At 37.8% G+C, this 115,343-nt stretch carries 105 protein-coding genes (2 of these 105 running past the window's edge); 63 read left to right on the plus strand and 42 right to left on the minus strand.

Annotated elements, in window-relative coordinates; all coding sequences use genetic code 11:
• The 6 genes from BUB91_RS01565 to BUB91_RS01590 form a co-directional block, all read left to right on the plus strand.
• Nucleotides 1–1,095: the 3' portion of a M23 family metallopeptidase gene (locus tag BUB91_RS01565; protein WP_073096121.1), read on the plus strand. It extends 147 nt beyond the left edge of the window; the window shows 1,095 of its 1,242 coding nt (coding positions 148–1,242); its start codon lies off the left edge, out of view; it ends in the stop codon at nucleotides 1,093–1,095.
• Nucleotide 1,096: 1 nt separating this feature from the next.
• Nucleotides 1,097–2,740, plus strand: coding sequence for a glucose-6-phosphate isomerase (gene pgi, locus BUB91_RS01570; RefSeq protein ID WP_073096122.1), 1,644 nt, complete (start codon nucleotides 1,097–1,099; stop codon nucleotides 2,738–2,740).
• 168 nt (nucleotides 2,741–2,908) lie between these two features.
• Complete coding sequence (locus tag BUB91_RS01575) at nucleotides 2,909–5,491, plus strand: TonB-dependent receptor (RefSeq protein WP_073096123.1); 2,583 nt, start codon at nucleotides 2,909–2,911, stop codon at nucleotides 5,489–5,491.
• Between the two features lie 11 nt (nucleotides 5,492–5,502).
• Nucleotides 5,503–7,194 (plus strand): hypothetical protein, encoded by a 1,692-nt coding sequence (locus tag BUB91_RS01580; RefSeq protein WP_073096125.1) that lies wholly within the window; start codon nucleotides 5,503–5,505, stop codon nucleotides 7,192–7,194.
• Between the two features lie 100 nt (nucleotides 7,195–7,294).
• Entirely contained in the window at nucleotides 7,295–8,944 is a 1,650-nt protein-coding gene (locus tag BUB91_RS01585) for an Ig-like domain-containing protein (RefSeq protein ID WP_073096127.1), read from the plus strand.
• A 122-nt stretch (nucleotides 8,945–9,066) separates the two neighbouring features.
• Nucleotides 9,067–9,507, plus strand: a complete 441-nt coding sequence (locus BUB91_RS01590; protein ID WP_073096129.1) for a hypothetical protein — start codon at nucleotides 9,067–9,069, stop codon at nucleotides 9,505–9,507.
• A gap of 126 nt (nucleotides 9,508–9,633) precedes the next feature.
• Here the strand turns inward: BUB91_RS01590 and BUB91_RS01595 are convergent, their stop codons facing one another.
• Nucleotides 9,634–10,926: an aminopeptidase P family protein gene (locus BUB91_RS01595; RefSeq protein ID WP_073096132.1), complete on the minus strand. Its 1,293-nt coding sequence runs from the start codon at nucleotides 10,924–10,926 to the stop codon at nucleotides 9,634–9,636.
• A 238-nt stretch (nucleotides 10,927–11,164) separates the two neighbouring features.
• Between BUB91_RS01595 and BUB91_RS21195 the strand changes: the two genes are divergently transcribed.
• The 8 genes from BUB91_RS21195 to BUB91_RS01630 all read left to right on the plus strand — a co-directional run bounded on the left by BUB91_RS21195 (nucleotide 11,165) and on the right by BUB91_RS01630 (nucleotide 19,072).
• Complete coding sequence (locus tag BUB91_RS21195; protein WP_254796099.1) at nucleotides 11,165–11,296, plus strand: DUF559 domain-containing protein; 132 nt, start codon at nucleotides 11,165–11,167, stop codon at nucleotides 11,294–11,296.
• Nucleotides 11,277–11,441, plus strand: a complete 165-nt coding sequence (locus tag BUB91_RS21200; RefSeq protein WP_254796100.1) for a DUF559 domain-containing protein — start codon at nucleotides 11,277–11,279, stop codon at nucleotides 11,439–11,441. The genes BUB91_RS21195 and BUB91_RS21200 overlap by 20 nt, the downstream gene beginning before the upstream one ends.
• Nucleotides 11,442–11,589: 148 nt before the next feature.
• On the plus strand, nucleotides 11,590–14,505 hold the full coding sequence (locus BUB91_RS01605; RefSeq protein WP_073096134.1) for a glycosyl hydrolase: 2,916 nt from the start codon (nucleotides 11,590–11,592) through the stop codon (nucleotides 14,503–14,505).
• A 9-nt stretch (nucleotides 14,506–14,514) separates the two neighbouring features.
• Entirely contained in the window at nucleotides 14,515–14,904 is a 390-nt protein-coding gene (locus BUB91_RS01610; protein WP_073096136.1) for a DUF2721 domain-containing protein, read from the plus strand.
• A gap of 261 nt (nucleotides 14,905–15,165) precedes the next feature.
• Nucleotides 15,166–15,822 (plus strand): succinate dehydrogenase cytochrome b subunit, encoded by a 657-nt coding sequence (locus BUB91_RS01615; protein WP_073096138.1) that lies wholly within the window; start codon nucleotides 15,166–15,168, stop codon nucleotides 15,820–15,822.
• A 3-nt stretch (nucleotides 15,823–15,825) separates the two neighbouring features.
• On the plus strand, nucleotides 15,826–17,829 hold the full coding sequence (locus tag BUB91_RS01620; protein ID WP_073096140.1) for a fumarate reductase/succinate dehydrogenase flavoprotein subunit: 2,004 nt from the start codon (nucleotides 15,826–15,828) through the stop codon (nucleotides 17,827–17,829).
• A gap of 37 nt (nucleotides 17,830–17,866) precedes the next feature.
• Entirely contained in the window at nucleotides 17,867–18,241 is a 375-nt protein-coding gene (locus BUB91_RS01625; protein WP_073096142.1) for a four helix bundle protein, read from the plus strand.
• A gap of 84 nt (nucleotides 18,242–18,325) precedes the next feature.
• The gene (locus BUB91_RS01630) at nucleotides 18,326–19,072 is read left to right on the plus strand and encodes a succinate dehydrogenase/fumarate reductase iron-sulfur subunit (protein WP_073096144.1); all 747 of its coding nucleotides are present in this window, start codon (nucleotides 18,326–18,328) and stop codon (nucleotides 19,070–19,072) included.
• A gap of 204 nt (nucleotides 19,073–19,276) precedes the next feature.
• Here the strand turns inward: BUB91_RS01630 and radA are convergent, their stop codons facing one another.
• The 5 genes from radA to panC all read right to left on the minus strand — a co-directional run bounded on the left by radA (nucleotide 19,277) and on the right by panC (nucleotide 24,051).
• Entirely contained in the window at nucleotides 19,277–20,638 is a 1,362-nt protein-coding gene (gene radA, locus BUB91_RS01635) for a DNA repair protein RadA (protein ID WP_073096146.1), read from the minus strand.
• On the minus strand, nucleotides 20,638–21,774 hold the full coding sequence (locus BUB91_RS01640) for an alpha/beta hydrolase (RefSeq protein ID WP_073096148.1): 1,137 nt from the start codon (nucleotides 21,772–21,774) through the stop codon (nucleotides 20,638–20,640). The genes radA and BUB91_RS01640 overlap by 1 nt, the downstream gene beginning before the upstream one ends.
• Nucleotides 21,775–21,862: 88 nt before the next feature.
• On the minus strand, nucleotides 21,863–22,831 hold the full coding sequence (locus tag BUB91_RS01645) for a lysylphosphatidylglycerol synthase transmembrane domain-containing protein (protein WP_073096150.1): 969 nt from the start codon (nucleotides 22,829–22,831) through the stop codon (nucleotides 21,863–21,865).
• Between the two features lie 2 nt (nucleotides 22,832–22,833).
• The gene (gene panD, locus BUB91_RS01650) at nucleotides 22,834–23,184 is read right to left on the minus strand and encodes an aspartate 1-decarboxylase (RefSeq protein WP_073096152.1); all 351 of its coding nucleotides are present in this window, start codon (nucleotides 23,182–23,184) and stop codon (nucleotides 22,834–22,836) included.
• A gap of 18 nt (nucleotides 23,185–23,202) precedes the next feature.
• Entirely contained in the window at nucleotides 23,203–24,051 is an 849-nt protein-coding gene (gene panC, locus BUB91_RS01655; RefSeq protein ID WP_073096154.1) for a pantoate--beta-alanine ligase, read from the minus strand.
• 107 nt (nucleotides 24,052–24,158) lie between these two features.
• Here panC and BUB91_RS01660 point away from each other — a divergent pair, with 107 nt between their 5' ends.
• The 5 genes from BUB91_RS01660 (at nucleotide 24,159) to BUB91_RS01680 (ending at nucleotide 30,562) form a co-directional block, all read left to right on the plus strand.
• Nucleotides 24,159–24,968 (plus strand): glycogen/starch synthase, encoded by an 810-nt coding sequence (locus BUB91_RS01660; protein WP_073096156.1) that lies wholly within the window; start codon nucleotides 24,159–24,161, stop codon nucleotides 24,966–24,968.
• 16 nt (nucleotides 24,969–24,984) lie between these two features.
• The gene (locus BUB91_RS01665; protein ID WP_073096158.1) at nucleotides 24,985–26,586 is read left to right on the plus strand and encodes a BamH family beta-barrel-assembly machinery protein; all 1,602 of its coding nucleotides are present in this window, start codon (nucleotides 24,985–24,987) and stop codon (nucleotides 26,584–26,586) included.
• Between the two features lie 5 nt (nucleotides 26,587–26,591).
• Nucleotides 26,592–28,442, plus strand: coding sequence for a glutamine--fructose-6-phosphate transaminase (isomerizing) (gene glmS / locus BUB91_RS01670; protein WP_073096160.1), 1,851 nt, complete (start codon nucleotides 26,592–26,594; stop codon nucleotides 28,440–28,442).
• Nucleotides 28,443–28,681: 239 nt separating this feature from the next.
• Nucleotides 28,682–30,190, plus strand: coding sequence for a F0F1 ATP synthase subunit beta (atpD, locus tag BUB91_RS01675; protein ID WP_073096162.1), 1,509 nt, complete (start codon nucleotides 28,682–28,684; stop codon nucleotides 30,188–30,190).
• 93 nt (nucleotides 30,191–30,283) lie between these two features.
• On the plus strand, nucleotides 30,284–30,562 hold the full coding sequence (locus BUB91_RS01680; protein ID WP_073096164.1) for a F0F1 ATP synthase subunit delta/epsilon: 279 nt from the start codon (nucleotides 30,284–30,286) through the stop codon (nucleotides 30,560–30,562).
• A gap of 66 nt (nucleotides 30,563–30,628) precedes the next feature.
• Here BUB91_RS01680 and nhaA read toward each other — a convergent pair whose 3' ends face one another.
• The 6 genes from nhaA to BUB91_RS01710 all read right to left on the minus strand — a co-directional run bounded on the left by nhaA (nucleotide 30,629) and on the right by BUB91_RS01710 (nucleotide 35,903).
• Complete coding sequence (gene nhaA / locus BUB91_RS01685; protein ID WP_206635258.1) at nucleotides 30,629–31,951, minus strand: Na+/H+ antiporter NhaA; 1,323 nt, start codon at nucleotides 31,949–31,951, stop codon at nucleotides 30,629–30,631.
• 164 nt (nucleotides 31,952–32,115) lie between these two features.
• Nucleotides 32,116–32,817, minus strand: a complete 702-nt coding sequence (locus tag BUB91_RS01690; RefSeq protein WP_073096168.1) for a cyclase family protein — start codon at nucleotides 32,815–32,817, stop codon at nucleotides 32,116–32,118.
• Nucleotides 32,799–34,571, minus strand: coding sequence for a M61 family metallopeptidase (locus BUB91_RS01695; protein WP_073096170.1), 1,773 nt, complete (start codon nucleotides 34,569–34,571; stop codon nucleotides 32,799–32,801). Before BUB91_RS01695 ends, BUB91_RS01690 begins: the two co-directional genes overlap by 19 nt.
• A gap of 55 nt (nucleotides 34,572–34,626) precedes the next feature.
• A complete protein-coding gene (locus BUB91_RS01700; protein ID WP_073096172.1) occupies nucleotides 34,627–34,860 on the minus strand; it encodes a helix-turn-helix domain-containing protein in 234 nt (77 codons plus the stop codon).
• Nucleotides 34,861–34,862: 2 nt separating this feature from the next.
• Nucleotides 34,863–35,354: a DUF2975 domain-containing protein gene (locus BUB91_RS01705; RefSeq protein WP_073096174.1), complete on the minus strand. Its 492-nt coding sequence runs from the start codon at nucleotides 35,352–35,354 to the stop codon at nucleotides 34,863–34,865.
• Between the two features lie 33 nt (nucleotides 35,355–35,387).
• On the minus strand, nucleotides 35,388–35,903 hold the full coding sequence (locus BUB91_RS01710) for a DUF2975 domain-containing protein (RefSeq protein WP_073096176.1): 516 nt from the start codon (nucleotides 35,901–35,903) through the stop codon (nucleotides 35,388–35,390).
• Nucleotides 35,904–36,119: 216 nt separating this feature from the next.
• On the opposite strand from BUB91_RS01710, the gene BUB91_RS01715 reads away from it, so the two are divergent.
• The 4 genes from BUB91_RS01715 (at nucleotide 36,120) to bioA (ending at nucleotide 39,686) form a co-directional block, all read left to right on the plus strand.
• Nucleotides 36,120–37,298 carry an aminotransferase class I/II-fold pyridoxal phosphate-dependent enzyme gene (locus BUB91_RS01715; protein ID WP_073096178.1) on the plus strand — a complete coding sequence of 393 codons (1,179 nt, stop codon included), beginning with the start codon at nucleotides 36,120–36,122 and terminating at the stop codon, nucleotides 37,296–37,298.
• 27 nt (nucleotides 37,299–37,325) lie between these two features.
• Nucleotides 37,326–37,946, plus strand: coding sequence for a dethiobiotin synthase (bioD, locus tag BUB91_RS01720; RefSeq protein ID WP_073096180.1), 621 nt, complete (start codon nucleotides 37,326–37,328; stop codon nucleotides 37,944–37,946).
• 98 nt (nucleotides 37,947–38,044) lie between these two features.
• Nucleotides 38,045–38,329: a GIY-YIG nuclease family protein gene (locus BUB91_RS01725; protein WP_073096182.1), complete on the plus strand. Its 285-nt coding sequence runs from the start codon at nucleotides 38,045–38,047 to the stop codon at nucleotides 38,327–38,329.
• A 91-nt stretch (nucleotides 38,330–38,420) separates the two neighbouring features.
• A complete protein-coding gene (bioA, locus tag BUB91_RS01730) occupies nucleotides 38,421–39,686 on the plus strand; it encodes an adenosylmethionine--8-amino-7-oxononanoate transaminase (protein WP_073096184.1) in 1,266 nt (421 codons plus the stop codon).
• On the opposite strand, the gene BUB91_RS01735 is transcribed toward bioA, so the two are convergent.
• Entirely contained in the window at nucleotides 39,683–40,129 is a 447-nt protein-coding gene (locus tag BUB91_RS01735; protein WP_073096186.1) for a cytochrome c oxidase assembly factor Coa1 family protein, read from the minus strand. The two genes, bioA and BUB91_RS01735, sit on opposite strands and share 4 nt — an antisense overlap.
• 192 nt (nucleotides 40,130–40,321) lie before the next feature.
• Here BUB91_RS01735 and BUB91_RS01740 point away from each other — a divergent pair, with 192 nt between their 5' ends.
• The 3 genes from BUB91_RS01740 to BUB91_RS01750 all read left to right on the plus strand — a co-directional run bounded on the left by BUB91_RS01740 (nucleotide 40,322) and on the right by BUB91_RS01750 (nucleotide 43,619).
• Nucleotides 40,322–41,539, plus strand: a complete 1,218-nt coding sequence (locus BUB91_RS01740; RefSeq protein WP_073096188.1) for a beta-ketoacyl synthase N-terminal-like domain-containing protein — start codon at nucleotides 40,322–40,324, stop codon at nucleotides 41,537–41,539.
• A gap of 116 nt (nucleotides 41,540–41,655) precedes the next feature.
• Complete coding sequence (gene bioB / locus BUB91_RS01745) at nucleotides 41,656–42,735, plus strand: biotin synthase BioB (protein ID WP_073096190.1); 1,080 nt, start codon at nucleotides 41,656–41,658, stop codon at nucleotides 42,733–42,735.
• A gap of 17 nt (nucleotides 42,736–42,752) precedes the next feature.
• Nucleotides 42,753–43,619: a cupin-like domain-containing protein gene (locus BUB91_RS01750; protein WP_073096192.1), complete on the plus strand. Its 867-nt coding sequence runs from the start codon at nucleotides 42,753–42,755 to the stop codon at nucleotides 43,617–43,619.
• Here the strand turns inward: BUB91_RS01750 and BUB91_RS01755 are convergent.
• The 6 genes from BUB91_RS01755 to BUB91_RS01780 form a co-directional block, all read right to left on the minus strand.
• Nucleotides 43,616–46,234 (minus strand): peptidase associated/transthyretin-like domain-containing protein, encoded by a 2,619-nt coding sequence (locus tag BUB91_RS01755; RefSeq protein ID WP_128759275.1) that lies wholly within the window; start codon nucleotides 46,232–46,234, stop codon nucleotides 43,616–43,618. The genes BUB91_RS01750 and BUB91_RS01755 overlap by 4 nt on opposite strands.
• The gene (locus tag BUB91_RS01760; protein WP_073096196.1) at nucleotides 46,227–47,006 is read right to left on the minus strand and encodes a GLPGLI family protein; all 780 of its coding nucleotides are present in this window, start codon (nucleotides 47,004–47,006) and stop codon (nucleotides 46,227–46,229) included. Before BUB91_RS01760 ends, BUB91_RS01755 begins: the two co-directional genes overlap by 8 nt.
• A 62-nt stretch (nucleotides 47,007–47,068) precedes the next feature.
• Nucleotides 47,069–47,275 (minus strand): hypothetical protein, encoded by a 207-nt coding sequence (locus BUB91_RS01765; protein WP_128759276.1) that lies wholly within the window; start codon nucleotides 47,273–47,275, stop codon nucleotides 47,069–47,071.
• A 130-nt stretch (nucleotides 47,276–47,405) separates the two neighbouring features.
• A complete protein-coding gene (locus BUB91_RS01770) occupies nucleotides 47,406–47,885 on the minus strand; it encodes a regulatory protein RecX (RefSeq protein WP_073096200.1) in 480 nt (159 codons plus the stop codon).
• 470 nt (nucleotides 47,886–48,355) lie between these two features.
• Nucleotides 48,356–49,894: an Rne/Rng family ribonuclease gene (locus tag BUB91_RS01775; protein ID WP_073096202.1), complete on the minus strand. Its 1,539-nt coding sequence runs from the start codon at nucleotides 49,892–49,894 to the stop codon at nucleotides 48,356–48,358.
• Nucleotides 49,895–50,189: 295 nt separating this feature from the next.
• Nucleotides 50,190–50,486 (minus strand): HU family DNA-binding protein, encoded by a 297-nt coding sequence (locus BUB91_RS01780; protein WP_028376886.1) that lies wholly within the window; start codon nucleotides 50,484–50,486, stop codon nucleotides 50,190–50,192.
• 128 nt (nucleotides 50,487–50,614) lie between these two features.
• On the opposite strand from BUB91_RS01780, the gene mutY reads away from it, so the two are divergent.
• The 5 genes from mutY (at nucleotide 50,615) to BUB91_RS01805 (ending at nucleotide 55,210) form a co-directional block, all read left to right on the plus strand.
• Nucleotides 50,615–51,706, plus strand: coding sequence for an A/G-specific adenine glycosylase (gene mutY / locus BUB91_RS01785; RefSeq protein ID WP_073096204.1), 1,092 nt, complete (start codon nucleotides 50,615–50,617; stop codon nucleotides 51,704–51,706).
• A gap of 145 nt (nucleotides 51,707–51,851) precedes the next feature.
• Nucleotides 51,852–52,319, plus strand: coding sequence for a single-stranded DNA-binding protein (locus BUB91_RS01790; RefSeq protein ID WP_073096206.1), 468 nt, complete (start codon nucleotides 51,852–51,854; stop codon nucleotides 52,317–52,319).
• Nucleotides 52,320–52,343: 24 nt separating this feature from the next.
• Nucleotides 52,344–53,672 (plus strand): gliding motility-associated protein GldE, encoded by a 1,329-nt coding sequence (locus BUB91_RS01795; protein WP_073096208.1) that lies wholly within the window; start codon nucleotides 52,344–52,346, stop codon nucleotides 53,670–53,672.
• A 24-nt stretch (nucleotides 53,673–53,696) separates the two neighbouring features.
• Nucleotides 53,697–54,257 (plus strand): gliding motility lipoprotein GldD, encoded by a 561-nt coding sequence (gene gldD / locus BUB91_RS01800; protein ID WP_128759285.1) that lies wholly within the window; start codon nucleotides 53,697–53,699, stop codon nucleotides 54,255–54,257.
• A 59-nt stretch (nucleotides 54,258–54,316) separates the two neighbouring features.
• Entirely contained in the window at nucleotides 54,317–55,210 is an 894-nt protein-coding gene (locus BUB91_RS01805) for a DMT family transporter (protein ID WP_073096212.1), read from the plus strand.
• Nucleotides 55,211–55,242: 32 nt separating this feature from the next.
• Here BUB91_RS01805 and BUB91_RS01810 read toward each other — a convergent pair whose 3' ends face one another.
• A complete protein-coding gene (locus BUB91_RS01810) occupies nucleotides 55,243–57,312 on the minus strand; it encodes a M16 family metallopeptidase (RefSeq protein ID WP_073096214.1) in 2,070 nt (689 codons plus the stop codon).
• A 54-nt stretch (nucleotides 57,313–57,366) separates the two neighbouring features.
• Nucleotides 57,367–58,686, minus strand: a complete 1,320-nt coding sequence (locus BUB91_RS01815; protein ID WP_073096216.1) for a M16 family metallopeptidase — start codon at nucleotides 58,684–58,686, stop codon at nucleotides 57,367–57,369.
• 208 nt (nucleotides 58,687–58,894) lie between these two features.
• Between BUB91_RS01815 and BUB91_RS01820 the strand changes: the two genes are divergently transcribed.
• The 6 genes from BUB91_RS01820 (at nucleotide 58,895) to BUB91_RS01845 (ending at nucleotide 66,142) form a co-directional block, all read left to right on the plus strand.
• The gene (locus BUB91_RS01820) at nucleotides 58,895–59,362 is read left to right on the plus strand and encodes a DUF4199 domain-containing protein (protein WP_073096218.1); all 468 of its coding nucleotides are present in this window, start codon (nucleotides 58,895–58,897) and stop codon (nucleotides 59,360–59,362) included.
• Nucleotides 59,363–59,463: 101 nt separating this feature from the next.
• Nucleotides 59,464–60,108: a 50S ribosomal protein L21 gene (rplU, locus tag BUB91_RS01825; protein WP_073096220.1), complete on the plus strand. Its 645-nt coding sequence runs from the start codon at nucleotides 59,464–59,466 to the stop codon at nucleotides 60,106–60,108.
• A 49-nt stretch (nucleotides 60,109–60,157) separates the two neighbouring features.
• Nucleotides 60,158–60,421 (plus strand): 50S ribosomal protein L27, encoded by a 264-nt coding sequence (gene rpmA / locus BUB91_RS01830; protein WP_073096222.1) that lies wholly within the window; start codon nucleotides 60,158–60,160, stop codon nucleotides 60,419–60,421.
• Nucleotides 60,422–60,545: 124 nt separating this feature from the next.
• The gene (locus BUB91_RS01835; protein ID WP_073096224.1) at nucleotides 60,546–62,126 is read left to right on the plus strand and encodes a tetratricopeptide repeat protein; all 1,581 of its coding nucleotides are present in this window, start codon (nucleotides 60,546–60,548) and stop codon (nucleotides 62,124–62,126) included.
• Between the two features lie 163 nt (nucleotides 62,127–62,289).
• On the plus strand, nucleotides 62,290–65,118 hold the full coding sequence (locus BUB91_RS01840) for a TonB-dependent receptor (RefSeq protein ID WP_073096226.1): 2,829 nt from the start codon (nucleotides 62,290–62,292) through the stop codon (nucleotides 65,116–65,118).
• 1 nt (nucleotide 65,119) lies between these two features.
• Entirely contained in the window at nucleotides 65,120–66,142 is a 1,023-nt protein-coding gene (locus BUB91_RS01845; protein WP_128759277.1) for a phytase, read from the plus strand.
• Between the two features lie 71 nt (nucleotides 66,143–66,213).
• Here BUB91_RS01845 and BUB91_RS01850 read toward each other — a convergent pair whose 3' ends face one another.
• Nucleotides 66,214–66,552: a TM2 domain-containing protein gene (locus tag BUB91_RS01850; RefSeq protein WP_073096228.1), complete on the minus strand. Its 339-nt coding sequence runs from the start codon at nucleotides 66,550–66,552 to the stop codon at nucleotides 66,214–66,216.
• Nucleotides 66,553–66,593: 41 nt separating this feature from the next.
• Between BUB91_RS01850 and BUB91_RS01855 the strand changes: the two genes are divergently transcribed.
• Nucleotides 66,594–67,475 (plus strand): hypothetical protein, encoded by an 882-nt coding sequence (locus tag BUB91_RS01855; protein WP_241652549.1) that lies wholly within the window; start codon nucleotides 66,594–66,596, stop codon nucleotides 67,473–67,475.
• Between the two features lie 59 nt (nucleotides 67,476–67,534).
• Here the strand turns inward: BUB91_RS01855 and ahcY are convergent, their stop codons facing one another.
• A complete protein-coding gene (ahcY, locus tag BUB91_RS01860; protein ID WP_073096230.1) occupies nucleotides 67,535–68,851 on the minus strand; it encodes an adenosylhomocysteinase in 1,317 nt (438 codons plus the stop codon).
• Nucleotides 68,852–68,908: 57 nt separating this feature from the next.
• Here ahcY and BUB91_RS01865 point away from each other — a divergent pair, with 57 nt between their 5' ends.
• The 9 genes from BUB91_RS01865 to BUB91_RS01905 all read left to right on the plus strand — a co-directional run bounded on the left by BUB91_RS01865 (nucleotide 68,909) and on the right by BUB91_RS01905 (nucleotide 76,082).
• On the plus strand, nucleotides 68,909–69,541 hold the full coding sequence (locus BUB91_RS01865) for a 4'-phosphopantetheinyl transferase family protein (RefSeq protein WP_073096232.1): 633 nt from the start codon (nucleotides 68,909–68,911) through the stop codon (nucleotides 69,539–69,541).
• Nucleotide 69,542: 1 nt separating this feature from the next.
• Nucleotides 69,543–70,361, plus strand: coding sequence for a phosphoglycerol geranylgeranyltransferase (locus BUB91_RS01870; protein ID WP_073096234.1), 819 nt, complete (start codon nucleotides 69,543–69,545; stop codon nucleotides 70,359–70,361).
• Between the two features lie 3 nt (nucleotides 70,362–70,364).
• Nucleotides 70,365–70,997, plus strand: coding sequence for a nicotinamide riboside transporter PnuC (pnuC, locus tag BUB91_RS01875; RefSeq protein ID WP_073096236.1), 633 nt, complete (start codon nucleotides 70,365–70,367; stop codon nucleotides 70,995–70,997).
• The gene (locus tag BUB91_RS01880) at nucleotides 70,958–71,518 is read left to right on the plus strand and encodes an AAA family ATPase (protein WP_073096238.1); all 561 of its coding nucleotides are present in this window, start codon (nucleotides 70,958–70,960) and stop codon (nucleotides 71,516–71,518) included. Before pnuC ends, BUB91_RS01880 begins: the two co-directional genes overlap by 40 nt.
• A complete protein-coding gene (locus tag BUB91_RS01885) occupies nucleotides 71,515–73,059 on the plus strand; it encodes a DUF4301 family protein (protein WP_073096240.1) in 1,545 nt (514 codons plus the stop codon). Before BUB91_RS01880 ends, BUB91_RS01885 begins: the two co-directional genes overlap by 4 nt.
• On the plus strand, nucleotides 73,059–73,460 hold the full coding sequence (gene arfB / locus BUB91_RS01890) for an alternative ribosome rescue aminoacyl-tRNA hydrolase ArfB (RefSeq protein ID WP_073096242.1): 402 nt from the start codon (nucleotides 73,059–73,061) through the stop codon (nucleotides 73,458–73,460). Before BUB91_RS01885 ends, arfB begins: the two co-directional genes overlap by 1 nt.
• 242 nt (nucleotides 73,461–73,702) lie before the next feature.
• Nucleotides 73,703–74,032: a hypothetical protein gene (locus tag BUB91_RS01895; RefSeq protein WP_073096244.1), complete on the plus strand. Its 330-nt coding sequence runs from the start codon at nucleotides 73,703–73,705 to the stop codon at nucleotides 74,030–74,032.
• A gap of 63 nt (nucleotides 74,033–74,095) precedes the next feature.
• Nucleotides 74,096–74,422, plus strand: coding sequence for a hypothetical protein (locus tag BUB91_RS01900; protein ID WP_073096246.1), 327 nt, complete (start codon nucleotides 74,096–74,098; stop codon nucleotides 74,420–74,422).
• Nucleotides 74,423–74,717: 295 nt separating this feature from the next.
• Complete coding sequence (locus BUB91_RS01905) at nucleotides 74,718–76,082, plus strand: sigma-54-dependent transcriptional regulator (protein WP_241652550.1); 1,365 nt, start codon at nucleotides 74,718–74,720, stop codon at nucleotides 76,080–76,082.
• On the opposite strand, the gene BUB91_RS01910 is transcribed toward BUB91_RS01905, so the two are convergent.
• The gene (locus BUB91_RS01910; protein WP_073096250.1) at nucleotides 76,072–78,477 is read right to left on the minus strand and encodes a hybrid sensor histidine kinase/response regulator; all 2,406 of its coding nucleotides are present in this window, start codon (nucleotides 78,475–78,477) and stop codon (nucleotides 76,072–76,074) included. The genes BUB91_RS01905 and BUB91_RS01910 overlap by 11 nt on opposite strands.
• Nucleotides 78,478–78,756: 279 nt before the next feature.
• Here BUB91_RS01910 and BUB91_RS01915 point away from each other — a divergent pair, with 279 nt between their 5' ends.
• On the plus strand, nucleotides 78,757–80,967 hold the full coding sequence (locus tag BUB91_RS01915) for a TonB-dependent receptor (RefSeq protein ID WP_073096252.1): 2,211 nt from the start codon (nucleotides 78,757–78,759) through the stop codon (nucleotides 80,965–80,967).
• A gap of 44 nt (nucleotides 80,968–81,011) precedes the next feature.
• Here the strand turns inward: BUB91_RS01915 and BUB91_RS01920 are convergent, their stop codons facing one another.
• Nucleotides 81,012–81,458: a Rieske (2Fe-2S) protein gene (locus tag BUB91_RS01920; protein ID WP_128759278.1), complete on the minus strand. Its 447-nt coding sequence runs from the start codon at nucleotides 81,456–81,458 to the stop codon at nucleotides 81,012–81,014.
• 172 nt (nucleotides 81,459–81,630) lie between these two features.
• Between BUB91_RS01920 and greA the strand changes: the two genes are divergently transcribed.
• Entirely contained in the window at nucleotides 81,631–82,107 is a 477-nt protein-coding gene (gene greA, locus BUB91_RS01925; RefSeq protein WP_073096254.1) for a transcription elongation factor GreA, read from the plus strand.
• Between the two features lie 80 nt (nucleotides 82,108–82,187).
• Here greA and BUB91_RS01930 read toward each other — a convergent pair whose 3' ends face one another.
• The 3 genes from BUB91_RS01930 to BUB91_RS01940 all read right to left on the minus strand — a co-directional run bounded on the left by BUB91_RS01930 (nucleotide 82,188) and on the right by BUB91_RS01940 (nucleotide 90,123).
• Nucleotides 82,188–84,767, minus strand: coding sequence for a carboxylesterase family protein (locus BUB91_RS01930; protein WP_073096256.1), 2,580 nt, complete (start codon nucleotides 84,765–84,767; stop codon nucleotides 82,188–82,190).
• 66 nt (nucleotides 84,768–84,833) lie between these two features.
• Nucleotides 84,834–86,693, minus strand: coding sequence for a SusD/RagB family nutrient-binding outer membrane lipoprotein (locus tag BUB91_RS01935; protein WP_073096258.1), 1,860 nt, complete (start codon nucleotides 86,691–86,693; stop codon nucleotides 84,834–84,836).
• Between the two features lie 16 nt (nucleotides 86,694–86,709).
• Nucleotides 86,710–90,123, minus strand: a complete 3,414-nt coding sequence (locus tag BUB91_RS01940; RefSeq protein WP_073096260.1) for a SusC/RagA family TonB-linked outer membrane protein — start codon at nucleotides 90,121–90,123, stop codon at nucleotides 86,710–86,712.
• A gap of 356 nt (nucleotides 90,124–90,479) precedes the next feature.
• Between BUB91_RS01940 and BUB91_RS01945 the strand changes: the two genes are divergently transcribed.
• Nucleotides 90,480–90,869: an HIT family protein gene (locus BUB91_RS01945; protein ID WP_073096262.1), complete on the plus strand. Its 390-nt coding sequence runs from the start codon at nucleotides 90,480–90,482 to the stop codon at nucleotides 90,867–90,869.
• Here BUB91_RS01945 and BUB91_RS01950 read toward each other — a convergent pair.
• Genes BUB91_RS01950 through BUB91_RS01960 form a run of 3 tightly spaced genes read right to left on the minus strand, consistent with a single transcriptional unit; the run spans nucleotide 90,866 to nucleotide 92,993 of the window.
• A complete protein-coding gene (locus BUB91_RS01950) occupies nucleotides 90,866–91,219 on the minus strand; it encodes a hypothetical protein (RefSeq protein ID WP_073096264.1) in 354 nt (117 codons plus the stop codon). The genes BUB91_RS01945 and BUB91_RS01950 overlap by 4 nt on opposite strands.
• A 32-nt stretch (nucleotides 91,220–91,251) precedes the next feature.
• Nucleotides 91,252–91,839, minus strand: coding sequence for a GDP-mannose pyrophosphatase NudK (gene nudK / locus BUB91_RS01955; RefSeq protein ID WP_073096266.1), 588 nt, complete (start codon nucleotides 91,837–91,839; stop codon nucleotides 91,252–91,254).
• Nucleotides 91,836–92,993 carry a sensor histidine kinase gene (locus tag BUB91_RS01960; RefSeq protein ID WP_073096268.1) on the minus strand — a complete coding sequence of 386 codons (1,158 nt, stop codon included), beginning with the start codon at nucleotides 92,991–92,993 and terminating at the stop codon, nucleotides 91,836–91,838. Before BUB91_RS01960 ends, nudK begins: the two co-directional genes overlap by 4 nt.
• Nucleotides 92,994–93,186: 193 nt before the next feature.
• Here BUB91_RS01960 and BUB91_RS01965 point away from each other — a divergent pair, with 193 nt between their 5' ends.
• The 3 genes from BUB91_RS01965 to aat all read left to right on the plus strand — a co-directional run bounded on the left by BUB91_RS01965 (nucleotide 93,187) and on the right by aat (nucleotide 95,382).
• Nucleotides 93,187–94,068, plus strand: coding sequence for a flavin reductase family protein (locus BUB91_RS01965; RefSeq protein WP_073096401.1), 882 nt, complete (start codon nucleotides 93,187–93,189; stop codon nucleotides 94,066–94,068).
• 35 nt (nucleotides 94,069–94,103) lie between these two features.
• A complete protein-coding gene (locus BUB91_RS01970) occupies nucleotides 94,104–94,481 on the plus strand; it encodes a DUF3127 domain-containing protein (RefSeq protein WP_073096269.1) in 378 nt (125 codons plus the stop codon).
• Nucleotides 94,482–94,743: 262 nt separating this feature from the next.
• Nucleotides 94,744–95,382 (plus strand): leucyl/phenylalanyl-tRNA--protein transferase, encoded by a 639-nt coding sequence (aat, locus tag BUB91_RS01975; protein ID WP_073096271.1) that lies wholly within the window; start codon nucleotides 94,744–94,746, stop codon nucleotides 95,380–95,382.
• On the opposite strand, the gene BUB91_RS01980 is transcribed toward aat, so the two are convergent.
• Nucleotides 95,374–95,949 carry a DNA-3-methyladenine glycosylase I gene (locus tag BUB91_RS01980; protein ID WP_073096273.1) on the minus strand — a complete coding sequence of 192 codons (576 nt, stop codon included), beginning with the start codon at nucleotides 95,947–95,949 and terminating at the stop codon, nucleotides 95,374–95,376. The genes aat and BUB91_RS01980 overlap by 9 nt on opposite strands.
• Before the next feature lie 93 nt (nucleotides 95,950–96,042).
• Between BUB91_RS01980 and BUB91_RS01985 the strand changes: the two genes are divergently transcribed.
• Nucleotides 96,043–96,681 (plus strand): thioredoxin family protein, encoded by a 639-nt coding sequence (locus tag BUB91_RS01985; RefSeq protein ID WP_073096275.1) that lies wholly within the window; start codon nucleotides 96,043–96,045, stop codon nucleotides 96,679–96,681.
• Here BUB91_RS01985 and BUB91_RS01990 read toward each other — a convergent pair.
• The 5 genes from BUB91_RS01990 to BUB91_RS02010 all read right to left on the minus strand — a co-directional run bounded on the left by BUB91_RS01990 (nucleotide 96,659) and on the right by BUB91_RS02010 (nucleotide 100,239).
• A complete protein-coding gene (locus tag BUB91_RS01990) occupies nucleotides 96,659–97,393 on the minus strand; it encodes a hypothetical protein (RefSeq protein ID WP_073096277.1) in 735 nt (244 codons plus the stop codon). The genes BUB91_RS01985 and BUB91_RS01990 overlap by 23 nt on opposite strands.
• Nucleotides 97,394–97,463: 70 nt before the next feature.
• Nucleotides 97,464–98,168, minus strand: coding sequence for a tRNA pseudouridine(55) synthase TruB (truB, locus tag BUB91_RS01995; protein ID WP_073096279.1), 705 nt, complete (start codon nucleotides 98,166–98,168; stop codon nucleotides 97,464–97,466).
• Nucleotides 98,169–98,207: 39 nt separating this feature from the next.
• Entirely contained in the window at nucleotides 98,208–99,005 is a 798-nt protein-coding gene (locus tag BUB91_RS02000) for an undecaprenyl-diphosphate phosphatase (RefSeq protein WP_073096281.1), read from the minus strand.
• A gap of 20 nt (nucleotides 99,006–99,025) precedes the next feature.
• Nucleotides 99,026–99,301 (minus strand): DUF3098 domain-containing protein, encoded by a 276-nt coding sequence (locus tag BUB91_RS02005; protein ID WP_073096283.1) that lies wholly within the window; start codon nucleotides 99,299–99,301, stop codon nucleotides 99,026–99,028.
• Between the two features lie 59 nt (nucleotides 99,302–99,360).
• Nucleotides 99,361–100,239, minus strand: coding sequence for a cell division protein FtsX (locus tag BUB91_RS02010; RefSeq protein WP_073096284.1), 879 nt, complete (start codon nucleotides 100,237–100,239; stop codon nucleotides 99,361–99,363).
• Nucleotides 100,240–100,412: 173 nt separating this feature from the next.
• Between BUB91_RS02010 and BUB91_RS02015 the strand changes: the two genes are divergently transcribed.
• The 6 genes from BUB91_RS02015 (at nucleotide 100,413) to BUB91_RS02040 (ending at nucleotide 107,858) form a co-directional block, all read left to right on the plus strand.
• Nucleotides 100,413–101,339: a ketopantoate reductase family protein gene (locus BUB91_RS02015; RefSeq protein ID WP_073096286.1), complete on the plus strand. Its 927-nt coding sequence runs from the start codon at nucleotides 100,413–100,415 to the stop codon at nucleotides 101,337–101,339.
• Nucleotides 101,340–101,368: 29 nt separating this feature from the next.
• Entirely contained in the window at nucleotides 101,369–101,965 is a 597-nt protein-coding gene (locus BUB91_RS02020; protein WP_128759279.1) for a hypothetical protein, read from the plus strand.
• Between the two features lie 68 nt (nucleotides 101,966–102,033).
• On the plus strand, nucleotides 102,034–105,417 hold the full coding sequence (locus BUB91_RS02025; RefSeq protein WP_073096290.1) for a leucine--tRNA ligase: 3,384 nt from the start codon (nucleotides 102,034–102,036) through the stop codon (nucleotides 105,415–105,417).
• A 196-nt stretch (nucleotides 105,418–105,613) separates the two neighbouring features.
• Nucleotides 105,614–106,024 carry a hypothetical protein gene (locus BUB91_RS02030; RefSeq protein ID WP_128759280.1) on the plus strand — a complete coding sequence of 137 codons (411 nt, stop codon included), beginning with the start codon at nucleotides 105,614–105,616 and terminating at the stop codon, nucleotides 106,022–106,024.
• Nucleotides 106,025–106,282: 258 nt separating this feature from the next.
• The gene (locus tag BUB91_RS02035) at nucleotides 106,283–106,990 is read left to right on the plus strand and encodes a zinc metallopeptidase (protein WP_073096294.1); all 708 of its coding nucleotides are present in this window, start codon (nucleotides 106,283–106,285) and stop codon (nucleotides 106,988–106,990) included.
• A 112-nt stretch (nucleotides 106,991–107,102) separates the two neighbouring features.
• A complete protein-coding gene (locus tag BUB91_RS02040) occupies nucleotides 107,103–107,858 on the plus strand; it encodes a hypothetical protein (protein ID WP_128759281.1) in 756 nt (251 codons plus the stop codon).
• Nucleotides 107,859–107,996: 138 nt separating this feature from the next.
• Here the strand turns inward: BUB91_RS02040 and tyrS are convergent, their stop codons facing one another.
• Nucleotides 107,997–109,295, minus strand: a complete 1,299-nt coding sequence (tyrS, locus tag BUB91_RS02045; RefSeq protein WP_073096299.1) for a tyrosine--tRNA ligase — start codon at nucleotides 109,293–109,295, stop codon at nucleotides 107,997–107,999.
• Between the two features lie 226 nt (nucleotides 109,296–109,521).
• Here tyrS and BUB91_RS02050 point away from each other — a divergent pair, with 226 nt between their 5' ends.
• The gene (locus BUB91_RS02050) at nucleotides 109,522–110,529 is read left to right on the plus strand and encodes an NAD-dependent epimerase/dehydratase family protein (protein WP_073096403.1); all 1,008 of its coding nucleotides are present in this window, start codon (nucleotides 109,522–109,524) and stop codon (nucleotides 110,527–110,529) included.
• Here BUB91_RS02050 and BUB91_RS02055 read toward each other — a convergent pair.
• The 3 genes from BUB91_RS02055 to BUB91_RS02065 are packed head-to-tail and all read right to left on the minus strand — an operon-like array spanning nucleotide 110,515 to nucleotide 113,064.
• Nucleotides 110,515–110,994, minus strand: coding sequence for a DUF4296 domain-containing protein (locus BUB91_RS02055; protein WP_073096301.1), 480 nt, complete (start codon nucleotides 110,992–110,994; stop codon nucleotides 110,515–110,517). The two genes, BUB91_RS02050 and BUB91_RS02055, sit on opposite strands and share 15 nt — an antisense overlap.
• Nucleotides 110,991–112,331 (minus strand): dihydroorotase, encoded by a 1,341-nt coding sequence (locus tag BUB91_RS02060; RefSeq protein ID WP_073096303.1) that lies wholly within the window; start codon nucleotides 112,329–112,331, stop codon nucleotides 110,991–110,993. The genes BUB91_RS02055 and BUB91_RS02060 overlap by 4 nt, the downstream gene beginning before the upstream one ends.
• 1 nt (nucleotide 112,332) lies before the next feature.
• Nucleotides 112,333–113,064, minus strand: a complete 732-nt coding sequence (locus BUB91_RS02065; protein WP_073096305.1) for a polyprenol monophosphomannose synthase — start codon at nucleotides 113,062–113,064, stop codon at nucleotides 112,333–112,335.
• Nucleotides 113,065–113,172: 108 nt separating this feature from the next.
• Between BUB91_RS02065 and BUB91_RS02070 the strand changes: the two genes are divergently transcribed.
• Nucleotides 113,173–113,832 (plus strand): DUF4271 domain-containing protein, encoded by a 660-nt coding sequence (locus BUB91_RS02070; protein ID WP_073096307.1) that lies wholly within the window; start codon nucleotides 113,173–113,175, stop codon nucleotides 113,830–113,832.
• A gap of 42 nt (nucleotides 113,833–113,874) precedes the next feature.
• Nucleotides 113,875–114,621: a uroporphyrinogen-III synthase gene (locus BUB91_RS02075; protein ID WP_073096405.1), complete on the plus strand. Its 747-nt coding sequence runs from the start codon at nucleotides 113,875–113,877 to the stop codon at nucleotides 114,619–114,621.
• Nucleotides 114,622–114,951: 330 nt separating this feature from the next.
• Here BUB91_RS02075 and pckA read toward each other — a convergent pair whose 3' ends face one another.
• A protein-coding gene (gene pckA, locus BUB91_RS02080) for a phosphoenolpyruvate carboxykinase (ATP) (protein ID WP_073096309.1) crosses the window boundary here: on the minus strand, nucleotides 114,952–115,343 show its 3' portion. 1,219 nt of this gene lie beyond the right edge of the window; only the last 392 of its 1,611 coding nucleotides appear in the window; its start codon lies off the right edge, out of view — the gene reads right to left on this strand; its stop codon occupies nucleotides 114,952–114,954.

The following is a 115,343-nucleotide window of genomic DNA, read 5'->3' on the forward strand; positions in this document are numbered from 1 at the left end:
ATTTCAGATACTGTGCAGTCTGGTGATAGTTTTGGTCAGATTTTATTTGAAAACGGTATTGATTATGGGACTATTCAACAGATTACAGATACAGTACAAGCTACTTTTGATACGCGTAAAATCGTTGTGGGTAAACCCTATACCTTACTTAAAAGCAAAGACTCAGCAAATCAAGCAAGGGTGTTTATTTATGAGCAAAATAAGATAGACTATGTAGTTCTTGATTTTGCTGATGAGGTTGTGAAGGCTGCCGCTAAAAAAAGACCGGTTACAGTTAAAGAACGTGTGGTAAGTGGGGTGATTAATAGTAACCTATCTTCTACTTTTGATGATATTGGTGTGAATATTTTGGTGGCCTACAAAATGGCAGATATTTATGCTTGGACTATTGACTTCTTTCGTTTACAGCAAGGTGATAAATTTAAAGTGGTTTACACTGAAAAGTTTATCAATGACACCATTCCTGCAGGATTTGGAGAAATAAAAGCGAGTTGGTTTGAGCATAAAGGTAAACCTGTTTATGCTTTTGCATACCAGAATGATTCGGTTAATGATGGTATTCGAGATTTTTATGATCAGCATGCAGATAACTTAAGAAGAGCCTTCTTAAAAAGTCCGCTTAAATTTGGACGAATATCTTCTCGCTATAACTTAAAGCGTAGAATTGCATATTATGGTAACCGCATTCGCCCACATAAAGGAACTGATTTTGCCGCTCCTGTAGGAACGCCAATTATGGCGACTTCAGATGGTACGGTAATCGCTTCAGAATACAGAGGGGGTAATGGTAATTATGTAAAAGTAAGACATAATAAAACCTATGACACCCAGTATTTACATATGAGTAAACGAGCGGTAAGCAGAGGTGATTATGTGCGTCAGGGAGAAGTAATAGGCTATATAGGAATGACCGGTAATACCAGTGGACCTCATGTTTGCTATCGTTTTTGGAAAAACGGCAAGCAAGTTAATCCATTTGCCATAGATTTACCTACCTCAGAGCCTTTAGCAGAAGAACTACAACCTCAATATTTTGAATTTATAGCTCCTTTGAGAGCACAATTAGATGCAATAACCTTCCAAAAATCAACATAAAATGCAAAAAGTAAATCCTACTCAGACAAAAGCCTGGAAAGCGCTTCAAGCCCATTTTGAAGACATTAAAGATGTCGAAATGAAAAACCTCTTTGAAGATCAATCGAGGGCAGTAGCCTTTACATTGAAGTGGGAAGATTTTTATGTGGATTATAGTAAAAACAGAATCACTCAAGAGACAAAGTCCTTGTTGCTCGATTTAGCTAAAGAAATGAATCTTGAGGAAGCTAAGGCAGCTTATTTTGGCGGAGCCGAAATAAATGAGACTGAAGGCCGTGCGGTAATGCATACAGCGCTTCGTCAGCCCAGTACAGCTAGTGTGAAGATTGACGGTGAAGATGTTATCCCTGAAGTAAACGAGGTAAAAGAAAAAATCAAAAGCTTTTGTGACACAGTTATTAGCGGTGCGCACAAAGGGTATACCGGTAAGGCAATTACCGATGTGGTCAATATAGGTATTGGAGGTTCAGATCTTGGGCCTGTTATGGTTGCTGAAGCTTTAGCATATTACCACAATCATTTAAAGGTTCATTTTATTTCTAATGTAGATGGAGATCACGTTCACGAATCTTTAAAATCCTTAGATCCGGAAACAACGTTGTTTGTGATTGTATCTAAGACTTTTACGACTCAAGAAACCCTTTCTAATGCGAATACTGCGCGTAAGTGGTTTTTAGGTAAAGTCGCAGGTACCGTATCAGATGGCGAGGCTGTTGCAAAACACTTTGTTGCTGTTTCTACAAATGAGACTGCGGTTAAAGATTTTGGTATAGATCCCAATAATGTCTTTACGATGTGGGACTGGGTTGGTGGTCGTTTCTCATTATGGAGTTCGGTTGGACTTTCTATCGCTTTAGCTGTAGGCTATAACAATTTTGATAGTATGCTTGCCGGAGCCCATAAAGCTGATGAACATTTCAAAAAGACACCGCTTGACGAGAATATTTCTGTAATAATGGCGCTTGTAACTTTGTGGTATAACAACTTCTTTGGTGCAGAAAGTGAAGCGATTATTCCGTATACACAATACTTACACCGTTTCCCTGCTTATCTACAACAAGCAATTATGGAGAGTAATGGTAAAAGTGTAGACCGTAACGGGAAGCACGTAGATTATCAAACCGGACAAATTGTTTGGGGGGAACCGGGTACCAATTCGCAGCATGCGTTTTTTCAGTTGATTCATCAAGGGACTAAAATTATTCCTACTCATTTTATCGGTTATAAACATTCATTACACGGTGATGTAGATCATCACAACAAGTTGATGGCGAACTTCTTTGCGCAGACTGAAGCTTTAATGAATGGTAAAACGGAAGCAGAAGCCAAAGCAGAATTAGAAGCTTCTGGTATGGATGCAGATGCAATTCAGAAGCTGGTTCCGTTCAAGGTTTTTGATGGAAATAAGCCTACTACAACCATTCTTATTGATAAGCTAACACCAGAAAGTCTGGGTACGTTGATCGCGTTATATGAGCATAAGATCTTTACTGAAGGTATTTTATGGAACATATTTAGCTACGACCAGTGGGGTGTTGAGCTCGGGAAGCAGTTGGCTAAAAATGTTTTAACTGATTTAAATTCAGAGGCTATAACGGCACATGATTCTTCAACAACAGCTTTGATAAAAGCATTTAAAGGATAAAACATAAGCTTGTTTAAATTTAGCGTTTTAACTGTTAAATATTAATATACGATATTTAGGGGTTAAAATAGCACATACACTGTTGGGATGTTATTCTTAACATTGCGTTAATATTTAATTAGGTCTTTATTGAGACTTTTGCGCAAAATCTAAATTTAAACAAGCACAATGAAAAAAATTACAAGTTCAATTACACTTGTGTTTCTTCTGTTTACAGCCTTTATGCAAGCACAAGGAACTATTCGTGGTACTGTAGTAGACGGTGAAAATGGTACGCCGCTACCTGGAGTAAACGTAGTTGTTGAAGGAACAACTAACGGAGTTTCAACTGATTTTGATGGAGTTTTTGAGATTGATGTTAATCAATCAACAGGTAAACTTCGTGTCTCATACGTAGGATTTTCACCTAAAGTAGTTGAATTTTCAGTATCAAATGGACAAGAGATAGACTTAGGTACAATAGGTCTAGAGTTAGATGCCGGATCTTTAGATGAAGTTTTGGTTACAGCTTATTCATTAGCAATTGATCGTAAAACGCCGGTTGCAGTTTCTACAATTAAATCTGAAGAGATAACTCTTAAATTAGGAACTCAAGAATTTCCTGAAATTCTGAAAAGTACACCTGGTATTTATGCTACAAGACAAGGTGGTGGTTACGGTGATGGTCGTGTTAATATACGTGGTTTTAGCTCAGAGAACGTAGCGGTAATGATTAATGGGGTTCCTGTTAATGATATGGAAAACGGAGCTGTTTACTGGAGTAACTGGGCTGGTTTAGGTGATGTAACTTCAACAATGCAGGTACAAAGAGGTCTTGGTGCTTCTAAGGTTGCAGTGCCTTCGATTGGTGGTACAATTAACATTGTTACTAAATCAATTGATGCTACAGAAGGCGGAACTATTCAAACATCTTTAGGTAACAATGGTTATTTAAAATATGGAATGACGTATTCTACTGGTCTTTCAGATAAAGGTTTTGCAGCTACTGTTTCTGCTTCTAGAATACAAGGGGATGGTTATGTAGATGGTACTGAGTTTGAGGGTTATAATTACTTCATAAACCTATCTCAACAAATAAATGACAAGCATTTACTTTCATTTAATGCTTTTGGTGCTCAGCAACAACATGGTCAGCATTTTAGTCGTGCTACTGTCCAAGAATATAAGAACTCAGAATCTGGACCAAGAAGATTTAATCCTGATTGGGGTTACAAAAATGGTCAATTGGCCTACTCTTCGTTTAATTATTATCACAAGCCTCAAATATCTTTAAATCATTATTGGACAATTAATGATGCTACAAGTCTTACAACAGCTCTTTACGCATCTTTTGGATCAGGTGGAGGTCGTAGAACAGAAGGTGATAAAATAGGTACTACAGCTTATCGTTTAGGAGGGTTTGATCAGCCTATAGATTTTGATAAAATAGTTGATGAAAATATTCAGTTGGGAAATCAAGGTGCATCTGCTTCTGATTTTCTTTATAACTCTGTGAATAGCCACCAATGGTACGGGATTTTATCTACATTTAAAAACTACACTACAGATAAGCTTACTTTATCAGGTGGTATTGATGGAAGATATTATATAGGTTCTCACTATTATCAGATAGATGATTTATTAGGAGGAACTTATTGGTTAAACGATAATTCTTCAGATCTTAACTTTAATCAAGCACTGAGGGTTGGGGATATTTTCGGTAAGAACTATGATGGAACTGTGTTAAGAGGTGGTCTCTTTGCTCAGGCTGAATATGAAGTTAATGATAAGTTTAATTTATTTGCCGCAGCAGATATTTCTAATACAACATATAGCGTAGAGAACTTCTTAAAAGATCTTGATCAGAAAAAATCAGATAAGGTAGATTTCTTGGGTTATGGTATTAAAGGTGGAGCTAACTATAAGTTTGATGCTAGTAATAATGTGTTTGCTAATATTGGTTATTTCGAAAGAGCTCCTTTTTTAACTAATGTTTTTACAAATGCAACTGGTTCTACTTTAGCTAACACTGCAGCTGTAAATGAAAAAGTGTTTAGTGCTGAGTTAGGATATGGATATAGAAGTCAGAATTTAAGAGGAAATTTAAACGTATACCGTACAGAGTGGATTGATAAATCTACAAACGGATCGTATACTTCTCCAAACGATCAAACAATTATACTTTTTTATAACTTGCAGGGAGTGAATGCCGTGCATCAAGGTGTTGAGCTTGATTTTACATATGATATATTTGACAATCTTAGTTTTAGCGGTATGGTCTCTTTAGGTGATTGGAATTGGACAAGTAGTCCAACTGCAACTTTAAGAGATGAAGATGGTGCTATAATATTTGATGAGGTTGAAGGTGAGCAAGTTCCTAGAACAGTAACTGTTTATTCAGATGGTTTAAAAGTAGGAGATGCAGCGCAGACTACATTTGCTGCAGGATTAAGTTATGATTTTGCTCCAACTTCTAGTTTTTACCTTGACTATAATTATGCAGGTGATATGTATGCTTCTTTTGCACCTGATGGTACAGAGGAAGGACAAGGTAATACGTGGAAAACACCAGCTTATGGACTATTTGATATCGGTGTAAAACATGGGTTCAACATAGGATCATTTGATGCGTCAATTGTGGGTAGAATCAACAATGCCCTTAATACAGAGTATATATCAGATGCTAATGATCAAGGTAATGGTGCTCAGAATGCCTTAGTGTATTTTGGTGCAGGTAGAACCTATAGTGTCGCTTTTAGACTTAACTTTTAAAATAAAATAAAATGAAAAAGTTTTTATTAATATTAGTAGGGCTAATAAGTGTCCTTTCTGTAGGTTGTGATCCTATGGATGAAATTTATGATGACATTGATACATCTTTGAAAGTTGAAGGGGCGGTAGATCTTACTTTGACAGAAGATGATTATGCTTCTCTAGAACTTGAAGAAAATAGCTTTAATACTCTTGATGATGCCAAGGCCTTAATACCAAGCCTTCTAGAGTCTAAATATCCTGCATTTACTGAGAGGTCTTTAGCTAATGTTTACTTCAACCTATTTGATCCTACTGTAGTAGAAGAATATACTGTATTGGAGTCAGAATATACAACAGAAGAAAAGTATTTTACATCAAGTGCTGGGGTGAAATCTTTTTTAAGCTCTAAATACGATACAGCAGCAGAAGGTAAAGTAGTCGAAGTTACTTATAAAACTATTGCGGCAGGAGAGGATTATATATTGACTGATGAAAACTATGATGATATTGCTTCAGCTTTAATATCAACTTATCCTGGTCCAGCAGGTAACCTTGGAGATTACGGTAATTTTGGTAGGTATGAAGGGAGTAATAGTTATTGGAGCTATGAAATGATTATCGAAGGGTTTAATGAAGTTTTAATTGATGAATTAAGCCCCAATGAAGGTCAGCTATATAATGTGACTTTTGATACGTATGGTCCTAATGCTGCTGAGACTATAATCATTCGTTATGATGGAAACTTATTTGTAGAGTTTGGAGAAGCTCCTCAGGGAGAAGCTTATACTCTTGTTAATCCTGATGATTATGTGTTTATAGGCGATGAATTATTAGAGGTTTATCCTGGGCCTGCTGATAACATTGCTGAATATAAAAATTTTGATAGAAGAGCAGATAATAGTGATTATTGGAGTACTTCAATGATTGAAGAGGCTTTAGATATTTTATTACAAGAAAAAAATGCTTCAGCTTCTGAGGGTGACGTATTTAATGTCACATATAGAATTTATGATGGTAGTGGAGGAACTGAAGATATGACAATGATTAAAGAGGGAGGTTCATTTGTTATGTATAGCTCTATATCTATAACAGATGAAACTACTTTATATTCTTATGTTAATGGTGATTGGGAAGAGCCTATAATGTTAGAAACTGCAGATTATACTGCAATGGGTCAAAGCTTTCCTAACTTTGACGATGAAGATGATGTTGCTTATAAGATAGGGATTTATTTAGATGATATGTTCCCTTATGCTGAAGAGGGTGATTATAAAACTGTTGGTTATGCTTTTTATAATGGTAGTACATCTACTAAATATTCAAACTTTGTTTTTGAAAATGGTGGATTCACTTTAATTCGTGATACAATTGAAACTTCTTTTCAATTTGGAATTACTGATGGGGTTTGGCAACCAGATAATACTATTCAATATACTTTTACTTCTGCAGATTATGCTTTGGTAGCGAGTGAATTGGCAGTTGCGTATCCTTCTCAAGCTGGTAACCTGGAAAACTACGGGAACTTTAATCGTGGAGGTGGTTCTACAAGTTGGGATGATGCTATGATGCTAGATGCGTTTAGAGTTGTATTGAATAATATAGATCCTAGCGCTGAGGAAGCTCAGAAGTACCAAATGATTTATACTATTTATGCCGGAGGTTATACTACACAAATTAGTAGTGTAATTAAAGTAGAAGGAGTTTGGGAATATCAAAACTAAAGTTTATAAATTCTAGTATATATAATTAACCTCCTACATATACATTTATGTATATGTAGGAGGTTTTTTCTTAGTAAAAGAAATTAATTGAATTATTAAAATGAAAAATTTTACACTTAGGTCAAAACGATTTTTAAATATTGCTTTTGCAATTTTATTATGGAGTTGTAGTGGCGATGACACAACCGTTACTCCTGATACAGAACCAGAAGTTGATAAGCCAGTTGCGAAAGATGATTCGTATACAGTGACAGAAAATGAAGAGCTTATATTGATTGATTTGCTTGATAATGATACTATTTTTGACTTTGGTAGAGTTGCAAGTATTGATACAGAGACTTCAAAAGGGGGTGTTGTTGTAGATAACAGAGACGGTACGTTTACCTATACACCTCCTAGTAATTTTACAGGTGAAGACACTTTTAGCTATAGACTATGTGACTCCTCATTACCGGCAAATTGTTCAACAGCTACCGTGACAATTACAGTAAATGCGTTAGCAGTATTGGTGCAAGATGATGCTTATGAGGTTGTTGAGCATAATAGTCTTAAAATAACTAGTTATTTAGATAATGATCAGTTGCCGTTAAATTATACAGTTACAGAGCTTGGATTAGAGAATTCAAAAGGAACAGCAGTTTTAAACGAAGACGGTTCTATTACCTATACGGCTCCTAATGGTTTTGATGGTGAGGATTCGTTTACGTATACAATTTGCGATAATGAAGAAACTCCGGTTTGTTCTACTGCAACAATAACAATGACTGTTATCGATGAAGGTACTCCTGTTGCTAGGAATGTTGATTATGTTTATGAGCAAAATAATGAAGTTATCATAATAGATAGTTTTACTGATAACGATGATCTGATTGATGATGCAATAGTTACTGAAATAAGTTATTCAGGTTCAGGTAGTGCAGTTTTAAATGAAGACGGTACGATTACCTATTCATCTGCAAATAATTTCTTTGGAGAAGAAACGATTACCTATTCGCTATGTGATGATGATGAGATTCCTTCTTGTGTTTCAGCTGTCATCACAATTACATGGATAGAAGAGGCAACTGTAGAAATTCCTACTTCTTTAAAGTACTATTATGGAGAAATTGCTTTTTCAACAGATAAAGATGCTAATTATACTATAATTAGTACCATCACTGAAGGTAAGCATACTACTTATTTAGATTACGGTCAACGACATGATTACCTTTATGATGTAGATCAGGATTTATCAAATTCAGACAATGTTATTTTATTATATAGCGGTGAAAGTCGTGATAGTAGAGAATATCAGTCTGGAAATAATACACATTCACCACAGACGTTTAATACGGAGCATGTTTACCCGCAATCTTTATTTGATAGGGAGCCGGTTAAAAGAGGTGATTTACACCATTTACGTGTAGCTGATATAGAGATTAATTCTTTGCGCTCTAATTATCCATTTGCAGACGGTAGTGGTGAATACGAACTTATAAGTGGCAATTCTTTTTATCCAGGTGATGAATGGAAAGGTGATGTGGCACGTATGATTTTATATCTTAATGTTCGCTATGAGTTGAGTGTTGATTTGGTAGGAAACCTAGACTTATTCTTAAAGTGGAATCGTGAAGATCCGGTTTCTGATTTTGAGAGACAACGAAACGAAGCAATCGAGGATGCGCAAGGTAACCGTAATCCGTTTATTGATAATCCGTATTTAGCAACATTAATTTGGGGAGGAACTCCGGCTGAGAATACCTGGGAATAGTTGCCTTTTAGTTTAAAATTTATAAAACCCTTTCAGTTTTGAAAGGGTTTTTGCTTTTATGAGATGTAGATTTCAGTGCTTTTAACAGCAAAAACCTATCTTTGACTTTCAAAATTCAGACTATGTATAATACCATTCAATTTGTACACTCTTATTGGGCTTATTTAGTGCTCATTGTACTTACGATAACTACCATTAACTCGTTGGTTTCTTACTTCGGGAATAAAGAGTTTACTGCTCGTGATTTTAGATTGGCTTTGTTTACGTTAATTGTAACGCACATTCAATTGCTCATAGGTATTGTGCTATACTTTGTTTCTCCGTTAGGCGCAAAAGCGATTGCTTCCCAAGGTATGAGTGCTGCGATGAGCGACCCTAATTTACGCTTGTATGTGGTAGAGCATCCGTTGGCGATGATCATTACAATTGTGTTTATTACAGTTGGCTATAGCAAGCACAAAAAGAAATTGACTTCTAAGCCTAAATTTAAACTTTTGGCTATTTTTTATACGTTGGGGCTTTTAGTGATGCTAACTCGTATTCCGTGGTCTAATTGGTTTTAATAATAGACTTGAGATTTTAGACATAAGTATTTAGATAAAAAAACCCTTCAATTAGCTTGTTACTTGAAGGGTTTTTAATTTTGTCTAACGTCTAACGTCTAACGTCTAACGTCTAACGTCTAACGTCTAACGATTCATCCAGTCTTCAATCTCTTCAACTTCTAACGGGATGTTGCGCATCAAGTTAAAAGGTTCGCCGTTTTCCTGTATTACGACATCGTCTTCCAATCGAATCCCAAAACCTTCTTTTGGAATATAAATCCCCGGTTCTACCGTAAATACATTGCTCGCTTTCATAGGCTCGTGGAGCAATCCGTAATCGTGGGTGTCTAAACCTATGTGGTGTGAAGTTCCGTGCATAAAGTATTTCTTGTAAGCCGGCCAGTCTTTGTTTTCATTTTGAACATCAGCTTTGTCTAGTAGACCAAGACCTAACAATTCTGAAGTCATCAGTTTGCCAACTTCCTCGTGATAAGGTCCCCATAAATTTCCGGGAGTAAGCATTTTTGTAGCTTCTTTCTTAACGCGTAAAACGGCATTGTAAACCTCTTTTTGACGATCAGTAAACCTTCTGGAAACCGGAATGGTTCGGGTCATATCGCTGCTGTAATTTGCATATTCAGCACCTATATCGAGTAGGATTAGATCTCCAGCTTTACATTCAGAATTATTCACTACATAATGCAACACATTGGCATTATTACCTGAAGCTACAATAGGGGTATACGCAAAACCTTTAGAACGGTTACGCAAGAACTCATGCATAAATTCCGCTTCTATCTCATATTCCATTACACCCGGTTTCGTAAACTGTAAAACACGTTTAAAGCCTTTTTCGGTAATGTTGCAGGCTTGCTGCATAATATCAAGCTCAATAGGATCTTTTACTGAGCGTAAACGCTGTAAAATAGGATTGCTCTTGGCTACGCTATGCGCAGGATATTGTTCTTTAATCGCTTTGTTGAAACGAGCCTCTCGGGTTTCGGTCTCTACATTAGCGCGGTAATGCTCGTTGGTGTTGATGTAGATAGTTTCAGCCTGAGTCATTAATTCGTAAAAAACTTTGTCCCATTCTTGAAGCCAATACACCGTTTCTACTCCGCTTACTTCTAGCGCTTTTTCTTTAGTCAATTTTTCACCTTCCCAAACAGCGATATGCTCGTTAGTTTCTTTTAAAAATAAAATTTCACGATGCTTAGCTTTAGGACAATCCGGAAAAAGTACTAAGATGCTTTCTTCCTGATCTACACCACTCAAGTAAAACAAATCACGATTTTGTTGAAAAGGCATCGTGCTGTCTGCGCCTATGGGATAAATATCGTTACTGTTAAAAACGGCAAGACTGTTTGGTTTCATTGCAGCCCTAAAATCTTTGCGGTTTTTGATAAATAAGTTGCGATCTATAAGGTCGTATTTCATATCTCAAATTGAATTTTTTCAAAGGTAAAGGAATTATGTAACATCCCCTCCAAACCTCCCCTTCAAAGGGGAGGTTGTGTTTCAGGTTCCCTCCCTTAGAAGGGAGGGCTGGGGGTGGGATGTTTTTTAAACTTTTATCTAATTTTAATTATGCCAAACAAAGTAAATTCCATATCGTAAAGATTTAAAGCCCTTAGCACGTGAGTTACATAAGAATCAAACTGAATCTGAAAGAATAGTGTGGAATTTCATCAGGAGGAAATCTCTTGGAGTTGAATTTCATAGGCAAGTTCCAATGCTCGACTATATAGTAGATTTTTATTGTCATGAAATAGGACTGGCCATTGAGATTGGACGGACCCATTCATAAAACGCAATTTCTCGAAGATTCTAAACGATCAGCAAGAATTGAATCTTATGGGGTAAAAATTTTAAGATTTACAAATGAAGAAGTATTTAATACTATCAACGAGGTTTTAGAAAGTATAAGTTCTGAAATTAAAGCCCGAAGTTAACATCCGTCCAAACCTCCCTTTCAAATGGGAGACTATTTTCCTTCCTTTGAAGGGAGGTCTCGGGATGGATGTTGTTCTATTTAAAAAGGTGTTATGATTAGGTCTTTATTTTGCAAATCCCTATTTTTAAAAGCATAAACTTCTCTCTATGCTGTCAAGATTTCTACTATTCATTTTACTTATTGGTTTTTTATTAACTGTTCAAGCGCAACAACCCGCTACTTCGGTAAATGCTTTGCAAGAGGCGCTGAATTCAAAAGAGCATATGCTCGAAAATTCTTTAGTAAAGAACGTTCCGTTTAAAAATGTGGGGCCTACCCTAATGAGTGGTCGCGTTGTTGATATAGAAGTAAATCCTGAAAATAGCACGGAGTTTTATGTGGCTTATGCTACAGGTGGTGTTTGGTATACAGTAAATAATGGAAACACTTTTGAATCTGTTTTTGATAGCGCACCTACTCAAAATGTAGGTGATATTGCGGTAAACTGGAAAGAAAACATAATCTGGGCAGGAACAGGGGAGACGATTTCTTCTCGTTCTTCTTATGCAGGAATCGGTATCTTAAAAAGTACAGATGGCGGTAAGACTTGGGAGCAAAAAGGGCTTTTAGATGCGCATCACATTAGCGATATAGTTCTTGATGCAACGAATCCTGATGTTGCAGTTGTGGGAGCTTTAGGGCATTTGTATTCACCTAACGAGCAACGCGGTATTTTTAAAACTACAGACGGAGGTGATACTTGGGATAAGAAATTATATATAGGTGATGAAACAGGGATTATATGCCTTGCTGAAGCTCCAGGTAATCCAAATGTAATGTATGCTACAGCCTGGGAACGCGAGCGCATGGCTTGGGATTTTAGAGGAGCTGGCGAAAATTCTGGAATCTACAAATCTACAGACGCTGGAGATAGTTGGGAGCTGGTAACTACGGGTAACGGGTTTCCACAGGGAGAAGGTGTTGGTCGTATTGGTGTAGCAGTTGTTGATGAGAATACCATTTATGCAATTCACGACAGTCAGTTTATAAGAGAGGAATCCAAAGAAAAAGATTACGAGAAGGGAGATAAGTCTTTAAAACCTGAAACTTTTAAGACGATTACTAAAGCTGCTTTTTTAGCTTTAGATGAAGAATCGTTGAGTGATTATTTAAGGGATAACCGCTTTCCGAGGCAATATGATGTTTCAAAAGTAAAAGCAATGATCAAAAGTGATGAGCTGAAACCTACTGATTTATTCTTATATACTTATGATAAAAATGCTACCGATTCAGAAGGAGAAGTGATAGGTGCGGAAATTTATCTTTCTGAAGATGGTGGTGCCACCTGGAACAAAACCCACGAAGGTTATATTGATGATTTTTTCTATTCTTATGGATATGTTTTTGCAGAGATGGATGTAAACCCTCAGGATAAAGATGAAATTTATCTGGTTGGTGTCCCGCTTATAAAATCTACGGATGGGGGAAAAACATTTACCTATATCAGTGAGCCTAATGTACACGTTGATCATCACGTGATTTGGGTTGATCCTAAAATGCCTAACCATTTAATTAATGGTAATGATGGCGGACTCAACATGTCATACGATGGTGGTGAAAGTTGGTCCAAATTAAATTCGATGCCACTAGCACAATTCTATGCGATAAGTGTTGATTATGAGAAGCCGTATAATGTGTATGGCGGTTTGCAGGATAATGGTACTTGGAAAGGGCCAAGTACTTATGAGTATTCAAAATCTTGGGAGGCTGATGGTAACTATCCATATGAGAATTTAGGAGGTGGTGACGGTATGCAGGTGCAGGTAGATCGTCGTAACAGTAACATAGTTTATGGAGGTTCGCAATTTGGGTATTACAATAGAATGAATCTGGAAACAGGTGAGCGTCAGTATATAAAACCCAGTCATGATGTAGGTGAGACACCCTATCGATTCAACTGGGAAACTCCTATTTTACTATCTCCTCACAATCAAGATATCCTGTATTTAGGTGGCAACAAATTGATGCGTTCTATGAATCAGGGAGATGACTGGACGGCAATTTCTCCCGACTTAACAGCCGGAGGTAAAAAAGGAAATGTGCCTTATGGAACCTTGACAACAATCAGTGAGTCTCCGTTTCAATTCGGTTTGATTTATACCGGTAGTGATGATGGTGTGATTCAAGTGACACAAGATGCCGGTGGAAGTTGGAGCGTTATTTCAGAAACACTTCCTCAGGATTTGTGGGTGAGTAAGCTTACGGCTTCGGCGCATAAAAAATCTAGAATTTATGCTACGCTAAATGGCTATCGCTACGATGACTTTACGCCTTATGCTTATGTGAGCGAAGATTATGGTAAAACCTGGGAAGATATCAGCAGTAACTTACCCTTGTCGCCTATTAATGTACTTATTGAAGACCCGGTAAAAGAAGCTATTTTGTATTTAGGTACAGACGATGCAAGTTATGTGAGTTTAGATAAAGGAAGCACTTGGCAATTGCTAGACGGAAGCATGCCTAATGTGGCGGTTCATGATCTGGTTGTTCAAACCGAAGCAAACGATTTGGTTGTAGGTACGCACGGAAGGTCAATTTACATTACAAATCTTGATGATATTCAAAATTTTGATGCTCAGAAAGCTGAAGATTTACAAGTTTTTGAAATAGATCCGGTGAATTATTCAACAAACTGGGGACGTTCGTGGAGTGCATGGAGTTCTGCAAATATTCCTGAGCTCAATATTGGTTTTTATGCACCGCAGAGCGGAAATGCTGCGATAAGCCTTAAGAGTGCTGCGGGTAAAACCTTAAAGTCCTGGGAGGTTGAAGTAAGTAGAGGCTTTAATTATAGTTCATATGATTTGAGCATTTCAGAATCAGGAAAGAAACATTTAGAGAAAGAAACTAAAGACTTAGAAATAAAAAAGGCTCAGAATGGTGTTTATTATCTCCCAGCGGGTAAATATGACGTTGAGATCAAAACTGCCGGAAAGACACAAACTACAGCTCTAAAAATAGAGGAAGGAAACCGTCGCAGAGATCGTGCTGAGGCTGCTGCAAATGCACCCGAAGAAGATTAAATCATTATTATGGAATTGAACTTAAGTATCCCGGCGTTGCTATTTCCTGCAATATCGCTAACCATGCTTGCTTATAATGCCAGATATTTAGCAATAGCAGCGTTGATTAGAGAGTTGTATAAGCGGTATCAGAACCAGTCTTCGAGTCCGGTAAAAAAACAAATTAAACAATTGCGCAAGCGCCTGGGTATTATTAAGGCTATGCAGGCGATGGCCATTGTGAGTTTCCTTCTGGCAGTAATTACGATGTTTTTAATCTATATTGAAAAGTCAATTTGGGCTAATGTCTTTTTTGGGATCAGTTTAATCGCGCTTATTATTTCATTGACGCTTTCCTTTATAGAAGTGCAATTGAGTACTCAGGCGCTTGAGATTCAATTGAATGACATGGATGATTAATTTGCTTTCTAAGTTAGTTAAGCCTAAGTGTAATCGATTGTCTGATTTTTTATTTTTCCGCTTTAGAAAGCTTTTCGGTTTTCTAATTGTTGAAGTTGAAGACAAATCCTTGTTTAAGGAAACCCTTATATTTCAAAGGTTTTCGTATGAATTCTTAAACATTTTTAGCTTTATTTAAAACCATTCCAAAAGGAGGGGTAAAGTTTGTGAAACAAACCGCTGAGCCGTATTTTTGTTCCACTAAATTAAAAACGTAAATAAATGGGAATCATTTCCTCTTCTATCGCCCGAAAAGTTGCTATGGCACTTTCAGGTTTGTTCCTTGTATTGTTTTTAGGTCAGCATTTTACAATTAACCTCACGTCGACCTTCAGTCCTGAAACATTTAATGAGTTTTCTCATTTTATGGGAACCAATTTTCTGGTACAGGCAATTCTTCAACCCGTGCTAATTTTTGGGGTTATTTTTCACTTTGTAATGGGTTTTATTCTTGAAATACGTAACCGTTCTGCTCGTCAGATCAGTTATGTGAGCTATAAGGGTAGTGCAAACTCTAGTTGGGTAAGTCGTAATATGATTTATTCAGGTGTAGTAATTCTTGCTTTTTTAGGACTTCACTTTTATGACTTCTGGTTTCCGGAAATCGCTTACAAGTACATAGAAGGTAACCCGGCTGATGCTACTCGTTATTATGGGGAGTTGGTTGAAAAATTCCACAGTCCCGTAAGAACAGGTTTATATGTGCTTTCGTTTGTATTCTTAGCGCTTCACCTGTATCACGGTTTTGCGTCTTCGTTTCAATCAGTTGGCTTCAATAACAAATACGCGACAGGGTTAAAGAAATTCGCAAAGGTTTATGCTATAGCTATTCCTGCAGGATTCATTTTCATCGCGTTGTTTCACCATTTTAATCACTAGACGATGTCAGAATTAAAATCAAATATACCAGAAGGACCGCTTGCAGATAAGTGGACTCAACATAAAAATGATATTAACCTTGTTAATCCGGCAAACAAACGTAATATAGATGTTATCGTTGTAGGAACGGGTTTAGCAGGTGGTAGTGCGGCTGCAACTTTAGCAGAATTAGGCTACAATGTAAAGACTTTTTGCTACCAGGATTCTCCGCGTAGAGCACACTCTATCGCAGCTCAGGGAGGTATCAACGCGGCTAAGAATTATCAGGGAGATGGGGATTCTAACTACCGTTTATTTTACGATACGGTAAAAGGTGGTGACTACCGTTCTCGTGAAGCAAACGTTTACCGTCTTGCGGAAGTCTCAGGTAATATTATTGACCAGTGTGTGGCACAAGGTGTGCCTTTTGCGCGTGAATATGGTGGTTTGTTAGATAACCGTTCTTTTGGTGGGGTTTTGGTTTCCAGAACGTTTTATGCTAAAGGGCAAACCGGTCAGCAGTTGCTTTTAGGAGCATATTCTGCAATGAACCGTCAGATCAATCGCGGTAAGATAAAATCGTTCAACCGTCATGAGATGTTAGATCTTGTTTTGGTTGATGGCAAAGCGAGAGGTATTATTGCCCGTGATTTAGTTACCGGTGAGATAGAAAGACATGCTGCTCACGCAGTTGTTTTAGCTAGTGGTGGTTATGGTAACGTATTCTTCCTTTCTACCAATGCAATGGGAAGTAATGTAATGGCAGCGTGGAGAGCGCACCGTCGCGGAGCGTATTTCGCAAACCCTTGTTATACGCAGATTCACCCAACCTGTATTCCGGTTTCCGGAGATCATCAGTCAAAATTGACGCTGATGTCAGAATCATTGCGTAATGATGGTCGTATCTGGGTTCCTAAGAAGAAAGAAGATGCGATTGCTATTAGAGAAGGTAAAAAGAAGCCTACTGATCTTTCTGAAGATGAAAGAGATTATTACTTAGAGCGTCGTTATCCTGCTTTTGGTAACCTGGTTCCTCGTGATGTGGCTTCAAGAGCTGCAAAAGAGCGTTGTGATGCCGGTTTTGGTGTTAATAAAACAGGAGAAGCGGTTTACTTAGATTTCTCAAGTGCAATTGAGCGCTACGGAAAAGAAAAAGCATTTACTTCAGGGCATAAAAACCCTTCTAAAGAAGAGGTGATCAAGCTTGGTAAAGAAGTAGTAGAGGCTAAATATGGTAATTTATTCCAGATGTATGAGAAAATCGTAGATCAGAATCCGTATGAAACTCCGATGATGATTTATCCTGCGGTTCATTATACAATGGGTGGTCTTTGGGTAGATTATAACTTACAAACTACAATACCGGGTTGTTATGCAGCAGGAGAAGCAAATTTCTCTGATCACGGTGCTAACCGCCTTGGAGCTTCAGCATTGATGCAAGGTCTTGCTGATGGGTATTTTGTTCTGCCTTATACAATAGGTGACTATCTTTCTAAAGATATTAGAACAGGAAAAATTCCGACAGATTCTCCTGAGTTTGATCAGGCAGAAAAAGATGTACGCGATCGTATGCAAAAGCTTATGAATGGAAGCGGACAGCATTCCGTAGATTATTACCATAAGAAATTAGGTAAAATCATGTGGAATAAATGCGGAATGGCTCGTAATGCAAAAGAGCTTCAGGAAGCAATGGATGAGATTGCGGAATTGCGTGCAGATTTCTGGGCAAACGTAAAAGTACCCGGAACGTTAGATTCTAAAAATGCGGAGCTTGAAAAAGCCGGAAGAGTAGCAGATTTCCTAGAATTAGGAGAGCTTTTTGCTAAAGATGCATTCACCAGAAATGAATCTTGTGGAGGTCACTTTAGAGAAGAATATCAAACTCCGGAGGGTGAAGCTTTACGGGATGATGAGAATTTTAGTTTTGTATCTGCTTGGGAATACAATGAGAATCCACGCGAAGCAAAATTGCATAAAGAACAGTTGACCTTTGAGAATATCGAGGTGAAAACACGTTCGTATAAATAGTGTATTAAGTTATTTGATTATTTGAAAAATTGTTGGTTTGGCTAACTATAAATCATTTGAAGAATTAGCTTGTTGGCAGGAATCGCGAAAGTTAAGGGTGTATTTGAGTAAAGAGATTGAATCTCAGTTGCCAAATTCAGAAAACTTTAGTCTAAAAAGTCAAATATTAAGATCAAGTCGTTCCGTAGGAAACAATATAGCAGAGGGTTTTGGAAGGTTTCATTTTCAGGAAAACATTCAATTCTGTCGCATCGCAAGAGGATCATTGTACGAAACATTAGATCATATGATTATCGCTCGGGATGAATTGTATATCGAAGAAGGTAAATTAAACGATTTTAAAGATTTATTTAATAAATGTCTTCTGATACTAAATGGTTATATAAAATATCTCAAAGAAAGAAAAGCTTAGAATAACTCAATAATAAATAACTTGAAATCAATTGTGTGAACGGGTTTTAGGTATTGAAATTAATAAAATAAATAGCTAAAGATTATGAAGCTAACACTAAAAATATGGCGTCAGGAAAACGCTAAGGCAAAAGGAGCCATGAAGACCTATCAAATAGATGGGATTGAAGGTGATATGTCTTTTCTTGAAATGCTTGATGTTCTTAACGAAGAGCTTATAAATAAAGGGGAAGTTCCTGTAGAGTTTGATCACGATTGTCGCGAAGGCATCTGTGGAAGTTGTTCTTTGCAGATCAATGGGGAGCCTCATGGGCCAGACCGTTTAGTAACTACGTGTCAGTTGCATATGCGTAAATTTAACGATGGTGATACTATTGTTATTGAGCCGTTTAGAGCAACTGCATTCCCGGTAGTAACCGATCTTATTGTAGATCGTACTGCTTTTGACCGCATTCAGCATGCAGGGGGTTATATTTCTGTAAATACTTCAGGTAATACTATCGACGCAAACAGTATTCCGGTAAACAAACACGATGCAGACGACTCGTTTAACGCAGCAACTTGTATAGGTTGTGGGGCTTGTGTTGCAGCTTGTAAAAATGCTAGTGCGATGCTGTTTACTTCAGCTAAAGTTTCTCAATATGCGTTGTTACCGCAAGGTCAGGTTGAGGCTGTAGAGCGTGTAGAAAATATGGTGCGTCAGATGGATTTAGAAGGTTTCGGAAACTGTACAAACACCGGAGCTTGCGAGATAGAATGTCCTAAAGGGATTTCTTTAGAAAACATCGCTCGTATGAATCGTGAGTACTTAAGCGCTACTTCAAAAGGATAATTTTTTCGCAAAACGAAAATCATAAAAAAACACCCGATAGTTTTAAAACTATCGGGTGTTTTTAGTTTTATTGGCGCCGCCAAAGGGTCTAATATCCTGAGGCTTGCCTCGAAATTGAAAATTTATTTCTGACGAATGCCTCGCGGGCTTGCCCCGAGATAGTTTGCTGGTCTCCAGATTATAAGAAATCCAGTTAGTTGTGTTTTATCCAAACAACCACTCCACCACATCATTCATCTTAGCGACCCGTATGATATTAATGCCGTAATTATTCTTAGGAACTTTACAGTATTTTGAGATCATTATCGTGCCAAAACCTAGCTTTTCAGCTTCCAGAATGCGTTGTTCTACGCGGGTTACGGGGCGTATTTCACCAGCAAGACCAACTTCTGCTGCAAAGCAAATATCTTTTGCTACCGAGATATCTTCGTTACTTGATAAAATAGCGGCAACTACAGCAAGATCAATAGCAGTATCATCCACTGAAATTCCACCGGTAATATTTAAAAACACATCTTTTGCTCCTAATCTAAATCCGGCACGTTTTTCTAAAACGGCTAAAATCATATTGAGACGCTTGGCATTATAACCCGTAGCGCTACGCTGTGGCGTGCCGTAAACGGCCGTACTTACCAAAGCTTGTATTTCTATCATAAGTGGCCGCATTCCTTCTAAAGTTGCAGCAATGGCTGTTCCGCTTAAGTCTTCATCATTCTTAGAAATTAGAATTTCAGACGGATTAGAAACTTCTCTGAGTCCGCTGCCTTGCATTTCATAAATCCCTAATTCGTTTGTAGACCCAAAACGGTTTTTATGTGCGCGTAAAATGCGATACACGTGGTTGCGATCACCCTCAAACTGAAGAACGGTATCTACCATATGCTCCAGAATTTTTGGACCGGCAATGTTTCCGTCTTTTGTAATATGACCAATTAGGATTACCGGAGTAGCGGTTTCCTTAGCGAATTTAATAAGTTCTGTGGTGGTTTCTCGTATTTGTGATATGCTTCCCGCTCCACTTTCTATATAATCGCTGTGAAGCGTTTGAATGGAATCTATAATTACAATATCGGGCTCTACCTCTTCAATCTGTTTAAAAATGTTTTGAGTTTTGGTTTCGGTTAAAATCAGACAATTATCTGCGTTGGGATTTATGCGTTCTGCACGCATTTTAATTTGCTGTGCACTTTCTTCCCCAGAAACATAAAGCGTTTTGTAAGGCAGTGTTAGTGCAATTTGTAGCATCAACGTACTCTTCCCAATACCGGGTTCACCCCCTAAAAGCGTCAGCGAGCCGGGGACTAAGCCACCGCCTAAAACCCGATTCAATTCTTCGTTTTGCGTGTTTAATCTGGCGTCTTTAGTGGTGTCAATTTCCCGAATGCGTTGTGGTTTTGCCACACGTTTTGAGCTAGGTACTTCGGTCTTCCAACTTGATTTTTCTGCTTTTTGTACAACCTCTTCTGCGATGGTATTCCATTCTTTGCACGAGGTGCACTGGCCCTGCCATTTTGCAAATTGTGCGCCGCAATTCTGACAGAAAAAAGTGGTTTTAGTTTTTGCCATTAATATCCAAAATCATCTTTAATTTGTTGCGCTCTGGCAACAAGTATATCTTTATTAATATCTCCAATTTCTTTTAAAACCAGCGCTCCTTCGTAGGTGCGCATCGCTTTTTTAGGTTCTCCGTTACCTTCGTAAGATCTTCCCAAATAGTAAGCTCCCAGGATTGTTTCGGGATATTCTTTACGAGCTAGTTTGCCTAAATTTTCAAAACCATCCCAGTCTGATTTTTGCTCTAAAGCAGCGGCTACGGCAATAAAATCATTAATCCGAATCTGATCTTTTAGACCAAAAAGAGTTTCAATAATCGCGTATTTTTCAATCAGATAATCATAAGGAGATTCTGATTTGAGTATAACATCTGTAAACTCCTTTTTAGTGACCGGTCTGTATACTGAAAATACTTTCCCTAAAGCATTTGGGATTGCACGACCTACTAGCGAATAGTGTGTGGCATCATCAAAATCGTCAAAATAATAATGAAACGTATCATTTTCGATCGCTTTTAGAGACTGGTCTAAAGCAAGCACATCTTCCCGTAGCGATTGAATGTCTTCGCTTGCGGTTGCTTGGTAGTAAAAAATTTGTTGTTCTGCGCGGCTTAAAACATTGGTGAGGCGCTCTGTCATTTGTGGTGCCAGATCCGGACTTAAAGAAATGTATGCATTGAACAGCGGAGGGCTTTTCATCAAATAATAGTTGGCAAAACCCGCAGTAGCATCGTGTCCCACAATTACATTAAATGGAGCAAGTCTGTATTGCTTATTCAGCCATGGAAACAATTCCATTCCTATAAACTCAAAAAAATCTGCGCTCTGGTCTGTGGGTAAAAAATTAGTCTCATCGTAAACCGAATCATCCATGCGGTTGGGTTGCATTATGCCTACTACAATGGCTTGTGGCATATCTTCCCAATAGCTGTAGTAATCTGCACTACCGGCTACGGGTTCAAAAAGATAATCACCGTCCAGAACAATAATAACCGGATAGTTCTTATCCGTATTTGCCTCGTAATTGCGCGGCAGCTGAATCTTTACATTTCGAGGTTCGTTAAATTTAACCGAAGGTACAGATTCGTAGATCACTTGGGCTTGGAGGGTGCTGTAAAAAAGCAGGAATAGAAGTAGTGTTTTTTTCATGGAGAATAGATTTGGGATTGTGAATTTAGTCATTATGCTCAAGTATTCCTTAAGCTTTAACGCGACGGATTCAAATATGCGGTAAAATCTATTTTTTCTGATTATAAAGCGGAAGAAAAAGAAAAGACAAAGCTCCTAAAACAAGCACTAAAAGCGTCTGAGAGCCCCAAACAATCCAGCCGAAAGCTTCGCCACCTTGTTTGCTGTAGCCGAAGAAAATAAAGAGCGCGCCAATTGCGATAGGGTAAACACCGATTCCGCCATTAGTAACCGAAATTGAAAAAGAACCTATAACAAAGGCAGCAAGAATAACTCCTATCGAAGCTTCAGCGATCTCCGGAATGGTAAATTTTATGACCCAAAACATCAATACATACATCACCCAAATAAATAGCGTATGGGCTATGAATGCTAGTTTGTGCTTCATATTAAGAATGCTGCGCATGCCTTCAACAAGACCGGTCATAAACTGCTGAATCTTGTGTAGAAATCCATTTTTTGCATTTTTTACAATTCTAAAGCCAATCCAGATTCCACCAACGGCGATAGCTAAAAAAGCTACCGTATAGAGTGGATTGATATTTTGATCATTTAGGTACTCAAGTAAAGTATCTGTCTGTAAAAGAATGGCAATAGCAACAACAAGTAAGAGCATAAAAAAGTCTGCAATACGTTCGGAAATGATGGTGCCAAAAGCTTTTTCAAAAGGAACTTCTTCGTAGATTGTGAGCAAGGCTCCGCGCAACAATTCGCCACTTCTGGGGATTCCTAAATTCGCTAAATAGGCTGCCATAACCGCCATAAAGCGGTTGGCGAGTTTTGGATGGTAACCCATAGGTTCTAGCAAATATTGCCAGCGCCACGCTCTTGATAAATGACTTAAGATCCCAAAGAGTAAAGATACCACGATGTAAAAAGGGTTGGCTTGTTTTATGTTTTCCCAGAGTATCGCACGTTCTTCTTCGGTGGCAGAACTCAATGAATAATAGATGAGAATAATCCCAATTCCTAACGGGATTATGACTTTAAGAAGCTTTATGAGTGTTTTTTTGCTCAAGCTTAATTGAGCAAATTGGTTTCTTCATTAGGGAAAACCAGTGAGGGTTTAAAAGCTTTTGCTTCAGCAATTTCCATAAACGCGTAGGTAATCAAGATCAAGATATCCCCTTTTGCAACTTTACGGGCGGCAGCACCATTAAGCGTAACTTCTCCGCTATTTCGCGGCCCGGGAATTGCATAGGTTTCTAGGCGTTCTCCGTTGGTTACATTCACAATTTGAACACGTTCACCTTCAATAATGCCGGCGGCATCCATAAGATCTTCATCAATGGTAATGCTGCCAATGTAGTGCAGTTCTGCTCCGGTAACTTTTACGCGGTGTATTTTAGATTTTACAACGTTAACTAACATGGTGTAAAAATAGGGTTTTTAATTTAGGGCAATATTGTCAATAAGTCTTACTTCTCCGGCAAATACAGCAATAAAAGCTCTGTATTTTTCGCTCTCTTTTTTTGTATTAGCGTGAGTTAAAGTAGATGCATTTGCAATTTCAAAATACTCCAATTGTAGATGCTCTTTATCTTTAAATTGATCTTTCACAAATTCTTGAACTTGATCAACAGTTTGGTCGTTAAAAAGGGCTTTAGCTTGCGTTAAAGTTTTATAAATAAATGGAGAAGCATTGCGCTGATCTTGAGTAAGCCTTTTGTTTCTAGAGCTTTCGGCTAGACCATCTTCGTGTCGGCTTATAGGACATCCGATTATTTTTACCGAAAGCGCTTCGATCGCTACTAACTTGTTTATGATTTGTAACTGCTGGTAATCTTTCTCTCCAAAAAATGCAAAATCAGGATTTACAATTTCAAATAGATAGTTGAGAACGGTGGCGACTCCTTCAAAATGACCGGGTCTAAAAGCGCCTTCCATGACCTGATCTAAGCCGTCAAAATTATAGTCAATAGATTCAACCTTAGAGCCGTAAATCGTTGTAGTGCTCGGGGTAAAAACGAGTAATTCAGGGTTTATTGATTCTAGGAATTCCAGATCTGCCTGCAAATCCCGTGGATAAGTCTCCAGATCTCTAGGATTGTTGAATTGTGTAGGGTTAACAAATATGCTTACTACAACAATATCACAATTTTTTAAAGCAAAGTTAAACAGGCTTGCATGCCCACGATGCAGAGCACCCATAGTAGGTACGAAACCTATTTTTGCGCCATTTTTTTTATGTTTTGCAACAGCAGCAGAAATTTCTGGTCTATTGGTATATACGTGCATCCGGATTTATTTAACAGGCGGCAAAATTACTATATTACTGGCAATCTGCATAAAATTTCGTAATTTTGCGTGTTTTTTAGCCTTAACAGAAACTTAGAAGCACATTTATGAAAAATAAGAGGATATTGTACGTATCATCTGAAGTTATTCCATATTTACCTGAGACAGAGATTGCATCCATGTCTTTTGAGGTACCGCAAATGGTCAATAGCAAAGGAGGTCAAATTAGAATTTTTATGCCTAGATACGGCAATATCAATGAAAGACGCCATCAGCTTCACGAAGTGATACGACTTTCAGGTATGAATCTAGTTATAAATGATTTTGATATGCCGCTTATCATAAAAGTAGCCTCTATACCTAAGGAACGTATACAGGTTTATTTTATAGATAACGAAGAGTATTTTAAGCGTAAAGCGACTTTTACTGACGAAGAAGGAAAACTTTTTGCAGATAATGATGAGCGTGCTATATTTTTTGCAAAAGGCGTTGTTGAAACTGTAAAAAAATTAAACTGGGCGCCAGATATTATTCATGTTCATGGTTGGTTAGCATCATTATTGCCGTTGTATTTAAAACAGTATTATGCAAGTGAGCCGTTGTTTAAGCAAAGTAAAATTGTGACTTCGGTTTACAATACAGGTTATGAAGGTGCGTTAAATGAGCAAATGATAGACAAAATTGCTTTTGACGGAATTGATAAAGAAGCTATTTCTGAATTAGAAAAACCTTCTTATGATAACCTGATGAAGGTAGCTATTAAAAATTCTGATGCTGCAATTATTGGTTCTTCAGATTTGAGAGAAGAGCTCACTGCATATTTGAATGCGACAAAAATTCCTGTACTGTCATATAAGAAAAAAGAAGAGTTCGCTCAAGCATATGAAGAGTTTTATACCACAAAGGTGTTAGACTAAAAATAAAAAAAAGAGAATGAAATTGAATACGGTGTTGACAAGAACATTAGGTGTACTAATGCTTCTATTTATCTTCTTTTCTTGCGAAGATGATATACAAGGAATAGGTAGTGGGCTGGTGGATGAAAGTAACTTTACTTCTGGTAGTGAGACTTATCCTGTAGTAGCTTATAGTGAGCGTTTCTTTGATTCTGTGGGAGTTCAAACAAATGGATTTGGGTCAGGAGCCTTAGGTTTTTATTTAGATTCCATTTATGGTACAACAAAAGCTTCTACATTAAGTCAGGTTGATTTAAGTGTTTATAACTCAACATTTGGTACTAATCCTGTTATTGATTCTGTAGTTTTTGAAATGCCTTACTTCAGTACACAGGGTACTAATAGTGATAAAGAGACTATATATAGATTGGATTCGGTTTATGGTTCTGATCCTATTAAATTAACGGCTTTTAGATCTTACTATTTTTTAAATAGTAATAGTACTCCTGACTTAGAAAATGGAGCGGTTTATTATTCTGATGATATAGCTGAATTTAATGGTGTAGAGGGTGATACTATTTTCAGCGAAACCTTTACGCCTTCAAATGATCCTTTTGTTGCTGTAGTGCCAGCTGATACTGAAGATCAAGATGATAGCAGAACTACGCTTTCACCACGATTGCGCCTGCGTTTAGACCAGAATTCTTATGGAGAGACGTATTGGCAAACTAATATTTTAGATAGAGGAGGTGATGATGAGTTGTTTAATGCAAATGCCTTTAGGAATTATTTTAGAGGGATTTATTTAAAAGCAGAGCCTGTAGAGAATACAGGAAGTTATTTTCTTTTTGATAAGTCAAATACTAATATTGTAATTTATTACAAAAATGGAGCGGAAGCTTCGCGCAGGTCAGCAAGTTTGACGCTATCTTTTAGTGGAGGTTCTGTAATTGGTTATGAGAATGATTTTAATGCTTCGATTAAAGCTGAACTTACCGATATAGATAAAGAAAATGGTGAAGAAAATCTTTATTTAAAAGGTGGTCAGGGTAGTATGGCAGTTATAGAATTGTTTGGTCCTGATGATAACAATGATGGCATTCCAGATGATTTAGCTTTTATGCGTACTGAGCAACGCTTGATTAGAGAGGCTAACTTGGAGTTCTTTGTAGATCAAGATAAGATAGCTTCTTTTGCGGGGGCTTCTGTTTCAGAGCCAGAACGTATTTATATCTATAATTTAGAAACGAATCAGCCTTTAGTAGATTTTTCTGCAGATGCGACAGCTGGTTCTACAGGTGCAATTACAGCAGTTGGAACTACGCATTTAGGTCCTTTAACCAGAACCGAAACCGGCGAAGGCATTAGTTATAAGATAAGAATTACTGAATATCTAAAAAGGCTGTTAGATGAAAATAATGATGCTCCGGTAACAAAACTAGGAGTTGTAGTAAGTCAGAATTTGCTTTCAACAGCTACAGGAAGCATAGAAGGTAAGTCAACTTCAGATATTCCTAACCGAGTACCTTATTCGTCGATTATTTCTAATAGAGGCACTATTCTTTATGGAAGTTCTGAAAGTGTTCCTGAAACCAAACGACTTAAACTAAAAGTTTTTTATTCAGAAGCATCTAATTAAATTTTATGTGTGGAATTGTAGGTTACATAGGTCATAGACAAGCATACCCGATAGTTATAAAGGGTTTGCAACGACTGGAGTATCGTGGTTATGATAGTGCCGGGGTAGCGGTTTATGATGGTGAGAACATTCAGCTCTGCAAAACAAAAGGTAAAGTAGATGATTTAAAAACTAAAGTTGAAACTTCAATAAATCCTAAAGGTACTTTAGCTATTGGTCACACACGCTGGGCGACTCACGGGGTTCCTAATGATGTGAATTCGCATCCACATTATTCAAATTCCGGAGATCTTGTGATCATTCACAATGGTATCATCGAAAATTATGATGCCATAAAGCAAGAACTTACGAAGCGTGGTTACACCTTTCAATCGGATACAGATACTGAGGTTCTGGTGAATCTTATTGAAGATGTGCAGATCAAGCAAGGGGTTAAGCTGGGTAAAGCGGTTCAAATTGCCTTAAACGAAACTGTTGGTGCTTATGCGATTGCAGTTTTTGATAAGAAAAAGCCTAACGAAATTGTGGTTGCCCGGTTAGGTAGCCCGTTAGCAATAGGTATAGGCGAAGACGAATTTTTTATTGCTTCAGATGCTTCTCCTTTTATTGAATATACAAACAATGCGCTGTATCTTGAAGATGGTGAGATGGCTGTTGTGCGTAGAGGTAAAGAGATTAAAGTCTTTAATATTAAAGATGATGCGATTGTAAGTCAGCCGTACATTCAAGAATTAAAACTGAATCTTGAGCAAATTGAGAAAGGCGGTTATCCGCATTTTATGCTTAAGGAAATATACGAGCAACCTCAAGCTATTCGCGATACCTTTAGAGGTAGAATGCGCGAAAACAAGGGTATTATTAAGATGGCTGGTGTAGATGATCATATAGATAAATTTATCAATGCCAAGCGACTGGTAATTTTAGCTTGTGGAACTTCCTGGCATGCAGGTTTGGTAGCAGAATATATTATAGAAGAACTGGTGCGCGTTCCTGTAGAGGTAGAATATGCTTCAGAATTTAGATACCGCAATCCGGTTATTGAAAAAGATGACGTTGTTATCGCGATTTCTCAAAGTGGAGAAACAGCAGATACGATGGCGGCTATGAAGCTGGCTAAAGAAAAAGGAGCCTTTGTATTTGGAGTGTGTAACGTTGTGGGTTCTTCAATTTCGAGAGAGGCACACGCTGGTGCATATACGCATGCGGGTCCCGAAATAGGTGTAGCTTCAACAAAAGCATTCACGACGCAAATTACAGTTCTTACGTTGTTAGGCTTAAAAGTAGCTAAAGCTAAAGGTCGAATTTCGACTTCAGATTTTCATATGCACTTAGAAGAATTGCGTTTGATTCCTGAAAAAGTAGAGGAGGCTTTAAAGAGTAATGATCACGTCAAAGAGATAGCAGGGGTTTATAAAAATGCATCAAACTGCTTGTACCTAGGTCGTGGATTTAACTTTCCTGTTGCTTTAGAGGGAGCGTTGAAACTTAAAGAAATCTCCTATATTCATGCTGAAGGTTATCCGGCTGCAGAGATGAAGCATGGTCCTATCGCTCTTATTGATGAGCAAATGCCAGTTGTGGTAATCGCTACCCGACGCGGACATTATGATAAAGTAGTGAGTAATATCCAAGAGATAAAGAGCCGAAAGGGTAAAATCATCGCCATCGTTACTCAAGGCGATGTTACTGTAAAAGAACTTGCAGATCACGTGATTGAGGTGCCAGAAGTAATGGATTCTATGTCTCCGTTATTAACTACTATCCCGCTTCAACTATTGTCTTATCACATCGCAGTAATGCTGGGTAAAAACGTAGACCAGCCGCGTAACTTAGCGAAGTCTGTTACAGTAGAATAGTTTCCTATCTATTAGTCTTTTCAAGATTTTATTTTATTTTTAATTTGCTGTGAGCCTGTTGTTTATAAAGGTAATAATGCTAGTTGGCTATGTTTTTTCAGAACTAAATAAATTCAATTAAAGTCTTTTAGGTTTTTAAATATTAAAAACTATCTTTGCACGACGAAAAAAACGAGGGATATTTATGTTCAATTTATTTTTTTCGACTACATATTTTGCTAAACATTAAATAGTTAAGAATGTCAAAAGTTACAGGTAAAGTTGCCCAGATTATCGGCCCTGTTGTAGATGTTGAATTTGCAAACAATGCAGATCTTCCTAAAATTTATGATTCGCTAGAAATTACTAAAGCAGACGGAAGCCTTTTAGTACTTGAGGTGCAATCTCACGTTGGTGAAAACACCGTTAGAACTATCGCGATGGATTCTGCTGATGGTTTGAGCAGAGGTACGGAAGTAGTTGCTACTGGTGCCCCTATTCAAATGCCAATAGGTGAGGATGTTTACGGGCGTTTATTTAATGTTATTGGCGATGCTATCGACGGTATTGGAAATCTTCCTAAAGCAGGAAAAGATGGACTTTCAATTCACCGCGAAGCACCAAAATTTGAAGATTTATCGACTTCTACAGAAGTTTTATTTACAGGTATTAAAGTAATCGACTTAGTTGAACCTTATGTAAAAGGGGGTAAAATTGGTCTTTTTGGAGGTGCAGGTGTAGGTAAAACAGTCTTGATTCAAGAGTTGATTAACAATATTGCAAAAGGTCACGGGGGTCTTTCTGTATTTGCCGGAGTAGGTGAGCGTACTCGTGAGGGTAACGATCTACTTCGTGAGATGTTAGAGTCTGGTATTATTAAATACGGTGAAGACTTTATGCATTCTATGGAAGAAGGTGGTTGGGATCTTACTAAAGTTGATAAGGCTGCTATGAAAGAGTCTAAAGCAACTTTCGTATTCGGTCAAATGAACGAACCTCCTGGAGCACGTGCTCGTGTGGCGCTTTCTGGTCTTACTATCGCTGAGTATTTCCGTGATGGAGCTGGAGACAGTCAAGGTAAAGATGTTTTATTTTTCGTAGATAACATTTTCCGTTTTACACAAGCGGGCTCTGAAGTATCTGCACTTTTAGGTCGTATGCCATCTGCGGTAGGTTATCAGCCTACACTTGCAACAGAGATGGGTGCGATGCAAGAGCGTATTACTTCAACTAAAAAAGGATCTATTACATCTGTACAGGCGGTTTACGTTCCTGCGGATGACCTTACTGACCCGGCACCGGCTACAACTTTTGCTCACTTAGATGCTACTACATCATTGTCTCGTAAAATTGCGGAATTAGGTATTTATCCTGCTGTTGATCCTTTGGAGTCTACATCAAGAATTATGTCTTCGGCTGTTTTAGGTGAAGCACACTATAACTGTGCACAACGAGTTAAAATGACCCTTCAGAAATACAAAGAATTGCAAGATATTATTGCGATCCTTGGTATGGAGGAACTTTCAGAAGAAGATAAATTGGTCGTAAGTCGTGCACGTCGTGTACAACGTTTCTTATCTCAACCTTTCCATGTAGCTGAGCAATTTACCGGCTTACAAGGAGTGCTTGTAGATATTAAGGATACTATTAAAGGTTTTAATATGATTATGGATGGTGAATTAGACCACCTTCCTGAAGCAGCTTTCAATCTTAAAGGTACTATTGAAGAGGCTATTGAAGCTGGAGAGAAAATGCTTGCTGAAGCGTAATTAGTTGCAGCTTTCATTTCCGTGAAGACGGAAATCTCATCGTATTGATTTGAATAGTTTTCCGCCTACGTGGAAAAGATAAATGAAAAATTTATGCATTTAGAAATAGTAAGTCCTGAAGCTACTTTATATAGCGGAGAAGCAACTTCGGTTATCGTACCTGGTACAGATGGTGCATTTCAGCTTTTAGACAATCACGCGCCTATCGTTTCAATTCTTATGGAAGGTATTGTGAAAGTTAAAGGAGCAACGCTTTCCGATAAGGCTAAAAAACATTTTACTGCCGGAAAAGATGCTGGTGAAATTACGCTAGCTATTAAGTCCGGAACTGTAGAAATGAAGGATAATAAAGTAATTGTTTTGGTTGATTAGTATGCTTTAACCAAAGCTTAAGATAGAAAAGTCCCTGTTTTGTTTTAAAGCAGGGACTTTTTTGATTTAATTACTTTTGTTTACAACAGATTTATTATTTGGATTAAGGAAGTGCTTTAATAAAAAATAGCCTATAATACCTGCAATTAAAGAACCTAAAAGAATACCTATTTTTGAAGGTACCAGCAAACTGTTTTCTCTAAAAGCGAGTTCGCCTATGAATAAAGACATCGTAAATCCGATAGCTCCAAGAAAAGAGATGCCTAGTAATTGCTTTAAATCTACTCCCTTAGGTAAAATTGCCAATCCAAGCTTGCAGCTCAGATAACTAAAAGTAAATATTCCCACTACTTTGCCTACCACCATAGAAATGGCAATATTTGAGATTAATGCTTGATGTGTTAGTGCATTTAAATCGATTTTAATACCAGCATTCGCCAGCGCAAAAATAGGCATGATGACCACAGATACCCAGCCGCTTAGCGCATGTTCTAATCGCTCTAAAGGAGATTGAATTTTTTTCGTCAATTTATCAGTATCTTTTACTGCTGATGTTTGTTCTGGGGAAAGAGCAAGCGCGTTCTTTACTTCACTTTCTTTAAAAGCCTCTGTTGCCTTTTTCGTTTTTGAAATAAACTTTTCAGGTTCTGTCATTCGGATTGTAGGAATCACCAAAGCCATTAGCACTCCGGCAATCGTAGGATGGATTCCTGATTTTAAAAACAAAATCCAGACTACGACACTGCCCGTTAAAAGTAAATAGTTTGAATAAAATCCAATCCGAGATAAGATGGCAAAAATGCCGATAATTCCGCAGCCTATAATTAAATAATTGAGCTGTAAGTTTTCAGCATAAAAGAATGCAATTATTAGGATGGCACCTATATCATCTATAATCGCAAATGCAGTCAGAAATATTTTAAGTGACAGTGGAACTCGTTTTCCCAAAAGACTTAAAATACCAAGCGAAAAAGCGATATCTGTAGCCATAGGTATTCCCCAGCCGCGAAGAGTGCTATCTTGATTATTGAGAATTAGAAATAATGTAATAGGTACAAGAATGCCTCCAATCGCTGCAAAAATGGGCATGGCTGCTTTGTTGAGGGTAGATAGCTCACCGGCTAAAACTTCTCTTTTAATCTCCAGACCTACGTAAAAGAAAAAGATGGTCATCAGACCATCATTAATCCATAAATAGAGAGCTTTGCTAATTGCAAAGTTAGATTCTGTAAAACCAATTGTAAAGTTTTCCTGAAAAAGCTTGAAATAACTTTCAGACCAAGGCGAGTTTGCCCATACTAGTGCTAAAACAGTACATCCTATAAGTATAAAACTTCCATAGGAGGACGTCTTTATAAAGTGCTTGATCGGATTGTATTTTACAGCCAAAATTGAACTATTTTTCTACAAGTTATAACTTGAAATCCTTTTAAAAGAAGGTTTTAGAAAACTATAAGAGGTGTCTTGTTATTTTAGCCTTTTTTCGGGGTAGCGTTTTTAGAGGAAATATCTATAAATTAAAAGTAGTTTGCGTGTGTAAACAAGTAATGTTTTTATTGTTCAAACACCGCGACTGCCCGTACCGGAGATCCGGTACCGCCCTTTATCTTTAAAGGAAGTGCAATAAACTGAAACCTTCCGCGACCTAACAGCTTGTAAAGATTAACCATATTTTCATAATGCGTAAAGCCAAGTTCTCCGCAAATTTTATGCACCTCGGTATTTGAAATTTTAGGTACACCGGGAGACATGGTTTCCACACCAAAAGCAGCAATTTTTAAATCACCTAAATACCGAGCAGCTTCAGCAGTTAGACCTGGTCCTTTGTTCCAGTTTTCGGTATTGAAATGGTTTCGATAATGATCGGTATAAAGGAGTACAGTGTCTCCTTTTTTGATAGTTATATCAGCAATTTTGCAGGCTTGTTTAATTTCTTCAGCAGTAATTAATTCTTGAAGTTTTTTATGCGAAAAATCAAGACATATTCCTTCAGTAAAAAATATAGAGAGTGGCATCTTGTCTATAGACTGCCCTATATTTTTACGATCCATATGATTGAGTGCGTCTACGTGAGTACCGGTATGCTCTCCCATGGATAGCTTGTAAACGCTTGGCGTTTGTGTTGTGGGGTTCTCATCACCATCCCACTGCTCGTGCGTAGCATAAACCTCCATAGAGACAGCAGGCAAGCTTTTATAAACCGGCATGCCGTCATATATTTCCTGGCTAAGATCTATTATTTCTTTGCCAACCATGCTTCTCTCGCTTTTAATGCTTCTTTTTTATTTTTTTCTGAAAAATCAATGCTATACGTTGGGTCTGTTGCTAAACGAACCGTAGTTTTCTTTTCGTTTCCAAAACGAATAAAAATTACTTCGAGGATGTCGTTTATAGATTTATCAGCTAGTAACGCATTGAATGCCTCTTTTGAATCCATTACGGTTCCGTCTATGCTTGTAATTAGATCACCTTTGTCCAGACCTGCTGCATATGCCGGACTGCCTCTAAACGTGTTTCTGGAGATTTCTAACCCGGTTTCCGTCTCTTTTAAAGATGTGCCAAAATAAGCCTTCTCTGCAGCTTGGTTGAGTGTAAGCCCCACTTGCTTTAAGAGTGTATTATAATCTGGCATCTCACTCTTGTAGATGTATTGCTGAAAGAAATTTTCAGCGAAATCTGTACCGGCATATGCGCTTAAGGTATTTTCGATATCTTCAACAGTATAAGCAACTTCAGTTTTTCCGAAGCGTTTCCACATCAACTGCATAAAATCGTCCAGATTTAAATCATTTTGGCGTAAGCTGAGATCTAAAGCTAGGCCTAAAACGCTTCCGTAGGAATAATAGGAGATAAACATATTCTCATGATTTACAGGATCTACAGCAGTAGCAGCATCTACAAAAGGAGCCTGATTACTCATCTCGATGGGGTTGAAGTATTGCAAAGCTGGTGAATTCCAAACATAATTAAAAGTACCGTTAAGGCCTTTTATATAATCTTCTGCAGTGATAATTCCTGCACGTTCTAAAATAAGATTGGTATAGTAACTGGTGAATCCTTCAGCAAACCAGAGCGAGTTGCTCATATTGGCTTTATCAAAACGAAAAGGCTCTAAATCAGCCGGACGAATGCGCTCCACATTCCAGCTGTGAAAAAATTCGTGCGAAACGGTGCCGATGTTGCCTTTCATTCCGCCATTAGCGAGTGTTTCGGTATCGGTTAGAATCGTACTATTGCGGTGCTCCATTCCGTCACCGGAAACATTCGGCATATAGCACGCTAGAAACGTATAGATACCATAATCGTATTTAGGCAATTCGCCAAAAACGGCTTCTTCCTGCAAAACAATTTTTTGAACTTTATCCCAGTATGCATCAAACTCGGCTTCAGTACCCGGGTCGTGCAATACAAATTTTATCGTTTGTCTGCCTACTATAAATTTCCGCTCTTTAAAGTTGCTTATTTCGGTGGGGCTGTCCATAAAATAATACAGATTAGGCGCATAAAACGTATTCCCTTCCTCGTGTTTAAGCTGGGTTGCTACTTTCCAGCCCAGGTCCTTGCGGGCGTTGAATGTGATTTTGATGGGGCGTTCCTGTAAGTCTTCGGCATACATAAAGGTTGCCGGCATATTCAGGTGGGCATGGGTAAGGTCAACCTGAGAATAGGTGCCGCCGCCCCGGTTGGCAAACAGAATATATTCCACATTGATGGTTCCGTCTGTATTGCTGATGATCCAGCTATAGGGATCGTCGCGTTGGACCTCAAGCGGTTCTCCGGCTCCGTTTGTGGCTTTTAAACCGTAAACGTTTTTGGCAAACTCGTGAATCGCATAGCGCCCCGGAGAAGACCGACTCATCTGCACGCGCAACGTGTTTGATTTAATATGCGGAAAAGTCACCTGTACCACAGCCTCGTGGTGCACGGCGTTGTCAAATGAGATTTCGTAAAAATTGGTTTGAGCCTGAAGAGAAAGGCTGATAAGAAGAAAGGTAATCCAGAGTTTCATAAATAATAAGGTCTTTAAAAAGTAAAGATAAGGATATCACTCCTTTTAAAACCTCTTAATTACTTTCCCCTCCTTGTGAGGGGTTAGGGGAGGAAAAAGCCAAAATATCCCCCGGCTGACAGTCTAAAGCTTCACAGATCGCTTCCAGAGTTGAAAATCGTACCGCTTTGGCTTTGCCCGATTTTAAGATGGAAAGATTGGCTTCGGTGATGCCCACGATTTCCGCGAGTTCTTTGCTCTTCATATTGCGATCTGCCAATACCTGATCTAAGTTGATGATGATGGGCATAGCTAGACGGTTAAATCATTTTCTTCTTTTAAGGCTAAAGCTTTTTTGAAACCATCGCTTAGTAGAAGAAAGAAAATACCAACTACAAAACAGGGAATGCCGAGTATTAATAGATTGGGAATAAATAAGATAGAAATTATTTGAAGAAAATCTAAGTTGTCGAGTTTATCTATGGTTCGACTTAAGACAATTATAATCCCTAAGATATTAAATAGAATTCCAATATTTTTACTTTTAAAAATAGCTTCATTTGAAAAAAGTCTATTGTCTCTTATTATACTGCCAAACTTGCGAAATTGGTAAAGTATAAATGTTAGGAATAAAAGGAAAATGATGAAAGAAATTTCGTAAGTGATCGAATTAGTTGTTTCAGATTTTAGAATTTCCGGTATAACATTTGAGAAAACAGTTATTATAACCTGATATATAGTAATAAGAGCAATTATATAAAATAATATATCAAGTAAAACTTTGAATAATTTACCAAGATTCATAATTGTGTATTGATTAAGATTGATGTATATGGATTATACCGTTAAATCGTTTTCTTCTTTTATGGCTAAAGCTTTTTTGAAAGCGTCACTGAGTAATAAAAACAGTACACCTACAATCAGCAGAAATAAAAGCAAATTGAAATTAGACGAGCCAAAAGTTACGCTGATTTTACCCTCATAAGAAAATAGCGAATTTATACCGATAAAAATAAGAGAGCCTAAAGCACAGGCCGTAAAGAAGGTTCCGGTTTTGTGTGTGCGCTTGACCACTTCCTGCGAAAACAGCTTGTTTTTAAGCAATAAACCGGCAAACTTGCGCATTTGATAAAGTCCAGCAAAAAATAGCAGGAACAAGGCAAAGAATCCCATACTAAACAACAAGGCCTTGCCGCTAAAACCATTTTCGACGTAGGGTATGTTTACGTTAATTATCGTCTGTTCCGGGAACATCAAAACATACAGGATGGTCCCCGGAAAGAATACCACAATTGGTACCATCAGGTAAAAAGCCAGATCGATAAGGCGCTTAAAGAAGGTGTTGAGATTCATAGTTTTAATAATGAGTTACACCAATGCTGATTTCATCTGCAATTAGAGCCATCGCTCCTAAAATAACAACCAGCGAAATAGCCAGAGCAAGTAGTGTTTTTTTAGTTTTCATAATTTAAATAATATCGTTTTACGATAACAAATATAGATTAATTATTGAAAAACAATAATTTTATTTCGTTTTTTTGTTTCTTGTCAAGCTGTATCTTTGCCATCATGTTACCTAAAAAACTACAGCATAAACTAGAGCAGCGTAAGCAAAACAAGGCTTTACGGAAACTGAAGACATCCGTTGAAGGTTTGGTAGATTTTTCCTCAAACGACTATCTGGGTTTCGCTAAAAATCAAGCTATTTTCTTCCGCGCAGGTGAAATCCTCAAAACACATAATTTGGAGTATAACGGTGCAACCGGTTCTCGTTTGCTATCGGGTAATCACAAGTTGTATGCTATTATCGAAGATTTTATTGCTAAAACCCATCAGGTAGAAGCTGCACTTATTTTTAACTCAGGATATGATGCCAATGTGGGTTTTTTCAGCAGCGTGCCCCAGCGGGGTGATGTGATTTTGTATGATGAATATATTCATGCCAGCATTCGTGACGGTATTCAAATGAGTCACGCAAAGGCTTATAAATTCAAGCATAATGATTTGGAAGATCTTGAGCGGCTCTTAGCTAAACATGATGAGATGCTGAAGCAAGTTCAGCATGACAATTCAGTTATTTACATCGTCACCGAATCGGTTTTCTCAATGGATGGCGATACTCCAGATCTCAATACAATGGTCGATTTATGCGAAAAATATAATGCAAATTTTATAGTTGATGAAGCCCATGCTGTTGGCGTTTTTGGGACTGGTTTGATTGATTGTCTGGGACTCGGGCAGCGCGTTACGAGGTTGGTAACTTTTGGGAAAGCAACGGGTTGCCATGGTGCTGCAATTTTAGGTTCAACCGATTTAAAAGAATATCTCGTTAATTTTGCACGGAGCTTAATTTATACAACGGCTCTTTCTCCGCATAGTGTAGCAACTATCTTAGCTTCTTATGACCATGCAGCGCGTGAAGCAAAGAAGCCACAATCAGATTTAATTAAGCTCAACGAAAACATTCAATATTTCCGTAAAGAAATCAAAGAAAAAAAACTTCAGAGCTATTTTATTTCCAGTGATTCTGCTATTCATTCTGCGGTTATTCCTGGTAATGTGCAGGTAAAAGCAATTGCTCAAGAGCTTAGTGATGCTGGTTTTGATGTAAAAGCCATTTTGTCTCCAACCGTTCCGGCTGGTGAGGAGCGTTTGCGCTTTTGTCTGCACAGTTACAATACCCAAAGCGAAATAGAAACCGTACTTGAGCTTCTTGCAAAATCTTTAAAGGGATTCTCTACAGATTAAACTTGCAGTAGTACCTTTGCAAGCACTATGAAAAAACAGACTTTTTTTATAACCGGTATTTCTACCGAAGTAGGAAAAACAGTAGCTTCGGCAATAGTTACCGAAGCTTTAGAAGCCGATTACTGGAAGCCTATTCAAGCGGGTGATTTAGACGATTCTGATACCCATAAGGTTAAGCGGTTTATCAGTAATACTAAAACGCATTTTTTTGAAAATGCCTTCAGTTTACAAACACCGATGAGTCCACACGCAGCTGCAGCTATTGATGGGGTTTCTATTAAAACTTCAGCAATACAAAGACCAGAAACCGATAATCATTTGGTTATTGAAGGAGCAGGCGGACTGCTGGTCCCTATAAGTGAAGAGGAAACCATATTAGATTTGATTCAGCCGGAAGATAAAGTGATCGTGGTTTCTCGTCATTATCTGGGGAGCATCAATCACACCTTACTTACTATAGATAAGCTTAAACAGGCAGGTAAAGCCATTCACGGAATCCTTTTTAGCGGCGAAGAGCATTCCACAACCGAATCGGTCATTGCAAAAATGAGCGGAGTTCGCATTTTAGGTCGAATCGATGAAGAGCCGTATTTTGATAAAATGGTAGTGAAAGAATATGCTGAACTTTTGAAGGAGAGTTTGCTCTAGAAAAAGGTTTGTCGTCACCCTGAACTTGTTTCAGGGTCTCACAAGCTAGGTTTTAGAATTGGGTCTTGATTTTTAAGTTATAAACAAAGTTTGAAGCTATGCAAAATAGTTATGTTTATATAGTAACGAATTCTTATAGAACAACTTTTTATATTGGTGTGACCTCAGACTTAAAGCAGCGTGTGTTAGATCATCTAGAGAATAAAGGGTCTAAATTTACTTCGAAATACAATCTACATGACTTAATCTATTTTGAACAATTTACAAGCATTGACCAAGCAATTTTAAGAGAAAAGCAATTGAAAAACTGGAGAAAGAGTTGGAAATTAAATTTGATTAAGGAGAAGAATCCAACACTTCAAACCTTAAATATTTTTGAGTAGGTACCTCTATCTCAGATGCGATGCTGAAACAAGTTCAGCATGACGCCGAATAAATAAAACGCAGGCATATACGAATTTTAAACTTTGAATTTTGAATCTAACCGAACGCGATAAAAAACACATCTGGCATCCGTTAACGCAGCACAAATTGCATCCGGAATCGAAACCGATTGTTAAGGCAAAAGGTGCTTTGTTGTATGATGAAGATGGGAGAGAATATGTAGATGCGATTTCATCCTGGTATACGGCGATGTATGGGCATTGCAATGATTTTATCATTGAACGTGCGCACCAACAAATGCAGCAATTGGATCAGGTTATTTTTAGCGGATTTACCCACGAGCCCGCTGTTGAGCTTTCAGAAAAATTAATAGCGATTCTTCCTGAAAATCAACAGAAGTTGATGTTTAACGATAATGGTTCTACGTCTACGGAGATCGGGATTAAAATGGCATTGCAGTTTCACCACAACAAAGGCCAAACGCGCAAGACACTTCTGGCTTTTGAAGAAGGTTTCCATGGTGATACATTAGGCGCAATGTCTGTAAGTGGCTTGTCGGTTTATAACGGTCCGTTCGAGGAGTTTTTTATAGATGTAAAACGCATCCCGTTGCCTAACGGTGAAAATGAAACAGCAATTTTAAAAGCTATAGAATCTTTTCACGCCGAAACGCCGTTAGCCGGATTTATCTATGAGCCGCTCGTACAAGGCGCTGCCGGAATGAAAATGTATCAGGCAGCACATTTAGAACCTATTTTGCAAAAGTGTAAAGAACTTGGGATTATTTGTGTTGCAGATGAAGTGATGACGGGATTTGGTAAAACCGGAAGCTTTTTTGCTTCAGACCATGTTGCTGTAAAACCCGATGTGATGTGCTTGTCAAAAGCACTTACTGCCGGTTTGGTTCCTATGGGAATCACGACTTGTACGCAGGAAATTTACGATGCATTTTATGACGATGATATTGGTAAAGGCTTATTTCACGCGCATACGTATTCGGCTAATCCTATTGCCTGTGCAACCGCCATTGCCGGGATAGAATTGCTACAGTCTGAAGAAATTCAATCAAATATTAAACAGATAGAAAGCTGGCACCAGCAGTTTGCAGAAGAAATAGCAAAACATCCCAAAGTGCGTGTGACGCGTCAGCAAGGTGTGATTTTTGCGCTAGAATTGGCCATTGAGATGGAGCGTTATGGCGATCTTAGATATAAAATCTATGAGTTTTGTATGGCAGAAGGTGTGTATTTGCGACCTTTGGGCGCGACCATTTATATTCTGGCACCATACATTACTACAAAAGCACAAGTGGAAAAAATTTATAGGGCTATTAGGAAAGTGTTGGATACGTTTTAATAATCTCCCTGACCCAATTGATTTTCCCTCAGATCAATGGTTTCTCCAGTTTCATCAATGTAGATTTCAAAAACCTCATAAACCGTATCATCGTCGCTTCCGGAAGTTTTTACAGTAAGTGTAGCTTCACCATTTGGGCCTTTAATCGGTATCGTTGCTTCAGAAGTTTTGTGGCCGTTGTTGTATTTTACATTGTAGTTAGAGCCAAAAGTTCTTTTCTCAATAGGTTCACCTAGGGCTTCGATTACTTTAGCATTGTTTTGTACAAGTTCAAAAGCTTCATCTCCACCAGATCCAGATTTTACAGCACTAAAAAAGCTGAAAAAAGCTCCGCCAATTAAGATGATTCCTAGGAGAATTACGGTAAAGCAACCGCCTACAGGGACTACCCATTTCCAGTTGCGGGACCACCAGCTGCGTTCTTCGTTTTCTAATTCGTTCATTGTTTGATTTTTGAACTGTGAAGCTAAGAATTTTCTGGATAAAGATGCATATTTAAGATTTTGTCCGTTACCGAAATATTAATTTTGCTTGATAAAATAGATTTTGATGTTAAGAGATTGTCTTAGAAAAGAAAGTCTTTTAAGACGTGTTTTTTTAAGTGTTCTACTGAATTAGAAATCAAAAAAATAAATTTGAAACAACCTATTTCTATAACCGGAATTTCAGCAATTTCAGCAGAAGAAAGTAATACATCTGTGGGATCTCATGCTTTATGTTTTGATGATAAATTAGAAGCCTGGGTAGGAAAACTTCCTGAAAAAACCTTAGCTGAAATTGAAGCTATGCGTGATGAAAATCGTAATTATCAGGCTTTAGACGCTTCGGTTTTATACGCTATGTATGTTTCGCGATTAGCAGTAAAACAATCCGGTTGGGATGCGAATTCTGATTTTGGAATAAACATCGGTTCCTCACGTGGAGCCACTCAGCTTTTTGAAAAATATTACGATGCATTTTTAGAAACCGATAAAAGTGAGACCCTAGCTTCTCCCACTACAACATTGGGTAATATTTCATCTTGGGTCGCTCAGGATTTACAAAATAATGGCCCGGATATTTCTCATTCAATTACCTGTTCTACCGCATTACACGCGGTGCTTAATGGAGTTGCGTGGTTGCAATCCGGGATGTGTAGAAAGTTTTTAGTAGGCGGTAGTGAAGCGGCTTTAACGCCATTTACCATTGCGCAAATGAAAGCTATCAAAACCTATACGAGAGCTTCTGTTGATGCTGAATTTCCGTGTTTGGCATTAGATTTGGGTAAGACCGAAAACACGATGGTTTTGGGTGAAGGAGCGGCAGCGGTTTGTTTAGAAATCGGAAAAAAAGAAAATGCATTAGCTTACATCAACGGAGTAGGTTATGCTACCGAAAAGCTGAAGCATGCGGTTTCAATTTCTGCGGAAGCTACCTGTTTTCAAAAGTCGATGAAGATGGCGATTGAAGATGCTTTTGGAGAAACTGGAAATGATGGGATTTCCGCATTCGCAGAAATTGATAAAAGCAAAGGTTCCCTCTTAACCTTCGCGGAAATGACTAAAAATGTTGATGCGATTGTGATGCATGCTCCGGGAACAATTGCCGGAGATCAAACAGAGTATAAAGCCATTCAAAAAATTTTTGGTTTAAATCTTCCGTTATTAACAACTAATAAATGGAAAATAGGACACACCTTTGGTGCCAGTGGCCTACTCAGTTTTGAGGCTGCTGTGCGCATGCTGCAAAGCGGAGAATATGAAGAAGTCCCTTTTATTTCGCAGCAGGCACAACCTAAAAAATTAAATACTATATTAGTAAATGCAGTTGGTTTTGGAGGAAATGCTGTGAGTATTTTGATTACCAGAACTTAGTTTTTCGCAATTATAAACATCAGATTTAGTATTTTTGAAACCGCTACTGGCGATATAGAATTGCTTTTTCTAAAATGAAGAAAATATCTTTTTGCTAAAGATTTAAAAAAAGACCCATGAAACACGATTGGACCCGCGAGGAAATCCTCGATATATACAATAAACCTTTAATGGAGTTGCTTTATGAAGCTGCTACAGTTCACCGGGAATATCATGACCCAAATACGGTTCAGGTTTCGACCTTACTTTCTATAAAAACAGGAGGCTGCCCTGAAGATTGTGGGTATTGTCCGCAAGCCGCTCGATATCATACTGATATAGAAGGCAATGATTTGATGGGTGTTCAGCAGGTAAAAGCGCAGGCTTTACGCGCAAAAGCTTCAGGAAGTTCGCGCGTGTGTATGGGAGCGGCCTGGAGAAATGTAAAAGACGGTCAAGAATTTGATCAAGTTTTAGAAATGGTGCGAACCATTAATAAACTCGATATGGAGGTTTGCTGCACATTGGGTATGATTACCGAAAATCAGGCACAACGTCTTGCAGAAGCTGGTTTGTATGCGTACAATCACAACTTAGATACTTCAGAAGATTATTATAAAGATGTGATTTCTACCCGTGCTTTTCAAGATCGTTTAGATACGATAGGGAACGTACGTAAGACCAACGTTACGGTTTGTAGTGGTGGAATTATAGGAATGGGAGAAAAAGTGGAAGATCGTGCCGGAATGCTAGTAGCTCTTGCTACTTTAGATCCGCAGCCAGAGAGTGTTCCTATTAATGCATTAGTGGCAGTTGAAGGTACACCTATGGAAGATATTGAACCTATTTCTATTTGGGAAATGGTACGTATGGTGGCAACTACGCGTATTGTAATGCCACAAACACAAGTGCGACTGAGTGCAGGACGCACGCAAATGAGCAGAGAAGGGCAAGCCATGTGTTTCTTTGCCGGAGCCAACTCTATTTTTGCCGGAGACAAGTTGTTGACGACTCCTAATCCTGATGTAAATGAGGATATGGAAATGTTTAAAATGCTTGGATTGAATCCGCAGGCTCCTTTTGTCAAGAAGTCACAACCAGAAACAGTTGAAGCTGCTGAGTCTAAACATTTGCCTAAAGGTGAAAAGCCAAAATGGTCAAGACCAGGACACACAATTCCGCGTAACGAAGAAGCTAAAGCAAAGGCAAAAGCTTAATTTAATTTACAGCATACTTGAAACTTACCGAAATACATAGGGTAAAGAATATTACCAAAGAGGAGTTTGTTAAGAATTACCTCAAGCCGCAAAAACCGGTTGTAATCGAAAATCTTATAGGGGATTGGCCTGCTTATGACAAGTGGAGTTTAGATTATATCAAAGAGATTGCCGGTAATAAAGAAGTGCCTTTGTATGATGATCGCCCGGTAACACACGAAGATGGTTTTAATCAGGCGCATGCTAAAATGAAAATGGCAGATTATGTTGATTTGCTAAAGCGTGAACCTACTAATTACCGTATTTTTCTGTATAATATTATGAAGGAAGTACCTTCGTTAAAGAAGGATTTTAAGTTTCCTAAAATAGGTTTAAGACTTATTAAGCAAATTCCGATGGTGTTTTTTGGAGGTGAAAACTCTAAAGTATTTATGCACCATGATATTGACTGGGCAAATATTTTGCACTTTCATTTCCACGGAAAAAAACAGTGTATTTTATTTCCGCCAGATCAGACCGAAAACTTATATAAAGTACCGCATTCGCTCATAACCAGAGAAGATATCGATTTTGATAATCCGGATTTTGATAAATTTCCGGTATTGAAAAAGGCTGAAGGTCTGGTTTGTAGTTTAGAACACGGAGAGGCTTTGTATATGCCAGAGGGTTATTGGCATTATATGAAGTATTTAACGCCTGGTTTTAGTATGAGTCTTCGTGCATTGCCACGTAAGCCCAAGCACCTCTTAAAAGCGGTTTATAACGTTTTTATTATGCGCCATTTTGATAATCTGATGCGTCGCAGAAAAGGGCAGGCATGGATTGATGAGAAAAATGAGCGCGCGATTGCAGAAACTCATAAAAGGCACGGGTTGGCGGTTTAAAAACGCAATTTGAAATACAGCATAGCGTATCTAGGTATTGAAGTGTAAACTAAATCATTGCGTTGATAGTCTGAAACGGAGCTAAACGTATACATTTCTGTATTCCATAAATTTTGGGCTTGAAAACCAAACAAATAGTCTTTTTGCTTAGGGCGGTATTCTAAATTAATACTGCTGGTTTCATAAAATTGATCATTAACTACAAAGCCTTCTAGTTTGATATTCCCAAAAATACGGTCGTAGAGTTTTACAATGGTTTCGATTTCGGCATTGTATATGGTATTTGAATTAGATACCGCTCCTAGATTGCTTCGGCTTCTATTGAGACCTCCTGTAAATTTGAAATTAAAGGCTCCGCGCCAATACGTTGTTCCTCTAAAATAATAGTTTTCGCTATTGTTTTCTACATCAAAAAAGGAGCCGTTCAATACCAAGGGATTCTTAAGGGTAGATTGATTGACACCTATTTTGAATGACATATTAAGGGGAGCTATATATGTAGTAAAGCCTGCTCGTGCTGTAAAGAGACTACTTCCGGGAGCATAAATTAATTGAGAACTATTGAGATTTTCACTTAGCGAACTTATGGAACTCAAGTTTCGCTCAAATTCAGAATAAGCCAAGCCGGCTTCTATCAGGATTCGTTTTTTCTTTTTGCTTAAAATGTAGGAAAAGGCATATTGATTACGAGGTAAGGGTTCTATATGTTCAAGCCCTTTTTTTAGACTTCGGTAATTATACACTAAAGCCGTTGGAGTTAGATCATTGAGTTCGGGGAGGTCCGTATTTCTGTTATAGGAAAGTGAGAAACTACCAAAGGGATTATTGGTAAGGCGTAAACGTACTTTCGGATTGAAAAAGAGATAATTGCTTGCCGTAAGTTGGTTATTAAAGTTGATGTTTTTTAATTCCAGTTTTGTAGAAAGGAACAGGGTTTCTGCAATCAAGGCATATTGCCCTTTAATTCTTGCAAAGGCCTCTGTGCTTTTAAGTGTAGTCTCGCCCGACAGGGAATCGATTACCGGGCTTTGAGCAACTCGTGAATTGTAATCAAGATCCTGAGCTGTGTTGATTATGCCTCCTCCCAGACTATAAGAGAATTCATTGATCTTAAAAATCACATTGCTCTCAAAACCCTGATAATTATTTAGGTTGCTGGTTGTAGTAAATAGATTTTTACTTTGAATGGTATCTAGCGTGTTGGGTGTAATACTGAAATTCTGAGTTCTGTTTTCATGACCGCTAAATGCATAAAGAGCCAAGGCTCCATTTTTTATTTTTTTGGTGTAACGCAAGTGAATTGCGCCCGAATTCTGCTCCGTTATTAAGTTCTGAAGGATTAGGTTTTGATTATTGAACAAAAGGCGATTCTCTGCTAGATTACCAGATATAGAGAAAGTAGTCTGTAAGGTAATGTAGTTATTCTTACCTATAGGGTGGCGAAGTTCTAAATCTTCAGTAAGGTTAGTGTTTTTAAAATCAAACTGATTATTTTCTGAAAATTGAATCGTTTCATCAGCTAAAAAAAAGCGTGTTTGCTGCTCATAACTTTTATCTAAACGATCCTGAGATACAACTAGCGAATTTCTCAATTTGGTATTTTTCCAGATTGTTTTATTGCCCAGAAGGTTTGAGCTGATACTTTTATTCGCCACATAAAAAGGGGCATCAATAAGCATTGAACTACCGGAAAGACTAAGAATAGCAGGGAAATCAGCCTCATAATCCTCATCAAAGTCATTAAAACCCTGTTGCCCATACACATAATTTGAGCGTTGGTCATGTGCCTGTTTACCTGTTGTGTTGGTATTGGCGAGTTCTAATAGCTTTATTTCAGGTCTTATGAGACCCAGATTGAGGTCTGCTAAATAGCGCTTATCATTACCAGCCCCTCCTTTAAAATTACCAAACCAGATGGATTTTGCTTTTTCTTTTAGCTTGAGGTTAAGTACAACGGTCTCGCTGTTTAAGAACTGCTTCAGTACGGGATTTTCATCATAGTTGCTGATGACCTCCACACGATCAAGCACGTTGGCATCCAGATTTTTTGAGATGACTTTGTAGTTGCGGTCTGCCAGATCATCACCCTCTATCAGTATTTTTTGAATGTTTTTCCCCTGAGCCTTTATATTACCATCATCGTCAATCTCAATGCCCGGGATGTTTTTAAGAACATCCTCTACGGTTTGCTCGGTTTCGTTGGTAAATGCCGAAACTTTATACGAAATGGTATCGGTATTGATCTTGATCTTTTCATCTGATCTTAAAACAACGGTATTGAGTTCTTCAACCTGAGGAAGAAGTTCAAAATCGAGTACAATAAAAGCAGCGTCAGGAACTCGAAAAACCTGAGACAGGTCCTGATATCCCAGGTTATTTACTTCGATAATTAGCGAATCTTCAGGTTTTGCAGTATTGATTTCTAGTTGATAGCTCCCGGTATCTGAAGTATAAGCGTAAGCAAGAATTTTAGCATCTTGTTTGATCAAAATACTTGCTGTACTAACAGGGTTTTGTGATGGTGTTTCAGTAATTTTTCCTGATAAAGTGATTTGGCCTTGAAGCGGTAATTGCCAAAGAATAAGAAATATGATCAGTGATTGCTTATTAATCAATTTTAAAAATTTCAATATACCCCGTCATACCTTTGTCTGCCCCGCCTGAAGCACCTATATTTTCAGCTGCCATCCTGCCAGCCATTCTTGAATCTAAAAATGATTTAATCTGTTCCTTTCGATATTCTTCGAAGGTTATCCAGCCATTATTAGGTGCCTTAATTTTTTTAAGTAAATATTCTTGTTTTGACGGATATTCTATATTCTTAAAGTACCAGTAAATTTCTTTATGGGTATCGTAAGCTTCTAAGATAAGACCGGGCAATCCTGAAAGTTTCCATGGTCCGAAGGGAAGGGGGATCTTGGTTGTAAACCAGGCGGTATAATCCCTGCCCCTAAAAGAAGCAGTAGCCTTTTGTACAGTGTAATCTCCAATAGTTTTAGTCTCTGCTAAAATTTTCCAATTGAACCGGATTGTATTATCCTCAACATAACTAAAGCCTAAATCTCGAGAATAGAGGGTTTTTGATTTTAGGTCATTATAGTACAAAAACCCTTTTGGATTTGTTACTACTGAGCTGATAGCAAGAAGTTTTCCGTTGCTATCTGTGAATTTTTTGTGTTCCCTAAGATGCCCTCCTTCTAAGGAATCTTTACGAGTGATAAATAAAGAATTATTTTTATTAAACACAAGAACCGCATTATAGTCTTGACCATATGACCCACCCATACCCATACTTTGTATTTCTCCAAAGGAAACAATACCCGTTTGCGGATAAGTTTTAGAGGTCATTAGAAAGAAAATAAAAATCAGTTGAATCAAAATTCTCATAAAGAAATATTAAGTCCCTCAAAAAATTGAGGGACTGATTGAACATTAAAAAAAATAAAATCTTATCCGCAAGAATCTAGTAATTGAAGGGCCATATCCTCAGCATATTCAGGACAAACCATAAACTCATAATCCATTCGCCCATCTCCGTCACAATCAGCATTAACTGGTACTTGTTCACTTGCATAACAACTAAACGTATCATCCTCTGCAACGCCTTTTGAAGATACAGCATTAGCATTAAGGCCTGCGGTGAAAACACCAAGCATAATTAGTGAAAATAATTTTTTCATAAATATTATGTTTTTAAGATTAATATTATCTTAAATTATTAAAATGAAGAGAGAGAGAGAGAGAGAATTTCAATACTTTAACTTACCTTTAACGTTTGAAGACTTACTAGGGTATCAGCTCTTTAGCCTTCTCGTAAATCCAATCTCCCGGCCAGCCACGATACATTAAGTAATCAGCTAATTTTTTGCGCTTTTTATATTTGTCTTTTTCGGTGAGTTGGTCAAAACGTTTTTGTGCCAGATCGTCAAAAGTGTTTCTATATTCATTTTCCTGAATTTCTGTAAAGGCTTTTTTGATGAGGTAGGTGCCTATTTCGCGTTGTTTCAATTCTTGCTTAATACGGTTTTTGCCCCATTTTTTATGTCGAAATTTTCCACGGGCAAAACTACGGGCAAAGCGTTCTTCATCTAGAAATTTATGCTGTAATAAGTGATATACAATTGCATCTATCGCATCAGGAATCATACGCATTTGAATCAGTTTTTCGCGCACCTCTTTATGACAGCGGTCCTGATAGGCACAGTAGGCTTCAAGCTTGCGCTTGGCATCTTCTACGGTATAGGTTTTTACGTATTGTTGATTCAAAATAGGCTTGTAGTGGTAGAGTTTTGTTTGAAGTTCGGTAAAAATACGAATTTGTGGTGATTGGAACGGAGTGCTGGCATAGTAATCATTATATGTTTTGAGTCGTTAAGCTAGGTTAGGCTTCTGTGTGGTTTAGAACCTGGTCGTTTGAATTATAGAAGGGGTAAGGATTCTAAATAGATAATCAATAGCATTAGTAATATGATACCACAATGGATCTATGGTTTACCACACTTTTTGTGGAAAAGTGTGGTTGCACTGTGGATTGAGTGTGGACTCACTGTGGACTCATTAAAAAACCTTTAGGCTCGAAATTAAAAATAGAGTGGGTGTTGAGAGGCTAAACTGCACTGCATTTATGAGTTATGAAATATCAAAAAAATAAGCAATGCAATATGGCACAAGAACTACGAAAGAGAATTTCAACCAATAAAAAACCCCCACCGTTTGTACGATGAGGGTTATTTCAGTTATCTAATTTCTTTCCCGTCTTTATCTGTAAAACGGTACTCGAGATACGTGTAAGCATCTCTAGGCATTATTTTTACCCATTTTTTGTGTTCTAAAAACCATTTAGAACGTACTGAAGGGAAGCCTTTTGTCAAGAAGGCTGCTATAAAAGGGTGCGTATGTAACGTGATCTTTTTATAGTCTTTTTTGAATAGTTTGATCAAATCTGCCTGTATGCGATTTACCACACTAATAGGTGCTTCTATTTCACCATCTCCATTAGGATCTTTTTCCCGGGTTTTAATATTCATCTCGGGACGTACACGCTGACGCGTGATTTGTATAAGACCAAATTTACTGGGGGGTAAAATTTTGTGTTTGGCACGGTCATCACTCATTTCATCACGCAAGTGATTGAAGAGTTGTTTACGATTTTCGGCCTTACCCATATCGATAAAGTCTATAACAATGATACCTCCCATATCACGCAGACGCAATTGTCTGGCGATCTCGGTGGCAGCGATCAAGTTAACTTCTAATGCGGTCTCTTCCTGGCTTTTGGCCTTACTTGAGCGGTTACCGCTGTTTACATCTATTACGTGTAGTGCTTCTGTGTGTTCTATTACCAGATATGCACCGCGACTCATAGATACGGTCTTGCCAAATGAAGTTTTTATTTGACGCTCTATGCCGTGTTTTTCATATATAGGCACGTTGTTTTGATATAGTTTTACGATACTTTCTTTATTAGGTGCAATCTCTTGCAGGTATTCTTTGATTTGGTAGTACAATGTTTCATCATCTACGCAGATGTTTGTGAAGGTGTCGTTAAAGAGATCTCTTAACATAGAAGAGGCTCTGTTCATCTCGCCTAAAACCTTACTGGGTAAATGAGCATTGTGTAATTTTTTACACATGGCGGTCCAGCGGTCCACCAAGTTTTGTAGATCTTTGTCTAGTTCTGCAACCATTTTTCCTTCAGCGACAGTACGTACAATCACTCCAAATCCTTTGGGGCGTATACTTTGCATCAAGCGTTTAAGGCGCGCCTTTTCTTCTTTAGATTCTATTTTTTGAGAAATAGAAATACGGTCAGAAAACGGTACGAGAACTACATATCTCCCGGCGATAGATAGCTCACTGCTAATTCTGGGGCCTTTTGTAGAAATAGGTTCTTTAACTACTTGAACAAGAAGAGACTGGTTGGATTTAACAGCATCTGCTATTTTGCCATTTTTGTCTATGTCTTTGTCTGCAGGAAAGTTTTTTAAAGAAAAATCTTTTAATTTACCTGTGCTTACACGTTTTACAAATTTCAAAAGTGTGGGAAGCTGCGGTCCTAAATCGTGATAATGCAAAAATGCATCTTTCTCGTAGCCAACATTGACAAATGCGGCGTTAAGACCAGAAACCGTCTTGCGTATTTTAGCGATAAAAATATCGCCTACGCTAAACTGGTTGTCTTCCTCATCCTTATGTAATTCTATTAGTTTACCATCTTTTAAAAGGGCAAAATCAACTGAAGTGGAACTGGATCGAATTATTAATTCATTATTCACGCTTCATTAAATTATATCCATCCCAAAAATCGGGACAAAAGATTAAACATTTTTTTTCACAGGATTTTGTGTTTTCGGCAGGAGGTATTAGTTCCCTAAAAGCCGTAGGGAATATCTCCAGATGTCAATGAACGGTGTATTATACTAACGGTATAATAACAGAAAAAGTAGTGCTAGACTACTTTTTCTTTTTGTGACGGTTAGCACGACGGCGTTTTTTACGCTTGTGCGTCGCTACCTTGTGTCTTTTTCTTTTCTTACCACTTGGCATAAGAGCTCAATTTAAAATTAATAGTTAGTTTTCGTCTACAGATACGTTAGACTTAACGCCTTCTACAAAAACCTTAGCAGGTTTAAAAGCAGGAATGTTATGTGCAGGTATCTTAATAGTAGTATTCTTAGAAATGTTACGGCCGGTTTTTTCAGCACGTGTCTTAATGATAAAACTTCCAAAACCTCTTAGGTAAACATTGTCTCCGCTTTCTAAAGAGTTTTTTACCTCTGTCATGAAAGTTTCAACAGTTGCTTGTACATCGTTTTTTTCAATTCCTAGTTTTTCAGAAATTTTGGCAACAATATCTGCTTTTGTCATTACTTGTTATTTTAGGGGGTTAAAAATTTTCAAGGGTGCAAATATACATATTATTAAATCAATATTTCAAACGTAAAAGATTAAAATATAACTAGATAAACGCATAAATTGACCAAAAGGTATTTTTTGTGTTAAACTTTTATAAAAAACTCATACACTGGTATTTACAAAACAAACGGGAGTTGCCTTGGCGGCAAATAAATGACCCGTATCGCATTTGGCTATCAGAAATCATACTTCAACAAACGCGAGTTGAGCAGGGGACACCCTATTATTTTAAGTTTACGGAGGCATTTCCTGACATAAAATCGCTAGCTGATGCTCATGAAGATGAAGTTTTAAAATTGTGGCAGGGACTGGGCTATTACTCCCGAGCACGTAACTTGCACGCGACTGCAAAAAAAGTCGCGTATGAACTAGACGGAATATTCCCGGATACGTATTCTGAAATTAAGAAATTAAAAGGAGTAGGAGATTATACGGCAAGTGCAATTGCCTCTATTTGTTTTGATGAAGCGGCAGCTGTAGTAGATGGTAATGTTTATCGCGTGCTTTCTCGGATTTTTGGTGTAGATACTCCTATAGATAGTACGCCGGGTAAAAAAGAATTTAAAGCTTTGGCTCAAAATTTAATGGATCCTGACGATGCTGCAAATTTTAATCAGGCGATAATGGAATTTGGCGCTACACAGTGTAAGCCTAAAAATCCGTATTGTTTGCATTGTCCTTTTAGTGAGGATTGTGTGGCTTTTCAGCAAGGGAAAATCGATAAGCTCCCGGTGAAGAAAGGAAAGATCAAAGTGAAGAATCGTTTTTTCAATTATCTCTTATTTGTAACTCAAGAAGGGGAAACGGTATTGAAGCAACGTGAAGATAAAGGGATCTGGCGCGGACTGTTTGATTTTCCGTTACTAGAGACTGAAACAGATTTGCTAGAAGAAGATTTCCGCGAAAGCGTAAAAGATTTAAAGGTTATTGGTGATGCTGACCCCGTTGTATTTAAAGAGCTTCTTGTAACTGAAATAATTTTGCAACAACAAAATCCCATCATTCATAAACTGTCACATCAAAAGCTTCACGTTAAGTTTTGGGTAATAAAACTGAAAAATAAATCAGGTCTTAAAACCGTTTCTTTTGAAGATTTTGAGAATTATGCGGTGCCTCGTGTGATAGATCGCTTTATGGAAAGTTTTGATTATAAAGATTATGTGTCAAATTAGCTAGATTGAATGAGGCTCTGCTTGGCTTAATCTAATTTACCACAAAACTGTTCTGCTGCGTGTTTCTTTAATGTGAGGGTTAACTTGTTTTTAGTTGAGCAACTCCTTAATTTTAGTTACTTTTGACCTTTAAAATATAGAGAATATGTCGGGTACGTTAAATAAAGTAATGCTCATAGGGCACACGGGTGATGATGTAAAAATGCACTATTTTGAGGGTGGTGGCGCGATAGGGCGTTTTCCGCTTGCTACAAATGAAACGTATACAAACAGAACTACCGGTGAGCGTGTGAGTAATACCGAGTGGCACAATATTGTGGTGCGTAACAAAGGTGCAGAAATTTGCGAAAAGTATTTAAAAAAGGGTGATAAAGTCTATATAGAAGGACGCATTAAAACCCGTAAGTGGCAAGATGAGGCTGGTACAGAACGGTATAGTACAGAAGTGCAGTGTACAGATTTTACATTCTTAACACCAAAAGATGCCAGTGGAATGCCGCAGCAAAGTGCGCAACCTGCACAAAAATCTGCTGCACCAGCAGCTCCAAAGGCGAGTCCGTCTCCTGTGTCTCCTGCTTACGATGATGAAGAGGAAGATGATTTACCATTTTAATACCTACCAACTAAATTAATTTCATTGGATCCTGACCCCCCAAGTTTATTAATTATCCAGCAAGGTTTTTCTGTAACTTCGGTTGTAGAAATTATTGCCGTTCTTATTTTATTAGTTTTTTCGGCACTTATAAGTGGTACTGAAGTCGCATTTTTTGCACTAACACCATCAGATCTAGAACTCGATGTAGAGAAACAGACCAGACAACAAAATCTGGTTGTGCGCTTACTTGAAAAGCCTAAAAAACTACTCGCAACAATACTCGTAGCTAATAACTTTATCAATATAGCTATTGTTCTCATTTTTGCTAATCTGGGGGAAAGCCTCTTTGCCGGTCTTGAGAAATACCAGTTCTGGATTATTAATCTGCGTTTTCTGGTAGAAGTTGTTGCGGTTACCTTCTTGATTTTGATGTTCGGTGAAATTTTACCGAAAGTTTATGCCAATAGGAATAAAGTAGCATTTTCCGGGAAAATGGCGTATCCAATGCTGGTTTTAGATTTTATCATTTCGCCATTGAGTATTCCTATGCGTTCTGTGACGCTGTTGTTGCAAGATAAATTTGGTAAGCAAAAAGCAAATATTAGTATAGATCAGTTGGGGCAAGCCTTAGAACTTACCAGTGAAGACGATACTTCTGTAGAAGAACAAAAAATATTAAAGGGAATTGTAAGCTTTGGTAATACTGATACCAAGCAGGTTATGAAGCCGAGAATGGATATTTTTGCGCTCAACCAAGAGCTCTCCTATGTAGGGATTATTCCATTAATTATTGAAAATGGGTATTCTCGGATTCCAGTTTTTACTGAAAATATAGATAATATCGTCGGAATCTTATATGTAAAAGATTTACTTCCGCATATAGATAAAGAGGATTTTAAGTGGACGAGCTTGCTACGTGATCCTTATTTTGTGCCTGAAAATAAAAAGCTAGATGATCTGCTTAACGAGTTTAAAGACAAGCGTAATCATTTGGCAATTGTTGTTGATGAATATGGCGGTACGAGTGGATTGATTTCTATGGAAGATATTATTGAAGAAATCGTGGGCGATATCAGTGATGAGTTTGATGATGAAGATATTATCTTTTCTAAGCTAGACGATAACAATTATATTTTTGAAGGGAAAACCTCTCTTAAAGATTTTTACAAGGTTATCAAGCTTGATGATAACTCAGCTTTTGAAGAAAATAAAGGAGAGGCAGAGACCTTGGCGGGTTTTCTTCTTGAGATTTCAAAAGGATTTCCACGGAAAAATGAGATACTAAATTTTGAGCATTACGCGTTTACTATTGAGGTGATCGATCAAAAGCGTATCAAACAAATCAAGCTTACGATCAAAGATATCGACTAGCATAAATTCTAATTGCAATTGAAAATTTTCAGCTTTACAACCGTGCTTTTTATAGTGCTTACGAGTTTTGCCTCGTGTAAAGATGATGTACTGCCTAAGCCCAATGCTTTTTTAGCACTCAATTATAATACACCTGAGTACACAGCCTACGGAAGTGATAACTGCCCGTATGAGTTTATGAAAAACACCAAAGCAGTTGTGCGTTATAAAAGCGATTGTTCTGCAATTTTAGAATATCCTGAAATGGATGGAGCGTTGTATCTCACGTACCGAAATGTGGATGGCAACATCAAGCAATTGCTTACCGATGCGCAAAAGCTTACCTACGAGCACGTGATTAAAGCAGATAATATAGCTGAAGAAAAGTATATCAATCCTGAGCATAACGTGTACGGGATGTTTTATGATGTTGCCGGGAATGCAGCTTCTCAGTCCCAGTTTTATGTTACAGACAGCACCTCGTATTTTATCACCGGTTCTATCTACTTCAATGTTACGCCTAACTACGATAGTATTTTGCCTGCAGCAGCTTATTTAAAAAACGACATCCGTCATCTGATGGAAAGCCTGCGCTGGAAGAAATAAGCCCATATTAAACTTCTATTCTATTTTTTAATTACAATTTTGCAGGCTCAACGTATGCTATGCAAAACAATACTAAAAAGTGGGTTTACCTTTTTATTTTAGCGCTCATTTGGGGGACTTCGTATATCCTTATCAAGAAAGGATTAGTAGGATTAAGTCCGTTGCAGCTCGGAGCATTTAGAATTGTTTTTACTACAATTTTCTTGTTTTTGATGGGTTTCAGAACACTATTTAAGATCCCAAAAGAGAAATGGCTTTGGGTAGGGCTGAGTGCATTGCTGGGTACATTTTTGCCTGTTTTTCTTTTTGCTTACGCCGAAACTCAAATTGACAGCAGTATTGCTTCAATATTGAATTCACTGGTTCCGCTTTTTACAATATTCTTAGGCTATCTGGTCTTTAAAATTCCGTTTAACGGAAATCAGGTTTTGGGCGTATTATTGGGTTTGTTGGGAGCCGGAATATTGATCTTTCAAGGTGCTGAGGTGAATCCTGAGCAGAACTATATGTTTTCCGGATTAGTGGTAATAGCAGCTTTATGTTATGCCGGAAACGCTAATATTTTAAAATCAAAACTTCAAGAATTATCGTCTTTGGGAATCGCAGTCGGGAATTTTGCTGTGATGCTGATTCCTGCGATATTTGTGCTTTATTTCTCCGGTGGGATGTCGGTTGATATTGACGATCCTGTAATTACAGAATCACTGATCTATATTACATTACTGGCTTTCTTTGGTACAGCTTTGGCTAAAATTTTATTCAACAAATTGGTTCAAATTTCTTCAGCGGTTTTTTCTACTTCTGTCACCTATTTGATTCCTATCGTGGGTATATTCTGGGGATTACTGGATGGGGAGCGTTTGACTTTGATTCATCTATTAGGAGCCTTCGTGATCCTAACGGGTGTTTACCTTGTTAACGCCAACAGAAAACAAAAAAAGACCGACGGTTAAGTCGGCCTTTGGTATAAGTAAGTACTTAAAGCTTATTGAAAATCAGCGTCACTCACGCCTTCATTCACTTTAATCTCCGTAAAGGTAAACTCAATATTTTGAGGTCCCATAGACTGTGATAATTTATAAGGAACAAGAATTGCTCCTGCTGGTTTGTAGTCATCATAAATAACGGTTTGTACAAAAGTTTGTCCTTGCATTTCCTGAGTAGTTTCTTCTTTTAATTTTAAACCACTTTCAGTAGCGTAGAATGCTTTTTTAGTATCGGTTAAAGCGATTACGTACGCATTTTCTCCATCAACCTTTTCAATCTTCTCTAGTTTTATAGAAGCATTGTTCATCATATTCAATTCAGGGACAATTGCAGATTCTTTTTTAAGTTCAGTAATTTGCTCTTCAGAAGGAGTCATCGTTTGTCCTTGTGCAGAAATAGAAGCGGTGTCACCGTTTAAAACCTGCTTAGACGTCACATTCCCCATAACGGAAATTTCCTGTAAGAATTGATCTTTTGTAGTTTTTTTAATAGTCAATTTAAGAGGAGTTCCCTGAACGCTTCCTTCGCCCATCATCACGATAGAATTTACATTAGCGATAGCCTCTTTGCCACCTATAGCTTTAATATAGTTGCTGAAAACAGTTGCCGCAGTCACACCTTCTGGCATGGCTACCTCATATTCTGGTTTTTCAACAGGATTTGCCTCTTTGTCGTAATATTTTACAGGAATGGTTTTTCCTTTAAATTGTACTTTTTCAAGATTATCAAGTACTTCGCTTCCTTTTCCTGCGATAATGATACGCGCGTTGTCTGATAGGAAATATTTTTTAGCTACACGCTGAACATCTTGAATAGTAACTGCGTTTATCTTACTTAAATAGTTCTGATAAAAATCTTCTGGAAGATTTTCGGTTTCAATATTTAGGGCAAAACGAGCAACTGTGCTTGGCTGCTCTAAAGAGCGAACAAAACTGCCTATGTATTTAGCTTTTGCGTTTTTAAGATCTTTTTGACTAACAGGTTCTTGACGAATGTTATCTATCTCTTCTAAAAATGCAACTACAGAGCTGTCTGTAACCATATTTCGCACACTTGCTGAAGCGCTAAATGAAGTCTTACCATATTTACTGTCGCTAATGTTAGAATACGCGCCATAAGTGTATCCTTTATCTTCTCTAAGATTTAAGAATAAACGGCCTTCTCCACCGCCACCCAGAATCTGATTAGCCATCAATACCGGGAAATAATCTGTATCACTCATTTTAAGATCTACCAGATTTTCAACGATTACTTGCGATTGTACGGCATTTGGCATATCTACAAAATCAATTTCTGTAGCAGTTAAATTTTCGGGAGCTTTAAAATCATTGCTTAGGTCAGTTCCTTTTTTCCAGTCTTTAAAGTTTTTAGAAACCTCTTTTTTGATATCTTTAAAATTCACATCACCTACAACAACCAAATATGCGTTATTTGGTATAAACGCTTTGTTGTAAAATGCTTTTGCGTCTGCAAGTGTTACTTTTTTTACAGCTTCTGGTGTTTCAAACTCTCCTTTAGGGTGGTTTTTACCGTAAAGTAAAGCACGACTGACTGTGCCTGCTGCTGCTTCAACACTCTTCTCATTAGTTTTTAAACCTTCGATGAGGATGGTCTGTTCTTTTTCAAATTCTTCCTGAGTAAAATTAGGATTGATCGCTGCGTCTGCAAGAAGTTCTAAAATGCGATCTGAATACTGCGAAAGTCCGCTGGCAGAAGCATACTGAGGCCCAAAGCTAACGCGGGCACCCATATAATCTACTTCTTCATTATAATCATCTTTACTGATGCTTGTAGAACCTTTTCCTAATAAAGCTCCGGAAATTGATGCAGCACCCACTTTGTCGTTTTCGGCGATAGGCGGGTTATCCAGAGTAAGTGTGTAAGAAACCCGGGGCAATTTATGGTTCTCAACAACAATAACTTTAAGTCCGTTTTTAAGTGTAAACGTTTGGGGTTTACTCAGGTTAATTTCGGGAGCAGGTCCTGCTTTAGGTTGTGTGCTACGGTCTACCTGTGCTACTGCGCCTAAGCTGCAGATAAGTAGTAAGCTAAAAAATATTTTTTTCATCTAAATGTATTTTATTTTAGGTTTCTGATGTTTTCTTTTGTTGAAAACAACAGGCTATTGCTCTTCTTTCTTAGGAAGGTATTCTACTTCTACACGTTGATTAGGCTTCAGGTATTTATTAGCAACCTCTTTGATTTCTTCACGTGTGATGGAGCGGTAAATATCAATTTCTGTGTTGATGAGGTTGGTGTCATCATAAAGCATATAATCTCTGGCAAGCGTGTTGGCAATACCTTCAACACTTGAGTTTGAATTCACAAAATTAGTTTCAGCTTTATTTTGAAGTTTTTCATAATCGCTTTCAGAAATTAAAGTGTTGCGAAGTTTGTTTATCTCTTCTTCCATCCCATCAACTAAAATTTCAAGACTAGTTTCACCTAGAGGAAGTCCAAAAATGATATACATACCATAGTCTTCTTGCTCTAAGTTTATGGCACCAATCTGTAATGCTTTTTTCTCTTCATCAACCATTTTCTTGTAAAGCTTAGAACTTTTACCGTCACTTAGGTAAGAAGAGATCATGTTTAATACATAAGCATCACGGCTTCCGTATCCTGGTGTGCGGTATGCGGTAAGAATTGCAGGTACCTGAATGTTAGAGTCGTAAAACTGACTTCTTTTAGATTCAGTAATAGGTGCCTCTTTAGGGTAGCTGCGTTCAAGAGCCGGGCCGCTTGGTATTGGGCCAAAATAATCTTGAATCATTTTCTTAGTTTCAGCAACATCAATAGCTCCGGCAACAACTAAAGCAGCATTGCTAGGTTTGTAATATTTATCAAAATATGACTGAAACTCTTCAAGAGAAGCAGCGTCAAGATCTTCCATGTATCCCACGTTAGGATCTTTATATGGGTGCTCATCAAAAAGTTGCTCGCTAATGGCAAAAAGGAATTGACCGTATGGAGAGTTGTCATAGCGTAAGCGACGCTCTTCTTTTACAACTTCGTTTTGTGTGTCAACACCTTCTTGTTTAATGATGGGGTGAAGCATACGCTCAGATTCCATCCATAATCCCAATTCTAGATTGTTAGAAGGGAAGACTTCATAATAATAGGTTCGGTCTTGAGAAGTGTTGGCGTTATTAGTTCCACCATTAGAGCTAACGATCTCAAACCATTTACCTTTCTCTATGTTTTCGGTTCCTTCAAAAAGAAGGTGCTCAAAAAAGTGTGCAAATCCGGTACGCCCGTCTTCACGGTCTTTTCCGCCTACGTGATACATTACTGCTGTAGTGACAACGGGTGCCGTATTATCTTGATGTAAGATTACGTGAAGACCATTGTCTAAATCATATTCTTCAAATTCTACTTCCTGAGCGGTGGCAGTAAAGCTCAAAGCTAAAATTGAAGCAATTGAAAAAAGAGTCTTTTTCATGTATATAGTTTTTGTTTTAGTTACTCGTATAAGTGTTGTGATGAGTGAATTTGTTACAGAATCAACTTGTTAATTGATAATGAATTATCTTTAGTTATATTGGTTACAATATTTTTTATAATTCGCAAGGACTTAATTTTTAACAGCTTTTTAGCTGGTATAGAACATTTTAATTAAGAACTTTAAGAGTAATCAAAAATCTACTATTATGCTTAAAGTCGCACTTCCTATACGTTTTGGTATCGCAATAACTGCGGGCCTTATTGCTTATTTTTTAGTATTGGCTCTTTTTGGGCTGCATACAAATCCTATATTCAGTCTCTTTAATGGGGTTATTACCGGTTTTGGTATTTACGAAGCTATAAAATATTACAAACTGAGTAAAGGGAAAGATTTTGAATACGGCGATGGCTTTTCTGTAGGTATCGTGACCGGTTTTGTTTCAACAATTTTATTTACCGCATTCTTTGCATTGTACGCAGGTAATCTCAATCCAGATTTTCTAAGTAACATGATTGCCGCCTGGGAAACTACATACAACACCAGTTTAGGTAGTGTGATATTTGTAGTTGCTATTATGGGTTTTGCTACTACTACGGTGCTTACTCTTAGTTTTATGCAATTATTTAAGCCGAGTTGGAATACTAAAAAAAAGTCTAAAACTTCACAGGCTTAATTTTTCATTATACATTTGTATTGTAAGTAAATAGCTGTATATTTGCGCCCTCTTAAATCACAAGGTTTAAGAATTTAAAAACTATTTTTAATCATTACGCTATGTACGCAATTGTAGAGATAGCAGGGCAGCAATTTAAAGTTGCAAAAGACCAGAAGGTTTTTGTTAACCGCTTGGCAGGAGAAGAAGGAGACGATGTTTCTTTCGATAAAGTTCTTTTGACAGGTGACGGTGACAACATCACTTTAGGCGCCCCGGCTATAGAAGGTGCTCTAGTAGGAGCAAAAATTTCACGTCACTTAAAAGGAGACAAAGTAATTGTTTTCAAAAAGAAAAGACGTAAAGGCTATAAGAAGAAAAATGGTCACCGTCAATCTTTAACAGAGATTGTAATTGGTGATATTTCTCTAAAAGGAGGCAAAAAAGCGGCTCCTAAAGCTGAGAAAAAAGAAGAAGCTCCAAAGGCTAAAAAAGCTAAAGCTTCATCAAAAGGAGATGATCTTAAGAAGATCGAAGGTGCAGGACCAAAAGCTGCTGAAGCATTAGTAGCTGCAGGTATTGACACTTTTGCAAAAGTGGCAAAAACTTCTCCAGAGAAATTGAGCGAGGTTCTTACTGAAGCAAGCTCTAGATTAAGTCACATCGTTACGGATACTTGGCCAAAGCAAGCTGCTTTAGCTGCAGAAGGTAAATGGGATGAGCTTAAAGAATTACAAGATAATTTAGACGGCGGAATCGAAAAATAATCTAACGATTATTTGATTACGTTAAGTATAACCATAAAACTAGAATAAGATGGCTCACAAAAAAGGAGTAGGTAGTTCTAAAAACGGTAGAGAATCAGAATCGAAACGTCTAGGTGTTAAGATTTTTGGTGGTCAAGCTGCCGTTGCCGGTAATATCATTGTTAGACAACGTGGTAACACGCATCACCCAGGTGATAATGTTTATGGTGGTAAAGATCATACCTTACATGCAAAAGTAGACGGTGTTGTTAAGTTTACTAAAAAGAAAGACAACAAGTCTTACGTATCTATAGTTCCTGCTGCAGAAGCTTAAGATTTACGTAATAAGTATAGAAAAACCCATCATCTCAATTTTGAGATGATGGGTTTTTTGTTTAAAATTAAGTTAACATTCAGCTAATATTGGATCGGTATATTGCTCGATTAAATTGAGTTAGTTGAATTATTTTGGGTTGATTATTATTTTGTGTTTGATGAGTCCCTCCTTGTGGGCTCAACATGATATTGAAGAAGAATTTGAAGCGTTTAAAGATTCTGTTTTTTATACTTATAAAAACCAATTAGACAACGCTGAGTCTAGTCGTAATGCCTCAGCAATTAGAGAGGCACATATTGACTTGGCCCGATTTTATAAGCAAACCCAGATTTATACCGAAGCTGTAAATCACTACAACGCGGCACTTACGCAAAATGCAGATCGCAATAGTCAGGTTACAGCGACGCTTAAAAATGAATTGGCAGAGATCTACATAGTTCTTAATAATTACAAGAAAGCAACAGATCTCTTAAATAGTAGTCTTTCATATTCAGAAAAACACGAGTATTTAAGTCTAAAAGCCAAAAGCTATCAATTACTTGGGACCTGCCGGGAAAAGCAAAAACAGCCCCAAAAAGCACTCGATTTTCAGCAGCAAAGTTTAGCAATCTATCGCAATCTTAAAGATTTAAGTGGAGAAGCTACAGTTCTTGAGAATATAGGTAGTATTTATGAAGATCTCGAGGAGTACGATAAAGCCTATGTTTATTTTGAGTCAGCCTATATCTTTTTTAAAGAGGCAGATGATGAAGCTCAGGTAAATGCGCTTAACAACCTTGCTGATATATATCGTAAAACGGGAAGGTATACAGAAGCAATTGAAAAAACAAAGGACGTTTTAGAGTTAGCGTTTAGTTATGATAATGCACATCAAATAGGAAGTGCATATAAGGATCTCGCAAAAGCCTATGCATTAGCTGAAGATTATAAACAAGCCCATCACTATGCGTTAGCGTATCAAGATATAGTTGAAAAGGAATTTTATTCCCAGAATTTCAATCAGTTAAATGCGCTGCAAACCATATTTGACACTAAAGAAAAGGAGAGTCAAATCAATTTATTAGAGGAGCGAAATAATACAGCAGAAACCAGATTAGCAGCATTGGTTATAATTCTTTTATTGTTTTTTGCTTCTGTCATTATTTTCTTTTATTTCTTAAAGCGAAAAAGACAAGCTAAGCTTGATTTGCAAGTCTATAAGCAACGTGCTTTAGAAGCCGAACTGGAAACCAAAGCTGTTCACGAGCAAAACTTGCAAAATGAAATTCAACTTAAAACAGCAACACTCTCAAAATACAGCCTTAGTCTTGCTCAAAAAAATAAGCTTATAGAAGACGTCTCAGCTTCTTTGCAAAAAATAAGTTCGCGTAAGCGTATTGATTATTACCCATCAAAACTTATCGATCTTTCTAATGAACTTGAAGTGCATTTGAAAGAGGGCGATGAGTGGTCGCAGTTTATGATTTTGTTTGAAGATATTCACCCGCACTTTTCACAAAAGTTGAATGAAAAAGCACTTCAGATACTTTCGGCTACAGAGGTTCGTTTGGCCTTACTTCTTCGGCTTAATCTTTCTTCAAAAGAAATAGCAGCTATTTTAAGAATCACACCAGATAGTGTTCGGGTTGCTCGTTATCGTTTACGTAAAAAATTACCCTTAGAAAGTCAGGATGATTTAGTTGATTTTATGCTAAAGTTATAAAAAGACTCATTTCTTTTCGAGAAGGTTACCTGTATGTAAATTTTAAGTAATTGTTGCCTTGTTGTAGCCTTTAAAATCTTCATTCTTTACAATTTGTTACGCTTAAGTTTAGCCTGTATTTAAAGGGCTCAGGTAAATTTGGTGCAAACAAAATATTAAAAAAATGAAAATAATTACTAGTCTGAAGTTGCTTGTTGTAACGCTTCTTTTTACGCTAAATTATTCCGGATTATACGCTCAGGATGGTGTTATACAAGGGGTAATTGTTGATGATTATGGTATTAATGTTCCCGGTGCTGCAATTATGATTGACGACCTTAATAAAGGGGTGGTTTCTAATCAGGACGGAAAGTTTACTTTTTTAGAGGTTCCTGAAGGAGATCATACCTTAACGGTAAAGTATTTGGGGTTTGCAGATACTAAAAAAGAAGTTACTGTAACAGATGGAAAGCCGATTACAGTAGAAATGTTATTATCTTCTAAAGAAACCCAGTTAGACGATGTACAAATCGTTGGTTTTAGTACGGGTGGTCAAGCCAGAGCTTTAAATACGCAAAAGAATAATGTGAATATTACCAATGTGGTTTCTACAGACCAGATCGGTAAGTTTCCTGATGCGAATATAGGTGATGCAACAAAACGTATTCCCGGTATTACGATGCAGATGGATCAAGGTGAAGCACGTAATATTATAGTGCGTGGTTTAGCACCACAATTAAACTCAGTTACGCTAAATGGTAGCCGTATTCCTTCTGCAGAAGGAGATAACCGTAATGTGCAGATGGACCTTATACCGTCTGATATGATTCAAACTATTGAGGTTAATAAAGCAGTGACGCCAGATATGGATGCAGATGCATTGGGTGGATCTGTAAATTTAGTCACACGTTCTACACCACAAAGTTTCAGGCTATCGGCGACAGCAGGTTCTGGTGTCAATTTTATCACAGACAAACGTATTCTTACCGGTTCTTTTTTAGTAGGAGATCGTTCTAAAGATAAAAAGTTTGGTTGGATGGTTTCAGCATCAATTAACGATAATGACTTTGGTAGTGATAACGTAGAAGCAGAATGGGCAGATACGTTTGAATATACGAATGCTGCAGGTGAAGAGGTTGAGATGGATGTAAATCCGTATGCAAATGTTTATGAGAATCGTAAGTATTTGGTACAGCGGGTAAGACGCAGTTTTTCAGCAAATATGGATTATAATTTTGATGAGAACAATGAGATTTATTTAAAAACGATGTACAACTGGCGTGATGATCGGGAGAATCGTTTTGCATATTCTAGCGAGATTTTAGATGCTGAAGATATCAATGAAGGAGATTTTGAAATTGTAAATGGTACTCCGTCTCGTTTTCCGGTAGAAGCAAAACGCGAAACAAAAGGGGGTATTCCCGGTGGAAGAATTCAAAACAGACGACTCGAAGATCAGCGTATGCAGAATTACAGTTTAGGCGGTAATCACCTTTTTGGAAACCTAAAATTCACTTGGATGGGTTCTTATGCTAAAGCTTCAGAAGAACGTCCTAACGAGCGCTATTTAGTTTATGCTACAGAATATGGTGTTAATAATGAAATAGCGGATATTCGTAAGCCTATTCATACTCCGGTTGCGTCAGAAGATTTTTCAGAATTTGAATTAGATGAATTAACCGAAGAGTATCAATTCACTGAAGAAAAAGACGTCAATTTCTTTGCAAATTTTGAGTTGCCTGCAGATTTCTTCAGCAATGGTGATGGTTCGGTAAAGTTTGGTATTCGTGGTCGCTTTAAGAATAAAAACAGAGCCAATACTTTCTCTGAATATTCTCCGCTTACAGGAGCTTTAGATAACTTGTCTTTAGTTAGTCAGCGTGCTTATAATGGTGATGACTTCTTAGCTGGTTCAAAATACAGGCCGGGTGTTTTTGCTTCTCCTGAATATTTAGGAGGTCTTAATCTAAATGATGCTGCAGCTTTTGAAGGTGAAGCACTACCTGATGAATATCTTGGTGATAACTTTGATGTTACTGAAAATGTATATGCCGGTTATGTCATGACTAATCAAAAGTTATCAGACAAATTGAGTGTGTTAGTAGGTCTTCGTGTTGAGAATACGCGAATAGAAAGTACGGGTAACAGCTTTGATGTTGATGACTTAGATACCGTAACTCAAATTAATGATGAGAGTTCGTATACAAATATATTACCAGGTGTGCATTTTAAGTATAATGCATCAGATAATACCGTATTGCGTTTTGCGTGGACAAATACACTTGCCCGTCCTAACTACATAGATTTAGTACCTTACAGACAGCGAGAGGATAACGAGGTTTCAATAGGAAATCCACAATTGAATCCTACTACATCTATGAGTTTTGATTTTATGGCAGAAAAGTATTTTAACTCAGTAGGTATTCTTTCTGGAGGTGTTTTCTATAAAGATTTAGATAGTTTTATCTACACCAGTATTTCTGAAGAGGAAAGTACAGGGTATAGATTGTATCAACCGCTTAACGGTGATAAGGCACGTATTTTTGGAGCAGAAGTTGCTTTTCAACGTCAGCTTGATTTTCTTCCCGGTTTCTTGAAAAACTTTGGGATTTACGTCAACTACACCTACTTAAATTCTGAAGCTAAAGGTATTGCTAATGAAGATGGTGATATGCGTGGTGATCTTGCTTTACCGGGTTCTTCGCCAAATATGTTTAACGCTTCAATTTCTTATGCAGACAAATGGTTTAGCGCGAGACTTTCTAGTAACTATGCAGATGCATACATAGATGAGTTGGGAGGTAATGCTTTTGAAGATCGTTTTTACGATGAGCAGTTTTTCTTAGACTTTAATGCAACTGTTTTCTTATCTAGAAATCTTCAGGTGTTTGCTAATCTGAATAATATTACAAATCAACCGTTGCGTTACTATCAAGGTGCAAAAGACCGCACTATGCAAATGGAGTATTACAGTACGCGTCTAACCTTTGGTGTTAAATATGATTTATTTTAAAATGAAAAATTTCAAGTATATAGCTAGTTTCAGCACAGCAATGGTTTTATTTTCTTGCGGAAGTAAAAAATCGCAATTACCGGAAATCAAACCCGATATCATTACCGAAAACGTAAAGTACGACACAGACGATCCTGCAATCTGGATTAATCCGGATGATGCTTCAAAAAGCATTGTGTTTGGTACCGATAAAGACACAGATGGTGCTATTTATGCCTTTGATTTAGACGGAAAAATTATAGAATCTAAAACCATAAGAGGTATCAAGCGTCCTAATAATGTGGACTTACGATATGGTTTTCCGATAACTGATTCTACACAAACCGACATTATTGCTTTTACTGAGCGTGAGCGTAAAATGTTACGCATTTATTCAGTGCCAGATATGAAGCCTTTAGACGGCGGTGGATTCCCTGTTTTTGCAGATGAAGCAAACGAGGAGTTTCAGTACCCTATGGGAATTAGTTTGTATAAATCAGCAGTGGATGGAGCGTTTTATGCGATTGTAGGTCGTAAAACAGGTCCTTTAGAAGATTACTTGTATCAATACAAAATCACGACTAAATCAGAAAGTTTAGTTGGTTTTGATTTGGTGCGTAAGTTTGGCGATTTCAGCGGTAAAAAAGAGATTGAAGCAATAGCTGTAGACGATGCTTTGGGTTATGTGTATTATTCTGACGAGGGTGAAAGTGTGAAAAAATATTATGCAGAACCTTCTAAAGGAAATGAGCAACTGGCTTCTTTTGGCTCAGAAGATTTCTTAGAAGATATTGAAGGAATCGCCATTGCTGCTTTTGAAGATGGTAGCGGAATGATCATTGTTTCTGACCAGCAGCACGGTCAGTTTAATATTTACGATCGTAAGACTAATGAGTTGGTTAGAATATTGAATCTGGCAACAACTGAAACTGATGGTTGTGAGGCAGTGACAGTATCATTAAATGACACGTTTAAAACGGGGTTATTTGTCGCGATGAACGATGATGGTACTTTTTATTACTACGACTTAGATAAGTTGAAATAAATCAAAAAGGAGTAGAATTAAAAATCCCACCAGATTACTGGCGGGATTTTTTTATTTAATAGGATTGAAGATTACAATCCAGGATAGGTTCCGGTGATAATCTCAATACCATCAATAACCCAACCTACAATAAAGAATCCTGCAGTTAGAATAAAAATAACATTCCATAAAATAGGACTTCCTAGATACCATCTGTGGGCAGCAAAGGCTCCTAAAAATAACCAAAGCAAAATCGCTACAGTTTGACGATCTGCAGCAACAGCAGCAGGAGAAACAAGTTCGTTTGAAACTTCAGAAGCTGCATTTACTTCGATTGTTGTTTTTGCAACACGCTCTACAGGAAATCCTGCAAAAGTTGTTGTTGAAATCATTAGCAGAAGTGCCAGTGAAAAGATAATTTTGAAATTCATAAGATCTAAGGTTAATTAAATTACCCAAAAAGTACGCTATTTTGAGAAACTTCTATTCCCGAGTAATCCTGTTTTTGATATGTTTAACGTTTACTACAACATTACAAGCGCAGGAGTTTGAATTCTTTGGCGTTATTAAATTGAACGATACTTCGTTTATTAGTTATAAGGTTTTATTTGACCGGGTCAATGATTCTATTCAAGGATATTCACTAACCGATTTTGCAGGCAAACACGAGACTAAATCTAACATTAGAGGTTTTTATAATGAAGACGAAAAGCTGCTGAGTTTTAATGAATATGACATTGTTTATACGAAATCTCCTGTTGTTCAGAAAGATTTTTGCTTTGTGAATTTTGAAGGAAAAGTGCGCAATCTAGATAAAATAAAAGCTTTTAGTGGTGATTTTAAAGGACTTTACGCAGATGGTTCTTCCTGCCTTGACGGCATGATAATTGTAAACTCTGGAGAGCAGGTAAAAAAGCGTGTTGAGAAAATAGACAAAGTAATTCAGCGTTCTAAGAAGTTTTCAGATTCAATAAAAAAGAATATTAAAGTAGCACGTGTTTTAGACACGCTTACCCGAAATATCATCGCTAAAGGCGAAAATCTCAATATTTTCACCAGAGATCAAAAGATTAAACTTTCAATATATGATGCCGGTAAAGTAGATGGAGATATCATCAACCTGTATGTAGATGACAAACCGGTATTGGAAAATTATACGGTTCTTCACGAGAAAAAATATCTGGAATTCAAGCTGGAAAAGGAACAAACTAAAATTAGAATTGAGGCTGTAAGTGAAGGAACATCAGCGCCTAACACGGTTCGTCTGGAAGTAGAAGATAGCCGTAATTTTGTCCGTACCATTACCAATCTAAAAGAAGGGGAGGAAGCGCAAATGACTATTGTAAAAAAATAACCCCCACATTGCTGTGAGGGTATTATATAAAATTTTTTTCTGAAATTTTATATATAGAACTAATATCTGTAATACTCCGGCTTGTAAGGTCCTTCAACCGTTACACCGATATATTCAGCTTGCTCTTCGTTAAGCTTAGTCAATTCAACACCTATTTTCTCTAAGTGCAAAGCAGCAACTTTTTCATCTAAATGCTTCGGAAGCATATACACTTCATTTTTATAGTTGTCGCTGTTTTTCCACAATTCGATTTGTGCTAGAGTTTGGTTTGTAAACGAGTTACTCATTACAAAACTTGGGTGACCTGTTGCACAACCTAAGTTTACCAGACGACCTTCAGCAAGAAGAATGATGTCTTTACCATCAATAGTATATTTATCAACCTGTGGCTTGATTTCATCTTTAGTATCTCCGTAATTTTCATTCAACCATCCTACTTGTATCTCGTTGTCAAAATGGCCTATGTTACATACGATGGTCTTATCTTTCATCGCTTTAAAATGCTCAGCACGTACGATATCTTTGTTTCCGGTTGTTGTGATTACGATGTCTGCAGTTTTTACAACAGTTTCCAGGCGCTTTACTTCAAAACCATCCATTGCAGCTTGTAACGCACAAATAGGGTCAATTTCAGTAACTGTAACGATAGAACCTGCACCTTTAAAAGAAGCAGCGGTACCTTTACCTACATCACCATAACCACAAACCACTACGCGTTTACCGGCAAGCATCACATCTGTAGCACGACGAATCGCATCTACAGCACTCTCACGGCAACCAAATTTATTGTCAAACTTAGATTTAGTTACACTATCATTTACATTGATCGCAGGCATAGGTAAGGTTCCTTTGTTCATACGCTCGTATAAGCGGTGAACTCCGGTAGTTGTTTCTTCAGAAAGACCTTTGATTGCAGCAGCAAGTTCTGGGTAATCATCAAGAACCATATTGGTTAAATCACCACCGTCATCAAGAATCATATTTAACGGCTCGCGCTCTTCACCAAAAAATAAGGTTTGCTCAATACACCAGTTAAATTCTTCTTCATTCATTCCTTTCCAGGCATAAACGGGAATTCCGGCAGCAGCGATTGCAGCAGCAGCATGATCTTGAGTAGAGAAAATATTACAAGAACTCCAGGTAACATCTGCACCAAGAGCAACTAGTGTTTCAATTAAAACAGCAGTTTGTATGGTCATATGCAGACATCCTGCTATACGAGCTCCTTTTAAAGGTTGCTCAGCACCATATTCTTCTCTTAAAGCCATAAGGCCCGGCATCTCTGCTTCAGCTAATTCTATTTCTTTTCTACCCCAAGCAGCCAAAGAAATATCTCTGACTTTATAAGGAACATATTGCACGGTTTTCGTTGACATAATCTTATATTTACAATTCTTATTTTTTGCAAAAATACGTAATATCCACTAGTTAACGTGCCACTTTTCAAAACTATAACGCCTAATGCAACCACTCAGGTTTACATCTGGAAAGTGGAAGAACCTCTTGAGGAGCTGTCTCAAAATGTGAACTTAACACCGCATTGTAAAGCGCGTTTTGAGAGTATGAAGTCTGAACTGCACAGACGTGGATTTTTAAGTATTAGACACCTGTTACATGCTGCCGGTTATACTGATCCTGATTTGTATTATACCGAAAACGGAAAACCGCACTTGCATGACGGTAAGCATATCTCGATTACGCATTCTTATAATTTCACCGCAATCATTGTGAGTGATGCTATTGAGGTGGGTATAGATATCGAAATGCAACGCGATAAAATCTTACGAATTGCATCCCGTTTTACTCCGCTAAAAGAATACCGTACTTTGGCTAATGACGATGCTGTTATTAGAAAACTTACGATAGTTTGGGGTGCTAAAGAATCGCTTTACAAGATTTATGGAGTTAAAGGGCTTAGCTTTTTGCAACATATTAATGTGACTGATTTTGACTTTGACGATCAGAAAACTGATGCGGTTATCAATTACCACGGCAACCAAAGCAAATATGATATTGATTTTCTGGAGTTTGAAGGGTTTACCTGTGTTTACGCCTTAGCGCTTTGATATGATTGATGAATTTACGCAGAGCGGAAAACAGATTTACACAGATTTGCAAGAAGCTGTAAAAACTAAAAAAAAGTGTTTTGCCATTCTATTTGATCCTGAAGAAATAAACCACTTTGGATCAAGGTCACGAGGCATTAAAAAGAAACAGCTTTTGACATCAGGACAAGCCTCAGAGCATTTAAATCTCGATTATCGAGTAACCGAAGCTTTATTGGTTGACCAACTTCAAAAACTACCTAAATATACCACGCATCTTTTTGTAGGCGGAAGTACAGCAACGCAGACACAAACGCAACTTACCGTTCAAATTCTAAAAAAGAATACCGACTTGCCTATTCTTCTTTTTCCGGGAGATTATAAGCAGATTACAAAAGAAGCAGACGGAATACTTTTTTTAAGCCTGCTATCTGGCGAGAATCCAGAGTATCTAATCAGACAACAAATAAAATCAGTACAGCAGTTACAGCACGCAGATCTTGAGATTATCCCAACCGGTTATATTTTAATTGACGGCGGAAGAGAAACAACGGTTCAGCGCGTGAGTCACACACAGGCTTTGCCACAGGACGATATTGAATATATTGTAAACATTGCACTTGCGGGAGAATATTCCGGTAAAAAATTGATTTATCTTGAGGCCGGAAGCGGGGCTCTAAAAACGGTTTCTACAGAAATCATTCAGGCGGTAAAGTCGGTGATCTCTATTCCGTTAATTGTAGGTGGAGGCATACGCACACAGATAAAGCTTCAGCAGATTTATGAGGCGGGAGCAGATTTAGTGGTTGTGGGCACTGCTTTTGAGAAAGGTGAGTTTTAACGTATGAATTCAATTATAGATATTTTCTTTGGGCAATATGCAGATTACGAGACCTCGTCAATAATACTCGAGATTGTGGGCGTTATTTTTGGGTTGCTTTCGGTCTGGTATTCTAAACAAAATCATATTTGGGTGTATCCCACAGGGATGATCAGCACCTCTATCTTTGTGTATTTATTGCTAAAATGGGGTTTGCTGGGCGATATGATGATCAACGCGTATTATTTCTCGATGAGCGTTTATGGCTGGTATGTGTGGACTAGGAAAGTAGATGCAGATCACGTGACACCAATTTCAAAAACCACTAAAAAAGAACATACTTGGTCTGCTGTTATTTTTACTGCGGCCATCATTTTTGTATTTGCTGTGTACACCATCTTTGATAAGTGGAACAGCTGGACGGCTTATGTAGACACCATTACAACGGCTCTATTTTTTGTGGGAATGTGGTTGATGGCAAAGCGCAAAATTGAAAACTGGATCTACTGGATTATAGGAGATATTATTTCGGTTCCCCTATATTTTTACAAAGGCTTCACATTTACCAGTTTTCAATATCTTATTTTTACTGTGCTGGCTATTTATGGCTTTATCGCGTGGAAAAAATACCTCAACAACATACCGGAAACTGTATAAAAATTGTACTCTTTGGTCCCGAAAGTACCGGGAAGACTACACTTTCGCAGAAACTTTCAGAACATTATGATGGTGCCTGGGTGCCCGAATTTGCTCGGAAATACCTTCAGCAGAAATGGGACGAAGAACAAAAGATTTGCGAACCTCAAGACATACTACCCATTGCTATTGGGCAGATGAAGCTTGAAAATGAGGCTGCCAATTCCGGAAAAAAAATAGTATTTTGTGACACAGACCTTTTAGAAACAAAGGTTTACAGTGAGTCGTACTATGAAGGATGGTGCGACACTCAAGTAGCAAAAGCTGCAAAAAACAATACGTATGACCTCTATTTGCTAACGTATATAGATACGCCTTGGCAGGCAGATGATTTACGAGACCGTCCAGAACAACGTCAAGAAATGTTCGAGTATTTTAAACAAGCTTTAATTAAGAATGACCGCCCCTACATTTTGGTTAAAGGAAGTTTAGAAGAACGAATGCAATTAATAACCAATCACTTAAATTCTATACTAATTTGAATTTTACAGACCAAGAAATCAACGAAATCAAAGATCATGGCTTAACACCAAAACAGGTAGAAAGCCAAATTGATCTTTTTGTAAATGGGGTGCCTAATGTTAAACTTGTAGCACCTGCAACAACATCAGACGGGATTTTTAAACTCACTGAAGCAGACGAGCTGAAGTTTCTAGATTTTTATGAAGATAAAAAATCAGAACTCGATCTCTTAAAATTCACACCAGCTTCTGGTGCTGCTAGCCGTATGTTTAAAAAAATTTATCAGTTTCTAGAAGACTATGATGTTTCTAAAGAAACAATAGCTGAATATCTGGAGCGCACCGGAGATAAACATATGAAAGTATTTTTTACCGATTATGAGAAATTTCCATTTTACAATCACATCATAGATGGTTTTGATGAAGAAACCAAGGCTGATGAAAATGCGAAGAAATACGCTTTTATAAAAACAATGATGAGTGAAGATGGTGAGAGCTACGGTAATTTACCAAAAGGTCTTATTCCTTTTCATTATTATGGTAGTTATATGGTGACAGCTTTTGAAGAGCATTTGCACGAGGCTGCAGCTTATGCCGCAAAAAGTGATAAAGCAAATCTGCATTTTACCGTTTCACCAGAGCATAAAGAGGCTTTTGCAAAAGAGTTTAAAAAAATTCATGCTTCGGTGAGTAATACAACAGGAGTGAATTTTGATGTAGATTATTCGTTTCAAAAACCGGAGACAGACACGGTAGCTGTTACGATGGATAATAAATTATATCGAAAAGGAGATGGCTCTTTATTGTTCCGTCCCGGAGGTCACGGGGCATTGATTGAAAACCTGAATGATGTAGACGCAGATGTTGTTTTCATTAAAAATATTGATAATGTTTTAGTTCAGGATCAGATTCAAAATTTAGCACGCAGCAAACGTATTTTAGCCGGTTTACTTCTAGAAAAACAAGCTCAGGTCTTTAAATATGCAGAACTTTTAGAGAAGGATACGATTTCTGAAGGGGAGCTTGAGGAGTTGCTGACATTCTTAGAAGAAGATTTTAGTACGCGTATCGATTCAGGTTATGTAGATTTTTCAGTAGAAGAAAAGAAAAGCTATTTCGCAGAACTTTTAAATAGACCTATTCGTGTTTGTGGGATGGTAAAGAATGAAGGCGAACCGGGAGGTGGCCCTTTTTGGGTAGAAGACGAAAGCGGAAAAGTTGCGCTACAAATTATTGAAAGTGCACAAGTAAATACTAAAGACACTAAACAAGGAGAGATATTTAAAAATTCAACACACTTTAATCCGGTAGATATTGTTGCCGGTGTGCGTAATTATAAAGGAGAAAAATACAATCTGCTTGATTATGTAAATCCAGATTTGGCCTTTATCGCTTATAAGACCGACGGAGGTAACGAAATCAAAGCATTAGAGCTTCCGGGATTGTGGAACGGTGCAATGGCACGCTGGAATACACTATTTGTTGAAGTACCTCTGGAAACGTTCAATCCGGTTAAAACGGTAAATGATTTATTGAAACCTTCTCATCAGGCAAAAGCTTAATGGATAAAAATCTGCTGTATACAGAAAGTGATTTTAAGGCAGTGCGCAGCAGTGGTCCCGGTGGTCAGCATGTAAATAAGACTTCTACTAAAGTCATGCTGCATTGGGATCTTGATGCTTCTGTGGTTTTTGATAAAGATCAGAAAGAGCGTCTTAAAAAGCGGCTGTCTTCGAAACTTACTTCAGAAAATAAATTGGTTTTATCGTATGATCAAAGCCGCAGTCAGCATAAAAACAAACAGGAAGTTTTTAAGAATTTAGTACGTTTATTAGAGAAAGCTCTGATAAAGCCTAAAAAGCGTAAAAAGACAAAACCTACTTTGGCTTCAAAAAAACGCAGACTGGATTCTAAAAAGAAAAATTCAGAAAAGAAGGCCAACCGAAAACCGCCTTCCTTTTAATTATTCCAAATATTTTAGAGTATTTTTTATAAAGTGTAGATTAATTCTACACTTTTTTTGTGGAATATGCTCTTCTTCTACACAAATGACTTTTTATCTTATTTCTTTATTAGACCTGTAATCAGCTACTTAATGGGGTTGGGCTGTGCTAAAGTTGCTATGGTATGGTTTTGCTATATACTTAAATGAGTTTGTGACTGAAACAGCTCAAATCAAAATAACAATAAACAAAATATAGAATTATGAAAAATCTAGTAATGACCGTAGCTGCAGCAGCAACGATGCTTTTCGCTACACAAAATATAGCAGCACAAGAAACAGAATCTAAAGAAGTAGCAATGACTGAAACTGAAGTGCAGGCACCTGTACAAGATGGTTTTGAGAAAATTGAAACTTCAGCTTTACCAGAAGCAGTTACTAACGCAGTAGCAACAGATAAGGCAGGATCTACAGTTTCAGAAGCATATTTTAACGAAGAGTTGAGTGTTTATAAGTTGATGTTGCAAGCTGAAGGAGCTGAAGCTGAAACAGCATATATCAATGAAGAAGGTAAATGGGTAAAGATTCAATAATAAGAATCTCCGTTTTAAATAAATTTTAATCAAAGCACATATATGTGCCCAAAATATAGAGTTATGAAAAATCTAATAATGACCGTAGCTGCAGCAGCAACAATGTTTTTTGCAGCAGAAGGAGTAACAGCTCAAGAAACTACAGGAGAAGTAGCACAAGCTACTACAGAATTACAAGCTCCGGTAGAAGGATACACTAAAATTGAAGTTTCAGATTTACCTGTAACGGTGACAAAAGCAGTTGAAGAAGATAAAACTGGAGCAGACGTAACTGAAGCTTGGGTTGACTCAGAAAATAAGACTTACAAATTAACATTATCAACAGAAGGAGCCGAGCCCGAAACTGCATATATAAATGCTGCAGGTGAGTGGATCGAACCAAAAGAGTAGGTTAGGTTTCCCTAATTTGAATTTTTAATGCATAGAATGGTTAGGAATTCAAAATTGAGCCCCGATGAGAATCGGGGCTTTTTTTTATGTTGTATTTTTAAAAAGTTAAGATGAATTCATCCTGAGAATATTCTTAACTTTTTTTATGATTTTATTATTTACCGCAGTTAATGGTATTTGTACTTTTAACTCAATAATCGAGATTTAAATGCTCCGAGGCTTGCCTCGAAGTCAAAAGCGTTTCTTTTTAATGCATTTTGGGCTTGCCCAAGGTGATTTACTAAAACTATCTGTCTTGTCTAAAATACTCCTCATAGAAGATGATGTTGCCTTTTGTAAAATGCTTGAGACCTTTCTCGGTAAAAAAGGTTTTGAAGTTAAAAGTGCTTTTACAGCTGGTGAAGCTTATAAGATATTAGAAGAAGGAGTGACAGATCTGGTCATTACAGATGTTCGCTTGCCAGATGATGATGGTCTTAGCATTTTGAATTTCATACAAGAAAAGTATTCAGCTACTCCTGCAATATTGATGACCGGTTATGCCGAAGTCAATAAGGCTGTAGAAGCTATGAAGGCCGGTGCGTTTGATTACATTTCAAAACCGGTACGACCAGATGAATTATTAAAGATTATACATAAGGCACTTAACCTTCAGAATAAGCCTGAAAACACTTCTAAACCAGTGCCAAATCCAAAAAATAAAAGTGAAAAAGTAGCATCTGCAACAAGTATCAACTTTATTAAAGGAGTGAGTGATGCTGCAGCAAAACTCAATCAATATGTAGATCTCGTAGCACCTACCACGATGTCTATTTTAATAATTGGTGATAGCGGAACCGGTAAAGAATACGTTGCAAAAAGTATTCACGATAAAAGCAAACGTAGCGATCAACCATTTATAGCTGTTGATTGTGGTGCGATCCCTAAAGAGCTTGCCAGTAGTGAGTTTTTTGGGCATATTAAAGGTTCGTTTACAGGCGCAGTTACTGATAAAGTGGGGCATTTTGAAGCGGCTAATGGCGGTACACTTTTTCTAGATGAAATAGGAAACCTCTCTTACGAGTTGCAAGTGCAATTGCTTAGAGCTTTGCAAGAACGTAAAGTAAAACCCGTGGGTAGCAATAAAGAAATACCTGTAGATATTCGCGTTGTTGCTGCTACTAATGAAGATCTGGAGGAAGCTATAAAAGAAAATGAATTTAGAGAGGATTTATACCATCGTTTGAATGAATTTTCAATTGAAATGCCACGCTTGAGTGAGCGTCAGGAAGATTTGATGCTTTTTGTAAATGTTTTCTTAGATCAAGCAAATACAGAACTCGAGAAAGAAGTGGCCGGTTTTAGCGATGATGCTGTAGAAGCTTTAAAAAGATACGACTGGCCGGGGAATTTAAGAGAGCTGAAAAATATCGTAAAGCGATCGGTTTTATTAACACAAGATGCTGTTATTCCGCTTAAGTTGTTGCCTCGCGAAATAATGCTTTCAAAAGAGACTAAGAAAGACGAGGCTTTTACGTTGTTTAATTCTAAAAATGAGCAGGAACTCATTTTGGATGCTTTAGAGAAAACCGGTGGAAATAAAAGTAAAGCAGCCAGACTTCTGGATATTGATCGTAAAACACTTTATAACAAGCTTAAACATTATGACATTAAGCTGTAAGATTTTCTTTAAGTGAATCTAGCAAAGCTTTAGACTTTTCTTTTATGCTTAAAATATCAGATTTTATCTCTTCTTCCGAGACATCTTTAAGTGTAGATTTCTCCAATTTTTCAAGAATAGCAATGATTTCTGAGGCTTCAAGCTGACGCATCATGGGTAATATTTTATGTGCAGTTTCATTAATAGACTTGATGTCTATAGTTTGTGTATCCAAGTTCTCTAAACTTTCCTCAGTACTTTTACAAAACACGTTAAGAATGCTGTTTAAAGCTTCGGTGTCGTCACCTACAAATTCTTTCAGTTGATCAAGTTTGTATAAATCGGAGTTAGATTTTGAGACAGTTGGATTTGATTCCATGTTCTTTTTTTCTAATGTAGTTATGGCGCTTATAGCTTGTATGAGTTCATCTGGCTTATAAGGTTTCTTTAAGTTTTCTGCGAAGCCAAAATTTGTATAATCTGCTTGTTTGAGTGTCTCGTTTCCGCTGAGCGCAATTACGGGTATTTGAGCTGTTTTTGTATATGCTTTAAGTTCTTTGATCAGTGCTACACCATCCATAACAGGCATTTGAATGTCTGAAAGGATTAGGTCATAGGTATTTGTTTGAAGCAATTTTAATGCTTCTTCTCCATTAGTTGCGGTATCCGTTTTCAATCCGTAAGGAGCTAGTGTGGCTTGCGTGAGCTTGACTTGTGCCGGTTCATCATCAACAATTAGAATTCGTTCAATTAAATTTAGATTTTCTGTGGCAATTGAAACAGGTTCAATAAGCTGTGGCTGCTCAGTTTTTTCAACAGGAATAGTAAGTGTAAAGGTGCTTCCCTTGCCCGGAGTGCTGTCTAAAAATAATTTTCCGTTGAGTAGTTTAGTTAGCTTTTTTGAAATAGAAAGGCCTAGCCCAAAACCACCAAATTTACGCTGTGTGGTTTCTTCTGCCTGCGAGAATTCTTTAAAAATAAGTTTCTGTTTCTCTTTTGGTATTCCCTGGCCGGTATCAATAACTTTAAATTTCAGGCTGCTTTCTTGAACGTGAACTGCAATGGTGATGCTGCCTGCCTCTGTAAATTTATAAGCGTTAGTGATGAGGTTGGCGAGTATTTGCTTAATGCGAAAAGGATCACTTAAAAAGATTTGATTCGCCTCTTCAGGAATTTCTGTTATAATTTCAATACCAGATTTTACAGGTTGAGGCAAACTTACCGCCACAACATCAGCAATCAATTCTTTGGGATTAAAGGGTATTTTTTCGATAGCAATCTTACCGGCTTCCAGTTTTGCAAAATCCAGCAGATCGTTAACCAGTTTTAAAATATAATCTCCAGACTTCTGAACGGTATCTAAATACCGCAATTGCTTAGCGTCAACGGGTGTTTTCTTGAGCAATTCTGTAAAACCTAAAACCGTATTTAAAGGAGAGCGCATATCGTGTGTAACCGTCGCCATCAGCTGTTCTCTACTTTTTAAAAGCGATTGAGCGACAGCATTACTTTTTTCAAGTTCCTTACTGTATTGCTGACTGCGGGATGCGTCTTTAAAAATCATAATAACAAAGCCCAGAGCAAGAATAATACTTATAATACCTATGATTTTTAGCGTTTTTGAAATTTCTTCAATCCGGGTGTTGAGTAAGATTTCGCGCTGTTTTGATGTCAAAGTTCCTTCGCGTTCAAGCGCGCTCAGAAGATTTCTTATTTTAAGGTTGATATTGCGATCGTTTGCCAGCAGGGTGTTTTCGCGGTTGATGATGTTGACTTCAAGTTCTTTTTTGCGGGTTTCTATTTTTGCTAATGTTTTACGAACAGTTTGAGCCATAGAAGCCAAATCCTGATCTTGGTTTGCATTGTCTTTTCTGATGTATTCCATCATATCAACAATGACTTTCTTGGTATATGCATCTACAGAGTCTAGTCTGGGATCATTAGCATAATCTTCAAAATAAATGTCTTCTTTAACTAGTTCATCAAGAGCCTCGTCATAATAATTACGGGAGTATTGTTCTTCTCGCAAACGCACCATAGATCTGATGTTACTGGTCTTATTTGAGAGCAACATTTTTATACTGTCTAATTGCTCATTTTGTTCTTTAGTCTCTATTAATGCTTGCAACGAATCTAACTGAATAGTGATACTATCTACCAAAACTTCATACTGACCAAATTGATTTTGAGAGCCCGTTGCCATCGCCGTTCTTCCTATGGTTTCTGCCTCATAAAGATAACTTAGCGCATTACTGGTAAACGTGAGTTTCTGATTAGTTGCTTGTTCTTTTTTAGGAGGGTATATAAAGGTTTTAATCTGTGGATAAATAAACCAAATAGCAAAAAATATGAGTAAACCTATTAGGAGGTAGCCCGTTAAGACCTTAAGCGTTATAGAACGTTTAGTGTTTTTCATAAGTTCTAAAATTAAACTACCCCAAAATAAAACCCCTTAAATTTTTTATAAAAGCAGAAATATTGCATTACATTTGTCGCCTAATCTCAAAGGGGTGCTTAAACTTCTGTTTAGACAGAAAGCGAGCTGAGATCATACCCAATGAACCTGGGCGGATAATGCCGCCAAGGGAATCGCTTAAAATACCGGTTAAGATCGGGTTTGTTTTAAGGAACATTGCATTTATTAACTAATAGTAACACGGAATAATTGCCCCTTTTATTCGTAATATTTTTACGAATGAAAACACTTTTATTCGCCTGTGCTGCCAGCTTAACAGCTTTTGGTACACTCGCACAACAAACACCGCAAGACAGCACAGACGTCAATAAACTTGATGAGGTTCTCGTAAAATCAATCAGGGTAGATGCAGATTCACCCATTACCTACAGCAACCTTTCTAAAGAAGAAATTAATGAGCGTAATCTGGGACAAGATTTACCCATTTTACTCAATTATCTGCCTAGTGTAGTAACAACTTCTGATGCAGGATCAGGAATAGGTTATACTGGTTTTCGCGTTCGCGGAACAGGGAATCAGGGGATTAATGTGACCATTAACGGGATTCCATATAACGATACAGAAAGTCTGGGTAGTTTTTTTGTAAACCTACAGGATTTTAGCAGTTCTATACAAAGTGTACAGTTGCAACGTGGAGTAGGGACTTCTACTAATGGAGCCGGAGCTTTTGGTGCAAGTTTAAATATACTTACCGATGCGGCAGACGATAAAGCCTATGCTCAGGTAAGTGCTTCAGGCGGATCGTTTAATACCCGCAGAGCCAATGTGAAATTTGCTACAGGCTTGATTAGCGACCATTTTAGTTTTTCCGGAAGGCTTTCAACCATAAAATCTAATGGCTATGTAGACCGCGCGAGTTCTGACTTGAAATCTTATTTTTTACAAGGGGAATATCGTAATGAAAATACGCTGCTTAAAGCAATCGTTTTTGGAGGTCATGAGATTACGTATCAGTCTTGGAATGGTATTGATAAGCAGACATTAGAAACCAATCGAACGTATAATCCCATAGGTTTTCAATATGATGATGCCGGAAATCTGGAAGGTTTTTATGAAAATCAGGTTGACAATTATAAACAAGATCACGTGCAATTATTATGGAATCAAAAATACGGTGGCGGCTGGTCTACCAATCTGGCATTGAACTATACAATGGGGCGCGGCTTTTTTGAAGAATATGTAGACTCTTGGTATTATGCCAATGTCAATTTTTCTAACGATGCCACGTTTGATTTTATAGGCTGGGAACCTTATGAAGTAGGTGGAGCGTTGCAAACAGATACCGATTTAATACGCCGTCGTTGGTTAGATAATCGCTACTATGTTGCGAATTTGACTACCAATTATTCTGATAAAAACATCGATTTTGATGCTGGTATTTTTGGTAGTATTTATACCGGTGATCACTATGGTGAGATTATCTGGGCGCGTTATTTTTCACAAACAGAAGAGGCTGGTTATCGGTATTATAATGGTATCGCAGATAAAAATGAGTTTACCACTTTTGCTAAAGCAACCTGGAGAATTAATGATACGTGGAGTGTATTTGGAGATTTGCAAGGTAGGTTTATTTCTTATGAGACTAATGGTCAGGCTGATGATACAACGCCATTTACAATTGATAAAGATTACTCATTTTTCAATCCTAAAGCGGGTTTGACGTTTACTGTTGATGAGTCAAGTAAAGTATATGCTTCTTATGCCAGAGCTAATCGAGAACCTAACCGGACCGATTTTGAAAATGGAAATCCGATTCCGGAAAGTTTGAATGATTTTGAGCTGGGATACCGTTTTACTAAAGATCGTGCGCGTATTTATGCAAATGTGTATTATATGGATTATCGTGATCAACTAGTCTTAACTGGTGCAATTGACGATGTGGGAGCACCAATACGTCAAAATAGTGGTTCTAGTTACCGTTTAGGAGTAGAAGTAGAAGCTGGTTTTCAGTTAGGGAGACAATTTGCGATTTCACCCAATATAGCTTTAAGCACGAATAAAAACCGAGATTTTTTCTTCCAAAGAGATGGTGTTTTACAGAATTTAGGAAATACGAATATTTCTTTTTCACCTAATGTAGTTGCCGGTAATCGTATTGATTTTTTCCCGATTCAAAATTTGCGTTTTTCACTGTTGTCTAAATATGTTGGGGAACAATATCTGGGTAATATAGATGCAGCAAGTTCTAAGCTTGAAGCTTACTTTATAAACGATTTAAACTTTCAGTATGATTTAGAAGAAATAGGTTTTGCTAAGTCAATTACATTAACCGCTTTGGTTAATAATATCTTCAGTGAAGAATATGTTTCTAACGGATATTTTTTCACCTATGATGATGCGAGTTCAGGTAGTGTAACAACTGTTGAAGGAGCAGGATATTATCCGCAGGCAAAAATCAACTTTTTAGTAGGAGCTACTGTGCGATTTTAGAGGATTTTACAGTCAATCTTAAAAGCCGGCAGATGTCGGCTTTTTTAATTTGAAATAATAATATTATTTCCGTTTTCTGAAACCCGGTATTCAATAAGTGTGTAAGGCAATTCTTGATTGAGATCTTGACCAGTATAAAGCGTGTATCTATTGTCTTCACACGAGCAGTTTGCTTCTACGCCATTTAAATTCATCGTAGAACAGCTGTTGGGTACGTGATTGGGATCTGTAGCTTCCCAGGCACGTATAGAAGAACCGGTATTTATCACAAAAATCCCGCGTACTCCTGCGTTAGGCACGTAAATGGCATTTCCGGGAAATTGTAATATTTTATATTCAGGAAAGTTTGTATTTAAATCAATAGAAAATGAGAGGGGATTGATATTCGGGTTGTTGATGCGGTTGTCGTCAGAGCTACACGAAAAAGCCAGTGTGCAAAAGACAGCAATTAGCCCTCTTTTAAAAATTTTAATAGAAGATGAGATTGTCAATTTATAAGATTTTAGAAGTAACAATTAATAAATTCGTATATTAGCAATACTTAATCCCGTTTATTAATGGGATTTTTTGTGTTTATATATCAGGGTAAGACTTTACCATAATATAGATACAATTGTTAAACGATAATTACATACATCGCATTGTGCATAAATAAACGAAGTTATGAGTAAAGTATCATACTATACCGCAGAAGGACTAAAAAAATTAAAAGACGAACTCAATCAGTTAAAGGATGTTGAGCGTCCTAAAGCTTCGCAGGCTATTGCAGAAGCTCGTGATAAAGGAGATTTGAGTGAAAACGCAGAATATGATGCTGCAAAAGAAGCTCAGGGAATGTTAGAGATGCGCATTTCTAAAATGGAAGAAATTGTGTCAAACGCACGTATTATTGATGAGTCGCAATTAGACACTTCAAAAGCGTTGGTGCATTCTACAGTAAAGATTAAAAATCAAACCAATGGTCAGGAAATGACCTATAAGTTAGTAGCACAAAGTGAAGCCGATCTAAAAAGCGGAAAGATCTCTGTGGATTCTCCTATAGGGAAAGGTTTGCTAGGTAAAAAAGTAGGCGAAGTAGCTGAAGTAAGTGTACCTAATGGGACTATGAAATTTGACATTCTTGAAATAAGCAGAGCGTAATGCTGTTGGTTTTGGTATTAAAAGCTGAGCTCAATTAATCAATTAAGATATTTTTTTGAGCTCAGCTTTTAAATTTTAAACTACCTCCAGATAAAGTCACCTTCTTCAACAGACCAATCATTACCAAAAAAACCACTGGCTTTTACGCCTTCAATCCCTTTTGTAATCATGGTTTTGTCAAAAATTAATACATCAGGAAAAGTGGTTCCGTTCTCGAGGTAATCATTTGCATAAGCAGCTTTCATACCTTCAATACCAGTGCCTGTTACAACTCCTATACTTGCTTTAGGACTTTGTTTTCTGGGATAAATGAACAATGCACCCCAAGTATTTCCGGTAAGTGATTTTGAACCTACTTTCATTGTATTTGTAGTTACCTGTATAGGGCAGTCTTTTAGAAGTTTGTTCCAAGCTGTATTATTGCTCTTATTTCCATAGATGATAATATTTTGATTAGGAAAGCTACTTGCTTTAAAATCACGATCCCGTACTACCTCTACGGAACCATTTGCTCGGTACCAAAATTTTTCTGCATCAAATTTGGCTCTGTTGTAGTACCACTCATTTTCTTCATTAGAACCGTTAGAGGCGTAAACAAAAACCATATTGTTTCTAAAGGCATCTTTAAATCCGCCATTCCTATCTGGACCTTTTTTCGAGGCTGAGGGAGCTGTTGTAATTGTCCATTTTTTTGAATTATTTTTTAAGTAAATTGTCTCTTTTGAGGTGGTAACTAATTGTTGGTTGTCTATAACTAAGGTGTCATTTGCATTTTTTAGGTCTTGTAAATCTATTTGCAAAAGAGCCGTATTTAAGGTGGTTATAACTAATTTACCTTTTTCTTTTTTTAACAGAAATGAGCTTATTTCGAAAGGTTTTTCTTGTTGAATAATGCTTACATAGTGGGAGCTAGCAGAGACTCCGGGGGAGCCGGTGTAAAACTCAATCTCATCGATATCTTCTGATTTTTTGATTTTTCGAGCTTTAAAAAAATCAAAAAGCAACGGGTAATCTACACTCTCGTCTCCATACCAGTGAGTCCCGTCAGGATATTCATAATATGAAAAGTCGTTATGAAAAGTACCAAGTCTTGCGCGCATATCACGGGCTATTGAAGTAGGAACAACATTGTCTTTCTCTCCATGTAAAACATAGACTCCGTAATGGAGGTAGTTGCGTTTTAATTTTAATGTGCGGCTAGGGTTACCTGCTCTACGAATCATGGAATCTAAAAGAGCATCAGTTTCGTTATTAAAAGATAGTGTGGTCTTTTTCAAAAACTCATCTTTTGTAATGCCAAACCTATCAAAATTTTCTGCAGGCATTTCTTTCATACGTTTAATAGAATTGTTGCGATATAGCAGAAGATCGGGATAGCCAGCACAAGGAGCAATAGCTGCAAAACGATCAGGATATGTTGCACCCAGATACCATGTGCCATGTCCCCCCATTGAATGTCCTGTTAAATAGGTGTGTTGTTTATCTGTTTTAAGCAATTTTTCGGCTTCGTCAAGAACTTCTAGAGCGTCAAGTCTTCCCCAGTCTTCCCAGGCAAAACCGTAAGGTCTACGATTTGTAGGAGCTACCAGATGCCCCCAGTCTTTCTGTTTGTATGCATTTGCTTGATTCACTGCTTCTACAGAAGCACCGTGAACAGATAAAAATAAGGCCTGATTATCTTTGTCTTTAGTCAGCGAAGGAGCTAAACTATAATACTGAACACTACCATCAATGTGACTAATAAAAGTATTTTTATGGTGCTTGTACTTTGATTTAACGCTGAGTTCTAACGTGTCTATGCTTAATTTATTTCCAGATTTATCAAGTAATGTTATAAAAGCAGTTGTCATTTTTTGAGTTGCTAAATCGTTAGGGACCGGTATTTTAAATGGAACTTTTCTGACGATAAGAGGAGATATATTTGGAAGTGTAGTGGTGATCTCAGCATGACCTACTTTTACGTGAATCTTTCCATTTATAAACCATTCATCTGTTGCATTCATTACCCTAATCGCACCTAACAAAGGTTTAGATTCTTCAATTAGAAGATCTGGAAGTGTCAGATCTCTTTTTGTAAATTGAATGGGTTGGTCAGCTTTCAAAAGCCTTGCGCGCATATTACTAAATCGTCCACCAGAGAGTATAAATTCATTTTTACCTTTGTTGAGTTTTATAGGTATCAAATTCCATCCAAAATCATAATGATCACCCTCGTGAGGTAGACCATTAATCAAAACGTTGGTATGGCCCGAAGCATCAAAAATAACAGTTTGTTCAATTTTAGAATTGTATTCTAAATATAGATAACCAGATCTTAGACCTTTATCATTAAATTCATTTTTTTCTTTTGTTTTTATAGGTTTCCACTCAAGAGTTTCTCCAGAAAAAGAATCTATTATTTTAATTTCTTGAATTGGGGTATTTACTTCTTTATTCAATATTTCAGCGAAAACAGGGTCTCTTGAAACGGCATCAGTATTATAAGAAAATCCTTTTTTATTTAAAATCAGACCTTCATTAAATAGATGAAGTATGGTTCCTTCATTAACGTCTTCTACTTTTTCTTTTCCAAAATATTGAACAATGTTTCCTTGTTTGGTTTGAGCAAATGAAAAAGAGGTTATTGTGAGTAAACTGTATAAAAGCCAGCTAAATTTCATTGTGTGTAATTGTTTAAATTAAAACGGGTCATTAAATAATGACCCGTTAGATTTAATGTTTATAACCTATTGTTTAGGTCCTGCGCCATAATTAGGATTTGATTTGTCAAACCATATGCGCTCTGTATTTAAAACTTGAGGAATATTTGAGCCAGTAGTAAAGCCTTGTTCTGTGTAAGCTTCACTCATGTTTTCAAAGTTTTTGTTGTCTTCTGTAGGTGTTCTTACCGTAAAGCGACGAGGTACAGTTAATGGAGTACCTCCAGCTAAAAACGGATCTCTCGGTAAGTATTCACTTGCAGTTTTAGGGATTCCTGATCGACGTACAGTTGTCCATAAATCTCCCGGTGTGGCAGCAAAGTTTATGTATTGTTGAATATAAACTTTCTCTAAACCATCGCTGCTTAAATTATAAGCTGGCTGATTTAATAGGTCATCAATTTCCCCTTCTTTCAATTTAGTAGCTCCTGCTTGAGAAAGTGCTGTGTCTGTATAAACAGGATCTTCTTCATAATATGGGAAGCCATTATTCTCAGCCAACATGTCTAAACGTAAAGCAGAATCGCGAACACCTTTATTGAAATAATCTTGTGCGTCATTAGGTAGCGAAGCTCCAAGTAGTTTGAATTCAGCTAAATATAAATTTGTTTCTGCTGAAGTGCCCAAAATAACCTGTAGTGGAGGAAAATTATCTGTGCGTTGAATTACGCGACCACCTGGTTTTGTAGGATATGTAAAACTAAATCCGGTACGTGTAATGCGTTCAGCAAAATTAGAAGTTGAAGCGTATACTTTTTCAACTCCGTCCTTATTAATTCTATTATTAATATTTTGATTAAAATAAATATTGTTTTCAGCTTTAAAAACAGCATCAGGAGATAAAGGTACTCCATAATACCTTACCCAAGGTTCTCCAGGGCCTGACCAGCCTTCAAAATCACCTGCTTCATCAAGTACAACATACTGCTCTATATATGGAGGTAAGTCTTGCTCTGCATCTATAAATGCTTGAACTACCTCGCCGTTAAATGAGTTTTTATCAAAAAGAACTTTTAAACGCGGATCTTTATTTTGAGCCATAAAATCTATAAGGTCTATAGAACCAGCTCCAGCTCCCATAGGGTTACCTGTACCCCTATAATTAATACCTCGTTTATAGATGAAGTCATCACTTACGTCATTCATATACCCAGCTGGCGAGTTTGCTACTTCTTCTGCTATAGAAAGAGCTCTTGAAAGATTTGTATTAATCATTCGGGCAGCTATTTTAAGTTTGAGCAGATTACAAAATTTAGCCCATTTTAAATAGTCACCGTTATAAATAAGATCTTGATCTCCAATCTCAAATTGATTTGTAGCTGACAAATCTTCAATAGCTGCATCAAGTTCTTCTAACCAGATATCGAATAATTCTTCTTGAGTATCGTATTTAGGTGTAAGCAGAGCAGGTGTTGTGTAAGGAGCAAGACCAGCTTCTGAATAAACCATAGAGCCATAAAGATCTGTTATGGTAATCGCAGGTTGTATCTGAATAGGGAATGTCATTGCTCTGAGTGCTTTTCTAGCTTCTTGCTCTGTTTCACTCATGGCATCAATACGAGCTCTAATATCTCTTGTGTTTGGGATAAGAGAATTGTATATATTTTGAGTCCCTACTTCGCCCATTTCAATTACATCTTCGCTATTTCCACCTCCAGAAGATGGTGTAGTTACTTGAGTCCAAGGGTAGATATAATCAAAATTATTGTAGAACCAAACCGTATAATCATTGCCATACATTTGTTCTATGGATTTAGTCATAGAAAATCTCAAATCTGGATCTGAAAGTGAAGAGGGGTCGCTGTTTAATTCTGCAAAATCATCTTTGTCACAACTTGCAACTAAGATCATTAGCAGGATTAGTAATGGAGTTATATTTTTTTTCATTTTAGTTTTCTTTTTTTTAAAAATCTAAAGAGATAGTCATCGTGTAATTTGCGGTATATGGTGCAAATGATCGTTCTCTAAAAGAATCTGAACTTGCTGTACCCCTAAAACTCTCTGGATTGATGTTATTTGGTAAAGAATTGTATAGGTAACCTAGATTTCTTGCATTTATACCAATATATAGGTTGCGTGCATTAAGCTTATCACTGATACTCTTGGGAAGATTGTATCCTAATGAGATGTTACGCAAAGCAATATACTTTACTTCGCTAAACCAGTCGTCATTAACAACACCAGAACTCCAAGCATTTGTGAAATAATTGAAATAACTGGCGTGAGTAGGTTCAACATAACCTTCTTCGTAAGCTTGCTGATAAGTCATGCCTCCTACGTCAATAGTATTTCCGTTAGGAGCCGTTACGGTTTGACCTTCTTCAAAAATACCTTCAGGTATAATACCATCAGAATAAGTTCTGTTTGCAGTATCTGAATATTCTGAAGTCCAAGTTACTCCTCCATATTCTGGAGTTCGACCTCTTAAGGATGCATCTAGATAACCATATGCTGTACCATATTTACTAGAATAAGATGCGATGTGGCCACCAAATCTTGCATCAAGTAATACAGATAGGGTAATGCCTTTATAATTAAACTCATTGAGTAGAGATCCTTCAAAATCAGGCTGTACTTTACCTACTTTTTCAACACTACCACTACGTTGATAATAGGCTCCACGTCTTGAGTCACTGTATGTCAATAACTTCATTCCATTACGAGGGTCGTCTATAGGGTTGCCATTTGCGTCTGTAGATTGCCAGGTTTTAATAGCGCTGTCAGACATTAAAACTCCATATTCTCCACCTTCAAAGGCAACAGAACCAATTCTGAAGTTACCATAGTCAACATCACCACCTAGTTTTTTGAACTCACCGTAGTCTTCGTGTAAGTCCTTAACTTTTGTAGTGTTATTCCAATAATTAAAGGTAGCATTCCACTCAAAATTTTGAGTTTTAACAGGACTTCCGTAAACAGTCAATTCAAGACCATAGTTGGTCAATGTTCCAATGTTTGTGAATAAATTATTATAACCCGATTCCATAGGGATAGGTACTGAGCCAATCTGATTTTCAATAGTTTCATTATAATATGCAAAATCAAAACCTAAGCGATTACCAAATAGTCGAGCATCCATACCAACTTCAAAAGAGTTTTTACGTTCGGGTTGAATTTTGTTATCTACTAAGGTTGTTGAAACACCATTATTGTAAATGAAATCACCATTTGGCATCTCGTAGTTGTTTATGCTATACCCATTATTGATAGCGTATGGGTCTGTATCACTACCTACTTGAGCCCAAGAGGCACGTAATTTTCCAAAGCTAATCCAGTTTGGAAGTTCAAAAGTTTCGCTAATTAACCAGGAGGTTGAAACAGATGGGTAGAAATATGAGTTGTTACCTGTTCCGTCGGTATAAACTAGTGCTGAAGACCAGTCATTTCTACCAGTTATATCTAAGAATAGTTGGTCTTTATAGCCAAGACTAGAAAGGAAATACAATGAATTTATCTGTTTTGTGCCTAAGATACCCGCATCAGAAATTAAATTTCGTTTTGAGTTACTCATAAAAAATCTTCCAGGGACAATTAAGCCTCCATCAGTTCTGACGTTGCTAAAAGATTTTTCTTGATCCCATATTTCTGCACCTACTAATAGGTTAGATGTTAGGTCTTGGTTTATATCTTTATGAAAGTTTAGTGTTAACTTTCCATTTCTAGTCAAATCTCTAGAATGATTTAAAGCATATTGACCGCCTTCATTCGCATATCCACTTCCTAATGATTTAGACTCATATTTTGTGGTATAATCGTTAGCACTTACTTGTGCGGTGATTGTTAACCAGTCAATAGGGTCTGCAGTTAAGGTGATTACCGGTCTGGTTACAGTTTCTTTATTCTCATCGTCTAAGGTGTTGTAGTTAAACCATAAACCTCTGTTTGGTGCGAATGCAAATTCATCACCATATTCAGAGCTAGGTACTCCTCCATGAGGTGCTTGCCAAAATCTTCGCTGTGTATATTTTTCAGTATTGTAGGTTCTCTCAAAGTATCCCTCAAAAAAGTTTTGAGAGATCGCATCTTGTGCGTTTTGTGAATTAGATTGAGTAAAAGAAATCGCTCCACTAGCTTTTAACCAAGAGGTCAAATTATATGAGGCCTTAAAGGAGAATGCATTTCTTTCAAAACTATTGTTTGGCAAAGTACCTGTTCTTTTATTATAAGAGTCAGAAAGGTAGAAGTTTCCTTTTTCATTACCGCCACTTACAGAAAATGCAGTATTACTATTAATGCCCGTATCATAGGCATTTTTCATATTATCCTTTCTAGCAGCATAAGGAATTAAACTTCCATCATAATCTTCAATTAGACCTCCATCAAATCGAGGACCATAACTTAAGCCGCCACCTGCATGATTAATTAACGTACGTTGACCATCTGCATTGTAATAAAATTGATTGTTGTCAAAACGATAATAATTGTCACTTGTATCTTGATCACCATAATTTACATAACCTGCAAGTGTTCCCGGTCCAAACTCGTTTTGTAAATCTGGAGTATTGTAAACGTAGTCAATACCTATAGATTGTTTTACTGAGACCCCAATCCCACGAGCACCGGAACCATCTTTAGTTTCAATAAGAACAACACCATTTATACCACGAGATCCATACAATGCTGTAGCTGCAGCTCCTTTAAGAACAGATACTGTTTTGTAGTTGTCTGGGTTTAAGTTTTTCAGAATATTTCCATAGTCATTGGCTGAGCTAGACCAGTCTGCACTAGTATTAGAAACATTATTGTCAAGAATAACGCCATCAATAACAAAAATAGGTTGGTTATTGCTAGAGTTTAAAGAAGATACTCCTCTAATTTGGATTTTAGAGTTACCAAATAATCCACCGTCAGAAGCTCCAATACTTACACCAGCGACTTTTCCTTGTAAGGCCTGTACAGGGTTGACAGTGTTCGTTTTAGCGAGTTCTTCACCTTCAACTTCTGTCATTGCATAACCAAGGGCTTTTGTTTCTCTTTTTATACCTAAAGCAGTGATTACTACTTCGGTGAGAGCTTCTGTGCTTACAGCGAGAGATACATCTATTTTCTTCTTTCCATTAATTGCAATCTCTTGAGTTATAAACCCAATCATAGAGAATGCTAATTCAGAATCAGGAGAAACTTCAATGTTGTAATTTCCATCAAAATCTGATACTGTTCCGTTGTTTGTTCCTTTCTCAATAATGGTAACCCCGGGTATAGGTGTGCCAGTTTCTGCATCTAAGATAGTTCCTGTAACCACTTGTTCCTGGGCCTGTATACCTTGCATACACAGAAACAATATTGGCAGTACTATACGCAATAGTTTTTGTTTCATAAATGTTATTTTAATAAGATTTAATTGTTAGTAGAACTAAGTAGCGAAGAATCTTAAAAAAAACACAAATAAATAGATAGATAACCTGTGAGAGTCGACAAACGACAAAATTAAACTTATAATGAATTCTTGATTCATTTATAAATGAATAGATGGGGAGAGTTTTATGTAGTTTATTTGGTTTTTTTTTGATGAAAAATTATTATTTAACTAATATTTGGATTGTATTATTTGTGATCTAAGAATCGGTTAATTTATTGTTAAAGGGGGTGTTTTTTGTGTGTTGCATTATGATTATTTGGACTTTACTAGTAGAAGCGTTATTTTGACTTATTTTTATCAAAAAAACAGAAATTATGGCATCTATTTTCACTAAAATAATCAATCGCGAAATCCCCGGTTATATTGTTGCTGAAGATGAGCAACACATCGCGATTTTAGATATAAATCCTAATGCAAAGGGGCATACGCTTTGTATTCCTAAGAAGGAAGTAAATAAATTATTTGACCTGCCTGAAACTGATTATATGGCGCTTATGTCTTTTAGCCGAAAGGTTGCAAAAGCATTAGAGCAGGTTGTTGACTGTAAACGAATAGGTGTTTCTGTAATAGGTCTTGAAGTGCCTCACGTGCATGTGCATTTGATTCCGTTAACTACAATGGAAGACGCTCGTTTTATCTCAAAAATTAAAATGGAGGCAGAAGAGTTTAAAGCCTTAGCCGAAAAAATACAGGCAGCTCTTTAAGGAGTTTGAAACTTGTATATGGCAAATGCCGAAGCTGCACCGGCAACTACGATAGCAATTAAGATAATTATCGCTAAAGGTTTGTAGCGTGTGTACGTATCAGGATTTCCAAAACGTTTTAGATTGTATAAATATACCCGGTCGATTTCATCCGTCCAGAGACCGGGATATATCATCGACTCACAATGGGTGCAATTAAGCTCTCCCTTCACTTCTTTAGTAGATCGTGTCATGAGCTTATTCTCTTCTACTTTATTAAAAAAAGAAAAAGTGAGCCCATCTTGGGCAAAGCATTTGGGACAGTTATTACGCAGTTTGGATTCACCAAATTTTACGTAGTTAGAAGCCATATTCGTTAGGTTGATTGTCTTGCGAAATTAAATTATTTCATAAGATTCTCCAGATTTATTTGAGCATATTGCAGCAACATAATGGTTTTTGCATCTTTGATTTCGCCTCGTTTGATAAGATCTAAAGCTTCCTTAAATTGATATTCAAGCACTTCAATGTTTTCGGTTTCATCTGCTGCGCCACCGCCTTCTGAGACTTTTTGTTTTTCAGAATACTCCGCGATAAAAAAATGTAAAATTTCAGTTACAGAACCCGGGGACATATAAGATTCAAAGACCTTTTCGACCGTTTTAATGCGGTAGCCGGTTTCTTCTTCAATCTCCTTTATAATGGCAGTTTCAGGGTCGTTTTCATCCAATAAACCGGCACAGGCTTCAATCATCATCCCATCTTTATTTTTATTCAGATACGTAGGCATTCTGAACTGTCGCGTGAGAATTACCGTTTTTTTATGGGTATTGTAAAGCAGAACCACCGCGCCGTTACCTCTGTCATAAGCCTCACGAGATTGCTTTTCCCATTGCTCATTGTTGTTGAGGTATTCAAACTCTACCTTTTTTAAGGTGTACCAGTTGTCTGAGAGGATGCTAACCTGCATATTTCTCACATTATCATTCATGATTCAATAAGTTTTAAGGCGATTTGAAATGTAGTTCCTTTGTTGATCTCACTGCTTAACACACGTACCTGGCCGTCGTGATATTCTTCTATAATACGTTTTGTAAGTGATAATCCCAGTCCCCAGCCCCGTTTTTTTGTGGTGTAACCGGGTTCAAAAATAGTTGAGAAGTTCATTTTAGGAATACCCTTACCGGTATCAGAAATCAGGATTCTAACATAACGCGTATCGCGTTTGATGGTTAAAGTTAATTTTCCTTTCCCCTTCATCGCATCAATAGCGTTCTTTACCAAGTTTTCAATACTCCAGGCGTAGAGTTCTTTATTGAGCATTACAAAAAGTTGCCCTTTTGGCGGAACATCAATCTCAAAATCTATGAGTTTTGAACTCCTGTTGGCAAGATATTCAAAGGCTTCCTGAGTTTCAGTGATGATATTTGTAGCGTTGAGTTTCGGGACACTTCCTATTTTTGAAAACCTGCCGGTAATCGTTTCGAGACGGTTGATGTCTTTATTTATTTCTTCAATATACTCGGGGTTTACATTTTCGGCTTTTAAAATTTCAGTCCATCCTACTAAAGAAGAGAGCGGCGTACCTATCTGATGCGCTGTTTCTTTAGCCATACCTGCCCACAGCAGATTTTGTTCAGAAGCTTTTGAGGTGGCATAGAAAAAGTAAATGACTCCAATAAATAGAATCACAATGATCACAAGGACCACCGGAAAATACTTCAGCTGATTGATCACGGGAGAATGTCCGTAGTAGGCATACCAAAGTTCTCCACCTAAAATATCAATCCGTATGGGATCGTTTTCCGCAGCCATTCCCATTAAAATTTCTTGTGATTGAATGGGATCGTCCAGAACACCTTCCGGGATATTAATGCTGTTTACAATACTGTCTTTATAATCGGTTATGATTATGGGTATGTATTGATTTTTAGAGTTGATTTTCTGGCTTAGCGCATAATACTGGTTGATATCCTCGGTATTAAAAGCTTCCATAGAGGATGCCCAAACTTCCATACGGTCACGCTCTGCCTGTTTGAGTTGGTCAAAAAACAAAGAGACATTCCAAAGAATTAATGCAGTGATGACAACTGCCGCAAAAATGATAAACCAGCGTATAAAGCGCTGATCTGTATTGAAATTCATAGGGACATGTTCTTTTTACTCGATAATCGAGATTATAATCTTTCGAGACACACCTCGAAGTTGAAAGTCATTTTCAGGATTAATTACGGCACCAAATTACAAAGTTGACGCAACTTAAATATAAAGTATTTCTTAAAGAATTATTGTATTCAAAACGGTTTTAAGTATAGTAGTGGTTGACTACCTTTGCGAGATGAGCACAGAAATCTTAAGCATAGATCCTGAAACAACTGATAATTCGCAAATTTACAGCGTGTTATCTGGTTCTGTAGGGCCCAGACCCATTGCTTTTGCAAGCACTTTAGACGCTAAAGGTAGTCCTAATTTGGCGCCTTATAGTTTTTTTAATGTGTTTAGTTCTAATCCGCCGGTCGTGGTTTTTTCTCCTGTAAGAAGAGGGCGAGACAACACTACAAAACACACGTTAGATAATATTTTAGAAACAAAAGAGGTAGTGATCAACATCGTTAATTATGCGATGGTTCAGCAAATGTCATTGGCGAGTACAGAATATGATGCGGGTGTAGACGAATTTATAAAAGCGGGTTTTACTAAGGAAACTTCAGAGCTTGTTAAGCCGTTTCGGGTAAAAGAATCACCGGTTCAGTTAGAGTGTAAAGTGAAAGATGTGATGGCTTTAGGAACTGAAGGCGGTGCGGGAAATCTTGTGATTTGTGAAATTGTAAAAATTCATATTCAAAAAGCGGTATTGACCGAAGCCAATACCTTGGATGAACATAAACTGGATCTTGTTGCTCGTATGGGCGGTAACTGGTATACACGTGCTATAGACGGAATGTTTGAAGTACCAAAACCTTTGCGTAATTTAGGCGTAGGCGTAGATGCTTTGCCAGAACAGATACGTATGAGTACCGTTCTTACCGGAAATGATTTAGGTCGGCTGGGTAATGTAGAAGTGATACCTGATGCTGATGCTGTGGCAAAATATTTAGATGAAAACTCATCGCTGCAAAATTTGCTAACTAATGGTGATACGGTAGCTTTGCACAAAGAAATTCAAAAGCTGATTCAGCAAGATAATACAGGCGATGCCTGGAAATTAATTTTAGCCTAAGGGAACAGGCATATAAAACATCAAAAACAACAGAAATGGAAGTACAGGGAAAAATTAAATTAGTAGGAGAAACACAAACCTTTGGAAGCAATGGTTTTAGAAAGCGAGAGGTTGTTGTAATTACCGAAGAGCAGTATCCACAAACTATTATGGTTGAGTTTGTACAAGATAAAACAGACTTATTAAATAATTTTAACGTAGGTCAGAATGTAAAAATTAGCATCAACCTACGCGGTAGAGAGTGGGTGAACCCACAAGGGGAAACTAAGTATTTCAATAGCATACAAGGTTGGAGAATAGAAAATCTTCAGGAAGGAGCTCCAGCAGCAGGTATGCCACCGGTTCCACCAGCAGACCAGTTTGAGCCGGCATCAGACTTTAGTGATGATGATCATGACGATTTACCTTTCTAAAAAGCACGTTAAACACAATGAATACCCCAGATACTTTTTATAAGTTTCCGGGGTATTTTTTTGTTATTAAAGTTTGTGAGCTTTGTTTTGTAAAAAAGAAAAAAGCTCTGATTACAGAGCTTTTTAATTGGTTTTAGGTTAACCTATTTAATAAACTAAAAAAGCAATGATGAACAAAATTATCGAATAGGTTCCTTTAAATTTCGATAAAAAATAGCAATTAAACAAAAGAACCTGTCGTTTTTTATTAAAATCATAAACTATCGTTTTCATAACTCCAGATCAGCCATTTCCAGATTACAGTTTTGCAGATGCAGACGGGTTGCTTGCTGTTGGTGCAGCTCTTACAGTGCCGCGTTTAATTGATGCCTACTCAAAAGGAATTTTCCCGTGGTATAACGACGGTCAGCCTGTTTTATGGTGGTCTCCAGATCCCAGAATGGTTCTGATTCCTGAAAACATTCATGTGTCTAAAACCATGCGAAGGATCTTGCGAGAAGAACGGTTTAAAGTGACCTTTAATACCGCTTTTTTAGATGTGATTTTAAATTGTAAGCGTATTAAACGAGACGGTCAACACGGTACGTGGATTACTAACGAAATGGTAGATGCTTATCTCGAGCTCCATAAACAAGCTTATGCAGAGTCTGTTGAAATATGGGAAGGTGATAAATTAGTGGGCGGTCTTTATGGAATCAATTTAAAAGAAAAAAAGGTTTTCTGTGGCGAAAGTATGTTTGCAAAAACCAGCAATGCCAGTAAAGTAGCCTTGATTACTTTGGCGCAAAAACTTCAAAAAAGTAACTACAAATTAATAGACTGTCAGGTTTATACAGAGCATCTTGAACGTATGGGAGCAGCGGAGATATCCAGAGCAGAATTCTTATCTTTCTTAACCTAAGGCTTTCACTTCAGTATATCTAAAGCAGTTTACCTCGTGATCGTTTACCATTCCGGTGGCTTGCATATGGGCATACATTACGGTCGAACCGGTAAACTTGAACCCTCGTTTTTTTAGATCTTTTGAAAGTGCATCGCTAATCGCTGTTGTTGTCGGTGCTTCCTTATAATATGCTACAGAATTCTGAACCGGTTTGTGAGCTACAAAACTCCAGATGTATTTTGAAAAACTACCAAATTCTTCCTGAATATTCATAAAAGCTTTTGCGTTAGAAACTGTTGCATTGACTTTCAGTTTATTCCTGATGATTCCAGGGTTGTTGAGCAACTCTTCAAGTTTAGATTCAGAATAGTTAGCGATCTTTTTGTAGTCAAAATCATCAAGCGCTTCGCGGAAGTTTTCGCGCTTGCGCAAAATAGTAATCCAACTCAATCCGGCCTGAAAGGTTTCTAAGATCAAGAATTCAAAAAGGCGAGCATCGTCATAGACCGGCACACCCCATTCTGTATCGTGATACGCTTCATAAAGCGCATCGCCTACACACCAGCCACATCTGTGTTTTTTCATAATTCAGGTTTAAGACCTTAAAGATATTTATTCTGCGACAAGTAGTTTGTTTTTGGGTTGTAAGTTCATTAAAAAAACAGCGACTTTTTCTTTATGACTATAACTACCCTAGAAAAGCAAGATCTGGTAACCAAAGCATTTAAAAATGCGATGACCTATACAGATTATCGCTTACTTGCTGAAAACCATGCAGAGTCGTTTACCAGCACCGGCCATACACAAACCGAAGCTTTATCTAATTATACTGTTCTCAATTACCGCAGAATGAAACGTTGGGATAAAACCTTGCGTTTTACTGAGGAGCAGCAAAAACTAATTGTTGAATTAGACCGACCTCTAAACTGGTTAGTGATTACGGAAAGCTGGTGTGGTGATGCCCCGTCGGCAGTGGCTGTTATGCAGAAGATAGCAGAATTGCAGCCGGCCATAAACTTTAAATTGGTTTTACGGGATGAAAATCCCCAATTGATGGATGCTTTTTTGACTAAGGGTTCTAAGTCTATACCTAAGCTTATTATTCAAGATCCTAAGAATGATTCCGTCTTGATCGATTGGGGTTCGCGTTCCCAAGCAGCTCAAAAGTTGGTTGATGATTTTAAGGAAGAAAACGATGTGGTTACAGCGACTTTTATCGAAACCTTGCAGCAGTGGTATAATCAAGATAAAGGAAAGTCAGTTCTTAAAGATTTAATCGAAATCTTACGCGTGCTTAACCTTGAAACTCGAAAGTAATAGAGCCCAACTGAGAATCTCGCTCACTTTTATTAAAAATTGCCTTTTCTGCATATTCTAAAGCTTGATCCACAAGACAACCATTCGTTGTGGTGGAGGCAGTTTTATTAAAATAGGCTTTCACAATTCCGCCTACACCATTTACCTGAATGTTGATGACTACTTTTCCAGTGGCATCACAGGTATAAACAGGATTTGGTATTTGTATCGCATTACGTCCTTTAAGCTGATACGTAACCGTGCTTCGGCGGTAACTTGAAGTATTTACCTTAGAAACCTTTTCAGTGTTTTTAGTATCTCCAGAAGATTGTTGTTGACTTCTTTTTTTACGCAAAGCTGCAATTCGGGCTTGATAATCGGGGTAATTCTCATCTTCTCCCTGATCATCTTCAGAAGGTGTGGTCTTTTCTGAGTCGGTTTTTAAGGCCTTGTCCACCTCATTTTGCTGATTAAAATAGCGATTAGCTTCCCGTATCAACCTATTGCTGCTTTGAGCCTGATTCGTCATTTGTTGTGTTTGTTGCAACTCTTCTTCTTTAAGAAGTTGTGGGACCTCTTCTTCCGGTTCATCTTGAATAATAGGAATGGGAATAAATTCTTCTACCTGTGAAGTGTCATAGGGCGTCACCGTAAGAAACAAAAAAACAATCACAAAGATACTGGCACCGGTAAAGGTGATCAGCATTGCTTTATCTTCAGGTGATAGTTTCATCGGTGCAAAAATACAAAAACGCCGCGTGCGCGGCTGTTAAACAAAACGGAAGAAACGCCGTGTAATTGTCTTAAGCCTCAGCCTGTTTTAAAGCTGCTTCAAAATCTTCTAAGGAAGTAGCATCAATCACATCAAAATCACCAATTTTTGTTCTGCGCAAAGCGGAAAGATGCCCGCCACTTTCTAATGCTTTACCAAAGTCGTGTGCGAGAGACCGAATGTAAGTCCCTTTACTGCAACGGACACGAAAGTCAACTTCAGGAAGCTCAATACGCGTGATTTCAAATTCTGAAATCTGCACTTCTCTACTTGGGATTTCTACTGCTTCGCCTGCTCTGGCAAACTCGTACAGACGTTTTCCTTCTTTCTTTAAAGCCGAAAAAATAGGGGGTTTCTGCTGAATATTTCCGGTGAATTGGGCAGTTGCATTTTGAATCAAATCCTCATTAAGATGATCTGTTGGGAAGGTAGCTTCAATTTCAGTTTCTAAGTCGTAAGAAGGTGTTGTTGCTCCTAAAACGAGGCTGCCGGTATATTCCTTTTCCTGCCCCATAAACGCTTCAATGCGCTTGGTAAACCTACCCGTGCAGATGATTAACAATCCGGTTGCTAATGGATCTAGGGTTCCGGCATGACCTACTTTGATTTTTTTAATCTTATAAGCTTTACGAATGAGCCAGCGCACTTTGTTAACCAATTGAAAAGAGGTCCAATTCAGTGGTTTGTCAAATAACAAAACCTGACCTTCTTTAAATTGTTCTTCGGTAAACTGCATACGTATTCTATTGGTGATTTCTATTCAGGCAAAAGTGGGTTATAGCTTGTAGTAACCAAAACTTACAGCAAGGATTCCTACGATCAGGCAATAAACGGCAAACCAGGAAAGCTTGCTTTTTTTGACCAATTTGATCATCCAGGTACAGGCGATAAGACCACTCACAAAAGCAGCTACAAAACCTATGGAAAGCGCGGTGAAATTACCCGATTCAGTAGTGATCTCACCACTTAGAATGTCTTTAGCGATCTTCCCAAAAATTAATGGAACAACCATTAAAAATGAAAAACGAGCAGCTTTACTTTTATCATTTCCTAATAAAACTGAAGTTGAAATAGTAGCACCACTTCGAGAAATTCCCGGAAGCATTGCGATTGCCTGAGCGATACCGATTACAAAAGCATTGGTATAAGTTACCGGTTTTTGAGTATCTTTTGCTTTATCTGCAAGCCAAAGTAATAATGCCGTTATGATGAGCATCATACCGACTAAAAGAATGTTTCCGCCAAAAAGGGATTCGAGTTGCTCTTCAAAAAAGAGTCCTATAATTACCGCAGGAATCATCGAGATGATGATTTTTAAAGAAAACTGTGTTTCTTCATTCCATTTAAACTGAAACAAGCCTGTTACAATTTCAAAGATGTCTTTTCTAAAAACAACCAGCGTACTCAAGGCGGTTGCAAAGTGAAGCACTACAGTAAAGAGTAAGCTTTCTTCCGGTAGGGTACTGTCGCCTAAAATCGCTTTTCCCAGTTCGAGGTGACCGCTTGATGAAACCGGTAAAAACTCGGTAAGTCCTTGAATAATGCCCAGTATTATTGCGTCAATTATATCCATTTAAAAGGTTGTAGTAGCAGTTAGTTGGCGTTTTTATTCTTATCAGGATTCAGCAATATTGCATACACTTCAATCCCAAAACCTATTAAAACCAAAGCCGGAGCCAGGCGTATGCGTCTCCAGTTGTAAATCTCCGGGTTGAACACATTAGGATCATCGCTGCCACCACCAGACATTAGAATAAAACCAAGTGCAATAACACCCAGACCTATCAACATCACTTTATAATTCTTCTTCTTAAAAATAAAACTACTGCGGTGCAGTTCGTTTTGCTTCTTACGCTTTTGTTCTCCCATTTTCAGAGGCTTAAATGTTATGAGTTAAAAGACACTCTTGTCTTTTTTTTAATCTTAGTCTAATAATATAATTCGTCTGTTCTTAAATTTAAGAAACGCTGTGTGGCTAAAAAAGTACTGAACCAGGTTATAATCACGCTGGCTACAAACACGCCCACAAATAAAATAGCAAGAATGACCGGGTCTGCCAGTAGTTCGAGCTCAGGGAAGGTTTGGTTTAAATAATATAAAACTGCAGCCATCCCGCCAAGAGCAATTAAAGCGCCTACCATTCCCAGCTTCATACTCAACCAGATAAACGGGCGGCGAATGAAACCCTTTGTAGCGCCTACCATTTGCATGGTTTTTATGGTAAATCGTTTTGAATAAACCGAAAGCCGTATTGCAGAGTTGATGAGTAAAACAGCGATGAGCGTAAATACGCCGCTGATGATCACGATCCACAAACTTATTTTTTTTATGTTGTCATTGAGCAAAGAGATCAACGGCTGATCGTAATTTACTTCTTCCACAAAATCTTTTGCAAGTAGATTATCAGCTATTTCTTTGACTTGAGCGGCATCTACAAAGTCGGCTTTTAGGTAAACATCAATAGAATTCTGTAGTGGATTGTACCCCAGAAAATCCATAAAATTCTCACCTATTTCTTTACTGTGCTCTTCTGCAGCTTCTTCTTTAGAAACAAACTGCGTCGATTTTGTATAATCGGCAAGAGCCAATGTTTTTTCAAGTTGCTTGACCTCGACATCTTTGGCGTCATCTTTCAGATAGATTGTCAGAGCGATTTGTTCTTTAAAATGATCAGCAACTTTTTTAGAATTCAGTACCAAAAGTCCGAGCAAGCCAAGTAGAAAGAGCACCAACGCAATACTTAAAATTACCGAAAAATAAGATGAGATCAATCTGCGACGTTGAAACTTTTCAAAAGATGATGCCATATTGCTGCTTAAAGTTTAGATACCACTAGTGAGCAAAAATACTAAAGTTCGTGCTTCTTAAACGTACGCTTTTTGCATTTTGTATTTTTATATCAAAGCTTTCGCTACTTTCAGTGTTTATAAGGGTTGAAACACCTTATAATTAAAAGCTTAACCCTGAAAATGATAAACTGATGAACATTTTAATCTACGGTATAGGAGGAGTAGGCGGCTATTTTGGCGGAAAACTCACTAAAACTAATAATCATATAACGTTTATAGCTCGCGGAAAGCATCTCGATGCCGTTCAGAAAAACGGATTACAGGTAAGTAGTTATAAAGGTGATTTTGTTGCTGGACCGGATCTCGCGACTGATGATCTTAGCAAAATACCAACACCGGATTTGGTGATTCTAGGTGTAAAATCCTGGCAAGTTCCCGAGACTATTGAAGCTTTAAAGCCATATGTAAAGCCTAAAACCTTGTTTTTACCCTTGCAAAACGGTGCTGCAAATGCAGAAAAAATTCTTGAAGTGTTGCCGAATGCTCAAGTTCTCGGTGGATTGTGTAGAATCGTTGCTTTTAAAGACGGTCCCGGTAAGATAAAGCACCTTACGTTTGAGCCTAGCATCACCTTTGGCGAACTCGACGGTAGTCTTTCCGACCGCGTAAAAGCGCTTCAGGAATTATTTCAAGAAGCTGATTTCGTGGGGGATTTAGTCGAAAATATTCAGGTGGAGATCTGGAAGAAATTCTTATTCATTTGTACCATAAGCGGTATTGGCGGATTAACCCGCGTGCCAATGGGAAAAATTCGTTCCAGCGAATATCTATTTAATATGATGAAAGATACTGCTCAGGAAATTTTCAATGTAGCCAAAGCTAAAGGCATTGCACTTACAGAAAAACATATGGAATCGGTTTTTGAAGCGATTCAAAATCAGGGAGCAGACGTTACAGCTTCCACCCAGCGCGATATTATGGAAGGGAAACCCAGCGAACTCGATAATTTTAACGGCTACATCGTACGGGAAGGGAAACGTCTTGGGGTTTCGGTTCCAGTAAATGAGCTTATTTATGAATGTTTATTGCCTATGGAAAAAGAGGCGCGGAAGTTGTAGAGACTTTTTTGTCATCTATTATCTTTATTATGATTCGGTTAAGTGTTATTTTTTGTTTCTTACTACTTCACCTGAGTTTATTCAGTCAAAAAGAAGAAAAGGATTCATTAGAATTGTGGACGATGTTTACAATAGGCAACCTTGTAAATACTACCGCTCATGAATGTACTGCAGAAAAATGGCCAATTAAATTAGTACATAAAACGGGTGATACCTTTTGGGAAACTGAAGATGAAGATGCTGCATTTTGGGAAACTGAAGATGAAGATGCTGCATTTAAATCTGAAATTGACTTCATAGAGGCACACAATGATTCTGTTTGGGTAGAATTAGAGAATCGGGGTTTTAAATCCCCGAAGCAAGAATATGAAGATGATTTTCAAAAAGAACGAGCTGATGTCGTAGCAGCTTTAAAACTGTTTAGTGAAAGTCCGTTGTTTAAAACGTATAATGAAGATCGTCTCAGAAATAGGTTTCCAAATGCAAATATTAAAAAGGTTGAAGAGGGTATTTATAAAATAGAGATGGGGTCATTTGATGCTGAAAATCCGGTAAATACTCATAAAAAAGAATTTCTAGGTATCATTGATATCAAGACCAAAGAAACCACCGTTCAGAAACTTTAGCATAGGAGTTTAATAATCGTAAATTTGCCGCTCATTAAAACGCGCCTGGCGCAAAGCAATACACGGTAATGAATTACGATTTTAACGCGATAGAAGAAAAGTGGCAAAAGTTTTGGAAAGAAAACAAAACCTTTGAAGCATCAAATAACAGCGATAAGCCTAAATATTATGTGTTGGATATGTTTCCGTATCCTTCTGGGGCAGGGTTGCATGTGGGGCATCCGTTAGGGTATATCGCCAGTGATATTTATGCGCGTTACAAGCGGCATCAAGGTTATAATGTATTGCATCCGCAGGGGTATGATTCGTTTGGACTTCCGGCAGAGCAGTATGCGATTCAAACCGGGCAACATCCTGCAATCACTACCGAAACCAATATCGCCCGTTACCGCGAACAACTCGATAAAATCGGTTTTTCATTCGATTGGAGTCGCGAAGTGCGGACTTCAAATCCGGAATATTATAGATGGACACAATGGATTTTCATTCAGCTTTTTGAAAGTTGGTACAACAACGACACCAACAAAGCTGAGCATATAGACACGCTGATCGCAAAATTTGAAGCCGAAGGAAATGCTTCAGTAAATGCGGTTTGTGATGAAGGTATAGAAGCTTTTACTGCTGAAGTGTGGAAGAAGGCTTCCGCAAAAGCGAAACAAGAAATCCTGTTAAAATACAGGCTGACCTACCTCGCAGAAACCGAGGTAAACTGGTGCTCCGCTTTAGGTACCGTACTGGCAAACGATGAGATTGTAAATGGCGTTTCAGAACGTGGCGGGCATCCCGTAGTGCGAAAAAAAATGAAGCAGTGGAGCATGCGCATCAGCGCTTACGCCCAGCGCTTGCTAGACGGTTTACAAGATATCGACTGGCCACAGCCGCTTAAAGATTCACAAACCAATTGGATTGGTCGGTCAAAAGGTGCTTCTGTAAAGTTCCGTATCCTACCCCCAACCCCTTCCCAAGGAAGGGGAGCAAGCCACGCCGGTTTTATGACGGGCAAGCCCGAACTCGTAAATGTTTTACTAGAACGTGCTCAGGAAATGCGGGATAAACCGACAAAGGCTGAGGCTTTGCTATGGAGTAAACTTCGTGGAAAAAAAACAGGTTTTAAATTTAGACAACAGCACCCAATCGATCAATATATCGTTGATTTTGTGTGCCTATCTGCACAACTGATTGTTGAGGTTGATGGGGAAGTGCATCAATATCAAATGGATAAAGATGCAGAACGTCAACTGTTATTGGAACAGAAAAAAGGCTACAAAGTTCTTAGATTCTCAAATGAGGAGGTGCTTAATGATGTTGAAAAGGTTTTACAAACGATTACTATCGAAATAGAGCGTCGAGAGCAAGTCCTCCCCTCGGGGGAGGATTTAGGTGGGGAGCATATATCTGTCTTCACCACCCGCCCAGACACGATTTTTGGGGTTACGTTTATGACGCTTGCACCGGAGCTAGATTTGGTACAAGAAATCACTACTCCAGAGCAAAAAGCGGAGGTTGATGCGTATATCGAGGCGACTGCCAAACGCAGTGAGCGCGAGCGTATGGCTGATGTTAAAACCATTTCCGGGGTGTTTACCGGAGCTTATGCAGAGCACCCGTTTACGAAGGAGCCTATCCCGATTTGGATAGGGGATTACGTGCTGGCCGGTTACGGTACCGGAGCGGTGATGGCTGTGCCTTGCGGGGATCAACGGGATTGGGATTTTGCAAAGCATTTTAATATTCCCATTAAAAATATTTTTGACGGCGTTGACATCAGCGAACAGGCTTACGCCGAAAAAGACAATACGCCGTTGAAGGATTCTGATTTCTTAAACGGATTATCTTACAAACAAGCGCTGCCTAAAGCGATTGAAGCACTGGAAGAATTAGGTCAGGGAAAAGGTAAAGTCAATTACCGTCTGCGTGACGCCGTATTCAGCCGTCAGCGGTATTGGGGCGAACCGTTCCCGGTGTATTATGTAGACGGAATGCCGCAAATGATTGATGAACAATACCTGCCCTTGCGACTTCCCGAAGTCGAAAAATATTTACCCACCGAAGAAGGCGAACCGCCATTAGGCCGCGCCACAAAGTGGCATTGGGATACGAATACTAACGAAGTTGTTTCGGTGCCAGAAGGTGAAAAGCCCCCTTCGGGGGTTTGGGGGATAGAGTTAAATACTATGCCGGGTTGGGCAGGAAGCAGCTGGTATTTCTTCAGGTATATGGAGAAAGCTTTGCGCGATGAAGCTTTTGCTTCAAAAGAAGCGATGGATTACTGGCAAAATGTGGATTTATATATTGGCGGAAGCGAGCACGCAACCGGTCACTTATTATACAGCCGTTTCTGGGTGAAATTTTTAAAAGACCGCGGTTTTGCGCCGGTTGAAGAGCCCTTTAAAAAGCTGATCAATCAAGGGATGATTTTGGGGGAGAGTGCTTTTGTATTTTCAGTTTCAAGAAACGGTAAGCGGTATTTTCTTCCTGAAAGTTTATATCTGAAACTTATTGATGATGGCAAAGTTGATACAGATGCACCAGAGTATGTTGCGCCTCAGGATTTTGATTGGGAAGAGGTGTTAAGTGGTTTGACTCAAGGAGATATTGAAACTCGATATTTTCAAAAAATTCACGCGCCTGTTGAGTTCGTAAATGCTTCTGATGAATTAGATATCGAAGCTTTTAAAAATTGGAGACCCGAATTTGAGAGCGCTGAATTTATTTTGGAAGATGGAGTTTATAAGGTTGGTCGCGAAGTCGAAAAAATGTCCAAATCCAAATACAACGTGGTCAATCCCGATACTATTTGTGAGGAGTATGGGGCCGATACGCTGCGTATGTATGAGATGTTTTTAGGTCCGTTGGAGCAGGCAAAACCCTGGAATACTGCAGGGATCACCGGAGTTCACAACTTCCTTAAAAAACTCTGGAAGCTATACCACCAGGTAGATAATGCAGGCAATCTGGGTGATTTTGAAGTTTCAGAGGAACCGGCTTCTAAAGAGGGGCTTAAAGTATTGCATAAAACCATCAAAAAGGTTCAGGAAGATATTGAGAACTTCAGTTTCAATACTTCAGTCTCTACCTTTATGATTGCCGTTAACGAGTTGGCTGCTGCAAAGTGCAACAATCGCGAGGTGCTGGAACCTTTGGCTGTTTTGATTTCGTCGTATGCGCCGCACATCGCAGAAGAATTGTGGAGTTTGTTGGGTCATAAAGAGTCGATTGCTACCGCAGCCTTTCCGGAGTTTGATGCGAAGCATTTGGTGGAAAGCAGTAAAGAATATCCGATTTCCTTTAACGGAAAGATGCGTTTTACGATGGAGCTTCCGTTAGATCTTTCCAAAGAAGAAATAGAAAAAGCAGTACGTGCACACGAAAAAACACAAGAATATTTGGGTGGTCGCGAACCTAAAAAGGTTATCGTCGTTCCCGGGAAGATCGTGAATTTTGTGGGGTAATTGGAGATCAGTTACTCGATTAAAATAATTTTAACCCCGGATGCTTTGATTGTTAATCAGTTAAAGTATTCGGGGTTTTTAGATGAATTCCGTGGCACAGATTTTGGGTTTCGCTTATAAACCACAGGCTAGCTCTAGTTTGAATTCTTTATTAAAATTGAATTGGATGAAAGCACCTTGTCAAAACCTTTATACTATGAACAGAAAGTTACTTTTAATCGTGGCTATAGTCTTAGCTTTTAATTTTACTGCATGCAAACCCACTATTGATTATCTGGGTAACGCCTATGCGCCTACTTCTAACGTCGAGATTTACTTTGATCCTCAAGATATTCAGCGTAGCTATAAAATAATGGGTAAGATGGAAAATAGTGGCAATCCTGGTGAGTTGGATAGAGCTGAAGCTGTACAAGCCGTAATGTTAGAAAAGGCTAAAAGTGTAGGCGCGGATGCTATTTTGTTTTCTGGATTACCAAGGGAAAAATGGTTAAGCGATTCTTCTGAAACATCTGTTGAAAAAGATGAAAACAAAAAAACAGTCACTAAAACAAACCGGGTAAATACTGTGAAAATATACGAAGCAAACTTACTCAAGTATACTGATTGAGTCTTGTGTACCATTTTATGGTTATGCATTTATAATGGCAAAATTCCTTCCGGATTAAGCAGGTTTGAGATGTATTGACCTTTATACTGAAAGCGTTTTTAGACTGCGCTCGAATTGATATCTGTTTTAAGTTTACTAGTAGTAGCCCAGTGTGATTTTAATATTAGTTTATTAAAGTAACCGTCAAAACGACACCTATCGTTTTCGGCTTATTTTTTGATAAATATTGAGTAGATTTAACTACTAAAACTAGAAACTATGTTTGGAGGATATATGGGCTACTACATACTTATAGGTGCAATCGCATTGGTAAGTTGGTTAGTAAGCAATAAATTAAAAAGTAAGTTCAAGGAGTACTCACAAGTACACTTGCAAAACGGGATGAGCGGAGCAGAAATTGCTCGTAAAATGCTTAGCGATAATGGGATTAGGGATGTTAAAGTAATTTCAGTGCAAGGTCAGTTGACAGACCATTACAATCCTGCAAACAAAACGGTAAACCTGAGTGAGCCGGTATATAACCAACGTAACGCTGCTGCGGCTGCGGTAGCTGCGCACGAGTGTGGTCACGCGGTACAACACGCTAAAGCCTACAGTTGGTTAACCATGCGTTCCAAATTGGTACCTGTGGTAAGCGTAGCTTCGCGGATGTCTATGTTCGTTATTATAGGTGGTGTGGTTTTGATGTCAATCATCGGTTCTGGGTTAGGAATGACCGTAGCACTTATAGGTCTGGGTCTTTTTGCAATGGGAACGGTGTTTTCATTCATAACCTTACCGGTAGAATATGATGCGAGTAATCGTGCTTTGGCTTGGTTAGAATCATCCAATATGTTGACACGTCAGGAACACGATGGTGCAGCAGACGCGCTCAAGTGGGCGGCTCGTACGTATGTGGTGGCTGCGATCGGTTCGCTGGCAACCTTATTATACTTCGCACTTCAAATTTTTGGAGGAAGACGCTAACGTTCAAAAGCGTATTATAAATCAAAACCCATTCAACAGCAGGCTGCTGTTGAATGGGTTTTTTGTCACAGGCCGGGTTTTTATTCGTAATTTTTTGTCTAATAACAAAACGATGATACCTGCCAGCGCCAATTATTTCCTATTTATTTTAGGCTTACTTGCCTTTAATCTCAATGCTCAGGAAACTAGACTCCTAAACGGTGTTGTTACTTTTGAAGGCGAGGTTGTTCCGGATGTTATTATCGAAAATCTGGCTAGCCGGCAGCGAATAACAACTGACGAAGAAGGCACATTTGCCATTAACGGTAGATTGGGTGATTCACTTTCTGTAGCGCACCCCGATCATAAGTATTTTATACTGGTTTTAGGCGAAAGCGACTTTGAAAAAGACTTGCTAAACGTTGATTTAAAACAAATGTCAATTGAATTGGATGAGGTTGTAGTTGAAGATTTTAGCCACATTAATGCATACGACTTGGGAATTATAGATCATCCAGTGGACATACCTACGCGATATGAAAGGCGCCTATACACTACTGGAGACTTTAAAATGATACACTTATTGTCAATTTTAGGAGGTTCTCTGCAACTGGATCCTATTATTAATAAAATTTCAGGGAGAACTAAAAGAATGAAAGAGTATCTAAAAATAGAAAGAAGATTAGAAAACTTAGACTTTCTTAGAGAACATTACAGCAGCTATATAACAGCAAGTTTAAAAATTGAGGAAGCAGAATTAAATAGATTTTTATATTACCTCGTAGAAGAGACTAACATTGCTGAACTGATACAACAAAACCAGGATAACCAGCTTGAATTTTTCATTCAAGATCATTGGATCAGTTATCAAGAGCTTATAGCTGAATAGTAATTACTTAGTATATTTTATAATCTAGAACTTGTTTGTTCATCATACGCAATGTGAAACTGACTTAAGCTGACAGGAAACAAAAAAGCCTCAAACAGCAATTCTGTTTGAGGCTTTTATAGTGAGAATCATTTCTAATTAATCCAAAATACGGATTACAAAATAATTCTTTTTACCGCGTTGTAAAAGTACAAAGCGGTTGTTTATTAAATCTTCAGAAGTGATGGTGTGACCGTCTGCTACTTTCTCTTGGTTAACAGAGATTGAATTTTGCTTTAAAGCACGTCTGGCTTCTCCATTAGAAGAAAGGAAGCCTGTTTTTTCTGAAAGAGCAGCTACAATATCTAGTCCGGCTTCAAATTCACCGCGGCTTATTTCCGCTTGCGGCACCCCTTCAAAAACATCTAAAAAAGTCTTTTCGTTAAGCGCTTTTAAATTTGCAGCAGTAGATTTTCCGAAGAGAATTTCTGAAGCTTTTACCGCATTCTCCAGGTTTTCTAAACCGTGTGTGCTTGTGGTTACTTCTTCAGCAAGACGTTTTTGTAAAGCACGCTGATGTGGAGCTTCTTGATGTGCTGCGATTAAACTCTCTATTTCTTCTTTTCCTAAAAAGGTAAAAATCTTGATGTATTTAGCAGCATCCTCGTCACTGGTGTTTAGCCAATATTGGTAAAATCTGTAAGGAGAGGTGCGTTCTGCATCTAACCAGATATTGCCGCCAGCGGTTTTTCCAAACTTGGTGCCATCTGCTTTTGTAATCAACGGGCAAGTCATTGCATAAGCTTTACCGCCTCCTATCCTGCGCACGAGTTCTGTACCGGTGGTGATGTTCCCCCACTGGTCGCTTCCACCCATTTGTAGGGTTAAATCTTTCTCGCGATATAAATGCAAGAAGTCATAACCCTGAACGAGCTGGTACGTGAATTCAGTAAAGCTCATTCCTTCTGCCGATTCAGAAGACAAGCGCTTTTTTACCGAATCTTTTGCCATCATGTAGTTTACCGTTATGTGCTTGCCTACATCACGTATAAATTCAAGAAAGCTAAAATCTTTCATCCAGTCGTAATTATTGACCAGCTGAGCAGCATTTTTTGCATCAGAATCAAAATCTAAAAAGCGAGATAGTTGCTCTTTTATAGCTTCCTGATTGTGGCGCAAGGTCTCTTCATCAAGTAGATTACGCTCGTCAGACTTTCCAGATGGGTCACCTATCATTCCGGTAGCACCACCTACAAGTGCAATAGGTCTGTGACCACTTGCCTGAAAATGTCTGAGCATCATAACCCCTACAAGGTGACCTATGTGTAACGAATCTGCGGTAGGATCAATTCCCACATAAGCAGAGCGCATGTGTTCCATTAGGTGTTCTTCGGTGCCCGGCATCACATCGTGAATCATTCCGCGCCATTTTAGCTCTTCTACAAAATTGGTAATCATAATTGCTGTGTTCTGCGTTTACTCGATAATCGAGTTTTAAACCTGCCTACCTTTAGGCAGGTGCTCCGAGGCTTGCCCCGAAGTCAAAAGCTGTTTCCTTTTAATGCCTTGTGGGTCTGCCTTTGTCAGACAGGCTTGCCCCAAGGTAGTTTACTAGCTGGCAAATATAAATATAATGCGCAAGCCACCACGACAAGAAAGTAAGAATATCACTAACTTCGTAGCTATGATTTTAGTAACGGGAGGTACCGGTTTAGTGGGTTCACATTTATTATATAAACTGCTTGCAGAGGGGGAAACCGCTATACGTGCAATCTATAGAACCCAAAATAAGATTACTGTCGTAGAAGATCTTTTTAAATGGAAAAATGATCTGTCAAATACGACAACTGCTGATTTTTCAAAGATTGAATGGGTACAGGCAGACGTTACCGATATTCCGGCGTTGACTGAAGCATTTAGCGGAATTGACACAGTTTATCATTGTGCGGCGTTGGTTTCCTTCAACCCAAAACGTTTTGATACCCTCCAAAAAATCAATGTAGAAGGTACGGCAAATGTTGTGAATCTTGGTCTGAAAAACAAAATTCAGAAACTGTGTTATGTGAGTTCGGTAGCGGCTTTAGGTGATAGTTTAAAAGAAGTGACCGAAGAAACGCAATGGGAAGCTACAAAGGAGAATAGTGTTTACAGCATTTCTAAGTTTGCTTCAGAGATGGAAGTCTGGCGCGGTACTCAGGAAGGTCTTGATGTGGTCATCGTAAATCCCGGTGTGATTTTAGGAGAAGGTTTTTACGGCAAAGGAAGCGGGATGCTTTTCAGCAGCGTACAAAATGGACTAAAATATACGGTTCCTGGTTCTACAGGTTTTGTTGATGTAGAAGATGTTGTACAAGCGATGTATCTGCTGATGCAGCATGGCATTAAAAATGAACGTTATATTCTGGTGGGCCATAATCTTAAATTTAAAAGTGTTTTAGATAAAATAGTCAAAGCTTTAGGAGTGGCGCTTCCGTCTAAGGAATTAAAAAAATGGCAGTTAAATCTGGCTTGGAAGTTAGATTGGTTTGCAAGTCTCTTTGGTAAGCGACGTCAGCTGACTAAAAGTACAGCGCGATCTGCATATACAGCGAGTATTTATGAGAATTCAAAACTTAAAAAAGAATTGGGTTTTGAATATAATGCTATTGAAGCTACGGTAAATCGTATTGCTAAGCATTTAACTGCTAACTGATTCTAATAAAGAATCGTTTTTCACCTGAATGTCTTTAGAATCAGGCTTAACCATATTGACTTTTTTTATGGAGTCTCGTCTGCGGTTACTTTTCTCTAAACGAATGCTGTCTAATTCATTTTGTTTGAATTGTAACGCATCACGTTGGGCGGTTAGTCGTTCTCCAACTTCTTCCCACATAGCCGTGTATTCATTAAAATTCACAGAATAATAATCGATGCTTTCCGCAAGTTGCAAGCTGTCAATGTCATATTTTTTGTAGATGTACGAGTCTGGCTGAAGGCCTAAAACAAGCATATCGTTTACACTATAGGTTTTGAGCGCTCGCATCAGTGAGATATCATACAAGATAGCTGTCATTTTATCTTTTTTGATAAAATTATCAGGTTTTTTAGGAGTTTTAACTTCGTTACAACTCAAAATGAAAATCAAACCAAACAACGCTAAAACTACTTTTTGTATCATCGGTTAAAGGTTAAACGCTGCGCATGGCGCTCATCGTATACTTTAAAGTTTTTATAAGCTAAACGACCGTTTACAAAGGTATGTGAAATACGTGATTTAAAGGTGCTGCCTTCAAAAGGCGACCACTTGCATTTGTATAAAATATTATCTGTAGTAACCGTCCAGGGATTGTTAAGATCTACTAAAACAAGATCTGCATAATAGCCGGGTTTGATGTATCCTCTCTTTTCTACTTCAAAAAGTATCGCAGGATTGTGACACATTTTTTCTACGATCTTTTCCAGGCTTATTTTGCCTTCGTGGTACATCTCTAACATTGCCGGAAGTGCGTGCTGTACGAGTGGACCACCGCTGGGAGCTTTAGTGTAAACGTTTTGTTTTTCTTCTAAAGTATGTGGCGCGTGATCTGTAGCGATCACATCAAGGCGATCATCTAGTAAGGCTTCCCAAAGCGCATCTTGATCTTTTTGTGTTTTTACAGCAGGATTCCATTTTATGAGGGTTTGCTTTTCTTCATAATCTGCATCTGAAAACCACAAATGATGAATACAAACTTCTGCTGTGATCTTTTTGTCTTTTAGCGGAGTTTTTTTGTCAAAAAGCTCCATTTCTTTCGCTGTTGAAAGATGGAAGACATGCAAGCGAGCCCCGGTTTCTTTAGCCAGAGCTATTGCGCGCGAAGAAGATAAATAGCAAGCCTCATCACTGCGAATTATAGGATGCATATTAATAGGGATGTCATCGCCATAACGCTCTTTGTAGATATCCATATTTTTACGAATGGTTTCTTCATCTTCGCAATGCACCGAAATAAGAAGATCTGTGCTCTTGAAGATCTCACGCAAAACAGACTCGTCATCAACAAGCATATTTCCGGTAGAACTTCCTAAAAATAATTTGAGTCCGGCTACTTTGGTTTTATCAACTTTTTTGATCTCATCCAGATTGTCGTTAGTACCACCAAACATAAACGAGTAGTTCGCATAAGAAGTCTCAGCAGCCCTGCTGAATTTTTCCTCAAGCTTTTCTATTGTTGTAGTCTGCGGGATCGTATTAGGCATTTCTATAAAAGAAGTAATACCTCCTGCTACAGCAGCACGTGATTCTGATTCTATGGTAGCTTTATGGGTAAGACCCGGTTCTCTAAAATGAACCTGATCATCAATCACGCCCGGTAAAAGGTGTTTTCCTTCAGCATCAAAAACGTGTACGTCAGGTCCTTTAACACTGAGATTTTGACTTATCTCTTGTATAATTCCATTTTCGATATAAACATCACCGCGCATGATGGTGCCTTCATTTACAATATGTGCATCTTTGATAAGTACCTTTTCCATCTTAAATCTCGTAACTTTTAAAAAGACTTTTAATTTTCATTCCTAAAACCCCAAAAACAGCTTCGCTGAATATTCCGGTGCTCATTTTACTGGTTCCCTTTGTGCGATCTACAAAAATAACAGGCACTTCGGTGATATTAAAACCTAGTAAATAGGCTTTAAATTTCATTTCTATCTGAAACGCATACCCTACAAATTTTATCTTGTCGAGTGTGATCTGCTCCAGAACCGCGCGTTTATAACAAATAAAACCTGCGGTAGTATCTGCAATATCTAAGCCAGTTATAAATCTAACATATTTTGACGCTATATATGACATTAGGACACGCCCCATTGGCCAGTTTACCACATTAACCCCAGTCTTGTATCTGGAGCCTATTGCGAGATCTGCGCCGCCTTTTGAACAGGCATTATACAGCCGTATCAAATCATTAGGAGCATGCGAGAAGTCTGCATCCATCTCAAAAATATAAGCATAATCCCGTTTCAAAGCCCATTTAAACCCTGCAATATAGGCTGTACCCAGACCGTTTTTGCCTGGACGCTCCAGCAGGTGCAGCTGACCTATAAATTCTTGCTGCAGGCTTTTTACTAAAGCAGCCGTTTTGTCTGGAGAATTATCGTCTACAACCAGTACATCAAAAGCGCGTTGCTGCGCAAAAATGTTGCGCACCAGCTTTTCAATATTCTCTGCTTCGTTATAGGTGGGGATTATGACGAGCGAACTAGCCATTGTAAGTGATTTAATCGCAAATGTAATTATTTTGGGCGTTAATTGTTGAGCACTTTTCTCTAAACTCTCGCAATTATAGTAATTTTAACCTCTCAAAAAAGTAAGAATTTGCAAGCCTTAGAACGAAGTGTTACAAGTAATGACTGGATTACTCTGGTCTTTGTGACAAGTTTACTACTTGTTACTGTGGCAAAATTAGCCTATGAGTCTCGTTTTGTAGATTTTGCAGAGTTGCTTATAAATGAAAAGTATCTTTTAAAAGCCGGTAAAGACATACAGTTTGAGAATCCGTTTAATTTGATTCTCTTTACAGTACAGTTTCTGTCTATATCCCTTTTTCTCTATATCGCTTTTATACAATTTGATGTTGACTCAGATGTTACTTCCTTTTTATTGTACTTGCGTATTGCGTTAGCATACGTAGTGTTTGTTTCTTTAAAGTTTTTTATAGAGCGTATGCTGGGTGTGTTATTTAAAGGAGAACAACAGCTCAATGCCTACCAATTGTCTAAGCTGAGTTACCGCAGTTATTTTGCTTTGATCCTAATTCCGGTAAACGCAATATTTGTTTATGTTGTGCATCCTAATATGCTTATAATTCAGATAGTGGTAGGAATATTCTTGATTTTTAACATAATTAGTCTTTTCAACACGTATAGAAGGTATGAAAAGTTAATTTACAATAATCTGTTTTATTTTATTTTGTACCTTTGCGCTCTTGAAATCGCGCCCTACTTCATTTTATATAAGGTGTTTAGTTTTATATAGGTAGTTAAAGAGGTGTGAGTTAAACACAAATTTAGAATGTCTATGAAAGTGAAGACTATTTTGGTTTCGCAACCAGAGCCAAAAGTTGAGAATTCCCCCTATTTTGATTTACAGGAAAAGAAGAAAGTAAAAGTCGACTTTGTCCCGTTTATACACGTAGAAGGTGTACCTGGAAAAGAGGTTAGACATCAAAAAATCGACTTGAATAAATACACGGCAATCATTTTAACGAGCCGTAATGCAGTTGATAATTTTTTCCGCATAGCGGAAGAAATGCGGTTTAAAGTGCCAGACAGTTTGAAGTATTTTTGTCAGAGTGAGGCCGTAGCATATTATCTGCAAAAGTATGTCGTGTACCGTAAGCGTAAGATTTATGTGGGGAAACGTACATTTACTGAAATGGCACCAATTTTAAAGAAATATAAAACTGAGAAATTCTTATTGCCTTCTTCAGATTCTTTAAAACCTGAAGTGCCTACTGTTCTTAATGATCTAAAACTTACTTGGGATCGTGGTATTTTCTACCGTACCGTAGTAAGTGACTTATCCCATTTAAAAGATGTGACGTATGATATTTTAGTGTTCTTTAGTCCTAGCGGAATTAAGTCTCTTTTTGAGAACTTTCCAGATTTTAAACAAAACGATACGCGTATTGCTGTGTTTGGGAATTCAACAGTAAGAGCAGTAGAAGAAGCCGGACTTAAAGTTAACATTATGGCACCTACGCCAGAAACTCCATCTATGACGATGGCTCTCGAAAAATATATTGATGATGTGAATAAGAAATGATCTTAGACATCGTATAAAAGTAAAAGGCTCCATCAAGGAGCCTTTTTTAGTTTAGCGTTTTTCGTAGTATTTGGCCCAAAGGCGGGATCAAGCTTAATTGTTGTGTTTAAGCAAAAATTGCAGTTAATCTATACAAGAATAGAATGCTGCATTTTCATTCTTCTAAATGCTCTTTATTCTAAGCTATTCCCATAATCCCGTATAGCCATACATACCCTATTGATAAGATAGGAATGCTTATAGGTAACCCCAAAGTCAGTCCATAATCAAACCATATTCACCCACAGATTTTGTGGTAAAGTGTGGTTGGAGTGTGGTTTCATTATGCTTTTACTTGGAAGGCGGTTGCCCTGCCATAATCACATCGCTTGCATATGCTTCATATTTCTTAAAGTTGGCTTTAAAAGCAGCTGCCAGTTTGTGAGCCGTTTTATAATAACCTTCGTCATTGTTCCAAGTTTGTCGCGGACTCAAAACACTATCAGGAACACCGGGGCACGTGCGCGGTTGTGCGACCCCAAATACCGAATGTCTGTGATAATCTTTTTGTGTGATTTCACCCAACTCATTGTGGAGTGCTGCGTTAATCATGGCTCGTGTATATTTTAATGCCATCCGTTTGCCTATGCCATAAGGACCACCCGTCCACCCTGTGTTAATAAGCCATACGTTAACTCCGGTTTCTTTCATCTTAGCAATGAGCATCTCAGCGTATCGCGTGG

This window comes from Leeuwenhoekiella marinoflava DSM 3653 (assembly GCF_900129005.1).
Classification (GTDB): Bacteria; Bacteroidota; Bacteroidia; order Flavobacteriales; family Flavobacteriaceae; genus Leeuwenhoekiella; species Leeuwenhoekiella marinoflava.

Bases quoted from the DNA above. Each gene is read 5' to 3' on its own strand.
- pgi (WP_073096122.1), top strand. From the start codon at position 1,097: ATGCAAAAAGTAAATCCTACTCAGACAAAAGCCTGGAAAGCGCTTCAA.
- BUB91_RS01575 (WP_073096123.1), top strand. From the start codon at position 2,909: ATGAAAAAAATTACAAGTTCAATTACACTTGTGTTTCTTCTGTTTACA.
- BUB91_RS01580 (WP_073096125.1), top strand. From the start codon at position 5,503: ATGAAAAAGTTTTTATTAATATTAGTAGGGCTAATAAGTGTCCTTTCT.
- BUB91_RS01585 (WP_073096127.1), top strand. From the start codon at position 7,295: ATGAAAAATTTTACACTTAGGTCAAAACGATTTTTAAATATTGCTTTT.
- BUB91_RS01590 (WP_073096129.1), top strand. From the start codon at position 9,067: ATGTATAATACCATTCAATTTGTACACTCTTATTGGGCTTATTTAGTG.
- BUB91_RS01595 (WP_073096132.1), bottom strand. From the start codon at position 10,926: ATGAAATACGACCTTATAGATCGCAACTTATTTATCAAAAACCGCAAA.
- BUB91_RS01605 (WP_073096134.1), top strand. From the start codon at position 11,590: ATGCTGTCAAGATTTCTACTATTCATTTTACTTATTGGTTTTTTATTA.
- BUB91_RS01610 (WP_073096136.1), top strand. From the start codon at position 14,515: ATGGAATTGAACTTAAGTATCCCGGCGTTGCTATTTCCTGCAATATCG.
- BUB91_RS01615 (WP_073096138.1), top strand. From the start codon at position 15,166: ATGGGAATCATTTCCTCTTCTATCGCCCGAAAAGTTGCTATGGCACTT.
- BUB91_RS01620 (WP_073096140.1), top strand. From the start codon at position 15,826: ATGTCAGAATTAAAATCAAATATACCAGAAGGACCGCTTGCAGATAAG.
- BUB91_RS01630 (WP_073096144.1), top strand. From the start codon at position 18,326: ATGAAGCTAACACTAAAAATATGGCGTCAGGAAAACGCTAAGGCAAAA.
- radA (WP_073096146.1), bottom strand. From the start codon at position 20,638: ATGGCAAAAACTAAAACCACTTTTTTCTGTCAGAATTGCGGCGCACAA.
- BUB91_RS01640 (WP_073096148.1), bottom strand. From the start codon at position 21,774: ATGAAAAAAACACTACTTCTATTCCTGCTTTTTTACAGCACCCTCCAA.
- panD (WP_073096152.1), bottom strand. From the start codon at position 23,184: ATGTTAGTTAACGTTGTAAAATCTAAAATACACCGCGTAAAAGTTACC.
- panC (WP_073096154.1), bottom strand. From the start codon at position 24,051: ATGCACGTATATACCAATAGACCAGAAATTTCTGCTGCTGTTGCAAAA.
- BUB91_RS01660 (WP_073096156.1), top strand. From the start codon at position 24,159: ATGAAAAATAAGAGGATATTGTACGTATCATCTGAAGTTATTCCATAT.
- BUB91_RS01665 (WP_073096158.1), top strand. From the start codon at position 24,985: ATGAAATTGAATACGGTGTTGACAAGAACATTAGGTGTACTAATGCTT.
- glmS (WP_073096160.1), top strand. From the start codon at position 26,592: ATGTGTGGAATTGTAGGTTACATAGGTCATAGACAAGCATACCCGATA.
- atpD (WP_073096162.1), top strand. From the start codon at position 28,682: ATGTCAAAAGTTACAGGTAAAGTTGCCCAGATTATCGGCCCTGTTGTA.
- BUB91_RS01680 (WP_073096164.1), top strand. From the start codon at position 30,284: ATGCATTTAGAAATAGTAAGTCCTGAAGCTACTTTATATAGCGGAGAA.
- BUB91_RS01690 (WP_073096168.1), bottom strand. From the start codon at position 32,817: ATGGTTGGCAAAGAAATAATAGATCTTAGCCAGGAAATATATGACGGC.
- BUB91_RS01695 (WP_073096170.1), bottom strand. From the start codon at position 34,571: ATGAAACTCTGGATTACCTTTCTTCTTATCAGCCTTTCTCTTCAGGCT.
- BUB91_RS01700 (WP_073096172.1), bottom strand. From the start codon at position 34,860: ATGCCCATCATCATCAACTTAGATCAGGTATTGGCAGATCGCAATATG.
- BUB91_RS01705 (WP_073096174.1), bottom strand. From the start codon at position 35,354: ATGAATCTTGGTAAATTATTCAAAGTTTTACTTGATATATTATTTTAT.
- BUB91_RS01710 (WP_073096176.1), bottom strand. From the start codon at position 35,903: ATGAATCTCAACACCTTCTTTAAGCGCCTTATCGATCTGGCTTTTTAC.
- BUB91_RS01715 (WP_073096178.1), top strand. From the start codon at position 36,120: ATGTTACCTAAAAAACTACAGCATAAACTAGAGCAGCGTAAGCAAAAC.
- bioD (WP_073096180.1), top strand. From the start codon at position 37,326: ATGAAAAAACAGACTTTTTTTATAACCGGTATTTCTACCGAAGTAGGA.
- BUB91_RS01725 (WP_073096182.1), top strand. From the start codon at position 38,045: ATGCAAAATAGTTATGTTTATATAGTAACGAATTCTTATAGAACAACT.
- BUB91_RS01735 (WP_073096186.1), bottom strand. From the start codon at position 40,129: ATGAACGAATTAGAAAACGAAGAACGCAGCTGGTGGTCCCGCAACTGG.
- bioB (WP_073096190.1), top strand. From the start codon at position 41,656: ATGAAACACGATTGGACCCGCGAGGAAATCCTCGATATATACAATAAA.
- BUB91_RS01760 (WP_073096196.1), bottom strand. From the start codon at position 47,006: ATGAGAATTTTGATTCAACTGATTTTTATTTTCTTTCTAATGACCTCT.
- BUB91_RS01765 (WP_128759276.1), bottom strand. From the start codon at position 47,275: ATGCTTGGTGTTTTCACCGCAGGCCTTAATGCTAATGCTGTATCTTCA.
- BUB91_RS01780 (WP_028376886.1), bottom strand. From the start codon at position 50,486: ATGACAAAAGCAGATATTGTTGCCAAAATTTCTGAAAAACTAGGAATT.
- BUB91_RS01790 (WP_073096206.1), top strand. From the start codon at position 51,852: ATGTCGGGTACGTTAAATAAAGTAATGCTCATAGGGCACACGGGTGAT.
- BUB91_RS01805 (WP_073096212.1), top strand. From the start codon at position 54,317: ATGCAAAACAATACTAAAAAGTGGGTTTACCTTTTTATTTTAGCGCTC.
- BUB91_RS01810 (WP_073096214.1), bottom strand. From the start codon at position 57,312: ATGAAAAAAATATTTTTTAGCTTACTACTTATCTGCAGCTTAGGCGCA.
- BUB91_RS01815 (WP_073096216.1), bottom strand. From the start codon at position 58,686: ATGAAAAAGACTCTTTTTTCAATTGCTTCAATTTTAGCTTTGAGCTTT.
- BUB91_RS01820 (WP_073096218.1), top strand. From the start codon at position 58,895: ATGCTTAAAGTCGCACTTCCTATACGTTTTGGTATCGCAATAACTGCG.
- rplU (WP_073096220.1), top strand. From the start codon at position 59,464: ATGTACGCAATTGTAGAGATAGCAGGGCAGCAATTTAAAGTTGCAAAA.
- rpmA (WP_073096222.1), top strand. From the start codon at position 60,158: ATGGCTCACAAAAAAGGAGTAGGTAGTTCTAAAAACGGTAGAGAATCA.
- BUB91_RS01840 (WP_073096226.1), top strand. From the start codon at position 62,290: ATGAAAATAATTACTAGTCTGAAGTTGCTTGTTGTAACGCTTCTTTTT.
- BUB91_RS01845 (WP_128759277.1), top strand. From the start codon at position 65,120: ATGAAAAATTTCAAGTATATAGCTAGTTTCAGCACAGCAATGGTTTTA.
- BUB91_RS01850 (WP_073096228.1), bottom strand. From the start codon at position 66,552: ATGAATTTCAAAATTATCTTTTCACTGGCACTTCTGCTAATGATTTCA.
- ahcY (WP_073096230.1), bottom strand. From the start codon at position 68,851: ATGTCAACGAAAACCGTGCAATATGTTCCTTATAAAGTCAGAGATATT.
- BUB91_RS01870 (WP_073096234.1), top strand. From the start codon at position 69,543: ATGATTGATGAATTTACGCAGAGCGGAAAACAGATTTACACAGATTTG.
- pnuC (WP_073096236.1), top strand. From the start codon at position 70,365: ATGAATTCAATTATAGATATTTTCTTTGGGCAATATGCAGATTACGAG.
- arfB (WP_073096242.1), top strand. From the start codon at position 73,059: ATGGATAAAAATCTGCTGTATACAGAAAGTGATTTTAAGGCAGTGCGC.
- BUB91_RS01895 (WP_073096244.1), top strand. From the start codon at position 73,703: ATGAAAAATCTAGTAATGACCGTAGCTGCAGCAGCAACGATGCTTTTC.
- BUB91_RS01900 (WP_073096246.1), top strand. From the start codon at position 74,096: ATGAAAAATCTAATAATGACCGTAGCTGCAGCAGCAACAATGTTTTTT.
- BUB91_RS01910 (WP_073096250.1), bottom strand. From the start codon at position 78,477: ATGAAAAACACTAAACGTTCTATAACGCTTAAGGTCTTAACGGGCTAC.
- BUB91_RS01915 (WP_073096252.1), top strand. From the start codon at position 78,757: ATGAAAACACTTTTATTCGCCTGTGCTGCCAGCTTAACAGCTTTTGGT.
- greA (WP_073096254.1), top strand. From the start codon at position 81,631: ATGAGTAAAGTATCATACTATACCGCAGAAGGACTAAAAAAATTAAAA.
- BUB91_RS01930 (WP_073096256.1), bottom strand. From the start codon at position 84,767: ATGAAATTTAGCTGGCTTTTATACAGTTTACTCACAATAACCTCTTTT.
- BUB91_RS01935 (WP_073096258.1), bottom strand. From the start codon at position 86,693: ATGAAAAAAAATATAACTCCATTACTAATCCTGCTAATGATCTTAGTT.
- BUB91_RS01940 (WP_073096260.1), bottom strand. From the start codon at position 90,123: ATGAAACAAAAACTATTGCGTATAGTACTGCCAATATTGTTTCTGTGT.
- BUB91_RS01945 (WP_073096262.1), top strand. From the start codon at position 90,480: ATGGCATCTATTTTCACTAAAATAATCAATCGCGAAATCCCCGGTTAT.
- BUB91_RS01950 (WP_073096264.1), bottom strand. From the start codon at position 91,219: ATGGCTTCTAACTACGTAAAATTTGGTGAATCCAAACTGCGTAATAAC.
- nudK (WP_073096266.1), bottom strand. From the start codon at position 91,839: ATGAATGATAATGTGAGAAATATGCAGGTTAGCATCCTCTCAGACAAC.
- BUB91_RS01960 (WP_073096268.1), bottom strand. From the start codon at position 92,993: ATGAATTTCAATACAGATCAGCGCTTTATACGCTGGTTTATCATTTTT.
- BUB91_RS01965 (WP_073096401.1), top strand. From the start codon at position 93,187: ATGAGCACAGAAATCTTAAGCATAGATCCTGAAACAACTGATAATTCG.
- BUB91_RS01970 (WP_073096269.1), top strand. From the start codon at position 94,104: ATGGAAGTACAGGGAAAAATTAAATTAGTAGGAGAAACACAAACCTTT.
- BUB91_RS01980 (WP_073096273.1), bottom strand. From the start codon at position 95,949: ATGAAAAAACACAGATGTGGCTGGTGTGTAGGCGATGCGCTTTATGAA.
- BUB91_RS01985 (WP_073096275.1), top strand. From the start codon at position 96,043: ATGACTATAACTACCCTAGAAAAGCAAGATCTGGTAACCAAAGCATTT.
- BUB91_RS01990 (WP_073096277.1), bottom strand. From the start codon at position 97,393: ATGAAACTATCACCTGAAGATAAAGCAATGCTGATCACCTTTACCGGT.
- truB (WP_073096279.1), bottom strand. From the start codon at position 98,168: ATGCAGTTTACCGAAGAACAATTTAAAGAAGGTCAGGTTTTGTTATTT.
- BUB91_RS02000 (WP_073096281.1), bottom strand. From the start codon at position 99,005: ATGGATATAATTGACGCAATAATACTGGGCATTATTCAAGGACTTACC.
- BUB91_RS02005 (WP_073096283.1), bottom strand. From the start codon at position 99,301: ATGGGAGAACAAAAGCGTAAGAAGCAAAACGAACTGCACCGCAGTAGT.
- BUB91_RS02010 (WP_073096284.1), bottom strand. From the start codon at position 100,239: ATGGCATCATCTTTTGAAAAGTTTCAACGTCGCAGATTGATCTCATCT.
- BUB91_RS02015 (WP_073096286.1), top strand. From the start codon at position 100,413: ATGAACATTTTAATCTACGGTATAGGAGGAGTAGGCGGCTATTTTGGC.
- BUB91_RS02020 (WP_128759279.1), top strand. From the start codon at position 101,369: ATGATTCGGTTAAGTGTTATTTTTTGTTTCTTACTACTTCACCTGAGT.
- BUB91_RS02025 (WP_073096290.1), top strand. From the start codon at position 102,034: ATGAATTACGATTTTAACGCGATAGAAGAAAAGTGGCAAAAGTTTTGG.
- BUB91_RS02030 (WP_128759280.1), top strand. From the start codon at position 105,614: ATGAACAGAAAGTTACTTTTAATCGTGGCTATAGTCTTAGCTTTTAAT.
- BUB91_RS02035 (WP_073096294.1), top strand. From the start codon at position 106,283: ATGTTTGGAGGATATATGGGCTACTACATACTTATAGGTGCAATCGCA.
- BUB91_RS02040 (WP_128759281.1), top strand. From the start codon at position 107,103: ATGATACCTGCCAGCGCCAATTATTTCCTATTTATTTTAGGCTTACTT.
- tyrS (WP_073096299.1), bottom strand. From the start codon at position 109,295: ATGATTACCAATTTTGTAGAAGAGCTAAAATGGCGCGGAATGATTCAC.
- BUB91_RS02050 (WP_073096403.1), top strand. From the start codon at position 109,522: ATGATTTTAGTAACGGGAGGTACCGGTTTAGTGGGTTCACATTTATTA.
- BUB91_RS02055 (WP_073096301.1), bottom strand. From the start codon at position 110,994: ATGATACAAAAAGTAGTTTTAGCGTTGTTTGGTTTGATTTTCATTTTG.
- BUB91_RS02060 (WP_073096303.1), bottom strand. From the start codon at position 112,331: ATGGAAAAGGTACTTATCAAAGATGCACATATTGTAAATGAAGGCACC.
- BUB91_RS02065 (WP_073096305.1), bottom strand. From the start codon at position 113,064: ATGGCTAGTTCGCTCGTCATAATCCCCACCTATAACGAAGCAGAGAAT.
- BUB91_RS02075 (WP_073096405.1), top strand. From the start codon at position 113,875: ATGAAAGTGAAGACTATTTTGGTTTCGCAACCAGAGCCAAAAGTTGAG.